General features: G+C 67.6%; 113 protein-coding genes and 2 tRNA genes (2 of these 115 running past the window's edge). 59 read left to right on the forward strand and 56 right to left on the reverse strand.

The window, feature by feature from the left end; translation table 11 throughout:
- The 4 genes from ACEQX1_RS05110 to kduD form a co-directional block, all read left to right on the forward strand.
- Window positions 1–1,461: the 3' portion of a mannitol dehydrogenase family protein gene (locus ACEQX1_RS05110; RefSeq protein WP_370196193.1), read on the forward strand. 21 nt of this gene lie to the left of the window's left edge; the window shows 1,461 of its 1,482 coding nt (coding positions 22–1,482); its start codon lies beyond the left edge, outside the window; it ends in the stop codon at window positions 1,459–1,461.
- Window positions 1,462–1,496: 35 nt separating this feature from the next.
- Window positions 1,497–1,820 carry a cupin domain-containing protein gene (locus tag ACEQX1_RS05115; RefSeq protein ID WP_370196192.1) on the forward strand — a complete coding sequence of 108 codons (324 nt, stop codon included), beginning with the start codon at window positions 1,497–1,499 and terminating at the stop codon, window positions 1,818–1,820.
- A gap of 86 nt (window positions 1,821–1,906) precedes the next feature.
- Window positions 1,907–2,731, forward strand: a complete 825-nt coding sequence (gene kduI / locus ACEQX1_RS05120; RefSeq protein ID WP_370196191.1) for a 5-dehydro-4-deoxy-D-glucuronate isomerase — start codon at window positions 1,907–1,909, stop codon at window positions 2,729–2,731.
- Window positions 2,728–3,486: a 2-dehydro-3-deoxy-D-gluconate 5-dehydrogenase KduD gene (gene kduD, locus ACEQX1_RS05125; protein WP_370196190.1), complete on the forward strand. Its 759-nt coding sequence runs from the start codon at window positions 2,728–2,730 to the stop codon at window positions 3,484–3,486. The genes kduI and kduD overlap by 4 nt, the downstream gene beginning before the upstream one ends.
- Window positions 3,487–3,565: 79 nt before the next feature.
- Here kduD and ACEQX1_RS05130 read toward each other — a convergent pair whose 3' ends face one another.
- Window positions 3,566–4,246, reverse strand: coding sequence for a hypothetical protein (locus ACEQX1_RS05130; protein ID WP_370196189.1), 681 nt, complete (start codon window positions 4,244–4,246; stop codon window positions 3,566–3,568).
- A 128-nt stretch (window positions 4,247–4,374) separates the two neighbouring features.
- Window positions 4,375–5,130, reverse strand: a complete 756-nt coding sequence (locus ACEQX1_RS05135) for a sulfite exporter TauE/SafE family protein (RefSeq protein WP_024351853.1) — start codon at window positions 5,128–5,130, stop codon at window positions 4,375–4,377.
- Between the two features lie 316 nt (window positions 5,131–5,446).
- Between ACEQX1_RS05135 and rplS the strand changes: the two genes are divergently transcribed.
- Window positions 5,447–5,908, forward strand: coding sequence for a 50S ribosomal protein L19 (gene rplS / locus ACEQX1_RS05140; RefSeq protein WP_024351854.1), 462 nt, complete (start codon window positions 5,447–5,449; stop codon window positions 5,906–5,908).
- Window positions 5,909–6,001: 93 nt separating this feature from the next.
- Here rplS and ACEQX1_RS05145 read toward each other — a convergent pair whose 3' ends face one another.
- Window positions 6,002–6,247 carry a DUF2061 domain-containing protein gene (locus tag ACEQX1_RS05145; RefSeq protein ID WP_370196188.1) on the reverse strand — a complete coding sequence of 82 codons (246 nt, stop codon included), beginning with the start codon at window positions 6,245–6,247 and terminating at the stop codon, window positions 6,002–6,004.
- 209 nt (window positions 6,248–6,456) lie between these two features.
- Between ACEQX1_RS05145 and ACEQX1_RS05150 the strand changes: the two genes are divergently transcribed.
- Window positions 6,457–7,305, forward strand: a complete 849-nt coding sequence (locus ACEQX1_RS05150) for a transcriptional regulator (RefSeq protein ID WP_277024850.1) — start codon at window positions 6,457–6,459, stop codon at window positions 7,303–7,305.
- Window positions 7,306–7,311: 6 nt separating this feature from the next.
- Here ACEQX1_RS05150 and ACEQX1_RS05155 read toward each other — a convergent pair whose 3' ends face one another.
- The gene (locus ACEQX1_RS05155; protein ID WP_370196187.1) at window positions 7,312–7,848 is read right to left on the reverse strand and encodes a DUF421 domain-containing protein; all 537 of its coding nucleotides are present in this window, start codon (window positions 7,846–7,848) and stop codon (window positions 7,312–7,314) included.
- A gap of 402 nt (window positions 7,849–8,250) precedes the next feature.
- Between ACEQX1_RS05155 and leuC the strand changes: the two genes are divergently transcribed.
- The 5 genes from leuC (at window position 8,251) to sdhA (ending at window position 13,152) form a co-directional block, all read left to right on the forward strand.
- Window positions 8,251–9,666, forward strand: a complete 1,416-nt coding sequence (gene leuC, locus ACEQX1_RS05160; RefSeq protein ID WP_188076454.1) for a 3-isopropylmalate dehydratase large subunit — start codon at window positions 8,251–8,253, stop codon at window positions 9,664–9,666.
- A 149-nt stretch (window positions 9,667–9,815) separates the two neighbouring features.
- Entirely contained in the window at window positions 9,816–10,295 is a 480-nt protein-coding gene (locus ACEQX1_RS05165; RefSeq protein ID WP_024351858.1) for a GNAT family N-acetyltransferase, read from the forward strand.
- 216 nt (window positions 10,296–10,511) lie between these two features.
- Entirely contained in the window at window positions 10,512–10,904 is a 393-nt protein-coding gene (gene sdhC / locus ACEQX1_RS05170) for a succinate dehydrogenase, cytochrome b556 subunit (RefSeq protein WP_024351859.1), read from the forward strand.
- A gap of 11 nt (window positions 10,905–10,915) precedes the next feature.
- Window positions 10,916–11,296, forward strand: a complete 381-nt coding sequence (gene sdhD / locus ACEQX1_RS05175) for a succinate dehydrogenase, hydrophobic membrane anchor protein (RefSeq protein WP_024351860.1) — start codon at window positions 10,916–10,918, stop codon at window positions 11,294–11,296.
- A gap of 2 nt (window positions 11,297–11,298) precedes the next feature.
- Window positions 11,299–13,152: a succinate dehydrogenase flavoprotein subunit gene (gene sdhA, locus ACEQX1_RS05180; protein ID WP_370196185.1), complete on the forward strand. Its 1,854-nt coding sequence runs from the start codon at window positions 11,299–11,301 to the stop codon at window positions 13,150–13,152.
- A 40-nt stretch (window positions 13,153–13,192) separates the two neighbouring features.
- Here the strand turns inward: sdhA and trmD are convergent, their stop codons facing one another.
- From trmD to ffh, 6 genes are all read right to left on the reverse strand, one after another.
- Complete coding sequence (gene trmD, locus ACEQX1_RS05185; protein WP_370196184.1) at window positions 13,193–13,885, reverse strand: tRNA (guanosine(37)-N1)-methyltransferase TrmD; 693 nt, start codon at window positions 13,883–13,885, stop codon at window positions 13,193–13,195.
- Between the two features lie 7 nt (window positions 13,886–13,892).
- Window positions 13,893–14,195: a putative quinol monooxygenase gene (locus ACEQX1_RS05190; protein ID WP_370196183.1), complete on the reverse strand. Its 303-nt coding sequence runs from the start codon at window positions 14,193–14,195 to the stop codon at window positions 13,893–13,895.
- A gap of 109 nt (window positions 14,196–14,304) precedes the next feature.
- Entirely contained in the window at window positions 14,305–14,889 is a 585-nt protein-coding gene (gene rimM, locus ACEQX1_RS05195) for a ribosome maturation factor RimM (RefSeq protein ID WP_370196182.1), read from the reverse strand.
- Between the two features lie 155 nt (window positions 14,890–15,044).
- Window positions 15,045–16,556: a diguanylate cyclase gene (locus ACEQX1_RS05200; RefSeq protein ID WP_370196576.1), complete on the reverse strand. Its 1,512-nt coding sequence runs from the start codon at window positions 16,554–16,556 to the stop codon at window positions 15,045–15,047.
- A 121-nt stretch (window positions 16,557–16,677) separates the two neighbouring features.
- The gene (rpsP, locus tag ACEQX1_RS05205) at window positions 16,678–17,100 is read right to left on the reverse strand and encodes a 30S ribosomal protein S16 (protein ID WP_009207926.1); all 423 of its coding nucleotides are present in this window, start codon (window positions 17,098–17,100) and stop codon (window positions 16,678–16,680) included.
- A gap of 86 nt (window positions 17,101–17,186) precedes the next feature.
- A complete protein-coding gene (gene ffh / locus ACEQX1_RS05210; RefSeq protein ID WP_370196577.1) occupies window positions 17,187–18,740 on the reverse strand; it encodes a signal recognition particle protein in 1,554 nt (517 codons plus the stop codon).
- A 529-nt stretch (window positions 18,741–19,269) separates the two neighbouring features.
- Here ffh and ACEQX1_RS05215 point away from each other — a divergent pair.
- The 8 genes from ACEQX1_RS05215 (at window position 19,270) to ACEQX1_RS05250 (ending at window position 26,525) form a co-directional block, all read left to right on the forward strand.
- Window positions 19,270–19,542 (forward strand): hypothetical protein, encoded by a 273-nt coding sequence (locus ACEQX1_RS05215; protein WP_230788091.1) that lies wholly within the window; start codon window positions 19,270–19,272, stop codon window positions 19,540–19,542.
- Between the two features lie 185 nt (window positions 19,543–19,727).
- Window positions 19,728–20,882: an NADH:flavin oxidoreductase/NADH oxidase gene (locus tag ACEQX1_RS05220; protein WP_370196578.1), complete on the forward strand. Its 1,155-nt coding sequence runs from the start codon at window positions 19,728–19,730 to the stop codon at window positions 20,880–20,882.
- Window positions 20,883–20,958: 76 nt separating this feature from the next.
- On the forward strand, window positions 20,959–21,843 hold the full coding sequence (gene dapF / locus ACEQX1_RS05225; protein WP_370195342.1) for a diaminopimelate epimerase: 885 nt from the start codon (window positions 20,959–20,961) through the stop codon (window positions 21,841–21,843).
- Window positions 21,843–23,165, forward strand: a complete 1,323-nt coding sequence (gene mtaB, locus ACEQX1_RS05230; RefSeq protein WP_370196579.1) for a tRNA (N(6)-L-threonylcarbamoyladenosine(37)-C(2))-methylthiotransferase MtaB — start codon at window positions 21,843–21,845, stop codon at window positions 23,163–23,165. The genes dapF and mtaB overlap by 1 nt, the downstream gene beginning before the upstream one ends.
- Before the next feature lie 3 nt (window positions 23,166–23,168).
- Window positions 23,169–23,459: a hypothetical protein gene (locus ACEQX1_RS05235; RefSeq protein WP_187391628.1), complete on the forward strand. Its 291-nt coding sequence runs from the start codon at window positions 23,169–23,171 to the stop codon at window positions 23,457–23,459.
- A gap of 83 nt (window positions 23,460–23,542) precedes the next feature.
- The gene (gene ftsY / locus ACEQX1_RS05240; RefSeq protein WP_370195353.1) at window positions 23,543–24,931 is read left to right on the forward strand and encodes a signal recognition particle-docking protein FtsY; all 1,389 of its coding nucleotides are present in this window, start codon (window positions 23,543–23,545) and stop codon (window positions 24,929–24,931) included.
- Window positions 24,932–25,015: 84 nt separating this feature from the next.
- Window positions 25,016–25,678 (forward strand): septation protein A, encoded by a 663-nt coding sequence (locus ACEQX1_RS05245; RefSeq protein ID WP_370195344.1) that lies wholly within the window; start codon window positions 25,016–25,018, stop codon window positions 25,676–25,678.
- Between the two features lie 43 nt (window positions 25,679–25,721).
- The gene (locus tag ACEQX1_RS05250) at window positions 25,722–26,525 is read left to right on the forward strand and encodes a tellurite resistance TerB family protein (RefSeq protein WP_372521423.1); all 804 of its coding nucleotides are present in this window, start codon (window positions 25,722–25,724) and stop codon (window positions 26,523–26,525) included.
- A gap of 39 nt (window positions 26,526–26,564) precedes the next feature.
- On the opposite strand, the gene ACEQX1_RS05255 is transcribed toward ACEQX1_RS05250, so the two are convergent.
- From ACEQX1_RS05255 to ccmA, 7 genes are all read right to left on the reverse strand, one after another.
- Window positions 26,565–27,128, reverse strand: a complete 564-nt coding sequence (locus ACEQX1_RS05255) for an NUDIX domain-containing protein (RefSeq protein ID WP_370195346.1) — start codon at window positions 27,126–27,128, stop codon at window positions 26,565–26,567.
- An 85-nt stretch (window positions 27,129–27,213) separates the two neighbouring features.
- Entirely contained in the window at window positions 27,214–27,873 is a 660-nt protein-coding gene (locus tag ACEQX1_RS05260; RefSeq protein ID WP_370196580.1) for a DsbE family thiol:disulfide interchange protein, read from the reverse strand.
- The gene (gene ccmD, locus ACEQX1_RS05265) at window positions 27,870–28,061 is read right to left on the reverse strand and encodes a heme exporter protein CcmD (protein WP_370195348.1); all 192 of its coding nucleotides are present in this window, start codon (window positions 28,059–28,061) and stop codon (window positions 27,870–27,872) included. The genes ACEQX1_RS05260 and ccmD overlap by 4 nt, the downstream gene beginning before the upstream one ends.
- 10 nt (window positions 28,062–28,071) lie before the next feature.
- Entirely contained in the window at window positions 28,072–28,830 is a 759-nt protein-coding gene (locus ACEQX1_RS05270; protein WP_370196581.1) for a heme ABC transporter permease, read from the reverse strand.
- Window positions 28,831–28,925: 95 nt separating this feature from the next.
- Window positions 28,926–30,230, reverse strand: a complete 1,305-nt coding sequence (locus ACEQX1_RS05275) for a hypothetical protein (protein ID WP_370195350.1) — start codon at window positions 30,228–30,230, stop codon at window positions 28,926–28,928.
- 116 nt (window positions 30,231–30,346) lie between these two features.
- A complete protein-coding gene (gene ccmB / locus ACEQX1_RS05280) occupies window positions 30,347–31,006 on the reverse strand; it encodes a heme exporter protein CcmB (protein WP_024351878.1) in 660 nt (219 codons plus the stop codon).
- Entirely contained in the window at window positions 31,003–31,716 is a 714-nt protein-coding gene (gene ccmA, locus ACEQX1_RS05285) for a heme ABC exporter ATP-binding protein CcmA (RefSeq protein WP_370195351.1), read from the reverse strand. The genes ccmB and ccmA overlap by 4 nt, the downstream gene beginning before the upstream one ends.
- A 376-nt stretch (window positions 31,717–32,092) precedes the next feature.
- Between ccmA and acnA the strand changes: the two genes are divergently transcribed.
- The 3 genes from acnA (at window position 32,093) to ACEQX1_RS05300 (ending at window position 36,381) form a co-directional block, all read left to right on the forward strand.
- Window positions 32,093–34,852, forward strand: a complete 2,760-nt coding sequence (gene acnA, locus ACEQX1_RS05290; protein ID WP_370196582.1) for an aconitate hydratase AcnA — start codon at window positions 32,093–32,095, stop codon at window positions 34,850–34,852.
- 230 nt (window positions 34,853–35,082) lie between these two features.
- Window positions 35,083–35,859, forward strand: coding sequence for a DUF1223 domain-containing protein (locus ACEQX1_RS05295; RefSeq protein ID WP_370196154.1), 777 nt, complete (start codon window positions 35,083–35,085; stop codon window positions 35,857–35,859).
- 57 nt (window positions 35,860–35,916) lie between these two features.
- On the forward strand, window positions 35,917–36,381 hold the full coding sequence (locus tag ACEQX1_RS05300; protein ID WP_370196155.1) for a DUF2794 domain-containing protein: 465 nt from the start codon (window positions 35,917–35,919) through the stop codon (window positions 36,379–36,381).
- 10 nt (window positions 36,382–36,391) lie between these two features.
- Here the strand turns inward: ACEQX1_RS05300 and ACEQX1_RS05305 are convergent, their stop codons facing one another.
- The 4 genes from ACEQX1_RS05305 to ACEQX1_RS05320 form a co-directional block, all read right to left on the reverse strand.
- Window positions 36,392–36,940 (reverse strand): N-acetyltransferase family protein, encoded by a 549-nt coding sequence (locus tag ACEQX1_RS05305; RefSeq protein ID WP_370196583.1) that lies wholly within the window; start codon window positions 36,938–36,940, stop codon window positions 36,392–36,394.
- 201 nt (window positions 36,941–37,141) lie between these two features.
- Window positions 37,142–37,900: a Bax inhibitor-1/YccA family protein gene (locus ACEQX1_RS05310; RefSeq protein WP_024351884.1), complete on the reverse strand. Its 759-nt coding sequence runs from the start codon at window positions 37,898–37,900 to the stop codon at window positions 37,142–37,144.
- A 246-nt stretch (window positions 37,901–38,146) separates the two neighbouring features.
- Window positions 38,147–40,744 carry an ABC transporter permease gene (locus ACEQX1_RS05315; RefSeq protein ID WP_370196584.1) on the reverse strand — a complete coding sequence of 866 codons (2,598 nt, stop codon included), beginning with the start codon at window positions 40,742–40,744 and terminating at the stop codon, window positions 38,147–38,149.
- The gene (locus tag ACEQX1_RS05320; protein ID WP_187391615.1) at window positions 40,741–41,466 is read right to left on the reverse strand and encodes an ABC transporter ATP-binding protein; all 726 of its coding nucleotides are present in this window, start codon (window positions 41,464–41,466) and stop codon (window positions 40,741–40,743) included. The genes ACEQX1_RS05315 and ACEQX1_RS05320 overlap by 4 nt, the downstream gene beginning before the upstream one ends.
- 64 nt (window positions 41,467–41,530) lie before the next feature.
- On the opposite strand from ACEQX1_RS05320, the gene ACEQX1_RS05325 reads away from it, so the two are divergent.
- Window positions 41,531–42,211 (forward strand): arylesterase, encoded by a 681-nt coding sequence (locus ACEQX1_RS05325; protein ID WP_370196585.1) that lies wholly within the window; start codon window positions 41,531–41,533, stop codon window positions 42,209–42,211.
- Here ACEQX1_RS05325 and ACEQX1_RS05330 read toward each other — a convergent pair.
- Window positions 42,186–42,875: an N-acetyltransferase family protein gene (locus tag ACEQX1_RS05330; protein WP_370195483.1), complete on the reverse strand. Its 690-nt coding sequence runs from the start codon at window positions 42,873–42,875 to the stop codon at window positions 42,186–42,188. The genes ACEQX1_RS05325 and ACEQX1_RS05330 overlap by 26 nt on opposite strands.
- Before the next feature lie 178 nt (window positions 42,876–43,053).
- Here ACEQX1_RS05330 and thpR point away from each other — a divergent pair, with 178 nt between their 5' ends.
- From thpR to ACEQX1_RS05365, 7 genes are all read left to right on the forward strand, one after another.
- Entirely contained in the window at window positions 43,054–43,647 is a 594-nt protein-coding gene (thpR, locus tag ACEQX1_RS05335) for an RNA 2',3'-cyclic phosphodiesterase (protein WP_370195482.1), read from the forward strand.
- Window positions 43,648–43,731: 84 nt separating this feature from the next.
- Entirely contained in the window at window positions 43,732–44,112 is a 381-nt protein-coding gene (locus ACEQX1_RS05340; RefSeq protein WP_029703649.1) for a YkvA family protein, read from the forward strand.
- A 356-nt stretch (window positions 44,113–44,468) separates the two neighbouring features.
- A complete protein-coding gene (locus ACEQX1_RS05345) occupies window positions 44,469–44,975 on the forward strand; it encodes an invasion associated locus B family protein (protein ID WP_024351891.1) in 507 nt (168 codons plus the stop codon).
- Window positions 44,976–45,162: 187 nt separating this feature from the next.
- Window positions 45,163–46,404 carry a 23S rRNA (adenine(2503)-C(2))-methyltransferase RlmN gene (rlmN, locus tag ACEQX1_RS05350; protein WP_370196586.1) on the forward strand — a complete coding sequence of 414 codons (1,242 nt, stop codon included), beginning with the start codon at window positions 45,163–45,165 and terminating at the stop codon, window positions 46,402–46,404.
- A gap of 105 nt (window positions 46,405–46,509) precedes the next feature.
- Complete coding sequence (locus tag ACEQX1_RS05355; protein WP_370195252.1) at window positions 46,510–46,965, forward strand: hypothetical protein; 456 nt, start codon at window positions 46,510–46,512, stop codon at window positions 46,963–46,965.
- Between the two features lie 5 nt (window positions 46,966–46,970).
- Entirely contained in the window at window positions 46,971–47,192 is a 222-nt protein-coding gene (locus ACEQX1_RS05360) for a BrnA antitoxin family protein (RefSeq protein WP_024351894.1), read from the forward strand.
- A gap of 81 nt (window positions 47,193–47,273) precedes the next feature.
- On the forward strand, window positions 47,274–47,933 hold the full coding sequence (locus tag ACEQX1_RS05365) for a glutathione S-transferase family protein (protein ID WP_370195253.1): 660 nt from the start codon (window positions 47,274–47,276) through the stop codon (window positions 47,931–47,933).
- A 13-nt stretch (window positions 47,934–47,946) separates the two neighbouring features.
- Here the strand turns inward: ACEQX1_RS05365 and ACEQX1_RS05370 are convergent, their stop codons facing one another.
- Window positions 47,947–48,591, reverse strand: a complete 645-nt coding sequence (locus ACEQX1_RS05370) for a LysE family translocator (protein ID WP_187391608.1) — start codon at window positions 48,589–48,591, stop codon at window positions 47,947–47,949.
- 188 nt (window positions 48,592–48,779) lie between these two features.
- Here ACEQX1_RS05370 and ACEQX1_RS05375 point away from each other — a divergent pair, with 188 nt between their 5' ends.
- Window positions 48,780–50,000 carry an argininosuccinate synthase gene (locus tag ACEQX1_RS05375; RefSeq protein WP_024351897.1) on the forward strand — a complete coding sequence of 407 codons (1,221 nt, stop codon included), beginning with the start codon at window positions 48,780–48,782 and terminating at the stop codon, window positions 49,998–50,000.
- Between the two features lie 95 nt (window positions 50,001–50,095).
- Here the strand turns inward: ACEQX1_RS05375 and ACEQX1_RS05380 are convergent, their stop codons facing one another.
- Entirely contained in the window at window positions 50,096–51,889 is a 1,794-nt protein-coding gene (locus ACEQX1_RS05380) for an L-lactate permease (protein ID WP_370193409.1), read from the reverse strand.
- Window positions 51,890–52,056: 167 nt separating this feature from the next.
- Between ACEQX1_RS05380 and ACEQX1_RS05385 the strand changes: the two genes are divergently transcribed.
- Together ACEQX1_RS05385 and ACEQX1_RS05390 are read left to right on the forward strand one after the other, a co-directional pair.
- A complete protein-coding gene (locus ACEQX1_RS05385; protein WP_370193410.1) occupies window positions 52,057–53,067 on the forward strand; it encodes an LLM class flavin-dependent oxidoreductase in 1,011 nt (336 codons plus the stop codon).
- Window positions 53,068–53,161: 94 nt separating this feature from the next.
- Entirely contained in the window at window positions 53,162–53,860 is a 699-nt protein-coding gene (locus ACEQX1_RS05390; protein WP_370193411.1) for an HAD family hydrolase, read from the forward strand.
- An 18-nt stretch (window positions 53,861–53,878) separates the two neighbouring features.
- On the opposite strand, the gene ACEQX1_RS05395 is transcribed toward ACEQX1_RS05390, so the two are convergent.
- Both ACEQX1_RS05395 and ACEQX1_RS05400 read right to left on the reverse strand, forming a co-directional pair.
- On the reverse strand, window positions 53,879–55,102 hold the full coding sequence (locus ACEQX1_RS05395; RefSeq protein WP_370193423.1) for an MFS transporter: 1,224 nt from the start codon (window positions 55,100–55,102) through the stop codon (window positions 53,879–53,881).
- Window positions 55,103–55,241: 139 nt separating this feature from the next.
- Window positions 55,242–55,317 (reverse strand) — tRNA-Ala (locus tag ACEQX1_RS05400).
- Window positions 55,318–55,493: 176 nt separating this feature from the next.
- On the opposite strand from ACEQX1_RS05400, the gene ACEQX1_RS05405 reads away from it, so the two are divergent.
- Together ACEQX1_RS05405 and ACEQX1_RS05410 are read left to right on the forward strand one after the other, a co-directional pair.
- Entirely contained in the window at window positions 55,494–55,796 is a 303-nt protein-coding gene (locus tag ACEQX1_RS05405) for a YggT family protein (protein ID WP_009207892.1), read from the forward strand.
- A 21-nt stretch (window positions 55,797–55,817) separates the two neighbouring features.
- On the forward strand, window positions 55,818–56,135 hold the full coding sequence (locus ACEQX1_RS05410; protein WP_370193412.1) for a DUF167 family protein: 318 nt from the start codon (window positions 55,818–55,820) through the stop codon (window positions 56,133–56,135).
- A 114-nt stretch (window positions 56,136–56,249) separates the two neighbouring features.
- Here the strand turns inward: ACEQX1_RS05410 and ACEQX1_RS05415 are convergent, their stop codons facing one another.
- From ACEQX1_RS05415 to ACEQX1_RS05430, 4 genes are all read right to left on the reverse strand, one after another.
- Complete coding sequence (locus tag ACEQX1_RS05415; RefSeq protein ID WP_370196587.1) at window positions 56,250–56,537, reverse strand: DUF1127 domain-containing protein; 288 nt, start codon at window positions 56,535–56,537, stop codon at window positions 56,250–56,252.
- Window positions 56,538–56,638: 101 nt separating this feature from the next.
- Window positions 56,639–57,175: an inorganic diphosphatase gene (gene ppa, locus ACEQX1_RS05420; RefSeq protein ID WP_009211470.1), complete on the reverse strand. Its 537-nt coding sequence runs from the start codon at window positions 57,173–57,175 to the stop codon at window positions 56,639–56,641.
- 211 nt (window positions 57,176–57,386) lie between these two features.
- Window positions 57,387–57,893 (reverse strand): GNAT family N-acetyltransferase, encoded by a 507-nt coding sequence (locus tag ACEQX1_RS05425; RefSeq protein WP_024351904.1) that lies wholly within the window; start codon window positions 57,891–57,893, stop codon window positions 57,387–57,389.
- A gap of 154 nt (window positions 57,894–58,047) precedes the next feature.
- Entirely contained in the window at window positions 58,048–58,428 is a 381-nt protein-coding gene (locus ACEQX1_RS05430; RefSeq protein WP_370193413.1) for a PH domain-containing protein, read from the reverse strand.
- Window positions 58,429–58,634: 206 nt separating this feature from the next.
- On the opposite strand from ACEQX1_RS05430, the gene ACEQX1_RS05435 reads away from it, so the two are divergent.
- Window positions 58,635–59,846, forward strand: a complete 1,212-nt coding sequence (locus tag ACEQX1_RS05435) for an aminotransferase class V-fold PLP-dependent enzyme (protein ID WP_370196588.1) — start codon at window positions 58,635–58,637, stop codon at window positions 59,844–59,846.
- A gap of 94 nt (window positions 59,847–59,940) precedes the next feature.
- Here the strand turns inward: ACEQX1_RS05435 and typA are convergent, their stop codons facing one another.
- On the reverse strand, window positions 59,941–61,767 hold the full coding sequence (gene typA / locus ACEQX1_RS05440) for a translational GTPase TypA (protein WP_228240750.1): 1,827 nt from the start codon (window positions 61,765–61,767) through the stop codon (window positions 59,941–59,943).
- A gap of 311 nt (window positions 61,768–62,078) precedes the next feature.
- On the opposite strand from typA, the gene ACEQX1_RS05445 reads away from it, so the two are divergent.
- Entirely contained in the window at window positions 62,079–62,288 is a 210-nt protein-coding gene (locus tag ACEQX1_RS05445) for a hypothetical protein (protein WP_228240751.1), read from the forward strand.
- A gap of 90 nt (window positions 62,289–62,378) precedes the next feature.
- Here ACEQX1_RS05445 and ACEQX1_RS05450 read toward each other — a convergent pair whose 3' ends face one another.
- On the reverse strand, window positions 62,379–63,962 hold the full coding sequence (locus ACEQX1_RS05450) for an alkaline phosphatase (RefSeq protein WP_370193415.1): 1,584 nt from the start codon (window positions 63,960–63,962) through the stop codon (window positions 62,379–62,381).
- A 146-nt stretch (window positions 63,963–64,108) separates the two neighbouring features.
- Window positions 64,109–66,166, reverse strand: a complete 2,058-nt coding sequence (locus tag ACEQX1_RS05455; RefSeq protein ID WP_370193416.1) for a M3 family metallopeptidase — start codon at window positions 66,164–66,166, stop codon at window positions 64,109–64,111.
- A gap of 291 nt (window positions 66,167–66,457) precedes the next feature.
- On the opposite strand from ACEQX1_RS05455, the gene ACEQX1_RS05460 reads away from it, so the two are divergent.
- Both ACEQX1_RS05460 and ACEQX1_RS05465 read left to right on the forward strand, forming a co-directional pair.
- Complete coding sequence (locus tag ACEQX1_RS05460; protein ID WP_230788167.1) at window positions 66,458–66,877, forward strand: MarR family winged helix-turn-helix transcriptional regulator; 420 nt, start codon at window positions 66,458–66,460, stop codon at window positions 66,875–66,877.
- A 153-nt stretch (window positions 66,878–67,030) separates the two neighbouring features.
- Window positions 67,031–68,263 (forward strand): multidrug effflux MFS transporter, encoded by a 1,233-nt coding sequence (locus ACEQX1_RS05465; protein ID WP_370193424.1) that lies wholly within the window; start codon window positions 67,031–67,033, stop codon window positions 68,261–68,263.
- A gap of 51 nt (window positions 68,264–68,314) precedes the next feature.
- Here the strand turns inward: ACEQX1_RS05465 and ACEQX1_RS05470 are convergent, their stop codons facing one another.
- From ACEQX1_RS05470 to ACEQX1_RS05495, 6 genes are all read right to left on the reverse strand, one after another.
- Entirely contained in the window at window positions 68,315–68,902 is a 588-nt protein-coding gene (locus ACEQX1_RS05470; protein ID WP_370193417.1) for a protein-S-isoprenylcysteine O-methyltransferase, read from the reverse strand.
- Window positions 68,899–70,098 (reverse strand): hypothetical protein, encoded by a 1,200-nt coding sequence (locus ACEQX1_RS05475; protein ID WP_370193418.1) that lies wholly within the window; start codon window positions 70,096–70,098, stop codon window positions 68,899–68,901. Before ACEQX1_RS05475 ends, ACEQX1_RS05470 begins: the two co-directional genes overlap by 4 nt.
- Window positions 70,099–70,283: 185 nt before the next feature.
- Window positions 70,284–71,072, reverse strand: coding sequence for a glutamine amidotransferase (locus tag ACEQX1_RS05480; RefSeq protein WP_155898552.1), 789 nt, complete (start codon window positions 71,070–71,072; stop codon window positions 70,284–70,286).
- 4 nt (window positions 71,073–71,076) lie between these two features.
- The gene (locus tag ACEQX1_RS05485; RefSeq protein ID WP_370193420.1) at window positions 71,077–71,544 is read right to left on the reverse strand and encodes a TerB family tellurite resistance protein; all 468 of its coding nucleotides are present in this window, start codon (window positions 71,542–71,544) and stop codon (window positions 71,077–71,079) included.
- A gap of 38 nt (window positions 71,545–71,582) precedes the next feature.
- On the reverse strand, window positions 71,583–73,208 hold the full coding sequence (locus ACEQX1_RS05490; protein ID WP_370193421.1) for a heme biosynthesis protein HemY: 1,626 nt from the start codon (window positions 73,206–73,208) through the stop codon (window positions 71,583–71,585).
- Window positions 73,209–73,217: 9 nt separating this feature from the next.
- Window positions 73,218–74,273, reverse strand: a complete 1,056-nt coding sequence (locus tag ACEQX1_RS05495; RefSeq protein WP_370196589.1) for a COG4223 family protein — start codon at window positions 74,271–74,273, stop codon at window positions 73,218–73,220.
- A 109-nt stretch (window positions 74,274–74,382) separates the two neighbouring features.
- Here ACEQX1_RS05495 and ACEQX1_RS05500 point away from each other — a divergent pair, with 109 nt between their 5' ends.
- On the forward strand, window positions 74,383–75,498 hold the full coding sequence (locus ACEQX1_RS05500) for a hypothetical protein (protein WP_370196590.1): 1,116 nt from the start codon (window positions 74,383–74,385) through the stop codon (window positions 75,496–75,498).
- On the opposite strand, the gene ACEQX1_RS05505 is transcribed toward ACEQX1_RS05500, so the two are convergent.
- Together ACEQX1_RS05505 and hemC are read right to left on the reverse strand one after the other, a co-directional pair.
- A complete protein-coding gene (locus ACEQX1_RS05505) occupies window positions 75,495–76,193 on the reverse strand; it encodes a uroporphyrinogen-III synthase (protein ID WP_370196137.1) in 699 nt (232 codons plus the stop codon). The two genes, ACEQX1_RS05500 and ACEQX1_RS05505, sit on opposite strands and share 4 nt — an antisense overlap.
- Before the next feature lie 16 nt (window positions 76,194–76,209).
- Complete coding sequence (hemC, locus tag ACEQX1_RS05510) at window positions 76,210–77,145, reverse strand: hydroxymethylbilane synthase (RefSeq protein WP_370196140.1); 936 nt, start codon at window positions 77,143–77,145, stop codon at window positions 76,210–76,212.
- A 209-nt stretch (window positions 77,146–77,354) separates the two neighbouring features.
- On the opposite strand from hemC, the gene tsaD reads away from it, so the two are divergent.
- From tsaD to ACEQX1_RS05540, 6 genes are all read left to right on the forward strand, one after another.
- Window positions 77,355–78,431 carry a tRNA (adenosine(37)-N6)-threonylcarbamoyltransferase complex transferase subunit TsaD gene (tsaD, locus tag ACEQX1_RS05515; protein WP_370196598.1) on the forward strand — a complete coding sequence of 359 codons (1,077 nt, stop codon included), beginning with the start codon at window positions 77,355–77,357 and terminating at the stop codon, window positions 78,429–78,431.
- The gene (locus ACEQX1_RS05520; protein WP_370196591.1) at window positions 78,428–79,408 is read left to right on the forward strand and encodes an NAD(P)H-dependent glycerol-3-phosphate dehydrogenase; all 981 of its coding nucleotides are present in this window, start codon (window positions 78,428–78,430) and stop codon (window positions 79,406–79,408) included. Before tsaD ends, ACEQX1_RS05520 begins: the two co-directional genes overlap by 4 nt.
- A gap of 63 nt (window positions 79,409–79,471) precedes the next feature.
- Window positions 79,472–79,765 carry a YciI-like protein gene (locus ACEQX1_RS05525; RefSeq protein WP_370193573.1) on the forward strand — a complete coding sequence of 98 codons (294 nt, stop codon included), beginning with the start codon at window positions 79,472–79,474 and terminating at the stop codon, window positions 79,763–79,765.
- An 8-nt stretch (window positions 79,766–79,773) separates the two neighbouring features.
- Window positions 79,774–80,211, forward strand: coding sequence for an EVE domain-containing protein (locus ACEQX1_RS05530; RefSeq protein ID WP_370193576.1), 438 nt, complete (start codon window positions 79,774–79,776; stop codon window positions 80,209–80,211).
- Window positions 80,212–80,297: 86 nt separating this feature from the next.
- Entirely contained in the window at window positions 80,298–80,522 is a 225-nt protein-coding gene (locus tag ACEQX1_RS05535) for a DUF3072 domain-containing protein (RefSeq protein WP_040326082.1), read from the forward strand.
- 77 nt (window positions 80,523–80,599) lie between these two features.
- Window positions 80,600–81,265: a methyltransferase gene (locus ACEQX1_RS05540; protein WP_370193572.1), complete on the forward strand. Its 666-nt coding sequence runs from the start codon at window positions 80,600–80,602 to the stop codon at window positions 81,263–81,265.
- A gap of 63 nt (window positions 81,266–81,328) precedes the next feature.
- On the opposite strand, the gene ACEQX1_RS05545 is transcribed toward ACEQX1_RS05540, so the two are convergent.
- Both ACEQX1_RS05545 and ACEQX1_RS05550 read right to left on the reverse strand, forming a co-directional pair.
- A complete protein-coding gene (locus ACEQX1_RS05545; protein WP_370193571.1) occupies window positions 81,329–83,653 on the reverse strand; it encodes an FdhF/YdeP family oxidoreductase in 2,325 nt (774 codons plus the stop codon).
- 134 nt (window positions 83,654–83,787) lie between these two features.
- Window positions 83,788–84,321: a L,D-transpeptidase gene (locus ACEQX1_RS05550; RefSeq protein ID WP_370193570.1), complete on the reverse strand. Its 534-nt coding sequence runs from the start codon at window positions 84,319–84,321 to the stop codon at window positions 83,788–83,790.
- Window positions 84,322–84,432: 111 nt separating this feature from the next.
- Between ACEQX1_RS05550 and ACEQX1_RS05555 the strand changes: the two genes are divergently transcribed.
- Window positions 84,433–85,116: a response regulator transcription factor gene (locus ACEQX1_RS05555; RefSeq protein WP_009211447.1), complete on the forward strand. Its 684-nt coding sequence runs from the start codon at window positions 84,433–84,435 to the stop codon at window positions 85,114–85,116.
- Window positions 85,117–85,343: 227 nt separating this feature from the next.
- Window positions 85,344–85,799 carry a cyclic nucleotide-binding domain-containing protein gene (locus ACEQX1_RS05560; protein WP_024351930.1) on the forward strand — a complete coding sequence of 152 codons (456 nt, stop codon included), beginning with the start codon at window positions 85,344–85,346 and terminating at the stop codon, window positions 85,797–85,799.
- Between the two features lie 36 nt (window positions 85,800–85,835).
- On the opposite strand, the gene ACEQX1_RS05565 is transcribed toward ACEQX1_RS05560, so the two are convergent.
- From ACEQX1_RS05565 to ACEQX1_RS05580, 4 genes are all read right to left on the reverse strand, one after another.
- On the reverse strand, window positions 85,836–86,642 hold the full coding sequence (locus ACEQX1_RS05565; RefSeq protein WP_370193575.1) for an exodeoxyribonuclease III: 807 nt from the start codon (window positions 86,640–86,642) through the stop codon (window positions 85,836–85,838).
- A gap of 139 nt (window positions 86,643–86,781) precedes the next feature.
- Window positions 86,782–87,507, reverse strand: a complete 726-nt coding sequence (locus tag ACEQX1_RS05570) for a hypothetical protein (protein ID WP_370193568.1) — start codon at window positions 87,505–87,507, stop codon at window positions 86,782–86,784.
- Window positions 87,508–87,771: 264 nt separating this feature from the next.
- Window positions 87,772–88,416, reverse strand: coding sequence for an outer-membrane lipoprotein carrier protein LolA (locus tag ACEQX1_RS05575; protein WP_370193567.1), 645 nt, complete (start codon window positions 88,414–88,416; stop codon window positions 87,772–87,774).
- A 166-nt stretch (window positions 88,417–88,582) separates the two neighbouring features.
- Complete coding sequence (locus ACEQX1_RS05580) at window positions 88,583–91,429, reverse strand: DNA translocase FtsK (RefSeq protein ID WP_370196592.1); 2,847 nt, start codon at window positions 91,427–91,429, stop codon at window positions 88,583–88,585.
- 207 nt (window positions 91,430–91,636) lie between these two features.
- Here ACEQX1_RS05580 and ACEQX1_RS05585 point away from each other — a divergent pair, with 207 nt between their 5' ends.
- The gene (locus tag ACEQX1_RS05585) at window positions 91,637–91,906 is read left to right on the forward strand and encodes a GNAT family N-acetyltransferase (protein ID WP_370193938.1); all 270 of its coding nucleotides are present in this window, start codon (window positions 91,637–91,639) and stop codon (window positions 91,904–91,906) included.
- A gap of 86 nt (window positions 91,907–91,992) precedes the next feature.
- Here the strand turns inward: ACEQX1_RS05585 and ACEQX1_RS05590 are convergent, their stop codons facing one another.
- From ACEQX1_RS05590 to tesB, 4 genes are all read right to left on the reverse strand, one after another.
- Window positions 91,993–93,357, reverse strand: coding sequence for an ammonium transporter (locus ACEQX1_RS05590; RefSeq protein ID WP_370193936.1), 1,365 nt, complete (start codon window positions 93,355–93,357; stop codon window positions 91,993–91,995).
- A 282-nt stretch (window positions 93,358–93,639) separates the two neighbouring features.
- Complete coding sequence (locus ACEQX1_RS05595) at window positions 93,640–95,010, reverse strand: ammonium transporter (RefSeq protein WP_188076397.1); 1,371 nt, start codon at window positions 95,008–95,010, stop codon at window positions 93,640–93,642.
- A gap of 17 nt (window positions 95,011–95,027) precedes the next feature.
- On the reverse strand, window positions 95,028–95,366 hold the full coding sequence (locus ACEQX1_RS05600; protein WP_029703667.1) for a P-II family nitrogen regulator: 339 nt from the start codon (window positions 95,364–95,366) through the stop codon (window positions 95,028–95,030).
- A gap of 239 nt (window positions 95,367–95,605) precedes the next feature.
- Complete coding sequence (gene tesB, locus ACEQX1_RS05605) at window positions 95,606–96,472, reverse strand: acyl-CoA thioesterase II (protein WP_024351938.1); 867 nt, start codon at window positions 96,470–96,472, stop codon at window positions 95,606–95,608.
- A gap of 140 nt (window positions 96,473–96,612) precedes the next feature.
- Between tesB and ACEQX1_RS05610 the strand changes: the two genes are divergently transcribed.
- The 9 genes from ACEQX1_RS05610 to ACEQX1_RS05650 all read left to right on the forward strand — a co-directional run bounded on the left by ACEQX1_RS05610 (window position 96,613) and on the right by ACEQX1_RS05650 (window position 104,765).
- Window positions 96,613–97,863 (forward strand): ubiquinone biosynthesis hydroxylase, encoded by a 1,251-nt coding sequence (locus ACEQX1_RS05610; protein ID WP_187391578.1) that lies wholly within the window; start codon window positions 96,613–96,615, stop codon window positions 97,861–97,863.
- Between the two features lie 194 nt (window positions 97,864–98,057).
- Window positions 98,058–98,408, forward strand: a complete 351-nt coding sequence (locus ACEQX1_RS05615; RefSeq protein WP_024351940.1) for a DUF2849 domain-containing protein — start codon at window positions 98,058–98,060, stop codon at window positions 98,406–98,408.
- A 72-nt stretch (window positions 98,409–98,480) separates the two neighbouring features.
- Entirely contained in the window at window positions 98,481–100,169 is a 1,689-nt protein-coding gene (locus tag ACEQX1_RS05620; RefSeq protein WP_370196593.1) for a nitrite/sulfite reductase, read from the forward strand.
- The gene (locus ACEQX1_RS05625; RefSeq protein ID WP_188076393.1) at window positions 100,166–100,669 is read left to right on the forward strand and encodes a DUF934 domain-containing protein; all 504 of its coding nucleotides are present in this window, start codon (window positions 100,166–100,168) and stop codon (window positions 100,667–100,669) included. The genes ACEQX1_RS05620 and ACEQX1_RS05625 overlap by 4 nt, the downstream gene beginning before the upstream one ends.
- Window positions 100,670–100,673: 4 nt before the next feature.
- Window positions 100,674–101,462: a phosphoadenylyl-sulfate reductase gene (locus ACEQX1_RS05630; protein WP_024351943.1), complete on the forward strand. Its 789-nt coding sequence runs from the start codon at window positions 100,674–100,676 to the stop codon at window positions 101,460–101,462.
- Window positions 101,459–102,361, forward strand: a complete 903-nt coding sequence (gene cysD / locus ACEQX1_RS05635) for a sulfate adenylyltransferase subunit CysD (RefSeq protein WP_370195734.1) — start codon at window positions 101,459–101,461, stop codon at window positions 102,359–102,361. Before ACEQX1_RS05630 ends, cysD begins: the two co-directional genes overlap by 4 nt.
- A 1-nt stretch (window position 102,362) precedes the next feature.
- Window positions 102,363–104,099 carry a sulfate adenylyltransferase subunit CysN gene (gene cysN, locus ACEQX1_RS05640; protein WP_370195735.1) on the forward strand — a complete coding sequence of 579 codons (1,737 nt, stop codon included), beginning with the start codon at window positions 102,363–102,365 and terminating at the stop codon, window positions 104,097–104,099.
- Window positions 104,099–104,266: a hypothetical protein gene (locus ACEQX1_RS05645; protein ID WP_370195736.1), complete on the forward strand. Its 168-nt coding sequence runs from the start codon at window positions 104,099–104,101 to the stop codon at window positions 104,264–104,266. Before cysN ends, ACEQX1_RS05645 begins: the two co-directional genes overlap by 1 nt.
- A gap of 187 nt (window positions 104,267–104,453) precedes the next feature.
- Window positions 104,454–104,765: a hypothetical protein gene (locus ACEQX1_RS05650; RefSeq protein ID WP_187391572.1), complete on the forward strand. Its 312-nt coding sequence runs from the start codon at window positions 104,454–104,456 to the stop codon at window positions 104,763–104,765.
- A gap of 78 nt (window positions 104,766–104,843) precedes the next feature.
- Here the strand turns inward: ACEQX1_RS05650 and ACEQX1_RS05655 are convergent, their stop codons facing one another.
- From ACEQX1_RS05655 to ACEQX1_RS05670, 4 genes are all read right to left on the reverse strand, one after another.
- Window positions 104,844–105,044 (reverse strand): Trm112 family protein, encoded by a 201-nt coding sequence (locus ACEQX1_RS05655; RefSeq protein WP_370196594.1) that lies wholly within the window; start codon window positions 105,042–105,044, stop codon window positions 104,844–104,846.
- A gap of 95 nt (window positions 105,045–105,139) precedes the next feature.
- Entirely contained in the window at window positions 105,140–105,826 is a 687-nt protein-coding gene (locus ACEQX1_RS05660) for an LON peptidase substrate-binding domain-containing protein (RefSeq protein WP_370196595.1), read from the reverse strand.
- A gap of 147 nt (window positions 105,827–105,973) precedes the next feature.
- Window positions 105,974–107,038: a thioredoxin gene (gene trxA / locus ACEQX1_RS05665; RefSeq protein WP_370192341.1), complete on the reverse strand. Its 1,065-nt coding sequence runs from the start codon at window positions 107,036–107,038 to the stop codon at window positions 105,974–105,976.
- A complete protein-coding gene (locus ACEQX1_RS05670; RefSeq protein ID WP_370192347.1) occupies window positions 107,035–107,553 on the reverse strand; it encodes a prolyl-tRNA synthetase associated domain-containing protein in 519 nt (172 codons plus the stop codon). The genes trxA and ACEQX1_RS05670 overlap by 4 nt, the downstream gene beginning before the upstream one ends.
- Window positions 107,554–108,015: 462 nt before the next feature.
- Here ACEQX1_RS05670 and ACEQX1_RS05675 point away from each other — a divergent pair.
- Window positions 108,016–108,090: transfer RNA gene (locus ACEQX1_RS05675), tRNA-Gly, on the forward strand.
- A gap of 241 nt (window positions 108,091–108,331) precedes the next feature.
- On the opposite strand, the gene ACEQX1_RS05680 is transcribed toward ACEQX1_RS05675, so the two are convergent.
- A protein-coding gene (locus ACEQX1_RS05680) for a hypothetical protein (RefSeq protein WP_370192342.1) crosses the window boundary here: on the reverse strand, window positions 108,332–109,470 show its 3' portion. 91 nt of this gene lie beyond the right edge of the window; the window shows 1,139 of its 1,230 coding nt (coding positions 92–1,230); its start codon lies beyond the right edge, outside the window — the gene reads right to left on this strand; the stop codon is at window positions 108,332–108,334.

Raw genomic sequence — 109,470 nt, forward strand, 5'->3', positions numbered from 1 at the left:
TCGACCCTCCCGTCCCTGCCCCAGGCCGTCCGACGGCCGGCCTACGATCCGCGGCGGACCACCACCGGCATCGTCCATCTCGGCGTCGGCGCGTTCCACCGCGCCCATCAGGCGGTCTATCTCGACGACATCCTCGCCACCGATCCGCAATGGGCGATCGCCGGCGCGTCGCTGCGCCGGGCCGACATGCGCGATGCGCTGGCGCCGCAGGACAATCTCTTCACCGTCGCCTTCCGCTCGGGCGAGGGCGCGCAGCTGCGGGTCATCGGGTCGCTGAAGGAAATCCATGTCGCGCCGCAGAATCCCGAAGCCCTGCTGGCGCAGATGTGCGATCCGGCGGTGCGCATCGTGTCGCTGACCATCACCGAGAAGGGCTATTGCCACGATCCGGCGACGGGCGACCTCAACCCCGCCCATCCCGACATCGTTGCGGATCTCGAAAACCCGCGCGCGCCGACCACGGCACCGGGCCTGATCGCCGAGGCGCTGCAACGCCGGCGCGAGGCGAACATCGTGCCCTTCACGGTGATGCCCTGCGACAATCTCCCGTCCAACGGCGAGACCACCCACCGCATCGTCTCGCAATATGCCGCCCTGATCGGCGGTGACCTCGCGCGTTTCGTCGAGAACGACGTCGCCTTCGCCGGCACCATGGTCGACCGCATCGTGCCGGCCACCAGCGACGGCGACATCGCCGAGATCACCGCGGCGCTGGGCGTCGAGGATGCCTGGCCGGTGGTCAGCGAACCCTTCGGCCAGTGGGTCATCGAGGACCGCTTCCCGACCGGCCGGCCCGACTTCGCCGCCGTCGGCGCCGAGATGGTGTCCGATGTCGAGGGACACGAGCGCATGAAGCTGCGCATGCTCAACGGCTCCCATTCGACGCTGGCCTATCTCGGTTACCTCGGCGGTTACCAGACGGTGGCGCAGGCGATGGCCGACCCGGCCTATGAGGCGCTGGTGCGCGGCCTGATGACCGAGGAGGTGATGCCCACGCTGCAAATGCCCGGCACCGATCTCGGCGGCTACCGCGAGGCGCTGCTGGCGCGCTTCCACAATCCGGCCCTGCAGCACCGCACCTGGCAGATCGCCATGGACGGCTCGCAGAAGCTGCCCCAGCGCCTGCTCGGCACGGTCCGCGATCGCATCGCCGCCGGGGCGCCCTTCGAGCGTCTGGCGCTCGGGGTCGCCGCCTGGATGCGCTACGTCACCGGCACCGACGAGGCCGGCGCGCCGATCGACGTCAGGGACCCGCTGGCCGACCGGCTGCGGGCCATCGGCGAGGAGGCCGGCCGCGATCCGGAGCGGCTGGCCGCGGCCTATCTCGGCATCGGCGACGTCTTCGGCGCAGATCTGCGCGACCATCCCGAATTCCGGCGCGCCGTGACCGCGGCCCTCGCCGCATTGCTCACCGACGGCGCCGCGGCCACCGTGGCACGCACTGCCCATTCGCCCCGCTAGGCGCCTCCGCTTGAGGCACCGCAAGGAGACAGACCATGAGCACGATCGTTGAGACACCGGGCGACTGGACCCAGGTCGACGCCAGCACGCGGCGGCGGATCCTGACCCATTCGCCGGAGATGATGGTCGTCGAGGTGGAGTTCCAGCCGGGCGGCTGCGGCCCGGCCCATTCCCATCCGCATCTCCAGGCGACCTATGTCCGACAGGGCGTCTTCGACTTCACCATTGCCGGCAGGACCCGGCGCGTGACCGCAGGCGACAGCCTCGTGGTCCCGTCCAACGCCGTGCATTCCTGCTTGTCGGCGACCGGCGGCACGCTGATCGACATCTTCACCCCGGCTCGCGAAGACTTCCTCTAAGCCGGCTAAGACACCACCCGTTTCTGTCCCGTACCGGGCTCGCGTCCGGTGCGACGGCGGAGCCATGTCCAGAACGGAGACATCCCATGACGATCGAGACACGACAGGCGATCGACCCGCGTCACGCCCGCACCTTCGACACCGCGCAGCTGCGCGCCGAATTCCTGATCGAAAAGCCCTTCGTGCCGGGCGAGATCAATTTGGTCTACAGCCATTACGACCGGATGATCGTCGGCGGCGCCGTGCCGTCCGCCGGCGACCTGGTGCTCGACAGCGCCAGGGAGACCGGCACGCCGGGCTTCCTCGACCGCCGCGAGGCGGTGATCGTCAATATCGGCGAGACCGGCACGGTGCGCACCGGCAGCGGCACCCATGAACTCAACCATCGCGACATGCTCTATGTCGGCCTCGGCGACGGTCCGCTGACCTTCTCCGGTGCGGCGGCGCGCTTCTACATCCTCAGCGCCCCGGCCCACCGCCATTTCGACACCCGGCTGGTGACCATCGATGCCGCCAAGCGCGTCGATCTCGGCGCCGCCGCCACCTCCAACGACCGCTCGATCTTCCAGTTCGTCCATCCCGACGTCATGGAGAGCTGCCAGCTCGTCGCCGGCATGACCACGCTGCACGGCGGCTCGGTCTGGAACACCATGCCGGCCCATGTCCACGACCGCCGCTCCGAGGCCTATCTCTATTTCGACCTGCCCGAGGATGCCCGCGTCTTCCACATGATGGGCGAGCCGTCCGAGACCCGGCACCTGGTGGTGAAGAACGAGCAGGCGGTCCTGTCGCCGCCCTGGTCGATCCACAGCGGCGCGGGCACGGCGTCCTACACCTTCATCTGGGCGATGGCCGGCGACAATGTCGACTACAAGGACGTGGACATGGTGGAGATGGGAGACCTGCGATGAGTTCCAGCTTCGACCTGACCGGCAAGCGCGCCTTCGTTACCGGCGCCAATACCGGCATCGGCCAGGGCATTGCCGTGGCGCTGGCGGGGGCCGGCGCCACGGTCGCCTGCGCCGGGCGCTCGGCCATGACCGAGACGCTGGAGATGATCACGCAGGCCGGCGGCAGCGGCAGCGAACACCTCGCCGACCTGTCCGACAAGACGGCCGCCGTGGCGCTCTACGAGGCCGCGGCGCGTCAGGACGGCCCGTTCGACATCCTCGTCAACAATGCCGGCATCATCCGGCGGGCCGACGCGGTCGATTTCAGCGAGGCCGACTGGGACGACGTCCTCGACCTCAATCTGAAGACCGCCTTCTTCCTCTCCCAGGCCTTCGGCAAGGCGGCCATGGCCGACGACCGCCACGCGGCGATCGTCAACATCGCCTCCGTCCTGTCCTTCCAGGGCGGCATCCGGGTGGCGAGCTACACCGCCTCCAAGCATGGCATCTGCGGCCTGACCCGGCTGCTCGCCTGCGAATGGGCCGCGCGCAACGTCAACGTCAACGCCATCGCCCCGGGCTACATCGTCAGCAACAACACCGAGGCGCTGCGCGAGGACCCGGACCGCTCCGCCGCGATCCTCGGACGGATTCCGGCCGGGCGCTGGGGCGAAGCCTCCGACATCGGCGGCGCGGCCGTGTTCCTCGCCTCCGACGCCGCACGCTACGTGCACGGCGCCGTGCTGCCGGTGGATGGCGGCTGGCTGGCGCGCTGAGGCACCGCGTCTGCCCCAAAACGAAAAAGGGCGGCGCCGACATGGCACCGCCCTTCTCCGATCCGTCTGACCGCGTGAGTTACTTCGCCGGCTTGGCCGCGTCGTCCCCGGTGCCGGGCGTCGCCTCGGCCGGAGCCGTCGCGGGCGCGGCAGCATTGTTATCCTGGCCGGCCGCACCTGTCTCGGCGGCGCAGCTCTCCGACGTCGCCTGCAGGAAGGCGAAGATTTCCTTCTGGTCGGGCTCGCCGACGCGGCCGTCGCCCAGCATGCGCTCGGCCACCGGCGGCGCCACGACGCTGGCGATCAGATAGTCGCGCTGCGGCGCCGACAGATCCTCCATCGCGGCCTCGCTGAGGCAGGTGCAGGCGGCCGGGCTCATCTGCTTCATCTGGACGCCGCAGAGACCGGCGATCATCTCGATCTGGTTGTCGTCCGACACCCGCGGCAGCTCGAACTTCTCGCCGACCTCGTTGCTCGGCGCGACAGGAGCGCGCTTCGTCTCCTCGTCGGTGACGGCAGAGCCGCCCGGCGCGCCGGACGCGGTCGCGTCGCTGGCCTCGCCTCCGGCGGCGGCCGGGGCTTCGGGCGTTTCGGTCGCCGCCGGCTCGGTCGGCGTCGGCGCGCCGGCCGTCGATTCCATCGCCGGCTTCGCGTCGCTGCCCTCGGCCGGCGTCCCGTCCTGGGACTGGGCAAGGGCCGGCGCCGCCGTCAGTGCAAGGAAGGCGATGCCGGCAAGGGCGACGCGGGTCGTTCTGATCATGTAGTCCTCCGAATTTGGTCGTACCGGCCGTTCTGTCGAGCCGTTCAGCGGTGTCCCATGGGACAAGCTAGGGCCTTTGACCCCGCCTGTCAGGATGGCGAATCGCCCCCTCCCCGGAGCGATCCGTTTCAGCCGATCCAGAAATAATAGCCGGCGAGAATCAGGCCGATGGCGATGACGAACAGCCGCACCGCGATCTGCGGCACCCGCTTGGCTGCCCAGACGCCTGCGTAACCGCCCAAAGCCACGCCCGGTATCATGGCCAGCGCGCCGGGCCAGTCGACGACGCCGCCCGAGACGAAGACGATGATCGCGGTGATGGCGATGACGTTGGCGAGGAGGTTCTTGATGGCGTTCAGCCGATGATAGTCGCCGCCCTCGGTCAGGCCCAGCGTCGCCAGCATCATGATGCCCATGCCGGCACCGAAGAAGCCGCCATAGATCGAGGTGAAGAACTGGACGATCGGGCTGGCGAGATTGCGGCCCTCGGCCGCCGCGTCCTGGTGCTTCGGCTTCGGCTTCAGCCAGGGACCGGCCGCAAACAGCGCCGTCGCGCCGAGCAGCAGCCAGGGCACCACGGCCGAGAACTGCTCGTTGTTGAGGTAGAGCAGGAACAGCGCGCCGCCGAGCGAACCGATGGCCGAGACCACCGCCAGGACGAGGACGCCGCGCCACATCTTGGCGAAGTCCTTGCGATAGGCCAGCGTCGAGGTGATGTAACCCGGCAGCTGGGCGATCGACGAGGTCGCATTGGCGACGATCGACGGCACGCCGATCAGCGTCAGCGCCCCGAAGGAGATGAAGGTGCCGCCGCCGGCGACCGCATTGATGGCACCGGACACGAAGCCTGCGAGAAACAGGAGGGCAATAACGAGGACGGACATGCGAGAAGACCTTGGAGCGCCGGCCGCATGCCGGCATGGCGTGCGGTGGCCTGAAGCGGGAACGACGCGCGCGCGGCCGCGCGGCATCGTCACAAGGGCTTCGCACGATCCCCGCGGAGCGACAAGGCAGAGGCGTCTTGCGTGGCTTCGCACACGGATCCGGATGGATTCCGACCGGTTCTTCGCTCGCAGCTAGTGACAAGCCGGCCAAAGCGTTGTATGGGCACCACCGATTTCCTCAGAATAACTTGACCGTCCCGGCGGCCATGTCGGCTGAGACAAACTCATCCGGCATGAAACGAATTGAGGCTATGCCATGAACATCATCTCTGAACTCGAGGCCGCCGAGGCCGAACGGATCAACGCGATCCGCACCATTCCCGAATTTTCCGCCGGCGACACGCTGCGGGTGAACGTCAAGGTGACCGAAGGCACGCGCACCCGTGTGCAGGCCTATGAGGGCGTCTGCATCGCGCGCTCGGGCGCCGGCATCCAGGAGAACTTCACCGTTCGCAAGATCTCCTATGGCGAGGGCGTCGAGCGCGTCTTCCCGGTGTATTCGCCGATGCTCGATTCGGTCGAGGTCGTGCGCCGCGGCAAGGTGCGTCGCGCCAAGCTGTATTACCTGCGCGATCGTCGCGGCAAGTCGGCCCGTATCGTCGAGGCCACCAACGTCCGTGCGCGCAAGCTGAACGACGAGGCCCGTCAGGTCGCCGTCGCCGAGCGCGACCGCGCCAAGGCCGAGAAGCAGGCTGCCAAGGACGCAGCCGCCGAGTAATCGGCAGCAGACAGTTTCGTCAGGATTTCAAAGCGGCCTCCGGGCCGCTTTTTTTGTGCGCGAATTTCAGAGCAGGTGGTGCACCGTGGCGGGTCAGGCGCGGCCGCGGCCGAGCCCGTCATCACCGTCGTCGCCGCCAGGGTCCCAGCCCCATTGGACCCGCGCCCACAGGCGCTCATGCAGGAGATAGACGCAGAAGCCGACGCCGCCGGAGGTGACGGCCAGGATGCCGCCCGATGTCAGCGATCCGGTGAAGAGATAGCCAAGGGCCGACATGGTCACCAGACCGAGCCCTTGCCAGGAGGCGGCTTTGGTCAGGCTGCGCATGCGGGTTTCCATGGCTGCGATCTCTCCTGTGCGGGCGGGGCTGCGCGACGGGCAGCGTCGCCGGTTGTGATGGGCGGGACACGAACGGCTTTGAGCGAGGCTCCACCGTCCCTGCGGCCCCCTTTCCATAGCCGGCTCACACGGTCCGGGGTATTCCGTGAATTCTCATGGCTGAAGTCACGTATGGAGATTTTATCCGCAAGACGTGATAATCTTCACGGATGATGGACAAGCGCCACCGCTCCCGGCTGTTTCGCGAACGTCTCGCCAGCGCGATGACCGCGACCGGCATGACCAAGAGCGCCCTCGCCCGGGCCAGCGGCGCCGACAGGTCCACCGTGTCGCTGCTGCTGTCGTCCGATGACGGCCGGCTGCCCAATGCCCAGTTCGCCGCCGAAGCGGCCTCGGCCCTCGGCGTCTCGTCCGACTGGCTGCTCGGCCTGACCGATCGACCGGAGCGGGCGGCCGAGATGCTGCAGGCCTCGATGCGGATCGAGGAGGCCGCGCGGGCGCCCTCCGACGAACTGATCTTCCGCTGGCACGAGGAAGCCCGCGGCTACAAGATCCGCCACGTGCCGGCGACCTTGCCGGACATGCTGAAATCGGAAGAGGTGCTGCGGTTCGAATATGGCGACTTCCTCGGCCGCACCTCGGACCAGGCGATCGCCGACATGCGCGACCGGCTGGACTATCTGCGGGCCCCCGACACCGACTACGAAATCGCCATGCCGATCGACGCGCTCGAGGGATTTGCCGCGGGCGAAGGCTATTGGCGCGGCCTGCCGGCGGCCGAGCGCCGCGCCCAGCTCGACCGTCTGCGGCAACTGACCGAGGAGCTCTACCCGTCGCTCCGGCTCTATCTCTTCGATCGAAAGAAGGTGTTCTCGGCGCCCGTCACCGTGTTCGGGCCGCTGCAGGCGATCATCTATGTCGGGCAGTTCTATCTGGCGTTCCGCGAGCGGCGGCAGGTGCTGGAACTGACCCGCCACATCGACGGCCTGATCCGCGAATCGGAGTTCGAGGCCCGGCACACCCCGGCCTTCATCCGCAAGCTGGCCGTCCCGGACTGACGCGGGTCAGCCGTTGGCGGTCAGATCCGAAGCGTCGGTGCGATCGTTGACCGTGCGCAACGTGTCCGCTGGCTCCGAACCCTTGCCCAGCACGCTGAACGACCCGTCGGTCTCCAGCACCACCGCCTCCACATTGGCCATGGCGGCATGGCCGCTCGAGCGCATCGCGGCGATCACCTCGTCTTCGGTCACCCGCTCGTGGCGGAGAGCCGGCGCCAGAAACCGGCCGCGAAAGAACAGCAGCGTCGGCTCGGCCTTGATCATGTCGCGAAACCGCGCCGAATAGAGCGATGCGCTGGCCACGCCGTATTGCAGTGCGCATAGGAGCAGGAACGCCACCAGCCCCTCGGTCAGGGTCACGTCCTTGCTCAGGAGCACCGTGGCCAGCGTCGAACCGAGCGCAACCGTCACCACCAGGTCGAAGGCGTTCATCTTCGACAGGGTGCGCTTGCCCGTGATCCGCAACAGGAAGACGAGGCCGGCATAGGCGAGCGCCCCGACGATCACGATGCGGAAAAGGTCGTACCAACTGTCGAAGAACATGATTGCTCGGCTTTGTCCGGGTTCGGTTCTGGCAGCGGGGATCGCGGAGCGTCCCGACATGCCGCTTGCAAGAGCCAATCGCCGAAGCGCGCGACGGTTCCCCCGCCGTTGCAGGAAAGCGCAGGCGCCGGCACCGCGCCCCGATTGTCACCTGCCGTCGCAATCGCTATTTTGTGCCCATGCATCGGATCCGGGACATGAAGGCGCGTCGACGCCTGCCGACCAGCGAGGGCTTCGCCAAGCTCTCCGATCACGCGCGGCTGCCGGGACGTTTCTTCTATCGCCTGTTCGCCGCCGACGGCCTCTAGGCGCCAGGATGCGAGGGCCGCGAGCCCCCCGCCCATCGTTTCATCCATGCACAGACCGGCCGGAGCGTGACGCCCGCCGGAGAAGGACCGACCCATGAGCCAGGCCAAACCGCGCACCCTCTACGACAAGATCTGGGACGAGCATCTCGTCGCCCAGCAGGAGGACGGCTCCTGCCTCCTCTATATCGACCGCCATCTCGTTCACGAGGTCACCAGCCCGCAGGCCTTCGAGGGCCTGCGCCTGACCGACCGCAAGGTCCGCCAGCCCGAGCGCACCCTCGCCGTCGTCGACCACAACGTGCCGACGACCGCCGACCGGGTGAACGGCATCAAGAACGAGGAAAGCCGCATCCAGGTCGAGGCGCTGGCCAGGAACGCCGCCGATTTCGGCATCGAATATTACGACGCCGCCGATCGCCGCCAGGGCATCGTCCACATCATCGGCCCTGAGCAGGGCTTCACCCTGCCCGGCATGACCATCGTGTGCGGCGACAGCCACACCTCGACCCATGGCGCCTTCGGGGCGCTCGCCCACGGCATCGGCACCTCCGAAGTCGAGCACGTGCTCGCCACCCAGACGCTGATCCAGTCCAAGGCGAAGAACATGCTCGTCCAGGTGGACGGCGCGCTGCCGGAGGGCGTGACGTCGAAGGACATCATCCTCGCCATCATCGGCCAGATCGGCACGGCCGGCGGCACCGGCCACGTCATCGAATATGCCGGCGAGGCGATCCGCGGCCTGTCGATGGAAGGTCGCATGACGATCTGCAACATGTCGGTCGAGGCCGGCGCCCGGGCCGGCCTGATCGCGCCCGACGAGACCACCTATCGCTACATCGAAGGCCGTCCGCGCGCCCCCAAGGGCGAAGCCTTCCAGATGGCCGTCGACTACTGGCGCAGCCTCGCCTCCGACGAGGGCGCCCATTACGACAAGATCGTGCATCTGGACGCGGCGAACCTGCCGCCGATCGTCTCCTGGGGCTCCTCGCCCGAGGACGTCGTCTCGATCGACGGCGTCGTGCCGGATCCGGCCGCCATCGAGAACGAGAACAAGCGCAAGTCCAAGGAGCGCGCGCTCGAATATATGGGCCTGACGCCGGGCACGAAGATGACCGACATCAAGGTCGACAAGATCTTCATCGGCTCCTGCACCAACGGCCGCATCGAGGATCTGCGGGAAGCCGCCAAGGTCGTCGAGGGCCGCCGGATCGCCGAGGGCGTCTCGGGCATGATCGTGCCGGGTTCGGGCCTGGTGAAGGCGCAGGCCGAGGAAGAAGGCCTCGACGTCATCTTCAAGGATGCCGGCTTCGAATGGCGCGAGGCGGGCTGCTCCATGTGCCTCGGCATGAACGAGGACCGGCTCGAGGCCGGCGAGCGCTGCGCCTCGACCTCGAACCGCAATTTCGAGGGCCGGCAGGGCTACAAGGGACGCACCCATCTGGTCTCCCCGTCCATGGCCGCGGCGGCCGGCATCGCAGGTCACTTCGTCGACATCCGCGACTGGCGCTAGGCACGAGCTGCGTCGCCGCCGAGCGGCGGGCATCGCCTTCGATCACAGGTCTGCAAGGGGCGGCACCGGCGACGGGCCGCCCTTTTCGCGTGTATCCGACCCTGCGTCACAGGCTTGACGCCCGCCGCGTTCCGGTCGACACAGACCGGATGGAAATTCCGGCCCCCGATATCGACATTGAGCGCCTGCGGCTGGGCGATGCGCGCGATCTGGCGCCGCTGATCTCGGCCTATAACCAGTCGCTGTTTCGCGGCCCGCCGGGCGCGCCCGACACTTACTATGCCGAGCAATTGCTGCAGGACCGCACCGCCGAGGTGCTGGGCGCGCGGCTGAATGGCCGGCTCGTCGCCTTCGTGATCTTCTACGATCTGCCGGATGTGTGGACAGGCATGCGCTCCGGCCTCGCCGATCATATCTATGTCGACCACCAGCATCGCCGGAAGGGCATCGCCAAGGCGATGATCGATCTTCTCGCCGAGGAGGCCGACGGTCGCGGCTGGTCGAAGCTGGTGCTGCACGCCCCGCGCACGCCGGGCACCGGACGCGGCCTCTACGAAAAGGTCGCCGATCCAGCCGACTGGGCGAGCTACGTCATCCGCTTCCGCGACCGCGATCCGTCCGAGCGCTGATTCGCCGCGCGCATCGGCTCCGGCGGCGACCCGCCCGTCGCGCGCCTTCTTGCCGCGCCTAATCGATTAAGCCGAACCGCCCCCAGCGATCCCGCGCCCAAAGGGTTGCTTTCGCAATTGCGATAAGCCTTTTAGAAGCGTTCCGATCGCTGTAGGGGAAGGGCAACCCGGCCCCCGCGCACAGCGCCTGGCCAATGCGAGGACAAGAAGGCACCCATGTCCGACCTCAAGACTGCGCGGCCGCTGTCGCCGCATCTTTCGATCTACCGATTCCGCCCGACCATGGCGATGTCGATCCTGCACCGCATCACCGGTTCGGCGCTCTATGTCGGCACGCTGCTCTTCGTATGGTGGCTGGTCGCCGCCGCGAGCGGCCCGGAGGCCTTCTCCTACGCCTCGGCCTTCTTCGGCTCGATCATCGGCCGGATCATCCTGTTCGGCTACACCTGGGCGCTGCTCCACCACATGTTCGGCGGCATCCGCCATCTGATCTGGGACACCGGCATCGGGCTCAGCAAGGAGACGTCGACGAAGCTGGCCCAGGCCACCCTCGTCGCCTCGCTTGCGCTGACGCTGATCCTGTGGGTCGGCATCGTGGTCTTCGGCTGAGGGATATTTCCATGACTGAGATGAGAACCTCGCTTCGCCGCGTCCGCGGCCTCGGCTCCGCCCATGAAGGCACCGGCCATTTCTGGCAGCAGCGCCTGTCGGCGATCTCCAATTTGGTGCTGATCACCGGCTTCGTGATCCTGCTGATCGTCCTGCACGACCAGCCCTATGCCGAGGTCCGCGCGGCCCTCGCGCATCCGCTGGTGGGACTGCTGGTCGCACTGACCGTGATCTCCTTCACCTACCATATGCGTCTCGGCATGCAGGTGATCATCGAGGACTACATTCACGGCACGACCAAGCTGCCGCTGCTGATCCTCAACAATTTCTTCGCCATCGCCATCGCCGTCGCGAGCCTGTTCGCGATCGCCCGGATGAGCTTCGGAGTCTGACCATGGCCACGAACGGCACCAACGCAAACGGCCAGCCGCACCGCACGGCGCCGTCCCAGAACGGCAAGGCCTACGAATTCACCGACCACACCTTCGACGTGGTCGTGGTGGGCGCCGGCGGCGCCGGCCTGCGCGCCACCCTCGGCGCGGCCCAGGCCGGCCTGAAGACCGCCTGCATCACCAAGGTCTTCCCGACCCGCTCGCATACGGTCGCGGCGCAGGGCGGCGTGGCCGCCTCGCTCGGCAACATGGGCAAGGACGACTGGCGCTGGCACATGTACGACACCGTCAAGGGGTCGGACTGGCTGGGCGACCAGGACGCCATCGAATATCTGGTCCGCAACGCGCCGGCCGCCGTCTACGAGCTCGAGCATTTTGGCGTGCCCTTCTCGCGCACCGAGGATGGCCGCATCTACCAGCGTCCCTTCGGCGGCATGACCACCGAATTCGGCCAGGGTCCGGCCGCGCAGCGCACCTGCGCCGCCGCCGACCGCACCGGCCACGCCATCCTGCACACGCTCTACGGCCAATCGCTGCGGCACTCCTCGGAGTTCTTCATCGAGTATTTCGCCATCGATCTGATCATGGACGAAGAGGGTGTGTGCCGCGGCGTCGTGGCGCTCTGCCTCGATGACGGCACCATCCACCGCTTCCGCGCCAAGAAGACGATCCTGGCGACCGGCGGCTACGGCCGCGCCTATTTCTCCGCCACTTCGGCCCATACCTGCACCGGCGACGGCGGCGGCATGGTGCTGCGCGCCGGCCTGCCTTTGCAGGACATGGAATTCGTGCAGTTCCACCCGACCGGCATCTACGGCGCCGGCTGCCTGATCACCGAGGGCTCGCGCGGCGAAGGCGGCTATCTGACGAATTCCGAGGGCGAGCGCTTCATGGAGCGCTATGCCCCCTCGGCCAAGGATCTGGCCTCGCGTGACGTCGTCTCGCGCTCGATGACCATGGAAATCCGCGAGGGTCGCGGCGTCGGCAAGAACAAGGACCACATCCACCTGCACCTCGATCATCTCGATCCGGCGGTGCTGGCCGAGCGGCTTCCGGGCATTTCGGAATCGGCCCGGATCTTTGCCGGTGTCGACGTCACCAAGGAGCCGATCCCGGTGCTGCCGACCGTCCACTACAACATGGGGGGCATCCCGACGAACTTCCACGGCGAGGTCCTGACCAAGAAGGACGGCAATGCCGATACGGTCGTGCCGGGCCTGATGGCCGTCGGCGAGGCCGGCTGCGTGTCGGTCCACGGCGCCAACCGCCTCGGCTCCAACTCGCTGATCGATCTGGTCGTCTTCGGCCGGGCCGCCGGCCTTCGCTGCGCCGAGACGGTCAGCGCGTCGGAAGAGCAGCCCGACCTGCCAGTCGGCGCCGGCGACAACGCGCTCGCCCGCCTCGACCGCTTCCGCTACGCCAATGGCGCGACGCCGACGGCGGAGCTGCGCGCCGACATGCAGAACACGATGCAGTCCAACTGCGCCGTGTTCCGCACCGGCGAGATTCTCGACGAAGGCCACACCAAGATCCACGAGGTCTGGAAGGCGTCGGACGACATTCGTGTCACCGATCGCTCGCTGATCTGGAACACCGACCTGATCGAGACGCTGGAATACGACAATCTCATCGCCCAGGCGGTGGTGACGATGGATTCGGCGCGCAACCGCACCGAGTCGCGCGGCGCCCATGCCCGCGAGGATTTCCCCGATCGCGACGACGCCAACTGGATGAAGCACACCCTGTCCTTCTGCGACACGGTCGCCAAGACCGTCACGCTCGAGGATCGGCCGGTGCACACCTACACGCTGTCGAACCAGATCGATTACATCGAGCCGAAGAAGCGGGTCTACTAGGACCCGTCGGCGGGCTTCGGCCCGCCGGCTTTCGCCTTGACTAGCGGGACTTGCCCGGCAGGAGGTCGGGCCGCCGTTCGCGGGTCAGCCGCTCGGCCTCGTCGCGGCGCCAGCGCGCCACCGCCCCATGATCGCCCGAGGTCAGCACCGGCGGGATCGTCCGGCCCTCCCATTCGGCCGGCCGGGTATAGTGCGGATGCTCCAAAAGCCCGCCCTCAAAGCTCTCCGCATCGCCCGACACCGCATTGCCCATGACGCCCGGCAGAAGCCGCACCACCGCGTCGAGCAGCACCAGCGCGCCGACCTCGCCGCCCGACAGGATGTAGTCGCCGATCGAGATTTCCTCGAGGCCGCGTCCCGCGATCACCCGCTCGTCGACGCCCTCGAAGCGGCCGCAGACGATCACCGCCCCCTCGCCCGCCGCCAGCTCGCGGACCCGTTCCTGGGTCAGCGGCCGGCCGCGCGGGCTCATCAGGATGCGCGGCCGGGTGTCGGCCTCCGGCGCGGCGTGATCGAGCGCGGCCGCCACCACGTCGCTGCGCATGACCATGCCCGCGCCCCCGCCCGACGGTGTGTCGTCCACCATGCGATGACGGCCGATGCCGAAGTCGCGGATCTGCACCGTCTCCAGCGAGAAGTCCCCGCGCTCCAGCGCGCGGCCCGCCAGCGATACGCCGAGCGGGCCGGGAAACATCTCCGGATAGAGCGTCAGGATGGAGGCGCGGAAGCTCATGGGCGGATCAGCCGAGCGGCTGGACGGCGCCGGCTTCGATGATCTTCAGGTCGCGGTGCAGCACCTCGACCGAAGCCAGCGCGGCGCGCCAGGCGGCAACGTGGTCGGACTTGGCGTGCCGCTCCAGGTCCTCGCGGGTCTCCCATTCCTCGTAGACGCGCAGAAGGCCGGGCTCGGCCATGTCCTCGGCGAAGGAATAGACGATGCAGCCCTGCTCCTCGCGGGTCGCGGCGATGACGGTGCGGGCGGCTTCGCGCACCCGGTCGAGATCGGCCGGGTCGAGACGCTGGATGCCGGAAACGATGATCATGTGTGTCCTCCCTCGAAAAAGCGGCAGCCGGCCCCCTCGTCGGCGTGCCTACCGGCAGGTGGTTACGCAATCGGACCGTGCGAGTAAACTGCGCGCCGGGGCGACGGTCCTAGCGGTCGTCGCGAGCGGCGCCGCCTTCGGCCTCTTCGCCGTCCCCCGGCTCGTCGTCGGGCGTCGCCAGTCCGGCCGGGCCCGGCTCGACCACCATCAGCCGCCGCTCCGCGTCGATCACCGGGATCGCCGCCTCGGAGAAGGGGATCATCAGGGTCTGCCCCTTGGTCGGGCGGATTTCGACAATGTCGCCGGCGTTGAAATCGTGGAAGGCGATGACCGTGCCGACGGCTTCGCCCGCGACGGTCTCGACCGCGTAGCCGACGAGGTCCTCCAGGTAGAACTCGTCGTCGTCCTCCGGCTCGGGCAGCACCGAACGATCGACGAAGAGCTCGCGCCCGTTCAGCCGTTCGGCGTGGTTGCGGTCGGCGACCTCCTTGAAGCGGACCACGACGACGTTCTTGGCGACCCGCGCCGACAGGACCGTGTAGCGATTGCCGGAGGCGTCGACGAGCGGCCCGTAGGCGCCGAGATCGGTCGGGTCGGCGGTGAAGGAGCGCACGCGGCACTCGCCCTTGATGCCCTGGGCCCCGCCGACGACACCGAGGAGGACGGGGTTCTCGAGCTTGCCGGTCTCAGACATGGGCGATCTCGCCATTGGACGGATCGCGCTGTGCGCTCGGGACCGCTTGCTGCATCGGGAACGACTCATTCATTCGGGGGTGGGACGCGGCGGCGACAATAGCCCGCCCCGTCCGCCTTGGCGACAGCGGGCATGCGCCGGAGACGTTCCGCGCCTCAGTTCACCAGCGACTGCCCTTCGCGGCGGCGATCGCGCTTCTCGTCGGCATAGTGCTTGCGCTTGGCCTCGTACATGCGGGCGTCGGCGCGCTTGACCGTCGCCTCCAGCCGCTCGCCGGCCTCGGCCGTCGCCACGCCCAGCGAGAAGGACAGCTCCGCGCCGGTGTAGAACTGGTTGTTGACCTCGACCAGCTCGACGATGTTCTGGGCCATCTGCAGGCCGTCCTCCTCGCTGCTGGCCGGCATCATCACCACGAATTCGTCGCCGCCGATCCGTGCCACGTGGCAGGGCTCGCGCACCGCCTCGTTCAGCACTTCGCCGGCCCGGCGCAGGAGAGCGTCGCCGGCCGCGTGGCCCATCACGTCGTTGACCGTCTTCAGGCCGTTGAGGTCGGCAACGATGATCGTCACCGGCGTCGGGCCCTTGCGCTCCAGACGGTTCAGCTCGTCAACGAAGAACGAGCGGTTGTAGAGCTTGGTCAGGATGTCGTGCTTGCCGAGATATTCCAGATAGGCCTCGGCCTTCTTGCGCGCGGTGATATCGGTCAAAGCGACCTGCACCAGCGACCAGTCGCTTTCGCGCCCGGGAAACACCGAGAACTGCATGTGGACATGGAGCTGGTCGCCGCTGAGGCTGTAATTGACCACCTCGCGCTGCTGGAACAGCTTGCCCTCCCACAGATCGACCAGTTGCTCGCGGAAATGCTGCTCCATGGCGTCGCGGAACACCTCGCCCAGCCGGCTGAACAGATCGTCGCGGCTCTCCGCGCCGAACAGCTGCAGCGTGTGCTCGTTCACATCGATGACGCGGATCTCGGACAGGCACCGGCTGACGAAGTCGGGATGGACGTCGACGAAGGTCCGGAAATCGGTGATGCCGCGCTCCCGGACATCGTCGATCAGCGCCTTCACCTCGGAGAAATCCTCGACCCACAGCGAGACCGGCGAATATTCGAACAGGCCGCGGGCAAAGCTCTCGCTCACCGCCAGTTCCCGGCGCTGGTCCTCGCGCTCGGTGACGTCCTCGGTGGAAATCAGCAGCCGCTTCCAGTCGCTCTCGTGGCCGGGCAGGAGCCGCGCCTTGAGCTGCACGTCGAGGCGCTTGCCGGTCAGCGTGTAGTTGACCGCATAGCTCTCGAACTCGGTCTGCCCCTCCCAGAGCTGGATCAGCTCTTCCTTGTGGCTGTCGAGCATGTCGCCCGAAAAGACCTTGTCGAGATTGTCGCAGATGCTCTGGAAATTGTCGGCCTCGAACAGGTCGAGGGTGCACTGGTTCACGGCGATCAGCCGGATCCTCTGTGCCGCGGCGGCGACGCGCGACGGATCGGCGTCGAGATGCTCGCGGATCGAGATGATTCCCGCGGAGCGCCATTCCTCGAACAGCGCCTTCACCCCGCTGTAATCCTCGATCCACAGCGGCACGGGGGCCAGATCGAAGATCGCGGTCTCGGCCCAGCCGTCGGGGCCGTTTCCGAGGCCGTCGGCCGGGTCCAGTCTTGCATCGGGCATGTGAAGCAGTATCCCTCCTGAGGACGACCGCTCCCGGAACATTCCGATGCCGCCCTGCTCAAACGGCGCCCAGAGGCGCCGTTTGCACAAGGATGATGCTACGCCAAGCTTACTTGACGCTTTACTCGGCGGAAGCGGCTTCCTCGGCCGGAGCCTCTTCGGCCGGCGCGTTCTTGGCGGCTTCGGCCTCGGCTGCGGCGGCCGCGGCGTCTTCCTCACGCTGCTTGCGCTCGGCCTCGCGCTCCTGGGCCTTCTTGCCCGGCAGGCCCTTGGTCGGGTTGGCGCGGGACGGACGGCTCATGATGCCGGCCTGGTCGAGGAAGCGCAGGACGCGGTCGGTCGGCTGTGCGCCCTCGGCGAGCCAATGCTTGATCCGCTCCTCGTTCAGCGTGACGCGCTGGGCGTCCTTCGGCAGCATCGGGTTCCACGAGCCGAGCTGCTCGACGAAGCGGCCGTCGCGCGGCGAGCGGGCGTCGGCAACGACGACGTGGTAGTAGGGCCGCTTCTTGGAGCCGGCACGGGCGAGGCGCATCTTCAGGGGCATGGGTCTTGTCCTTTGGTTCGAGATCGGCGGCGCGCCGATCGGTTCGATAGTGCGTGTTCAGGTCGTTCGGTCGGGCCGGATGGCCGTCACTTCTTCTTTGCCGGCAATCCCGGCAGCCCCGGGAAACCGCCGCCGGGCATGCCGCCCGGTCCGCCGATGCCGGGGGGAAGTCCCTTGGGAAGGCCGGGCATGCCGCCGCTCTGCGCGGCCTTGGCCATGGCTTCCAGTTCCTTGGGGTCCATCTTCGACAGGTCGGGCATGCCGCCGGGCATTCCGCCCATGCCGCCGAGGCCCATCTTGCCGGCCAGGCCGCCCATCATCTTGCCCATCATGCCGCCCTTGCCCTTGCCCATGGACTTCATCATGTCGGCCATCTGGCGGTGCATCTTGAGCAGCTTGTTGATCTCGGCGGACGAGGTGCCCGAGCCGGCGGCGATGCGCTTCTTGCGGCTGTGCTTGAGGATGTCGGGATTGCCCCGCTCCTTGGCGGTCATCGAGGAGATGATGGCGAGCTGCCGCTTCAGCATCTTGTCGTCGAGGCCGGCGGCGGACATCTGGTCCTTCATCTTCCCCATGCCGGGCATCAGGCCCATCATGCCGCCCATGCCGCCCATCTTCTGCATCTGGCCGATCTGATCGGCGAGGTCGTTCAGGTCGAACTTCCCCGACTGCATCTTCTTGGCCATCGCCGCGGCCTTTTCCGCGTCGATGTTCTCGGCGGCCTTCTCGACGAGGCTGACGATGTCGCCCATGCCGAGAATGCGGTCGGCGATGCGCGAGGGATGGAAATCCTCGAGCGCATCCATCTTCTCGCCGGTACCGATCAGCTTGATCGGCTTGCCGGTGACGGCGCGCATGGACAGCGCCGCACCGCCGCGGCCGTCGCCGTCGACGCGGGTCAGGACGATGCCGGTGATGCCGACGCGCTCGTCGAAGGAGCGGGCGAGATTCACCGCGTCCTGGCCGGTCAGGGAATCGGCGACAAGCAGGATCTCGTGGGGCTCGGTCGTCCGCTTGATGTCGGCCATCTCGACCATCAGCGGCTCGTCGATATGGGTCCGGCCGGCCGTATCGAGGATGACGAGGTCGTAGCCGCCGAGCTTGGCCGCCTGCTTGGCGCGGGCGGCGATCTCCACCGGGCCCTGGCCGGCGATGATCGGCAGGGTGGCGACGCCGGTCTGCTCGCCGAGGACGCGCAGCTGCTCCTGGGCCGCCGGGCGCCGTGTATCGAGCGAGGCCATCAGCACCTTCTTGCGCTGACGCTCGGTGAGACGCTTGGCGAGCTTGCCGGTGGTCGTCGTCTTGCCCGAGCCCTGCAGGCCGACCATCATCAGGACGACCGGCGCCGGCGCGTTGAGGTCGATGGCGACCTGGTCGCTGCCGAGCGTGGCGATCAGCTCGTCATGGACGATCTTGACGACCATCTGGCCGGGCCTGATCGACTTCAGGATTTCCGCGCCGACGGCCTTGGCGCGCACGCGGTCGGTGAAGTCCCGGACCACTTCCAGCGCGACGTCGGCCTCCAGCAGCGCCCGACGGACCTCGCGCAGCGCGGCCGCCACATCCTTGTCGGACAGGGCGCCGCGGCCGGTGAGGCCGTTCAGGATGGACCCGAGGCGGTCCTGGAGTGAATCGAACATGCGTGCTTCCTTCCCGGCCTTCCGAACAGAGCCGGAAGGTGGTTCGCTTCGATCCGAACTGCAAACCCGCCTCTGCTCAAGCCACTGCCGGATGGGCAATGCTCAAAGCAGGATCGCATCCGCGGGCGAAACTCGCTGGCGGATGTTGACCTCCGTGCGGCTCTTGCGAGAGGGGCACGGTCGGCGGGTCGCGGACAGATGTCGCGGATTTGGGTCTGCAGAAACACCGACCGGCCGCCAATGTCAAGTTTCGCGGCCCCTGCGGAATGTCGGGCGGTGGAAGCCGAGCCGGCGGCGGCCCCTCAGGCGGTGCCGCTCATCCGATCATCGCCGGCCGGAGCGACGACGCCACCTTCACCCGCCCACCTGTCGATAGCCGGGCACGGAACGAATGCCCCCCTGCGGCATTCTGTGGCGGAACGACGCATGGCGATCCTCGCCGTTGCCGATCCTCATAAGAGGCTTCGGCCGGGACCGACGCGTAGCCCGGCAGCCCTTGGCTGCCCTTTGTTGGAAGTGGAGTCCCCCTGTGAGCGACCTTCGTGAACCAGAACGCGAGCGCACCGTCATCGTCAACAACGACCGCGGTGGAAACGGCGGCGGCGGCGGTGGTAGCTGGTTGATCGCCGGCATCCTGATCGTTGTGGTCGTGATCGGCGCCTTCTTCATCTTCGGCGACGGCCTGCTCGGCGGCGGCGCCGGCGGTGGTGCCGACACCAATGTCTCGATCGACACGCCGGACGTGAATGTCGAGGCGCCGGATGTCGGCGGCGGCGGCGACGCACCGGCTCCGGCCAACTGATCCATTTTCACCGGCGGCCGGGCGATCGGCCGCCGGTTTTCGTTCAGGGCCGGTCGACCGGCGCGCCACCGCCCTGTTCCCGCGATCGCCGCGCGCCGAAGACGCAGCGTCCTCGTCGCAGGGCTTGAACATCGCGGCGTACCGGCGCATTCGGAGAGCCTCACGCTTCACGGAAGGCCGCCTGAATGGACACGCAGACCCCGGATTCGGACATCTCGCAGACGCTCAGCCCGCTGTTCACCCCGCTCGACCTCGGCGCATTGCGGCTGGAAAACCGCATCATCATCGCGCCCATGTGCCAGTATTCCGCCGATGACGGATCGGCCACCGACTGGCACATGATGCATCTCGGCCAGCTCGCCATGTCCGGCGCCGGCCTGCTGATCCTCGAAGCCACGGCCGTCTCGCCCGAAGCCCGCATCACCCACAAGGATCTCGGGCTCTATTCCGAGTACAACGAGGCGGCGCTCGCCCGCGTCCTCGATGCGATCGCCGTCCATTCCCAGATGCCCGTCGCCATCCAGCTCGGCCATGCCGGCCGCAAGGCGTCGAGCGCCGAGCCCTGGGCCGGTGGCCAGCAGATCGCCCCGACCGATCCGACCGGCTGGCAGTGCGTCGCGCCCTCCGCCCTTCCCCATTCACCCGGCGAAGTGGTACCGACCGCCCTCGACGCCGCGGGTCTGCAGAAGATCAAGGACGACTTCGTCGCCACCGCCCTGCGCGCCGTGCGTCTCGGCATCGTCGGCATCGAGCTGCATTCGGCGCATGGCTATCTCCTGCACCAGTTCCTGTCGCCGATCTCGAACCGGCGCGACGACGAATATGGCGGCAGCGTCGAGAACCGCATGCGCTTCCCGCTCGAGATCTTCGACGCGGTCAAGGCGGCGGTGCCGGCCGACATTCCGGTCTGGGTCCGCCTGTCGGCCAGCGACTGGGTCGAGGGCGGCTGGGACATCGAGGGCTCGATCGCCTATTCGCAGGCGCTGGAGGCGCGCGGCGCGGCAGCGATCCATGTCTCCTCCGGCGGCGTCTCGCCCGACCAGAAGATCCCGCTCGGACCCGGCTACCAGGTGCATTTCGCCGAGGCCGTGAAGGCCGCGGTGGCGATCCCGGTGATCGGCGTCGGCCTGATCACCGAGGCGCGCCAGGCCGAGACCATCATCGCCGAGAACAAGGCCGATGCCATCGCCATCGCGCGCGCCATTCTCTACGAGCCGCACTGGCCGTGGCATGCGGCGGCCGAACTGGGCGCCTCGGTGCGCGCGCCGAAGCAGTACTGGCGTTCCCAGCCGCGCGAGTTCAAGGCGCTGTTCAAGGACGCCGCCTTCGGCCAGCGCTGATCGCGCGATCCTTTCAATCGCGCCGCGCATCGGCCATATAACCGGCATGACCGACAGCGCCGCACGAGATACGGATATGAGCGTGGCCTTCGCCCGGATGAACGGGCTGGGCAACGAGATCGTCGTCGCCGATCTTCGCGGATCGGCGGCGCGGATTTCGGCTGCGGCCGCACGCGCCCTTGCCGAGGATCCGGCCACCCGCTTCGACCAGATCATGGCGATCCACGACCCGCGCCTCGACGGCACCGACGCCTATGTGCGGATCATCAATCGCGATGGTTCGGAGGCCGAGGCCTGCGGCAACGGCACGCGCTGCGTGGTGCAGGCGCTCGCCGCCGAGACCGGCCGCCGCGACTTCACCTTCGAGACCCGCGCCGGCATCCTGACCGCCTTTGAGCGCGACGACGGGCTGATCGCCGTCGACATGGGCCGGCCGCGCTTTGGCTGGTCCGAGATTCCCCTGTCGGAAGAGTTCAGCGACACAAGGGCGGTCGAACTTCAGATCGGGCCCATCGACGCGCCGATCCTGCATTCGCCCTCGGTCGCCTCCATGGGCAATCCCCACGCCATCTTCTGGGTCGACCGGGACGTATGGAGCTATGAGCTCGATCGGTTCGGCCTGGTGCTGGAGAACCATCCGCTGTTTCCCGAGCGCGCCAACATCTCGATTGCGCAGGTCACGGCGCCGGACGCCCTCACCCTGCGGACCTGGGAACGCGGTGTCGGCCTGACCCGCGCCTGCGGCTCGGCCGCCTGCGCCGCCGCCGTCTCGGCGACCCGCACCCGGCGCACCGGCCGCATCGTCACGGTGACCGTGCCCGGCGGCGACCTCCTGATCGACTGGCGCGACGACGACCATGTCATCATGACCGGGCCGGCCGAATGGAACTGGTCCGGCCGCCTCGATCCCGCGACCGGCGCCTATCTGCGCGACGAGACGGCGACGCACGAGCCGGCCTGATGGGTGTCGAGATCGTCTCCTTCGGCTGCCGGCTCAACACCTATGAGGCCGAGATCATGAAGCGCGAGGCCGTGGCGGCGGGCCTCGACGCCGATCCGCGCGGCGCCATCGTCTTCAACACCTGCGCCGTGACGTCGGAAGCCGTGCGCCAGGCCCGCAAGCAGATCCGCCGGGCGAGGCGCGAAAACCCGGAGGCGCGGATCGTCGTCACGGGCTGCGCCGCCCAGACCGAACCCGGCCGCTTTGCCGAAATGGGCGAGGTCGATGCCGTCCTCGGCAATGACGAGAAGCTGACGGCCAGCGCCTATGGCGCCCTGCCCGATTTCGGCGTCGCTGCCGAGGAGAAGGTCCGCGTCAACGACATCATGAGCGTCACGGAGACCGCCGGCCACATGGTCGACGCGATCGAGGGGCGTGCCCGCGCCATCGTCCAGATACAGAATGGCTGCGACCATCGCTGCACCTTCTGCATCATCCCCTTCGGGCGCGGCAATTCCCGCTCGGTGCCGATGGGCGCGGCGGTCGACCAGGTGAAGCGCCTCGTCGCCGCCGGCTACAACGAAGTGGTGCTGTCGGGCGTCGACATGACCTCCTGGGGAGCGGACCTGCCCGGCGCGCCGAAGCTCGGCCAGCTTGTCCAGGCGATCCTCAGACACGTGCCGGACCTTGCCCGCCTGCGACTGTCCTCGATCGATTCCGTCGAGGCCGACCCGGCGCTGATCGAGGCGATCGGCTCCGAGACCCGGCTGATGCCGCATCTGCACCTGTCGCTGCAGGCCGGCGACGACATGATCCTGAAACGCATGAAGCGGCGGCATTCGCGTGACGACGCCATCCGCTTCTGCACCGACATCCGCGCCGCGCGGCCCGACATCGTCTATGGCGCCGACATCATCGCCGGCTTCCCGACAGAGACCGACGCGATGTTCGAGAACTCCATGAAGCTCGTCGAGGATTGCGGCCTGACGCATCTTCACGTGTTTCCGTTCTCGCCGCGCGAGGGCACGCCGGCGGCCCGCATGCCGCAATTGCCGCGCGACATCGTCAAGGACCGGGCGACGGCCCTGCGCGCCCGCGGCGAAACCGCCCATCGCGCCCACCTGGCCAGCCTCGTCGGCACGCGGCAATCGGTGCTGGTGGAGCGCAACCAGCGCGGCCGCTGCGCCGATTTTACCCTCTGCGAGATCGAGGAGGGCCTCCCCGGCTCCATCCTCGACGCTATCATTGTGGGCGAACGCGGTGGCAGACTGGTCGCCCGCCCCGATATCCTTCGTTCCGGCCCGGCCGGAACATCCTCCGACCATCTGAGAGAACTGACGTAAGCCATGGCTGAGCAAAAAGGCTTCTTCCGCCGCATCTTCTCCTTCGGGTCGGACAGCGAAACCGATCGCACGCCCGAGCATGGTGATACGCCGCGGCCGTCCGATACCGAATTCGGCGCCCCCGGCTCCCCCGATCCGGACGTCCGCCCGAAGGCGGCGGCCAGTTCGGTCGCCGATTCGGAAGCCGGAGCCGACGTCAACGACGGCGGCGGCATCACCCCGCTGGCCGAAATGGCCGAGCATTCCGACGCGGACCAGGCTCAAAAAAAAACGCTGAACTCGGGCCAGAACTAGAGCCGGACACCGAGACGGCGGACTTTTCCTGGCTCGAGGAACCGACGCCGGCCGAGCCCGCCGACGAGAGCGAATTCGCCTTCCTGGGCGCCGACCCCGCCGAGCGGCTGGGCGAACATGTCGAGCCGGAGGTTGCGGCGCCCGTCCAGCCGCTCGCGGGCGAAACCCGCGAAACCTCCGAGATCGCCGATGCGGTGGCCCCCGGCATCCCGCCGGCCTCCGATGCCGATCATCTAGACGGGCACAATGACGACGCGCTGTCGTCCGGCGACGAGGATGCCGACTTCTCCTGGCTGGAATCGGATCTGCCGCCGGAGGACGAGGAAGAAGACGGCGAGGCGCCGGTCGCCGAGCGGGTCGATCCGTCCTTCGACACCGCCGACACGCCCGAGCCCGACATCGCGCCGCCGCCGGCCTCCGCGCCCGAAGGCGACCAGGCGCCTCTGCCCGCCCCGGCAGGCACGCCGCGCCCCGCACCGGATGCCGCCGCCGGCTTCCGCCTGCGCGAACAGGCGCCCGCCGCTCCCGAACCGGTGCCCGCGCCCCGCGTGCCCTGGCTGCAGCGCCTGCGCGAGGGGCTGGCGCGTTCCTCCACCCAGCTCACCGGATCGATCGGCGCGATCTTCACCAAGCGGCGGCTGGACGAGGACACGCTGCAGGATTTCGAGGACGTGCTGATCCAGGCCGATCTCGGCGTCGAGACCGCCCTGAAGATCACCGACCGCCTGTCGGAAGGCCGCTTCGGCCGCGAGATCAGCGGCCAGGAAGTGCGCACCATCCTTGCCGAGGAAATCGAGAAGGCGCTGGACCCCGTGGCCCTGCCGCTGGAGCTCGACCTGGCCAAGAAGCCGCATGTCATCCTGGTGGTCGGCGTCAACGGCACCGGCAAGACCACGACCATCGGCAAGCTGGCCGCCAAGCTGACCCGCGGCGGGCTCAAGGTCACGCTCTGCGCCGGCGACACCTTCCGCGCCGCCGCCGTCGAACAGCTGAAGATCTGGGGCGAGCGCACCCAGTCCGAGGTCGTCGCCAAGGCGATCGGCGCCGATGCGGCAGGCCTTGCCTATGAAGCCTACGACCGGGCCGTCGAGAACGATTCCGACGTCCTGATTATCGACACGGCTGGTCGCCTGCAGAACAAGACCGAGCTGATGGCCGAGTTGGAGAAGATCGTCCGCGTGCTGCAGAAGCGCGAGCCGGACGCGCCGCATACGGTGCTTCTCACCCTCGACGCCACCACCGGCCAGAACGCCATGAACCAGGTCGAGATCTTCCGCAACGTGGCCGGGGTCAACGGCCTCGTCATGACCAAGCTCGACGGCTCGGCGCGCGGCGGCATCCTCGTCGCCATCGCCGCCAAGTTCCGCCTGCCGGTCTATTTCGTCGGCGTCGGCGAAGGCATCGACGATCTCGAGCCCTTCAAGGCGAAGGATTTCGCCGCCGCGATCGCCGGCACCACCACGTCGGCCTGACCGGCGAAAAATCGCCGCGATGGGCGGTCACGCCTCGCATTCGTCGCGATCAGTTCCGATATGGACCGGGAACAGGGAGTCCGCATGTCGCACCACATTCTCGAGGAAGAGCCGAACAGCCCGGCGCGCAAGGAGATGAACCCGCTCCTGAAATTTGCGCTGGAGCTGGGCCCGCTGATGGTCTTCTTCTTCGCCAATTCGCGCGGCGAGCAGCTGGCGGCGACGTTCCCCGTCCTGAAGGAGTTCGGCGGGCCGCTGTTCATCGCCACCGGCCTGTTCATGGCCGCGATGGCGATCTCGCTGGCCGTGTCATGGGCGATCACCAGATCGCTGCCGATCATGCCGCTGGTCACCGGCGCCGTGGTGCTGGTGTTCGGCTCGCTGACCCTGTGGCTGCAGGACGAGACCTTCATCAAGATGAAGCCAACCATCGTCAACGGCCTGTTCGCCGCGGTGCTGCTCGGCGGGCTGCTCTTCGGCAAGTCGCTGCTCGGCTACGTCTTCGACCAGGCCTTCAAGCTGGACGCCGAGGGATGGCGCAAGATGACCCTGCGCTGGGGCCTGTTCTTCATCTTCCTGGCGGTCGTCAACGAAGTCGTCTGGCGCAATTTCTCGACCGATTTCTGGGTCGCCTTCAAGGTCTGGGCGACGATGCCCATCACCATCGTCTTCATGCTGACCCAGGTTCCGCTGATCAAGCAGCATTCGACCGAGCGACTGGCCAGCGCGGAAGACAGCGGCCGCTAGGCCGTCCCGCACCGACATCTTCACAACCAAGAGGCCGACCGACATGGACATGCAGAAGCTTCTCGGAGAATTCCTCGGCGCCGGAAACCAGGGCGGCCGCGATCCCGGCGACCAGCGGTCCGGCCAGGGCCAGGGCGGCTCGATCGTCGACCAACTCGGCGGCATGCTGCAGGGGCGCGGCGGCTCCGGCTCGGGGCTTGGCGGCATGCTCCAGGGCGGCGCCGGTTCGGCCATCGGCGGTGCGCTGCTCGGCGGCCTCGCCTCCAGCCTGTTTCGCGGCAAGGGCGTGCGCAAGCTCGGCGGCACGGCGCTGAAGCTCGGCGGCGCGGCCGTCGTCGCGGGTCTCGCCTACAAGGCCTACCAGAACTACCAGGCCAGCCAGGGCACCGCGCTGCCCAACGCCCAGCCGACGCCGCGCCTGCCCGACGCAGCCCGGGCGCCGGCCGAGATTCCGGCTCCCGAAGGCACCGCCTTCCTGCCGGCCGGCGACGAGGAGGCCCATGCGCGGCTGATGCTGTCGGCGATGATCGCCGCGGCCAAGGCCGACGGCTATATCGACGCCGAGGAGCAGCAGGCGATCTTCGGGCGGATCGACGAGATCGACCTCGATGCCGAGGAAAAGGGCTTCGTCATGGACGAGATGCGCCAGCCGATGAGCATCGATGCGCTCGCCGCCAGCGCGACCACGCCGGAACTGGCGATGGAGATCTACACCGCCTCGGTGCTGGCGATCGATCCCGACCATCCGGCCGAGCGCGCCTATCTCGACCTTCTCGGCGCACGGCTGAACCTGCCGGCCGAGCTGACCGCCGAAATCCGCCGCACCGCCGGCGAAGTGCAGGGCTGAGGTCCGAAGGCGGCTGTCCTCGGCCGATCTCCGGCCTGATCAGAACTCGCCGACCGGCAGTGCCCGCCCATCGGGCATCGTATTGCCGGTCGCCCCGTCTGGATTGGTGAAAGGCACCGGCGGCGCGCCCTCCTGCGCCGCGCGGTCGTGGTTCAGCGCCCAGTGGACCGACGGAAACGCCAGCTCGTCCCAGGGAATGTCGTCCCAGGCGAAGAGGTCGACCGCCTGGCTTTCGATGCCCGGCGCAATCGTCGGCTCGGCAAGGCTCGCCCGGTAGATCAGTTGCACCTGGCTGATCCGCGGCACCGAATAGACCGCCAGCAGCCGCTCGATGGCGAGCTGCGCCGTCGCCTCTTCCCGCGCCTCGCGCCGCGCCCCGTCCTCGGGCGTCTCGTTCAGTTCCAGATAGCCGGCCGGAATGGTCCAGAAGCCCTGTCGCGGCGCGACCGCCCGCCGGCACAGCAGGATCCGGCCGTCATGGCGGACCACCGAGCCCACCACGATCTTCGGGTTCTCATAGGCGACGAAGCCGCACGTGTCGCAGATCTTGCGGGCGACGTCGTCGCCCTCGGGCGTGCGCAGGGAAAAGGATGTCTCGGTCATGCGCCCCATATGGCTCGGCGCGGCCGCCCGGGAATATCCACGCGGGCTTGAACGGCCGCGACCGAACGTCCGGGCGCCGTCCCGATCAGCTCGTCGGCGCAGTGCCCTTCGAAGGACCGGCGAGGACGCGCTCCACCGCCGGCAGCAGGCCGGTCTTCACCGCCTCGGGCGTGAACGGTCCCGTCTGCTTGAAGACGATCTCGCCGTCCGGCGCGACCAGGAAGCTCTCCGGCACGCCGTAGACGCCCCAGTCGATCGTCGCCGAGCCCTTCTGGTCCACGCCGATGGCGGCGTAGGGATTGCCCAGCGACTCCAGGAACTTGCGGGCGTTCTCCGGCTTGTCCTTGTAGTTGATGGCGACCAGCTTGAAGCGCTCGTCCTGGGCCAGGTCCATCAGCAGCGGATGCTCGTCCCGGCACGGCCCGCACCAGGAGGCGAAAACATTCACCAGCACCGGCCGGCCATCGCCGAAGCCGGTGAGATCGAGCGCCGGCATCGGTCCGCCGTCGGGACCGGAAACGCCCTCCAGCGCCGGCAGCACGGTCTGCGGCGCCGTCTTTCCGATCAGCACCGAGGGAATCTGCTGCGGATCGTGGCCGGAGATGAGCTGATAGAGGAAGATCGCCGCAAGGCCGCCGAATAGCACCAGTGGCAGCGCAACCAGCCAGTTGCGGCGGGGTTTCGCGGCCTTCGTCACGGTCTCGGCCGCCGGAGCGGTCGGTAGCGTCGTCGGATCGTCCGTCATCGCGTGGCCTCCGCGCCGCTGACGGGCGCGGCCGAGGCCGAGCGGCGACGAATGCCCCGCGCCTCGAGGTCCTTCAACGCCCGCTTCTGGGCACGGGCATCGAGAAACACCCAGGCCGCGATCCCGACCAGCGCCAGCACGGAGATGGCATAGGCCGAGCCGATGAAGCCGATATAGTCGTTCTGCATATTGGTATCCTCAGGCCTCGGCGCGGCGGGCCGCCAGCCGCGACAGCGCCGCCACGCGCCGGCGCAGCACTTCCGTGCGCATCGCCGTCAGATGCAGGGCGAAGAACAGGAGCGTGAAGCCGGCTGCCGAGACCAGCAGCGGGATTAGGAAGACCGGCGGCATGGCCGGCCCGTCGACCCGGATGACGCTGGCGCTCTGATGCAGCGTGTTCCACCAGTCGACGGAAAACTTGATGATCGGGATGTTGACGAAGCCGACGAGAACGAGGATCGCCGCGGCCTTCGCGCTGCGGCCCGGCTCGTCCAGCGCCCGGGTCAGGGCGATCAGCCCGAGATACATCAGGAACAGGATGAACACCGAGGTCAGCCGGGCATCCCAGACCCACCAGGTGCCCCACATCGGGCGCCCCCAGATCGAGCCGGTGATCAGCGCCAGCGCGGTGAACACCGCGCCGATGGGCGCCGCCGCCTTGACCGCGACGTCGGCCAGCGGATGCCGCCAGACCAGCGTGCCCAGCGCCGACACGCTCATCACCGTCCAGATCATCATCGACAGCCAGGCGAAGGGCACGTGGATGAACATGATCTGCACCGTCGCGCCCTGCTGATAGTCCGGCGGGGCGCGAAAGCCGAGGGTCAGGCCGATCGCCAGCGCGATGAGCGCCAGGGCATAGAGCCATGGCTGCAGCCTGCCCGACAGCTCCAGGAAGCGGGTCGGATTGGCCAGGATCGTGAAGCGCGACGGCTTGGCGGCGGACATGTCGGTCATGGGTCCAGTCTAGAAGGTCTCCAGCCAGCCGGCAAACATACGATTTCGGATGCACGAACGGGCGCAGCCTGACCACCTCGCCTGCAGGCGACCAGTCAGCCTTGCTCCTTTCTCTCCGCAATCTCTCTGTCTGGCTTGTTCCACATCGTCCAGTTGCGTACGATGTCAATAACCGGATTTCCCTCTACGGATTTACACATTACGAGATACTCTGTCGTCTCGCCTTTTTGCAGCCGGTCTGAAAGATCTTCAGATAATATACTCGCTAGAACGGCACTCGCTGGCCTGCCAAGTCCATCAGGACTTGACATAGAAAGAGTGTATGCGGATAGAAAGTTCGCCCGGCGAAGCCTCTTCCGATACATATTTCTATACTCCGCCATCAGACTACGATACTGCTGCAAAAGGAACCAAGCGATTGCTTCAATAAATAACAGTATGCCAAACGCCCTAACCGTTTCTATAAAATAGTAGCTATTCCAGACGCTGCTGACCGGTGCTTCCGTTATTGTAAGCGGAGCGGGCGATAGCGGAACGCTTCGGCTTCCATCGTCTACCCCCCTTCCCGGAGCGATGTTATTCGCGGCATCTGAGCCTGAAGCTGACAGAGATTCAGAAATATTTCGCGAGAAATTTGCTAGGTGCAGCCTCGATAAAGCATCGAGACTTTGCTGCCCGTACCCAACCTCTCTTTCTGATGGCATTGTGATATAGAATGTCGACACCCCTACGAAAGACATCAGTATGCCACTGAACAGTGCGATATACGATCGGGTCGCTATCTCGTTGGCGGACTCCTCGGTAAACGCGATCTCAGCAAGCAATATCTCCCTCGTCGACGCCGCCTCGTCTACGTCAAGCCGCTGTCCGTTCTTCCGCTCCGCCCCTCCCCGCCGCGCCAGCCGAAGAAGGAACGGAGATACAGTTATTATTATGATAATTCCCAAAAAACCGCTGAGGGACCGAAGATCTACATGGTAAACAGAGGCGCCTACTTCGTAAAGATCCCCTCGCGACAGCACATCCCGCATAGCAACGCTCGCGGAGAAAATCGGATTGCTACTCGGAACCACATCTACTACACCGGGTTCGTACGAAAATATGATTTGAGATGTCGAATACACTAGGCTGTTAACTTTTATATCAAGGTCAAGTATAAGCGGCACCTCCGTGCTTGGAGGCTTTTCATAGTATGAAACTACCAAAGCTACTTGATAGGGATCAAGATGCTCGGAAATTTGCTCCCGCGTGATCGACGGTTTTTCGTAGAATGGGGATAATTCCATCGCTATATATATCATCAACGCGATATCAAGAAATATGGCGATCGCGAACGATGTAGACGGCCATTTCGTCCTAAGCATGATGAAAAGCCTGCGCGCCCTATAAGCTACACTCATCGGGACCTCCCACTGAAACTAGCTACGAACGAGGTGCTGGACGAAGTACGTATCACAACATCGGCCGTTCCCTTAGGTCAACTACGTATCTGCGTAGTACCGGGAAGACTCGCCCTTCAATCCGCCCCCGCCCGCAGCGCCGCGCCGGCGGCGATCGGGCCGAGGGCGCCGAAGAGCAGTGTCAGCGCGCTCAGGATCAGGAAGGGCGGCAGGAACGGGTCGGGCTCGTTGACCGCCCCGTAGGTGGCCGAGACGCCGAAGATCAGCACCGGGATCGCCAGGGGCAGGACCAGCACCGAGACCAGGAGCCCGCCGCGCGGCAGCGCCACGGCGACCGAGGCGCCGACGGCGCCGATGCAGATGATCGCCGGCGTGCCGACGAGCAGCGTCAGCATAACCGCGCCGATCGCCGGTGGCTCCAGCGCCAGGAACAGGCCGAGCACCGGCGCGGCGAGCACCAGCGGCAGGCCCGAGGCGACCCAGAGGGCGGCGCATTTGGCCAGCACCACCAGCGCCATCGGCGTCGGGCCGGTCAGGAGCAGGTCCAGCGTGCCGTCCTCGCGGTCGGCCTGGAACAGCCGGTCGAGGGTGAGCAGCGCCGACAGGAGCGCGCCGATCCACAGGATGGCCGGGCCGATCCGCGACAGGAGATTGAGGTCGGGGCCGACGCCGAAGGGAATCGTCGCGACAACGGCGAGGAAGAAGATCACCGCGGTCATGGCGCCGCCGCCGCCCGAAAGGGCCAGCCGCAGGTCGCGGCGGAACAGCGCGATCACAGCCAGCCCTCCGCGGCGGCCAGCTCCGCCGCATCGATGGAAGGCGCCGCGCGGTCGGCTTCGCGCGCGGCATGGACGGACGGCGTCAGATCCAGCGTCAGCGTCGTCGACAGGCCGAGCGGCTGGTGGGTGGCGGCGATCACCAGTCCGCCTGCCGCCACATGCGCCTCGACGATCTCGGCGAATGTCAGCTGCGAGGCGGCATCCAGCGCCGAGGTCGGCTCGTCGAGGATCCAGACGGGCCGCGGCACGAGGAGGAGACGGGCGAGGCTCGCCCGCCGCTGCTGGCCGGCCGACAGATAGCCCTGCGGCAGATGCGACAAATCGGGCAGCCCCAGCGCATCGAGGCATTCGGCGATCGACCGGCCGCCGCCCCTGCTGCCGCCGAGATAGCGCCGCCAGAAGGCAAGGTTCTCGCCGACGCTGATATTCGGCTTCATCGCGTTGCGGTGACCGACATAGTGGGCGATCTCCGCCAGCGTGCGGGCCGCCTCACCGTCCGGTGCCGTGGCGCCCGTCACGTCGATACGACCGGCGACCGGCGGCAGCAGGCCGGCCAGCGTGCGCAGGAGCGTCGACTTGCCGGCGCCGTTCGCGCCGGTGACGACCAGCGCCTCGCCTGCCGCAATGCGGAAATCCAGCGGCCCCGCGGCGGCGGATCCGCCGCGTCCGACGACCAGCCCCGAGGCGGTCGCGATCGGCCCGCTCATGCCCGGTCCGCGGCGAAAATTGCGTGACATTGCACTGGCCTGCGCAGGCAAGGCGCGACGCGCGGCGGCTGGTGGGCGCCGGTCCGGCGCGGCCAAGTCCTTGTCATGTCCGCCTTTTTCTGCACTGCAATGGATTTTCCGCCCCAAGGCCATCTGGCCCTTTATAGCCGTTACAAACTTGCCTATAACGACCGCAACCACACCAGCGACCGGCGTGGCAACAATTCAGCGCCGATCTCAGGGTCCCCGTCCGGCACCGGCGGGCACCGGGGCGGACAAGCGGAAATGGTCGCACCCGCATCTTCGAGCGCTTTTCCGCAGCGCTCAAGGCCGTTCGCCCTTCGGACTTATACTGGTCGAGAAGGAACGAAGCCAATTGTCCCACGCACCCGACAGTTTCAATAGCCGCAGGACGCTCTCCGTGGGCGGCAAGGACTATGTCTATTACGACCTGAAGGAAGCCGAGAAGAACGGCCTTCAGGGCGTTGCCCGCCTGCCCTTCTCGCTGAAGGTCCTGCTCGAGAACCTGCTGCGCAACGAGGACGACCGCACGGTCAAGGCGGACGACATCCGCGCTCTCGCACGCTGGATCGAGGACAAGGGCTCGGCCGGTCACGAGATCGCCTACCGCCCGGCCCGCGTGCTGATGCAGGACTTCACCGGCGTTCCCGCCGTGGTCGACCTTGCCGCCATGCGCGACGCGACCCGGAATCTCGGCGCCGACCCCAAGAAGGTGAACCCGCTGGTTCCCGTCGATCTGGTCATCGACCATTCGGTGATGGTCGACTATTTCGGCCAGAAGGATTCCTTCACCAAGAACGTCGACGCCGAATACGGCCGCAACGGCGAGCGCTACACCTTCCTGCGCTGGGGCTCCGAGGCCTTCGAGAACTTCCGCGTCGTGCCCCCCGGCACCGGCATCTGCCACCAGGTCAATCTCGAATATCTCGCCCAGACCGTCTGGACCCGTGACGAGAACGGCGAGACCGTCGCCTATCCCGACACGCTGGTCGGCACCGATTCCCACACCACCATGGTCAACGGCCTGTCGGTTCTGGGCTGGGGCGTCGGCGGCATCGAGGCGGAAGCGGCCATGCTCGGCCAGCCCATCTCCATGCTGATCCCGGAGGTCATCGGCTTCCGCATGGACGGCAAGCTGCCGGAAGGCACCACCGCCACCGACCTCGTCCTGACCGTCACCGAGATGCTGCGTCGCCGCGGCGTCGTCGGCAAGTTCGTCGAGTTCTTCGGCCCCGGCCTGTCGAACCTGACCCTCGAGGACCAGGCGACCATCGCCAACATGGCTCCCGAATACGGCGCCACCTGCGGCTTCTTCCCGATCGACAAGGACACGATCGCCTATCTGGAGGCGACCGGTCGCGACAAGGACCGCATCGCGCTGGTCGAGGCCTATGCCAAGGCGCAGGGCATGTACCGCGAGGACGGCACGCCGGACCCGGTCTTCACCGACACGCTGGAGCTCGACCTGTCGACGGTCGTCCCGTCGCTGGCCGGCCCGAAGCGGCCGCAGGACCGCGTCGCGCTGACCGAGGCGGCGACCAAGTTCGTCGACGCCCTGGCCGAGATCAAGGGCGGTCGCAAGAAGAGCGAGACCCCGCAGTCGAACGCCGATTCGCGCTACATGGACGAAGGCGCGGTGCCGCCGAACACGACCCCCGGCGACGTGCGCCATCCGGTCGAGGGCGCCGAGCACGGCCTTGCCGACGGCGACGTGGTGATCGCCGCGATCACCTCCTGCACCAACACCTCCAACCCGAACGTGCTGGTTGCCGCCGGTCTCGTCGCCCGCAAGGCGCATGAGAAGGGCCTCAAGGTGAAGCCCTGGGTGAAGACCTCGCTGGCCCCCGGCTCGCAGGTGGTCACCGAATATCTCGACAAGGCGGATCTGCAGAAGGATCTGGACGCGCTGGGCTTCAACCTGGTCGGCTATGGCTGCACGACCTGCATCGGCAATTCCGGGCCGCTGCCCGAGCCGATCTCCGAGGCGATCACCCAGAACGACCTCGTCGCCTGCTCGGTGCTGTCGGGCAACCGCAACTTCGAGGGCCGGGTCAATCCGGACGTGCGGGCGAACTATCTCGCCTCGCCGCCGCTGGTCGTCGCCTATGCGCTGGCCGGCTCGATGTTCGTCGACATCACCAAGGAGCCGCTCGGCCAGGACCAGGACGGCAACGACGTCTATCTGAAGGACATCTGGCCGACGACGCAGGAAATCGCCGAGATCGTCCGCAAGACGGTCACCCGCGACATGTTCGAGAACCGCTACGCCGACGTCTTCAAGGGCGACGAGCACTGGCAGAAGATCGAGGTGTCCGGCGGCCTGACCTACGACTGGGACGACCGCTCCACCTACGTGCAGAACCCGCCCTATTTCGAGGGCATGAAGCAGGAGCCGGAAGCCGTTCAGAACGTCAAGGATGCGCGCATCCTCGGCCTGTTCAAGGATTCCATCACGACCGACCACATCTCCCCGGCCGGTTCGATCAAGAAGGACGGCCCGGCCGGCGACTATCTCGTCAGCCATCAGGTTCGCCCGGTGGACTTCAACTCCTACGGCGCGCGCCGCGGCAACCACGAAGTCATGATGCGCGGCACCTTCGCCAATATCCGCATCAAGAACGAGATGGTGCCCGGCGTCGAAGGCGGCGTGACCTGCCACCAGCCGTCCGGCGCGCAGATGCCGATCTACGACGCGGCGATGAAGTACAAGGACGAGGGCGTGCCGCTCGTCATCTTCGCCGGCAAGGAATACGGCACCGGCTCGTCGCGTGACTGGGCGGCCAAGGGCACGGTGCTCCTCGGCGTGCGTGCGGTCATCGCCGAGAGCTTCGAGCGCATCCACCGCTCCAACCTCGTCGGCATGGGCGTCGTGCCCTTCGTCTTCGCGGAGGAAGGCACATCCTGGCAGTCGCTCGGCATCAAGGGCGACGAGAAGGTGACCATCGACGGCCTGACCGAACTGAAGCCGCGCCAGATCCTGGAAGCCCGGATCGAGGCGTCCGACGGTTCGGTGCAGACGGTGAAGATCCAGGCCCGCATCGATACGCTGGACGAGCTGGAATATTACCGCAACGGCGGCATCCTGCAGTACGTCCTGCGCCGCCTCGCCGCCTGATGGGCGATCCCGGCAGGTCCCTGCGGCCCGCCTGACAATCGAAGCCGCCGGTTCCAGGACCGGCGGCTTTGCCATGTCGGCGACCCGGCACTCTCCGTCACCGGCAAGTGACTAGCGGGTGTTCGTCCCGACCTCTAGGTTCGCATCATGAACACAGCCCCCGACAGATCCCTGCGGCCCTGCGCCGTCACGCCGAGCATGGACCTGCCGCTCGTGCGCAGCGTCTCGCCATGAAGCGGATGCTCGCGGGTCTGTGCGCGCTCCTCGCCGCGTCGCTGCCGGTCGCGCAGGCCACCGGCGCCGGGCAGATCGAGATCCGGCCTGTCGAACAGGTCGTCGAGCTCTTCACCAGCCAGGGCTGCTCGTCCTGCCCGCCGGCCGACCGGATTCTCAGCCGGCTCGCCGTCGAACCCGGCATCCTCGCCCTCGCCTATCACGTCGACTACTGGGACTATATCGGCTGGCGCGACACCCATGGCTCCAGCGAGAACACCGAGCGCCAGCGCGCCTATGCCGCGGCCTTCGGCACCACCACCATCTACACCCCGCAGGTCGTTGTGAACGGCGTTGCCGATGCCATCGGCTCGCATGAGGGCAAGGTCCGCGCCCTGATGGACAATCATCCGCTGAAGGCGGCCGGCAAGGGCGCGAGCGTCACCATGCGCGTCGACGACGACCGGCTGCATATCACCGCCGATGTCGCCGGCGCCAAGGCCGGCGGCCGTCAGCCGGTGCTGATGCTCGTGACCTATGACGACGAAACCCGGACGGCGATCGACCGCGGCGAGAACCGCGGCACCACCATCGTCAACAGCCATGCGGTGCAGGACTGGCGCATTCTCGGCATGTGGTCCGGCGAACCGCTTGAGGTCGACCTGCCGCTGGAGATGCTGACGCGCCCCGAAGGCGAGAGCCGGGGCTGGGCGGCGCTGCTGCAGTCGGTGACCGACGAGGGCAAGCCCGGCCCGATCCTGGCGGCGGCGCAGGTCGAGTTCCACCAGCGCTGAGCGGCAATGCCCGCATCGACCGGCCGAAAGGGTCTCGCGGCGATCGGTTGAATCGCTTTGGCGCGACCCCATTTCCGTGTCACCATATGGTCACGAGCCAGAGCGCGCCCCGCCGAGCGGCGCATGATCGCACGAGGGGCTGACTTGGATTTTTCCGGATCGAACGGCGACAGCGCGTCCAATCTCCTGCCGTTTCCCGGCTCCCGCCCGTCGGACATGCCGATCGTGTCCTTCGACCGGCACGAACTCTCCCAGATCCTGCGCATCTACGGCCGCATGGTCGCCGCCGGCGAGTGGCGCGACTACGCCATCGACATGCTGAAGGACCGGGCGGTCTTCTCCGTCTTCCGCCGGACCAGCGAGATGCCGATGTACCGGGTCGAGAAGAACCCCAAGCTCGCCCGCAAGCAGGGCGCCTATCAGGTGGTCGCCGCCGGCGGCCTGATCCTCAAGCGCGGCCACGATCTGGCGACCGTGCTGGGCGTCTTCGACAAGACTCTGAAGCGCACCGAGATCGGCTGATCCGCCAAGCTCAGCCCGGGTGACGCGTCTCGTCGGGCAGGCTGTCGCCGCCGTCGCCGAGGGGCAGCTGCATCAGCACCGTGTCGATCCAGCGGCCGAACTTGAAGCCGGAATTCTCGAACACGCCGATCATCCTGAAGCCCGCCCGCTCGTGCAGGCGGATCGAGGGCGTGTGGTCGGAGCCGCCGATGACGGCGATCATCTGGCGAAAGCCGCGTTCCGCCGACAGTTCCACCAGCCGCGTCAGGAGATCTGTGCCGATCCGGCGGCCTTTCGCTTCGGGCGCCAGATAGACCGAATCCTCCACCGCGAAGCGATAGGCAGGCCGGGTGCGAAAGGCGTTGGCATAGGCGTAGCCGAGCACCGTCCGGTCCGCATCCTCGGCGACGATATAGGGAAAGCCCTGGCTGGTGATCGCGGTGAAGCGCGCTTCCATTTCGGCCTGGCCCGGCGGCACCAGCTCGAAGGATGCCGTGCCGTGGAGGACCGCATCCTCGTAGATCGCGGTCAGGGCGGGCACGTCCTCAAGGACGGCGAGACGGATCGTGTGGGCACTCATGGACGCTGCGGCTCTTTGCTTGTTTGGTCCCGCTTCTGATGCACCGCGCAGCGCAGCGGATCAATGCCGCCCTGCAGGGCCGGCCGGGGAAATTCACCGACTAGCGATCGCCAAACACGGCGTCCGCCGCGGGATGCCGCGCCCACGAAAAAGGGCGGCCCGCGGGCCGCCCTCGTCAACTCACATCCCTGATCGGGCAGACTATTCGCGGTTGCCGAACAGCTGCAGCAGGAACAGGAACATGTTCAGGAAGTCGAGGTAGAGGCGCAGGGCGCCCATCACGGCCTTGCGGCCCATGACGGTCGAACCGTCACCCTCGTAGTACATTTCCTTGATCTGCTGCGTGTCATAGGCGGTCAGGCCCGCGAAGACGAGCACGCCGATCACCGAGATGGCGAACTGCAACGCCGGCGAGGCGAGGAAGATGTTCACGACCATCGCGATCACGATGCCGATCACGCCCATGAACAGGAACGAGCCCCAGCCCGAAATGTCCCGCTTGGTGGTGTAGCCCCAGAGCGACAGCGCGCCAAAGGAAGCCGCGGTGATGAAGAACACCTGGGTGATGGATTCGCCGGTATAGACCGCGAAGATCGAGGCCAGCGAGACGCCGACCATCGCCGAATAGATCCAGAAGGTCGTCTGGGCGGCTGCGACGCTCATCTTGTGGACCCGGAACGACAGGAAGAAGACCATGCCGAGCGGGGCCAGCATCACCACCCATTTGAGCGGCGTGTTGAAGAGCGTGTTGCCGAGCTGCGTGAGACCGACGACATCACCGGCGTCGTTCGTCACGAAGGACAGCATGTACAGGGCGTAGGCCGCGACGCCGGTCAGCGCCACACCGCCTGCCATCAGGTTGTAGACCTTGAGCATGTAGGAGCGGAGGCCCTGGTCGATGTCCGCTCTGGTACCGGCGGCTGGCACAGTGCGAGCGCCGGCGTTCCGATATTCCGCCATGGAAGAATTCCTTTCTGCGTGTCCCGTCCGGTGTCCATATCCGGCACAAAATGGCCGGCACATGGAGGCGCCGCTGGCGGGACGCCCAGCGATCCTGATGATAATATGCGGATGGGCCGCGCGGCACACAAGAGTACCCCGCCGCGCGGTGACGAAATCGCGCGGATTCAGGATTAATTCTGCGTTATCCGCGGCCTGAACCAGCTTCGTCAGGGCTGACGGGCGGCTCAGCTCCGCGAGCGCCCGTCAGAGATTGCGCAGGACCGGCGCGGCCTTCTGCCCGAGAACGCGCCAGGTACCGGCGAGGCCGATCCCCACCGTCAGCACCAGCGAGACGCCGAGCGTCGTCAGCGCCACCGTCCAGTCGAAGACGAAGGGCAGCTGCATGATCTGGTCGACGACGAACCACGCCGCGGCCGCACCCGCCCCGATGGCGAAAATGCCGGTGGCCAGACCCAGAAGCAGATATTCCGTGGTGAAGGCGCGAATCAGCACCATGCGCGTTGCACCCAGCGTCTTCAGCACCACCGCATCATGGACCCGGCCGCGATTGCCGGCGGCCAGCGCCCCGGCCAGCACCAGCACCGAGGCGACGAGCGCCACCGCCGCGGCGACGCGGATCGCCAGGGCGAGCTGGGCGATCAGGCCGTTGATGGCATCGAGCGCATCCTTGACCCGGACGCTGGTGACGGCCGGATAGGCATTGGTGACGCGGTTGAGGATCGCCTCTTCCGTCACGGCCGCGTCCTGCGGCACCGACAGGGTGGCGAGCCAAGCATGCGGCGCCCCGGCAAAGGTGTTGGGCGAGTAGACCATGATGAAGTTGATCGCCAGCGTCTCCCACTCGACCGCCCGGAAGCTGGCGATACGCGCCGTGATGTCGCGGCCGAGCACGTTTACGGTCAGCGTGTCGCCGATCGACAGGCCAAGCTCGCGCCCCTCCTCCGCGGCGAAGGAGACCAGCGGCTCGCCATCGTAATCCTCGGGCCACCACTCGCCCTCGGTGAGCGAGGAGTTTTCCGGCACGGTCGGCGAATAGGTCAGGCCCCGGTCGCCGCGCAGCACCCAGCCGCCCTCTTCCGGCGGCTCCATGGTGGCGACGTCCTGCCCGTCGAGGGCGGTGATCCGCCCGCGCAGCATCGGCACGGCGTTCAGCTCGGCCCCCGGCGCCAGCTCGCCGACGGTCTGGCGGAAGCCGTCGATCTCGCTGCTCTGGATGTCGACAAAGAAGAAGTTCGGCGCCCGCGAGGCGAGCCCTGTGCCGATCTCGCGGCGCAGGTCGTAGTCGATGGTCGCCAGGGTCACGAGCAGAGTCAGGCCAAGGCCGAGCGACAGGACGACCGAGCCGGTCAGCGCGCCGGGGCGGTGAATGTTGCCGATCGCCAGCCGCAGCGGCGTCGAGCGCACCCGCGGCGCGCGGGACGCCAGCCATTCGATGCCGATGGCGACGGCGCGCAGGATGACAAAGGCCGCCGCCGTGCCGCCCAGGAAGATCAGCGCGACGCGACGGTCCCCGGCCATGGCGAGCGCCAGGAGGGCGATCACCAGCGCCAGGCCCAGCGCCGAGCCGAGATAGGCCCAGCGCATGCGATAGCCGCCGGTGGCACCCGCCTCGCGGAACAGTGCGGTCGCCGCGATGTCGCGGGTGCGACCGAGCGGCAGCAGCGCGAAGGCCAGCGCCGTCAGCGCGCCGAAAACCGCCGCGGTCAGGAGCGCGACCGGATAGATCGACGCGCTGGCCGCGACCGGGATCACGCTTTCCAGGAACCGCGCCGTCACGAAGGGAGCGATTGCCGCCAGGACGAGGCCGAGCGCGATGCCGACGGTCGCCAGAAGCATGATCTGGATCAGATAGACCATGACGACGAAGCTGCCGCCGGCGCCCAGGCTCTTGAAGGTGGCGATCACCGCCCGTTTGGAATCCAGATAGGCATTCACCGCATTGGCGACGCCGACGCCGCCGACGATCAGCGCGGTCAGCCCGACCAGGGTGAGGAACTGCGAGAACCGCTCGATATTGCGCTGGAGCGAGGGCGCCGCCTCCGCGGCCGTGCGGATCTGGAAGCCCGACTGCGGAAACCGTTCGTTGGCAGCCTTCGACAGCGCCTCGGCATCACGGTTGTTGCCGGTCAGGCGGACCTTGTAGTCATATTCGACGAGGCTGCCCGGCTGGATCAGCCCGGTCGCGTCGAGCGCCGCCCGGGCGATCATCAGGCGCGGCGCGAAATTGAAGCCGTCCGACAGGACGTCCGGCTCGCGGTCGATCACGCCGCGCAGCTCGATGTCGGAATCGCCGAGACGGATGGTCTGGCCCGGCTCCAGCCCGAGCCGGTCGTAGAGCTCCGAAGCCGCCAGCGCGCCGAAGCGACCGTCCCGCTCGGCCAGGAGGTCGCCGAGCGGCGCCGCCGGCGTGGTCTCCAGCGTGCCGAAGAGCGGATAGGCGCCGTCGATGGCCTTCACTTCGGCCAGCGACTGGTCGGTGCCGTCGGGAAGTCGCACCATGGAGCGCAGCGACGCGGCTTCGGCCACGTCGCCGAGCTCGTTGAAATAGGCCATCTCCTCGGCCGTGGCTTCGCGCTGGACCAGGGCGAAGCGCAGATCGCCGCCGAGGATCGCCCGCCCTTCCTGGGCGATGCCGCTGGTCATCATGGTCGCGACGGAATTGACCGCGCCGATGGCCGCCACGCCGAGCGTGATGCAGGCGAGGAAGATGTAGAAGCCCGACAGGCCGCCGCGCATCTCGCGCAGGGCAAAGCGCAGCGCCAGCCGGAAATGGCTGCGCCCGCCGACGATGTCGGGCCGCGCCGGCGCGGCGACGGCTTCGGTGGTGTCGGCGACGCTCATCCGGCAGCGCTCGCCAGCTCTGCCTCGGTCCGGGCGCCGGGCGCATCGCGATCGTCGTAGATGACGCCGGAACGCACGGCGATCTCGCGGCCGCAGCGATGGGCGAGCGCCGGATCGTGGGTGACCAGCACCAAGGTCATCTGACGGCGCTGCTGTTCGGCAAAGAGCAGGTCGGCGATCTGCCGGCCTGTCTCCTGATCGAGATTACCGGTCGGCTCGTCGGCGATGAGGATCGCCGGCTCCGGTGCCAGCGCCCGCGCCATGGCGACGCGCTGCTGCTCGCCGCCCGACAATTCGCCCGGATAATGCGACACGCGGTCGGCGAGGCCGACCTGCCCCAGCTCGTGGGTGGCGCGCTCGAAGGCCTTCGGATGCCCGGCCAGCTCCAGCGGCACCGCGACATTCTCGAGCGCTGTCATGTTGGGGATCAGGTGGAAGGACTGGAAGACGATGCCGACATTCTGGCCGCGGAAGGCGGCCAGCCGGTCTTCGCTGAGACCCTCCAGCGAGCGTCCGGCGATCTCCACCTTGCCGCTGTCGGCCCGTTCCAGACCGGCCAGCACCATCAGGAGCGTCGACTTGCCCGAGCCGGACGGCCCGACGATGCCGACGGACTCGCCGCGATCGACGGACAGATCGACGCCCTTGAGGACGTGGACCGCGCTTCGGCCGGACCCGAGCGTCAGATGAACGTTTCGTAACCGGATCGCTGGTTCTGCCAAGCCTGCCAGCTCCTATATGCGGGGGCGACCGCCCCGGCTGGGGCCTGCGCTATATGGGTGTGCGATGCAACGCTTCCAACCGATCCTGATGGTCATGACGATCTTGTCATGGCTGATGCTGCCGGCCGCGGCACTGGCGCAGCAGACGGCGACGCCCCCCGAGGCGGGCGAAACGCTGCAGATCGTCGCATTCGGCGACAGTCTGAGCGCCGGCTATGGTGTCGGCCCGGGCGAATCCTTCCCCGAGCAGTTGCAGGCGGCCTTGCGCGATGCCGGCCACGACGCCAGCGTCGCCAATGCGGGCGTGTCGGGCGACACCACCAGCGGTGGCCTGGCGCGGCTGGAATGGTCGGTGCCGCAGGAGGCCGATCTCGTCATCGTCGAACTGGGCGCCAACGACGCGCTGCGCGGCATCTCGCCGGAGATCACCGAGCGCAATCTCGACCAGATCCTCGCCAAGCTTGAGGCCCGCGACCAGGCCGCGCTTCTCGCCGGCATGATGGCGCCGCCCAACATGGGCCCCGACTACGCGGCCGAGTTCGACGGCATCTACCAGCGCCTCGCCGACAAATACGACGTCGCCTTCTATCCGTTCTTCCTCGATGGCGTCGCCGCCGAGCCGGCGCTCAACCAGGACGACGGCATGCATCCCAACCCGGAGGGCGTCGCCGTGATCGTCGAGCGCATCCTGCCGGCGGTGACCGAGGCGCTCGATGCGATCAGTGCGGAGCGGGAAACGGGTTGAAGCTCGCCGCCAGCCGGCGCAGCGGCGCGGCGAAGCTGCGTAGGCGCTTGCGCCGCCATTCGATCATGGCGAAGGCGAAGGCTTCGGTCTCGTCGGTCCATTCCCGCGCCATGCTCCGCACGTCGGCATAGGGCCGCAGGATCTCGGCGGTGACGTCGCCGGCCTCGAAGCTGAGGTCGGCGCCGTGCTTGGCGGCGATCGCCTGCATGCGGCGGTTTTCGCGCAGACAGGTCAGGAACAGCCGCCGCACGCCGCGATTGCGCGCGCTGGCGACGAGCCGGCCGAACAGGCGGTCGCCATGGCCGTGGCCCTGATAGGGCTTCTCGATGGAGAACGCGCCCTCGGCCTCGTCATGCGAGCCGGTCAGGAAGCGCAGTTCCGCCGCGCCGCGCAGTTCTCCGTCGATGAACAGGCCCTTGACCAGGGCCTCCTCGCCGAGCGCCAGCGACACGTAGCGTTCCAGGAAGAAATCATTGACCGCATTGCCGAAGCGCAGGCGCCGGATCTCGGGGTCGAGGCGCTTGAGATGGGCGAGCAGCAGCGGCTCCTCGCCCGGATGCAGGCGCCGGACATGCACCGGTCCGGAGGCGGCACCCGGCTGGGCGGCGGCCGGCACGGGATCGTGGGAGGTTGCCGGGCGTGCAGGGGACGGGACGTTGGACATGCTCTTCAGCCTTGTTTCGTCCTCCCGCGGCGATCTCCCGAGCCGCAAGGCGAATATAATTGTGCATTGCGAAACGAACAACGCGGCGAAGGCCCCTGCAGGGCTGCCCTGTGCTTGCCACATGGCTCGCGAGGTGAGACGCTTTTCGCGATGGCAACACCGCACGGAGGTCTTTCCGATGCCGCGACTGTTCACCGCCCTCGAGATCCCCCACGACATCGCCCTGTCGCTGTCCTTCCTCCGCGGTGGCTTGCCGTCGGCCCGGTGGATCGATGCCGAAAACTACCATCTGACCCTGCGCTTCATAGGCGACGTGGAATCGCGTCTAGCCGACGAGATCGTCGCCCAGCTCGACCGGATCGACTGTTCGGGCTTCACCCTGTCGCTGAAGGGCGTCGCCGCCTTCGGATCGAAGAAGCCGCATTCGCTCTATGCGGGGGTCGAGGCACCCCTGGAACTGGCCGAGCTACAGGCCGAGATCGACCGGATCTGCCGCCGGGTGGGCCTGCCCGCCGACCCGCGCAAATTCGTGCCGCACGTGACCATCGCCCGGCTCCGCCAGCCCAAGGTCGAGGAGGTCGCGCGCTATCTCGCCGGCCGCGGCAATTTCTCGACCCTGCCCTTCCGGGCCTCCCGCTTCGGCCTGTTCTCGGCGAAGGACTCGGTCGGCGGCGGCCCCTACATTCTGGAAGAGGCGTTTCCGCTGGCGCCGGACGGGGCGGCGCATCACGGTATCGCCGCCGACCAGATGCCGCAGTACCGCGTCGGCTGAAGGAACGGGACGCCCCGGCGAACCGCCGGGGCTTGAGACGCGGCCCGATGCGATCCATCTACCGTCCGCGAGACGGAGGATGCGATGGCAATCGAGAACGGCAAGATCGGCGAAATCCTGCGCCCGGGCAGCGAGGCCGAGCAGGCGCGGCAGGAATCGGACGTGCGCCGCTCCTTCTTCGACACGGTCCGCCGGGGCCTGCGCCACATCCCCTTCATGGAGGACGTGGTGGCCTCCTATTATTGCGCCCTCGACCCGCAGACGCCGGCCGCCAGCCGCGGCGTCCTTCTCGCCGCGCTCGCCTATTTCGTGCTGCCCTTCGACATCGTCCCGGACTTCATCCTCGGCCTCGGCTTCACCGACGACATCGCGGTTCTCTGGGCCGCGTTCCGCACGGTGCGCGACAATATCCGGCCCGAACATTATGCGAAGGCGCGCACGGCCCTGGGCGAACTGGACGACTGAGATCGACGGGCGCCGTGGCCGTCCTGCCGGCCGAAATCGCGCCAACCCCATGTCTCGCAACGATTTTCGATGCTTTTTCCGCGAATTGCGGCATGCGCGCCAAACTGTCGCCCGATTCTTTCCGTCATTCACATTCCGTGAAGTCGGCGGATGTGCCGGGGCTGTCCCGCGTGGTGACGACGCCGGGGTCCTTCTTGGCCCACAGGCCGGACATCGACGATCTTCGGCCGCACCTTGGGGTTTCGTTAACCAAGGATAAAGGCCCGGCCGCTAGACTGCGACAGTAATCTTTCGTCCGGCGTCGCGCCGGTCGCCACAGCCATACCACGCACGCACATCGAAATGAGCGGGGAACCATGAACCTCAAGAACGTCCTGACGGCCGCTGCGGCCATTCTGATCTTCTCGAGCGCCGCCGGGGCGGCCCAGACCCCGACGCGCATGAACCAGTTCAACGCCTGGGGCACCTATTCCTACTCGGGCTCCGACGGGAAGATCTGCTACGTCCTGTCGACGCCGACCAAGATGACGCCGGCCAATGTCGATCATGGCGACATCTTCTTCCTCGTCTCGCAAAAGCCGGGCCAGGGCGTCTCCTACGAGCCGCAGGTCGTCATGGGCTATGCGCTGAAGGAAGGCTCCAAAGTCATCGTCGACGTGGACGGCAAGGATTACTCCATGTTCGTCAAGGGCGAGTCCGCCTGGATGGAGAACGCCGCCGAGGAGCCGCAGCTCGTCGCCAATCTGCGCGCCGGCCGGGTGATGACCGTCGAGGCGACCTCGCAGCGCGGCACCGAGACCAGCTACACCTATTCGCTTTCGGGCGTGACCGCGGCGCTGAACTCGATCAACGACTGCAAGTAGGTCCCACCGGCTTCGGCCGGGGTCTGCCATCGCTGAAAACGCCGGGCTCAAATGCCCGGCGTTTGGCGTTTCGGGCAGCGGAAAGTCGGCCTGACCTTGCGAAACCGACCGGAAACCGTCATGTGACGGGGTGAATTTCCGAATTTCAGTCAGTCTCGCCGGCACGTCGCCTGCGAAAGGACACGCTATGGCCGTCTCGCTCGATCTCGCCCACGCCGCCAATCGCCCGCGTCCCGCGCCGCCGGTCATGCCGATGGCCGGCGACGAGAAGCCGTCGCTGGTCGGCCTCGACCGCACCGCCCTCGGCGAGGCGCTGTCCGCCGTGGGCGTGCCGGACAAGCAGATCCGCATGCGCGTTGCGCAGCTCTGGCACTGGCTCTATGTGCGCGGCGTCGCCGATTTCTCGCAGATGGCGAATGTCGCCGGCACCCTGCGCCAGGCGCTGGACGAGGCCTATACGATCGCCCGGCCGGAAGTGGTCGACGAGCAGATCTCGGTCGACGGCACCCGCAAATGGCTGTTCCGCTTTCCGCCGCGCGGCGCCGGCCGGCCGGTCGAGATCGAGACCGTCTACATTCCCGAGGAAGGCCGCGGCACGCTGTGCATCTCCAGTCAGGTCGGCTGCACACTGACCTGCACCTTCTGCCACACCGGCACCCAGCGCCTGGTGCGCAACCTCCTGCCCGACGAGATCGTCGGCCAGATCCTGGCGGCGCGCGAGCGGCTCGGCGACCTGCCGGACGCGGCGACCCCCGCCGGCGCGATCGTACCCAACGGTGGCCGGCTGGTGACCAATGTCGTGCTGATGGGCATGGGCGAGCCGCTCTACAATTACGACAATGTCCGCCAGGCGATGGCGGTCGCCTCCGACGGCGAGGGCCTCTCCCTGTCGAAGCGGCGCATCACCCTGTCCACCTCCGGCGTCGTGCCGTCGATCGTCAAGGCGGGCGAGGAGATGGGCGTGAGCCTGGCGATTTCGCTGCATGCCGTGCGCGACGAGCTGCGCGACGAACTGGTGCCGATCAACAAGAAGTACCCGCTCAAGGACTTGCTCGACGCCTGCCGCGCCTATCCCGGCCTGTCGAATGCCCGCCGCATCACCTTCGAATATGTGATGCTCAAGGACGTCAACGATTCCATGGCCGACGCCAAGGAACTGGTGCGCATCCTTCGCGGCATCCCGGCCAAGATCAACCTGATCCCGTTCAACCCGTGGCCGGGCTCGGCCTATGAGTGCTCCGACTGGGACCAGATCGAGCGCTTCGCCGACTACGTGAACCAGGCCGGCTATGCCTCGCCGATCCGCACCCCGCGCGGCCGCGACATCTTCGCCGCCTGCGGCCAGCTCAAGTCGGAATCCGAGCGCATGAAGAAGAGTGCCCGCGACCGGCTCGAATCCCTGCGCGCCAGCGAACTCGCCGCGGACTGATCGCGGGCGCCGCGGCCTGCGCGCCGTGGCCTGCCCTGCGACCCGCCCCATATTCAGCCTGCGGGGCGCTCGCCTCGGCCGTTCGGGAAGGATAAGAGCCGCCGCATGAGCACCGTCCTGCGTTTTCTCTTCGTGATCCCGATCGGCTTCGTCGCCGCCGTCATGACCGCCGCCTTCGCCATGCTCTGGCCGTTTCTCGACGCGCCGCGGGGCATCACCGGTGTCGATCCCGTCTTCCTGTTCCACACCGGCATCGCCTTTTTCGCCCAGGCGGCGCAGATCGGCTCGGTCGTGCTGGTGCCCTGGGCCCTGTTCATGGTCGCCACCGAGCTCTTCGCCCTGTCGTCGATCGTGCTCCACATCGCTGCCGGCATCATCGGCGGCGTCGCGATCATCGTGACCGCCTATGGCGGCAGTGCCCCGCATATGAGCGTCCAGACGGCGATCGTCGTCGCCTCCCTCTGCTTTGCCCTGGCCTACTGGATCGTCGCCGGACGAACCGCCGGCCGGTGGCGCCGCCGCGGGACCCAACCGAGCGCCGACGGCGCCAGCGAAGGATAGACAGAATGGCCCGCCGCCCCACCGACCCCCGCGCCGCCGCAGAAGCCGTCTTCAAGCCCGCCGCGCCCTCCACAGAACGGCTCAAGGAAACCTCCACCGGCGTTCCGACCGCGAAGGAGATGGTCTCGCTGCGGATCGACCGCGACGTGCTGGAGCATTTCCAGGAGGAGGGCCCGGGCTGGCAGGACCGGATCAACGCTGCCCTGCGCAAGGCCGCCGGCCTCTGACGAGGCCTTCCCGCACATCGTTGCAGGACATCGCGAGCGGGCAGACCTTGCCCTGACGCTGCACTGCGGCAGATTGGCGCCATGATCACGATCCATCACCTGAACAATTCGCGCTCCCAGCGCGTCCTGTGGCTCCTCGAGGAACTCGAGGTCACCTACGAGGTGAAGCGCTACGAGCGCGCCAGGGACATGCGCGCGCCGGCCGAGCTCAAGGCCGTCCATCCCCTCGGCAAGTCGCCGGTGCTGACCGATGGCGAGCGGACCGTCGCGGAGACCGGCGCCATCGTCGAATACATCCTCGCCGGCCACGGCAACGGCCGGCTGATGCCGCCTGAGGGCAGCGCGGATTACTGGAACGCCCGGCACTTCCTGCACTATGCGGAAGGCTCGGCGATGCCGCCCCTCTTCCTGATGCTGGTGCTGCAGATGATCCCTGCCCGCGTGCCGTTCTTCGCCAAGCCGATCCTGAAGACCTCGATGAAGAAGGTCGACGACATGCTGGTGCGCCCGCAGATGGCGCTGCATCTCGACCATTGGGAAGCCTCGCTCGGCGACACCGGCTGGTTCGCCGGGGCCGAGATGACCGTCGCCGACATCATGATGAGCTTTCCCGTCGAAGCGGCGGCCCAGCGTTTCGGCTACGAGGACCGGCCGAAGCTGCGCGACTTCCTGCTGCGCATCCACGAGCGCCCGGCCTATCGCCGCGGCCTGAAGCGCGGCGGCCCCTACGCCTACGCCTGAGGCGCGACCGGGCTCAGCGCCCCTGCGTCAGAAGGATCTTCACCGCGAAGGCCGAGAACACGCTGGCGAACAGCCAGTCGATGCCGCGCATGATCTTCGGCCGGCGCTTCAGCGCCGCCGCGAACCTGTCGGCGGCCAGGATCATCGCCGCGCTCATCGGCACCGCCAGGACGATAAAGAACACGCCGAGGAAGAACAGCTTGCCGGCGACGTCGCTGTCGCGCGCCGAGACGAATTGCGGCAGGAAGGTCACGAAGAACAGGATGATCTTGGGATTGAGGAGATTGATCCCGATCCCGGTCAGCCAGTTGGAGAACAGGCTGTGCGGGCGCCGCGCCGCGGTGCCGTCAAGGCGGAAGGTGGAACTGCCCCGCACCGCTTGGATGGCGAGGAAGACGAGATAGCCGGCGCCGACGATCTTCAGCGCCAGGAACGCCTCCGGCGAGGCGGCGATCAGCGCCGAGATGCCGAAGGCGGCAAGGCTGGTGTGGACGAGGATGCCCGTCGCCGCCCCGAGCATGGCCGCGAAACCGGCCGCCCTCCCTTCTGACAGGGTGCGGCCGAGAAACAGCGTCATGTCCGGCCCGGGCGTGATCGTCAGGACGAACGCCGCGGCGACGAAGGCAAGCAGCGTCGCAAGATCGGGAAGAAAGCTCATCGCGCCCTCATCAGCATGCATCGACCGGCGCCATCTGCACTAGCAACCGGACGGCGCCGAACCTAGGCGCCGAGCGGGGCGAACGCCACCGGATTTCCGCCCGCACCAACCCTGCCCGCGCGAAGCCCGGTTTCCCTCGCGGCCCGCTTTGCGCTAGAGCCCATGCAAACGGCAAGACGGAAGAACCCATGGCACAGCATCGCGACATCAAGAAGGTCGTCCTCGCCTATTCGGGCGGCCTCGACACCTCGATCATCCTGAAATGGCTGCAGACCGAATACGGCGCGGAGGTCGTCACCTTCACCGCCGATCTCGGCCAGGGCGAGGAGCTGGAACCGGCCCGCAAGAAGGCCGAGATGATGGGGATCAAGGAGATCTACATCGAGGACGTGCGCGAGGAATTCTGCCGCGACTTCGTGTTCCCGATGTTCCGCGCCAATGCGGTCTACGAGGGCACCTACCTTCTGGGCACGTCGATCGCCCGGCCGCTGATCTCCAAGCGGCTGGTCGAGATCGCCCGGGAGACCGGCGCCGACGCCATCGCCCATGGCGCCACCGGCAAGGGCAACGACCAGGTGCGCTTCGAGCTGTCGGCCTATGCGCTGGCTCCCGACATCAAGGTCATCGCGCCTTGGCGCGATTGGGAGTTCAAGTCGCGCACCGATCTCCTCGATTTCGCCGAGAAGAACCAGATCACCGTGACCAAGGACAAGCGCGGCGAGGCGCCCTTCTCGGTCGACGCCAACCTGCTGCACTCCTCCTCCGAGGGCAAGGTGCTGGAAGACCCGGCGGAATCGGCACCGCCCTACGTCTTCATGCGCACCGTCAGCCCCGAGGACGCGCCGGACCAGGCGACGATCATCACCGTCGGCTTCAAGAACGGCGATCCGGTCTCCATCGACGGCAAGGCGATGAAGCCGCACGAGCTGCTGGCGGCGCTGAACGATCTGGGCCGCGACAACGGCATCGGCCGTCTCGACCTCGTCGAGAACCGCTTCGTCGGCATGAAGTCGCGCGGCATCTACGAGACGCCGGGCGGCACGATCCTGCTCGCCGCCCATCGCGCCATGGAATCCATCACCCTCGACCGCGGTGCCATGCATCTGAAGGACGAGCTGATGCCGCGCTATGCCGAGCTGATCTACAACGGCTTCTGGTTCTCGCCGGAGCGCGAGATGCTGCAGGCCGCCATCGACCACAGCCAGCGCCATGTCGAGGGCACGGTGCGGCTGAAGCTCTACAAGGGCAATGTCATCGTCGAGGGCCGCGAGAGCGAGAAGTCGCTCTATTCCGACGCGCTGGTCACCTTCGAGGACGATCATGGCGCCTACGACCAGAAGGACGCCGCCGGCTTCATCAAGCTGAACGCCCTGCGCCTGCGCACGCTCGCCAAGCGCGACGGCCGCTAGGCTCTTCGGCCGGCGCCCCGCGCCGGCAGCAGTAACGAACGACAAAGGCCCGGCGGATCGCTCCGCCGGGCCTTTCGTTTGCCGGAACCGTGCGCCTATCGGGCGGGCGCCGGCTCCTGCGCGGCGACCGGGCGCCGGCTGCGGTAGAAGGCCATGGCGGTCAGGACGATCGCCAGCCAGACGACCGCCAGGATCAGCCAGAGGCCGCCATAGATCAGCCCCATGCCGATCAGGCCGGCCTGCACGACGTAGTAGGCCATGGGGATCAGCGTCATGCGGATCACCTCGCCCTCGCGGTCGGTCAGGCCCACCACCGCGGACGCCGCGACGACGTTGTGGACGCAGATCATGTTGCCGGCGGCCCCGCCGACGGCCTGCAGCGTGACCACGATCATCGCCCCGGCCGCGCCGAGACCGATCTGTTCGGCCGCCGAGAACTGGAACAGCGAGAACATCATGTTCGACACGGTGTTCGAGCCGGCGATGAAGGCGCCAAGCGCCCCGATCAGCGGCGCGAAGAGCGGCCAGGCGCTGCCGACGACGCTGGAGACGCCTTCGGCCAGCACCAGCGGCATCGATTCCAGCGGGCCGCGACCGGTGTTCAGGAACACCTGCACCATCGGCACCGCCAGAAGCAGCGCCGGAGCGGCGGCCACCATGGTGCGGGCCGAACCGGCCCAGGCCCGCGCATAGGCCTTGCCGCTCATGCCGAAGATGAACACCGCCAGCAGCGAGGCGGTAATCAGCACCGCACCCGGCGAATAGAGCAGCTGCGCCGTGGCGTTGATGCCCGAGCCGAACAGGTCGTTGAAGGCGAGCGTCGCGCTTGGCGAGGTCAGGGCCGCCTTCAGCGGCGCGATGACCCGGGTCAGCACCAGCAGCACCGCGATGATCAGATAGGGCGACCAGGCCCGCATGAGCGAGATCTGCCGGCCGCTGGCATGGCCCGCCGCCACCTCTTCCGCCTCGGCGGCCTTCAGCGTGCCGAACCAGTGGTCGTTCCAGCCCTGCCGCGCCGGGAACTCGAACCGGTCCTTCGGCAAGAGGAAACCGCGTCGCGCCGCCGGCACGACGATCAGGAGGCCGATCAGGCCGCCGACCAGCGACGGAAACTCCGGCCCCAGCAGCCATGCCACCAGGTAATAGGGGACGGTGAAGGCAATGCCGGCGAAGAGCGCGAACTTCCAGACCCGGAAGCCCTCGATGAAGGAGCGGTTGGCGCCGAAGAAGCGGGTCAGCATGCCGACCATGATCAGCGGGATGACGAAACCGACGAGAGCGTGAACCATCGCGACATTGGCGGCGATGGCATAGACATAGTCGATCAGCGGCAGCGGCGAGATGGTCTGCAAGACGCCGTCATTGCCCGACAGGCCGGTGTTGATCCCGACGAGCATCGGCGTGCCGACCGCGCCGAAGGAGACCGGCGTCGACTGGATGATCAGCGTCACCAGCACGGCGGCCATGGCCGGGAAGCCGATCGCCACCAGCAATGGTGCCGCGACCGCGGCGGGGGTGCCGAAGCCGGAGGCGCCCTCGATCATCGAGCCGAACAGCCAGGCGATGATGATCGCCTGGATGCGGCGGTCCGGCGACAGATCGGTGAAGCCGCGGCGGATGGCCCGGATGGCGCCGCTTTCATGCACGGTCTGCAGGACGAGAATGGCGCCGAAGATGATGAAGAGCAACGTCAGCGCGGTGACGAGACCGTTGACCGTGGCGCCGGCGACCGTGCCGAGGTCCTGGCCCCAGACGGTGAGCGCGATGATCGCCGTGGCCGCATAGGCCACCAGCATGGCAAGCTTGGCCGAGCGTCGCATGACGACGAGCAAGACGAACACGATCGCGACCGGCAGCAATGCCAGGCCGAAGAGAACTCCCTGCCCCATTCCCGTTTCCTCCGAAGGGTGAGTGACTTGGCTGCTAATTTCCCTCGGCTGGACAGAAAGCAAGAGGGATTGTTCGCCGTCCTGACGATTGACTGTTCAGACCGGCTTTTCCCGGCCCCTTCCGATCCCCAGATAGACGAAAGTCTGATCCCGAAAGGTGCCAAGCGATGATCCCCTATTCCGTCCTCGACCTGTCGCCGATCCCCGAGGGTGGGACCGCCGCCGACGCCCTGCACAATTCCGGTGATCTGGCGCGTCACGCCGAGGCGCTCGGCTACACGCGCTACTGGATGGCCGAGCATCACAACATGACCGGCATCGCCAGCGCCGCGACGGCCGTGGCGCTCGGCTATGTGGCCGGCCAGACGCAGACCATCCGCGTCGGCGCCGGCGGCGTCATGCTGCCCAACCATGCCCCGCTGGTGATCGCCGAACAGTTCGGCACGCTGGCGACGCTCTATCCGGACCGGGTCGATCTCGGCCTCGGCCGCGCGCCGGGCACCGACCAGATGACCGCGCGGGCGCTGCGCCGCAGCCTCGACAACTCCGACAACTTCCCCCAGGACGTGATGGAGCTGATGGTCTATTTCGAGGAGGCCGAGCCGAACCAGCGCATTCGCGCGGTGCCCGGCGAAGGCACCCGCGTGCCGGTGTGGATTCTCGGCTCCAGCCTCTACGGCGCCCAGCTCGCCGCCCATCTCGGCCTGCCCTATGCCTTCGCCTCGCATTTCGCCCCGGGTGCGCTCGCCCAGGCCGTCGAGGTCTATCGCGACAGCTACCGGCCGTCGGAACGCTGGCCCGAGCCGCATTTCATGCTGGCGATCAACGTCTTCGCCGCCGACAGCGACGAGGAAGGCCGGGTGCTGAAATCCTCGATGCAGCAGGCCTTCGTGAACCTGCGCACCGGCATGCCCGGCCCGCTGCCGCGGCCGGTCGATGATTTCGAGGCCCGCGTCGACCCGATGGCGAAATCCATGGTCGACCAGGCCCTGTCGGTCTCGGCCACGGGCTCGCCGGCCAGTGTCGCCGCCAACCTGTCGGCGCTGATCGACACCTACCGCCCGGACGAGGTGATCCTGACCGGCCAGATCCACGATCACGCGGCCCGCAAGCGCTCCTTCGAGATCGCCGCCGGGGTGATGCAGGAGATCGGCGCGCGCCGAGACGCTGCGGAGTAGGCAGTCAGGGGCTGCTTGGGCCGCAACGGTCGACGCTTTGCAGCGCCGACGCGCGGCGCTACAGATTGCGCGTCACGGATGCGGAGTGCGCCCGATGCCCGCCCTCACCACGATCGGCTTCGATGCCGACGACACGCTCTGGCACAATGAGCGGTTCTTCCAGCTGACCGAGGCCCGGTTCCGCGAGATGCTGGCCGATCATGCCGACGCGGAACTCGTGTCCAGCCGGCTCCTTGAGGCCGAGCGTCGCAATCTCGGCCACTACGGTTTCGGCATCAAGGGCTTCGTCCTGTCGATGATCGAGACCGCGCTGGACGTCACTGGCGACACCGCCTCGCCGGCCATCGTCCGGCAGATCCTGGATGCCGGCCGCGAGATGCTGGAGCACCCGGTCGAAGCCCTGCCCGAAGCGCAGGAGACCCTTGCCGCGCTTACCGGGAGCTACCGGCTGGTGCTGATCACCAAGGGCGACCTGTTCGACCAGGAGCGCAAGCTCGCGGCCTCCGGGCTGGGCGACTATTTCGACGCGGTGGAGATCGTCAGCGACAAGACGGCGGCGACCTATGAGCTGCTGTTCGCCCGCCATGGCGACGGGCCGGCCCGCGCCATGATGGTCGGCAATTCGCTGAAGTCGGATGTGCTGCCGGCGCTGGCGGCGGGCAGCTTCGGTGTCCATGTCCCGCACGAGCTGACCTGGGCGCTGGAACATGCCGAGGCTCCAAAGAGCGCGCCGCGTTTCCGGCAGGTCGACAGGCTCGGCGACGTGCGGACCATCCTCGCCGAGATCGGCTGAGCGCCGGCCGGCCCCGTCTCAGTCGCGGCCGGCCAGGTGCTGGGCCTTGCGCAGGTCGGGGAACATCCACGACCAAAGGCCGGCGACGCCGACCGTTGCGAGCCCCCCGAGCACCACTGCCGGCACGGCGCCGATCCAGAAGGCCATCACCCCGGCGCGGAACTCGCCGAGCTCGTTGGAGGCGCCGATGAAGACCATGTTCACGGCGTTGACCCGGCCACGGACCTCGTCCGGCGTCCACAGCTGCATGATGGTCTCGCGGATATAGACGCTGATCATGTCCGATGCGCCCATGAAGATCAGCGCGACGATGGCGAGCCACGGTACGGTGGCCATGCCGAACAATGCGGTAAAGGCGCCGAACAGGCCGACGAAGACGAACATCTTGACGCCGGCATGGGTCTTGATCGGATGTGCCGCGAGCCACACCGCCATCGACACCGCGCCGATGCCGGGCGCTGCGCGCAGGAGACCGAGGCCCCAGGGGCCGACATGCAGGACGTCCCGCGCATAGACGGGCATCAGCGCCACGGCGCCGCCGAGCAGCACGGCGAAGAGATCGAGCGAGATCGCGCCGAGCACCACCTTCTCCGACCAGATGAAGCGGAAGCCGGCGACGATGGTCTCGAAGCTCGCCGGCTCGCTGGAGCGCTTCTGACTGGGTGCCGTGATCGACAGGACCAGCACCGCAGCCGCGACGAACAGCGTCAAGCCGGTGCCGTAGGCAGCGACGGGCGAGACGCCGTAGAGCAGCCCGCCGGCGACCGGGCCGACGATCGCCGCGATCTGCCAGGACGACGAGTTCCAGGCAATCGCGTTGGCGAGCTCCCGCTTGGTGACGAGATTGACCACCAGCGATTGCGAGGCCGGGCCGAAGAAGGCGCGGGCAATGCCGAAGCCGACAAGGATCGCAAAGACCGGATAGGGCGTGGCAAGGCCGTGCCAGGTCAGGAGCAGCAGCCCGAGGGCGCCGACAGCCTCGACGAGGATCGCCACCGCCATGATCATCCGCCGCGAATAGCGGTCGGCGGCAGCCCCGGTGACCAGCACCAGGACGAGCGCCGGCAGGAACTGGCAGAGGCCGACAATGCCAAGATCCAGCGGATTGCGGGTCAGGTCGTAGATCTGCCAGCCGACCGAGACGACGACGATCTGGATCGCGAAGGTGGAGAAGAAGCGCGACAGCCAGTAGCGCAGGAACCGCGGGTTGCGGAAGGCGGCGAAGCGATCCTCGACCGGAATGGCGCTCGCGTCCGGATCGCCCGGCGCGGCGGAAGCGGTCTCACTGTCCTGTGTCACCCACGCACCTGCAACGATCCGGCCCGCACCAACCGGGCAAGGCGGACCATGACTGCGCGATGTCCTGGAAGGAAATGATGGCTGGTGGAGCTGAGCGGGATCGAACCGCTGACCTCGTCATTGCGAACGACGCGCTCTCCCAACTGAGCTACAGCCCCGTCCACCATTTCGACCGGCATTTAGTGCCGCGGCGCCGGCCCTGTCAACGCCCCTTGCATGGCGGCCCCGGCGTGACCGAACCGGGCCGGTCGCGCATGCGGCGACGCGGGCGCGGCTTGCGTATCGGCAAGGCGATGGCTACATCCGAAACCGTTATCGCAAAGGGCCCGATTTGATGCTTGCAGTCACCTACGTCCTCTATCAGGCACTCAATCTGTACTGGTGGATCGTGATCGCGTCGGCCGTGTTGTCGTGGCTCTATGCCTTCAACATCGTCAATCCCGGCAATCCCTTCGTCGACTCCGTCGGCCGCTTCCTGTGGCAGATGACCGAGCCGGTCTATCGCCGCATCCGCCGGGTCCTGCCGGATCTCGGCGGCATCGACCTGTCGCCGCTGGTCGTCCTGTTCGCCATCATGTTCCTGCAGTATCTGATCGCGGTCTATATCAATCCGGCGATCTACAGCGCCGGTATCTGAGCGATCGCTCCGTCGGGTCCGGTGGCGGAAGCCCGCTTCTGGCGGCCTGACGGCGAGGATGCCGTTCTCGTCGATCTCCGCCTGACGCCGAAATCCGTCGCCGACCGGATCGAGGGCAGCGTGACGGATGCGGCGGGACGGGCATTCCTGAAGGCGCGGGTGCGGGCCGTGCCCGAGGACGGCGAGGCCAATGCGGCGCTTCTCAAGCTCCTGGCCAGGACGATCGGCGTTCCGAAATCGGCGGTCACGCTGGTCGCGGGCCACACATCGCGGCTCAAGACCCTGCGCCTCACCGGCGACGCCGGGCGCCTCGCGACGGCGCTGAACGCCCTGCACTGACCTTTAGACACCAAAACGCCGCCCGAACTCAGTCGAAGGCGGCGTGGCATGCATTCATGTGGGGCAGAGCGGATCGATGCCCGATCGCGGCGTCCTGCGCCGCGGCCTCAAGCCTCAGAGACGGCCGAAGCGGACGGCCTGAGTGATCTGCGACCGGCCGACGCCGATGTCGGCGAGCTCGCGGTCGTCCATCATTTCCAGCTGGCGGATCTGGTTGCGATGGTTGCGGTAGGTGTTGAGGCGGGTGGTCAGACGGCGAAACATGAGATCCTGATTCCAGGGTTTGGGGTTTTCGATAGCCATCACGTAAGAGATCGCACTGCACAAAAGTAGTGCGTTTTGCTGCACGTCTCGTGTGCATTCTGCGCATGACGCAGTCATCAGTCCGTCAATATCTTCCATGCTACGTCCGTCCCGCCCTGTGTTCGGGCGGCCGAATGCAGAACGGGCGCGGCGGCTGCCCGCCACGCCCGTAACCGAATGCTGTCTGTGGACCGGCCCGGTCAGCCCTTGGCGTTCTCGGCCCGCTCGACTGCCGCGGTGATCAGCGAGCGCGCCTTGGCGCTGTCGCCCCAGTCGCCGATCTTGACCCACTTGCCGGGCTCCAGATCCTTGTAGTGCTCGAAGAAGTGGGCGATCTGCAGCAGCGTGATCTCCGGCAGGTCGCCATATTCGCGGACGTTCTCGAAACGGCGCGTGATGTGCGGCGACGGCACGGCGATGATCTTCTCGTCCTCGCCGCTGTTGTCTTCCATGACCAGGACGCCGATCGGGCGGCAATTGATCACGCAGCCGGGAAACAGCGGGCGGGTGTTGCAGATCAGGACGTCGATGGGATCGCCGTCGTCGGATAGGGTGTGCGGCACGAAGCCGTAATTCCCCGGATAGGTCATCGGCGTGTAGAGGAAGCGGTCGACGACCAGGCAGCCGGCGTCCTTGTCCATCTCGTACTTGATCGGGTGGCCGCCCAGCGGCACCTCGATGATGACGTTGATGTCTTCCGGCGGGTTCTTGCCGCGGGCGATCGCGTCGATGCGCATGATGTGTCCTTCCAGATGTGGCCTGTCGATCCGAACGGGCGACCCGCCTCGCATGTCCCCGAAGGACGCGAGAGCGATCCATGGCAGGATGATCGCGTTGGTGGCCCGGTTTTCCCGAAGACGCTCTAGCCGCTCCGGCGAAACCGCGCAACACGCGGCTGCGCAGGCTGTACGCACCTTCGGCCGGGCCCGCGCCGGCCGGCTGCGGAGGTCAGTTCCAGAGGAAGGCGATCTTGGCGACCTTGCGCGTGTCGAAGCATTCGCTGCCTTCGGCGATGTCGCGTCCGCCGAGGCGTCCGTAGAACTCGATCGCCCGGTCGTTCTCGGCCAGCGCCCAGACCACAAGCCCCTTCAGGCCCCGCTCGCGCAACAGCGCGGCGGCGGCTTCGAACAGGCGCTTGCCGAAGCCCAGGCCCTGATATTCGGGCCGCAGATACAGCTCGTAGATTTCGCCGTCGGCGCGGAGCGCCTCGGTGCGGTTGCGGCCCAGCGTGGCGTAGCCGATCGGCGCGCCGGAAAACTCGGCCACCAGGATCGCCGCGCCGCTGCGGATCGCCGTGTCCCACCAGTCGTCGTTGCGCCGGCCGATCATCTTCTCGAGGCTGCCATGCGGGATCAGCCCGCCATAGGCGCCGCGCCACGAGGTGGCATGCACCGCGGACAGGGCGGCGGCATCGTGCGGTTCGGCCAGACGGATTTCGGCGGCAAGCGTCTTCATGGAAGCTTAACCATAACCCACATCGAACGATCCGTCTTGGTTCGCCGGCACCGTCCGGCGATTCGCGGCGACTGTAGTCGTCCGGGAGTCCGAGCGGGGACACAGCAAGTGGCTATCCCCCGGTTTTTGCTGGAAGGTCGGATCGAAGGCGCGGCTATCGGGGCGCCAGCACGCCCTGCGCCAGCGCCCGCTGGATGCCGGCAATGTCGGCGCGCCGCGACAGCGGCCGGGTGATCGGCGACTGGCCGGACACCCAGAGCGTCATTTCCGAATCCGTATCGAAGCTGCCGGCGGTCTCGATGGCGAACATGGTGATCGACCGATAAGGCACCGACTGGATGTGCCGCTTGCGGCCGGTCATGCCCTGCTTGTCCACCATGATCAGCCGCAGATCGGTGAACACCAGGAGATCCCGCATGATCTGGAAGGCGAGTTCGACGCCCTCACCGGGCAACAGGATCGGCGCCAGATCCGCCTCGATCGCCGTCGCATCCGCATCGCTGGGAAGGCCCATCAGGCCGGAAATCAGTCCCATCGCATCACTTCCCCGTTTCGTCTTCACCGCCATGTCGGGCGCCGCCCGGCACTGTCCACCTGCACTGCGCCACCGCCGACGGCGGTCAGTTTTTCTAAGGCCCGGGTCAGAATTTGAAACTCTGCCTTACCGGCTCGGCGGATTAAGGTCTGGCCCAACTGGCCTCGCGGCACCCGTTCGCGCGGCTGCGCGTCTGGGAGGATCGCATGAAGCACGGTATCCGGCATCTCTACATTCCCGGCCCCACCAATGTCCCGGAGCGCGTCCGGCGGGCCATGAACGTGCCGATGGAAGACCAGCGGGCGCCCGACTTCCCGGCCCTGTCGCTGCCCCTCTTCGAGGATCTGAAGCGCGTCTTCAAGATGCGCGAGGGACGCGTCTTCATGTATCCCTCCTCCGGCACCGGCGCCTGGGAAGCGGCCATCCAGAACACCCTGGCGCGCGGCGACAGGGTGCTGATGTCGCGCTTCGGCCAGTTCTCGCATCTGTGGGTCGACATGGCCCAGAGGCTCGGCCTCGACGTCGAGGCCATCGACGTGGAATGGGGCGCCGGCGTGCCGCTCGATGCCTATGAACGCGCGATTGCGGCGGACCGGGCCCATGCGATCCGCGCCGTCTTCGTCACCCATAACGAGACCGCGACCGGCGTCACCTCCGATGTCGCCGGCGTCCGGCGGCTGCTCGATGCCCACCAGCACCCGGCATTGATCTTCGTCGACGGCGTCTCGTCCATCGCCTCGATCGACTTCCGGCAGGACGAATGGGGCGTCGACCTCGCCGTCGCCGGTTCGCAGAAGGGCTTCATGCTGCCGGCCGGCCTGTCCTTCCTGGCCGTCTCCGAAAAGGCGCTGGCGGCGGCCCGCGACAACCGGCCGAAGATGGAGCGCACCTATTTCGCCTTCGCCGACATGATCACCCACAACGACAACGGCTTCTTTCCCTACACCCCGCCGACGCAGTTCTTCCACGGGCTGCGGGTGGCGCTGGACATGCTGTTCGAGGAAGGGCTCGACAACGTCTTCGCCCGCCATCACCGGCTGGCGGAGGGTGTGCGGCGGGGCGTCGCCGCTTGGGGCCTGAAGCTGCAGGCCGTGGCGCCGCAATGGCATTCCGACACGGTCTCGGCGATCCGCGTCCCCGAGGGCGTCGACGCCAATGCGGTGATCCGCACCGCCTATGAGCGCTACGACACCTCGCTCGGCGGCGGGCTGGCGCAGCTCTCCGGCAAGGTCTTCCGCATCGGCCATCTCGGCGATCTCAACCCGGCGATGTGCCTGACGGCGCTGAGCGTGGCGGAAATGGCGCTGGCCGATGCCGGGGCGCGGATCGAGCCGGGCTCGGGCGTCGCCGCCGCGCAAGACTGGTACCGGGACGCCGCCGCCGAGGGCAGCACCCTCATGCAGCACGCCGCGGAATAGAGATTTCCGCCACCCGCCCCGCAAACGAAAAGGGCCGCGCATCCCGGATGGAATGCGCGGCCCTTCATGTGTCCGGCGAATGCCGAGCGGCGGATCAGGCCGCCTTGCGGCTCTTGTCGAAGCGCTTGCGCTCGTTGGAGTCGAGATAGATCTTGCGCAGACGGATCGTCTTCGGCGTCACCTCGACGAGCTCGTCGTCCTGGATCCACGACAGGGCCCGGTCGAGCGTCATGCGGATCGGCGGCGTCAGCTTGATCGCCTCGTCCTTGCCCGATGCGCGCATATTGGTCAGCTTCTTGCCCTTCAGAACGTTCACTTCCAGATCGTTCTCGCGGGTGTGGATGCCGATGATCATGCCGGCATAGACCTTGACGCCGGCGTCGATGACCATCGGGCCGCGGTCTTCCAGGTTGAACATGGCGAAGGCCACGCTCTCGCCGGTGTCGTTGGAGATCAGGACGCCGGTGTTGCGGCCCGGCAGCTCACCCTTGAACGGGGCGTAGCTGTGGAACAGCCGGTTCATGATCGCCGTGCCGCGCGTGTCGGTCAGGAGCTCCGACTGGTAGCCGATGAGGCCGCGGGTCGGGGCATGGAACACGAGGCGCTGGCGATCGCCGCCCGACGGGCGCAGCTCGATCATCTCGGCCTTGCGCTCGGACATCTTCTGCACGACGACGCCGGAATGCTCCTCGTCGACGTCGATGACGACCTCTTCGATCGGCTCGAGCGTCTGGCCGTTCTCGTCTTCCTTCATGACCACGCGCGGACGCGAGATGCCGATCTCGAAGCCTTCGCGGCGCATGGTCTCGATCAGCACGGCCAGCTGCAGCTCGCCGCGGCCGGAGACGTAGAAGGAATCCTTGTCGGCGGCTTCCTCGATCTTCAGCGCGACGTTGCCCTCGGCTTCCTTCAACAGGCGGTCGCGGATGACGCGGCTGGTCACCTTGTCGCCCTCGGTGCCGGCGAGCGGCGAATCGTTGACGATGAAGGACATCGTCACCGTCGGCGGATCGATCGGCTGGGCGTGCAGCGGCTCGTTGACCTGCGGGTCGCAGAAGGTGTCGGCCACGGTGCCCTTGGACAGGCCCGCAATGGCGACGATGTCACCGGCCTCGGCGAAGTCGAGCGGCACGCGCTCAAGGCCGCGGAAGGCGAGGATCTTGGAGATGCGGCCGCTTTCCAGCAGCTTGCCGTCGCCATGCAGCACCTTGACCGCCTGGTTCGGCTTGATCGAGCCGGACTGGATGCGGCCGGTGATCAAGCGCCCGAGGAACGGGTTGGCTTCGAGGATGGTGCCGATCATCTTGAACGGCTCGTCCTTGCCGGCCGTGTCCGGCTCCGGGACATGCTTCAGGATCAGGTCGAACAGCGGGGTCAGGCCCTGGTCCTGCGGGCCCTCCGGCTCCTCGGCCATCCAGCCGCCGCGGCCCGAACCGTAGAGGATCGGGAAGTCGAGTTGCTCTTCGGTCGCGTCGAGCGAGACGAACAGGTCGAAGATCTCGTTGAGGACTTCCTGATGGCGCTCGTCGGCGCGGTCGATCTTGTTGATCGCCACGATCGGCTTCAGGCCGACCTTCAGCGCCTTGCCGAGCACGAACTTGGTCTGCGGCATTGGGCCTTCCGATGCGTCGACCAGGATCACGGCGCCGTCCACCATGTTCAGGATACGCTCCACCTCGCCGCCGAAATCGGCATGGCCCGGGGTGTCGACGATGTTGATGCGGGTATCCTTCCACTCGACCGAAGTCGCCTTGGCCAGGATGGTGATGCCCCGCTCCTTCTCCAGATCGTTGGAGTCCATCGCGCGGTCTTCGGTGCGCTGGTTCTCGCGGAACGATCCCGACTGCGCCAGGAGCTTGTCGACGAGTGTGGTTTTGCCATGATCGACATGCGCGATGATCGCGATGTTGCGGAGCTTCATAAGTGTCACCGGAAACGAGTTAAGGCCGCGGCGGGACCATCAATGGTCCACCCGGCGCGAATTCCACGCTCCCATACAGCAATTTGTGCGGGTGCGAAAGGTGGAGGCGTGTTTATGCGGCGCGACCCGCCCGTCCTCTTCACGGAAGACGGGGCGAACGCGACCGAACGAGCAACCCACATAGTCATTCTGCGCCCCGGACACAACAACCCGGCGCGATACATGCCGCAACCGGACTTGACACAACGGAACAAAGGACGAACCATTTGCCCGCTGGAGTTCGATTCGCAGTCCTGCGGAAGGATGACACCATGACGACTGACAGCGGAAAAACCTTTCGGAACGCCGGGTCCGGCCAATACGTGACCAAGAGTTACGCCGAGACACACCCCCACACGACGATCAGCGAGACCAGGGGCGGCGGCTCCACCCATGGCGCGCATCGCAGCGCGATCACCGGCCGCTTCGTCGGGCCGGCCGCGGCGGGCCGCTGGCCGGACCGGACCATCAAGGACAGCTGATCCGTCACCCGCGCCGGACGACGACCAGGAACCGGGCGACCGGCTGAAGCGCCTGGCTCAGCCGGCCGGCCTGTCTGTTCCGCCGCTGCGTCACCCGCGCAGGACGGGGTCGAGCGTCGTCGTCCAGAGCTCCGTGTCGTCGGCGTCCATCAGCCGGACCGTCATCTGTTCGCTGTCGCCGTCGATCTCGACGAGGCCGAAGAACTGCAGGCCCATGGACGGCGGCAGGTTGGCGCCCTGCTCCTCGGTCGGCGCCTTCACGAACCGCACCTCCGGCCCGAAGGTCTTGTCGAGATCGTTGGGGCCGAAGGTACCGGCATGGATCGGGCCGGACACGAACTCCCAGAACGGCTCGAAATCCTGGAAGGCGGCGCGATCCGGGCTGTAATGATGGGCCGCCGTGTAGTGGACGTCGGCGGTAAGCCAGACCGTGTTCGCGATGCCGGCCGACTTGATGAAGCGCAAGAGGTCGGCAAATTCCATCTCGCGGCCCTTCGGCGCGCCGCCATCGTTGTTGGACACCGCCTCGACGAGCTTCCTGTCGCCGACATTGTCCCAGACGACGAGGCCGATCGGCATGTCGGAGGCGATCACCTTCCAGGTGGCGTCGGAGTTGGCGAGTTCCCGCTTCAGCCAGGCGATCTGCTCGGCGCCCATCATCTGCGTCGCCTCGGAGGCGTCAGTTTCCAGGCCCTCGGTGTTGCCGCCGCGATAGGAGCGCAGGTCGAGGAAGAACACGTCGAGCAGCGGGCCATAGGCGATCTTGCGATAGACCCGGCCGGGCTCCTCGGCGACGTAGCCGATGGGCGTCATCTCGTGGAAGGCGCGGGCGCTACGGGCGGCCAGAAGGGCGATGTCCTTGACCGCATAGCGGTCGTCGGCGGTCAGGTCCTTGGCCGAGGACCAGTTGTTTATGACCTCGTGGTCGTCCCACTGGAAGAAGGTCGGGACGCGCGCATTCATCGCCTGGACGTTCTTGTCCATGAGATTGTATTTCCACTGGCCGCGATACTCGTCCAGCGTCTCGGCGACCTTCTCCTTCTCCGGGATGAGGAGGTTCTTCCAGACGCTGCCGTCGGGAAGTTCCACGCTCTCCTTCAGCGGGCCGTCGGCGTAGATCGTGTCGCCCGAATGCAGAAAGAAGTCGGGCTCGTGCTTTGCCATGGTGGCATAGGCCTTCATGCCGCCGCGGCTCTCGTCGATGCCCCAGCCCTGCCCGACCGTGTCGCCGGACCAGGCGAAGCGGATCGAGCGGCGCGACGCCGGCGCCGTGCGGAAGCGGCCGACGATCGGCTCGGAGACGCCGTTGACGTCGCCGAGATCGGTGGCGACGGCACGCCAGAAGATCTCCTGGTCGGACGGCAGGCCGGCGATCAGCCGCTTGGCGGTGAAGTCGGATTCCGGCAGCGTCGTCAGGCTGTGCAGCTTGCGGGCGTCGGCGAAGCTCTCGGTCGTCGCCCATTCGAAATCGATGCGCGACGGCCGGTCGGCCCGCGTCCACACCATGCCGGAGGTGGCGTCCACGTCGCCGGTCTGGACGCCGTGGGTAAAGGCCGGGCGGCTGGCCGCGCGGCTGACTGCCGGCATGGGAAGACCGGAACCGGCGACGAGCGCCGCCGCCCCCGACGAGGCGAGGAAGCGGCGGCGGGACAGGGGAAAGCGTTTCGCAGACATCGGGGAACCTCCAGCGGAAAGAGGCCCGCACCATCGCCAGCTTGCGTGGCAGGGCGATTGCAGCCCTGCGAAACTTTCGAGTCGTTCCAAACTGCGGCGGCGCCAGCGAAATTCCGGGCCGGCCGCAGCAAGGAACGGCCTTGGCCTCAGCCGGTCACGAAGCCGCGCTTGCGCAACAGCGCCCCGGAGGTCGGCATGCGGCCCCGGAAGGCGGTGTAGAGGTCCGCAGCGTCCTGCGAATTGCCGGCCGAATAGACATGCTCCAGAAGCCGCCCCGCCGTCTCGGGATCGAACGGATCGCCGGTCTCCTCGAACGCCTCGAAGGCGTCGGCGTCGAGCACCTCCGACCACATGTAGGAATAGTAGCCGGCCGAATAGCCATCGCCCGAGAAGATATGGGCGAAGTGCGGCGAGCGGTGCCGCATGACGATCTCGCGCGGCATGCCCAGTTCTTCCAGCATGGCCCGCTCGGCGGCCAGCGGCTGGGCCGGCACCTCACGCAATTCGTGCAGGCCGAGATCGATCAGTGCCGAGGCGGTGTATTCGACGGTGTCGAAGCCCGCGTCGAAGCTCTTGGCGGCCAGCATCTTGTCGAGCAGGGGCTTCGGCAGCGGCTCGCCGGTCCGCACGTGCCGCGCATGATCCGCGAGCACCGAGGGGACGGTGAGCCAGTGCTCATAGAGCTGCGAGGGCAGCTCGACGAAATCGCGGGCCACCGACGTGCCGGACAGCAACGGCCAGGTCACGTCGGACAGGAGCCCGTGCAGGGCATGGCCGAATTCGTGGAACAGCGTGCGCGCGTCGTCGAGCGACAGCAGCGCCGGCTGACCGGCGCTCGGCCTGGCGAAATTGCAGACATTGTAGATGATCGGCAGCTGCCCGCCATCGAGCTTGTGCTGGCTGCGGAGCGCGCTCATCCAGGCGCCGGACCGCTTCGACTGCCGAGCGAAATAATCGCCGAGGAAGAGCCCGCGCGGCCGGCCGTCGCGGTCGGCGACCGCCCAGACCCGCACATCCGGATGCCAGGCCTTCGCCTCGGGCAAGGGCGTGAAGGAGAGGCCGAAGAGCCGGCCGGCCACGTCGAAGGCGGCCGTGATCATCCGGTCGAGCTCGAAATACGGCTTCAGCTCGCTCTCGTCGATGGCGAACTCCCGCTGCCGCCGCTGCTCGGCGTAATAGCGCCAGTCCCAGGGCTCCAGCGGATGATTGTCGCCGCGCTCGCCGGCCAGCTGGCGCAGCGCCGCCGCATCGTCGGCCGCCCGCGTCTTGGCATGCTCCCAGACCTCTTCGAGCAGCGTGCGCACCGCGACCGGCGTCTTGGCCATGGTGTCGTCCAGCTTGTAGGCCGCGAAGCTGTCGAAGCCGAGCAGCCGGGCCTTCTCGGCCCGCAGCCGGAGAATGTCGGCCATGATCTGCCGGTTGTCCGACGCGCCCTCGTTCTCGCCGCGGCTCGTCCAGGCGCGGAAGGCTTTTTCGCGCAGGTCGCGCCGCGTCGAGTAGGAGAGGAACGGCACGACCACCGAGCGCGACAGGGTGACGGCGTAGTTCTCGAGCCCGCGATCGGCGGCAACACCGGCCATGGTCGAGATCAGATCGTCCGGAAGACCCGCCAGATCGTCTTTTTCGAGGCTCATCACCCAATTGTGTTCGTCGGCCAGAATGTTCTGGGAGAAGCGGGTGCCGAGCGAGGACAGTTCGGCGTCGATCTCGGCCAGCCGCTCGCGATCGGCCCCTTCGAGCCGTGCGCCGCTGCGCACGAAGCCCGCATGGATCCGGCCGAGAAGCCGCCGGTCTTCCGGCGTCAAAGTCGCCGCTGCATCGCGATCGGCATGGACCGCATCGATACGGGCGAAAAGCGCAGCATTGAGAGTGATTTGCGACGAATGACGCGAGAGGAGCGGCGAAACGTCGCGCTCGACCCCCTGCAATGCCGGGTTCGTATGGGCACCGGCGAGGGTGAAGAAGATCCGCGCCACCTCCTCCAGCTTCCGCCCGGCGCGCTCCAGGGCGGCGATCGTATTGTCGAAATCTGCAGGGGCAGGGTTCTCGGCGATCGCCGTGATTTCAGACAGATGCTCGCTCATGGCGGCGCGAAAAGCGTCCGGAAAATCTTCGGGACGAAATTGATCGAAGTCAGGTACTTCGCTGGCTAATGCGTCAGGATGGTTATCGTCGAGCGGGACTGCGTGGTGCAAATCGTTCATCTGTCTGCCTTTATCCGCCTCTGCCATGCGCGTGTTCCACGTGTAGATGATGCGGACAGGGTTCAGATGAAAGACCATCGTGCTATTCTGGTCGCGCCGACAGGGTGAAATCCTTCACCCCGGCATTGAGCGAGTAATGTCATTCAGAGCCGGGACGGCTCACCGGAAAACGTGAAACAAGGGCCGCAACCAATGTCGCAACTTCTACCGGGCAACGCCCTTGGCTTTGTTATCGTGGACCTCGGGCGGCTGTATCGGCAGGCTTTCGAGAAAGCGGTCATCGACGCGGGAATGGAACTGACGCCGGGCGAGATCAGGGCGCTTGCCTATGTCGGCCGCTACAGCGGCTCGCGTCAGGCGGTTCTGGCCGAGCGGATGGGCGTCGAACCGATGACCCTGTCGGCCTATCTCGACCGGCTCGAAGCGCGCGGCCTGATCAGCCGCTCGGTCGATCCCAACGACCGCCGCGCCAAGGTCATCGCGCCGACCAGCTCCGCCGAGCGGGTGTTCGAGGAAGCCCGGCCCGTCGCCCTCGCGGTCTACGAGCGCACCGTCAGTGGCCTGTCCGAGGACGAGCGCAAGACCGTCGACGTCATCATGCGCAAGATGCGGGCGAACCTGACCAACGTGCCGCTGAGCGACGGCGACGACCGCGACGCGCCGGAGCCCCTCGCCGATGTGGCGGAGATGCGGGTACAGGGCGCAGCCTAAGGCTCCCTTACGTCTGGCAAGGGCGGCGCGTCGACCCTAGATGGCGGTGATCGGGACGGAACGGCGTGCATCGCGCGGCGTTGCCGTCCCTTTCCGGACAGCCACTCACCACGGACCGCCGCCTTGACCGCACAAACTGCCCGCGCGCCCATCATGTCGGAGCGCCGGACGAGCCTCATCGGCGGTTGCCTCGTGGCGATCGGCCCGATTTCCATGGCGCTCTACACGCCGGCCATGCCGACGCTGGTCGCAGAGTTCGACACCACGGAATCGATGATCAAGCTGTCGCTGGCGGTCTATTTCGCCGGCTTCGCGCTGACCCAGCTCGTCTGCGGGCCGATGTCCGACGCCTTTGGACGGCGCGTCACCACGCTCGGCTTCATGGTGCTGTACCTGGCCGGCGCGATCCTCGCCATGGCCGCCGCGAGTGTCGAGATGCTGATTGCCGCCCGCATCCTGCAGGGTGTCGGCGCGTCGGTGGGCGTCGCCACCGCCCGCGCCATCGTCCGCGACCAGTTCGAGGGCGAGACCTCCTCGCGGATCATGAACACCATCGGCATCATCCTGGCGCTCGGTCCCGCCGTCTCCCCGACCATCGGCGGCCTGACGCTGGAGCTCGCCGGCTGGTACGCGATCTTCGTCGTGATGATGTTCTTCGGCCTGATCGTCATCGGCGTCACCCTCGGCGCCATGCGCGAGACCGTTGTGCCCGATCCCAGCCGCATCCAGCCGAAGGCGATCCTGCACTCCTACCGGCGGCTGATCACCAACCGCCACTTCATGGCGACCAGCCTCACCGTCGCGGGCTCGGTCGGCGCGCTCTACACCCTCGCCACGGTCCTGCCCTTCGTGCTGATCGAGCGCGCCGGGCTGACGCCGACCGAATACGGCATCGGCATGCTCGGCCAGTCGGGCATGTTCTTCTCCGGCTCGCTGGCGATGCGCTACCTGATGACCCGCACCAGCGCCTATCGCCTCGTGCCGGTCGGCCTCGGCTTCATCGGCGCCGGCGCTCTGTCGATCGCCCTGTCGATCGCGGTCCTGCCGGTGACCTATCTGTCGATCATGGTGCCGGTGGGCCTCTACGCCTTCGGCATCGCCTTCGTCATGCCGGCCATGACCACCGCGTCGCTGGCGCCATTCCCGCACATGGCGGGCGCCGCCTCGGCGATGATGGGCTTCATCCAGATGGGAGCCGGCCTCGTCGGCGGCGCCATCTGCGCGGCGATCGGCGAGCCGGTGCTGGCCACGCAGATCGTCATCCCCGCACTCGGAGTGATCGCCATCGGCTCCTATGCGGTCTATCGGACGCGTCCGCATCTGGCCGAGCCGGAGCCCGCGCCCGAAGTGCCGGCGCCGGAACTCAGCTACGACGGTCGCGGCTGACCGGGCTGACCGGGCGGTTCGTCCCGTGCTCCTTGGGTCATCAAAGCCGGGTCAGAAGATGCCGGGGATGATCCGTGCGGTGCGCGCCCGGTAGGCGCGATATTCGTCGCCGAAGGCCTCTTCCATCATCCGTTCCTCCGGCGCGACCCGGGCCGCGAAGAGGATGCCGAAGCCGATCAGGCCCGCCGGCCCGGTGATCCAGTTGGGCACCAGCAGCGCCTGCGCCAGCGCCATGGTCCAGAAGGCCGAATACATCGGGTGCCGCACCCGCCGGTAGATGCCCGACGTCACCAGCCTGTGCTTCTCGCGAATGTCGAGCGAGACCGACCACATCTTGCCCAGCGCCTTGTGGGTCTTGCGGAACAGGACGAGCGCGCCGGCCATGGCACAGAGCCCAAGTCCGATCTGCCACCAGGCCTGATCATAGGTGGCGGATTCCGGCCAGCCGGTGGCGACGAACACGCCCGGCAGGATGCCGAGGCCCGTCAGCGAGATCGCCATCCGCAGCGTTTCCGCCGGACCGCGGCGGCTGCGCTCGACACGGGTGCGCTTGGCCCGCCGCTCGAACGGGTAGCGGATCACGTACCAGCCCGCGACCATCAGCGCCCAGGCGACCGATCCGACGAGCGCCGGCGTCACGGCCGCGCTCCTTCGCCCGTCGTCGGTGGAGACAGCGGCGGCAGGTCGACGGTTTCGAGGCGGCCGTAATCGACCAGCGGGCGGGGTCCGAGCAGAAGCATGTGGAAGGAATAGGCGCTGCGCCGCTCGACCGCGAGGACGAATTGCCGGTGCAGGCGAAAGAAATCGCGCTTGATGCGGCGGTAGGTGGCCGTCGTCACCAGCCGCTTGAATCGGATCCGCATCACCGTGGGCGCTTCGCCCTCCCTGATGCCCAGCGACCGGGCCGGGTCGGATCTGTAGAAATTGATCGGGTCGGACAGGCCCTGCACGTCGATCCAGGGCACCGCGTGGGTCACCACGATCTCGCGCACCGCTTGGCGCTGGGCACCGGCCGCCGGATGCAGCGCGGTCTTCATCAGGCTGGAGCCGACGGTCAGCACCTGCAGCGGGCGGTCGCGGCGGAGCCCCGCCGCAAGCGCCCGATCCAGCGCCAGGACGGCCAGGCTCGCGCCGAGACTGTGTGCGGCGATCACGATCTCGTCCGCCTCCGTCCCGGCCACGGCATGGCGCATGGCCTCGGCATGGGCGTCGATCCGGCGCGTGATGGCCGGATTGCGCTCGCGGCAGAAATCGCGGGCCATCGCCCAGTCGTCCATCGCCGTCAGGACGTGCAGGCGGCGGTTGGCGTAGAGCAAGAGCGCCCAGGCCGTCGCGAGCCCGGCCAGAACGGCGACCAGGAGGCCCGCAGGACCCGGCAGCGGGGCAAGCGCTGCCACGAGGCCACCGATGATCCAGCCGCCGAACAGCGTTCCGGCCAGAACGGCGAGCGGAAACAGATAGAAGAACAGATAGCGCCAGCTCACCCGGGCATAGCGGAACACCGTCCCGGTGACGAGGAAGTCGCAGAGACCGGCCAGCCCGCTGATAAGCCGCCGGAGCGACGAGCGCCCGGCATAGGCCAGAATGAGGTCGCTCCAGTCGCAGAAGACGAGATCGGTGTGGGTGCGCCAGCCATGGCCGGTCAGTTCGGCCCGCAACACGCCGCGATGGGTCGCCGCCTCGGTCTCGGCGCGGCGATCGGTCGGCTCGATGGCCAGCCGCGTGTCCCAGAGCGGAGCCGTCCGGGCCGCGGCGCGCGCGAAGCGGTCCATATGCGCGGTGATCGGCATCGGTTCGAAGCCCGGAAACACGAACACCAGCCGCTTCTCGATCATGCCATCTCCAGCGGCCGCACGATTGGGCGGACCGAATGTCCGGCCTGGCGTGCAGCCTTCCACGCGATGCCCGCGCCCTTCAGCCGATCGCTACGCTACGTCGCAGCATTTGCAAAGATGCAAGCAGGACGGCCGGGCGTCCGCGCCGAGCGACCGGCCGCCGGTCCCCGCGCGCCGCGACGGGATCAGCCCTTCGGATGCGCCCCGAAGATGCGGGCAAGGAATTCCTCCAGCCAGCGCCGGACCGGCGCGTCGTAGATCGCCCGCCCGTCGAAATGCTGGCGGCGTCCCTGGGCGCCGGGCAGCGTCAGCCGCGCATGGCCGCGGGTCGTCCAGCGATGCATCATCGCCAGGGTCAGCTCGGCATGGAACTGCACGCCATAGGCATTCGGGCCGTAGCTGAACGCCTGGTTCGGATACCAGTCGCCCTCGGCCAGAAGCGTCGCGCCCGACGGCAGGTCGAAGCCTTCGCGGTGCCATTGATAGACCATCTCCGGCCAGTGCGGCAGCAGCGCCCGGCCCTGCGGCGTCGCCTTCAGCGGATAGAAACCGACCTCGGCCAGCCCGTCGCGATGGCTGCCGACACCGGCCCCGAGATGCTTGGCGAGCATCTGCGCGCCGAGGCAGATGCCGAGAAACGGGCGCTCTTCGGCCAGCGGCACCTTCATCCATTCGATCTCGCGTACGAGATGGGCGTCGGTGTCGTTGGCGCTGGGCGGGCCGCCGAAGACCACCGCCCCGCGATGATCGTCCAGCGTCTCCGGCAGGGCATCGCCCATCACCGGCCGGCGGATGTCCATGCGCACGCCATGGGCGTCGAAGACCTGGCCGACGCGCCCGGGCGTCGAGCTTTCCTGGTGCAGGACGACGAGGATCGGACGGGGATCGTCGGTTTCCAGCGTATAGGCATGCCGGGCGATGGCCTGCGCGACCGTATCGGCGCCGTCACTGATGCTGTTGTCGTAATAGGCCATGAAATCAGTCGGCGACCCCGCTTCTCGTCGCTGCCTCCCGCTTCATCAACATCCGGTCCCGCGTGGAAACGCCGAGCAGGTCGGAGACCCGCCAGATCAGATTGTCTTCCAGCTCGTGAACCGAGCCGTCGGTATAGGTTACTTCCCAGAGCAGCTCGACGAAGCGGATCCTCTCGGCCTCCCCCAGCCGGTTCTTCAGGACCGAGGTGAAGTTATACAGATCCACCGCCTCCGTGTCGGCCTCGTCACCCGCCGCGACGATCCTGTCGACCTCGTCGGGCGCCAGCGCGAATTCCTCGCGCAGGACCTCGTGCAGGCGGATTCGCTCGTCATCGGTCACGACGCCGTCCGCGCGGACGATGTGGAACAGGAGCGCGGCCGTCGCCACGCGCAGATCGTCTTCCGGGTCCTTGCGGCTTTCCGCCGGCCCGGCCCCGATATTGCGCAGGAAATCGCGGAATGCTTCGAACATCGTTCCTCGCCGTGAGCGGCCGTCGGCCTTGAGAGCCGTCAGCCGAACCGCGCTTCCTTGCGCTCTTCGCTGGTCGGCGCGGGTTTGGTTTCCTTCGGCGGGTCAACTGCTTCGGGCTTGCGCGGTTCCGCCGGCTTCGTCGCATCCGTGGCTGCCGGCTGGGTCGCCGCTCCGCCAGTTCCGCCGCCATTCGCCGCGGGAGGCGTAGCCGGCTTTGCCGGTTCGGACGCAGCCGGCTTGGCCGGCGCAGGCGTTGCGGCAGGCACGGTCGCCGGTGTCGCCGGCCCGGGCGTCTTTGCCTCGGCACCGATCGTCTTTGCAGGACCGTGATCGGCCTCGCCATCATGCGCGTCGATCATCGGGCCGTCGCCATCGCCGATCCGCTCGACCGGCACCTTCCATTCGAAGGCGTCGAGACGTCCGGTGACCGGCGAGATCGGCGCCCAGTTGCGCGACACGACGCCGTCGGCCGTCCAGGCCGGATCGCGCGGCGCGCGGATGGCGCGCCCGAGCCACTCGCGCACCCGGCCGACTTCGCCGGTCTGCGCTTCCTCGATATCGGCGAGCAGCAGATAGGTGCTCTCGCGCGGCTCCGCATCGGCCGCAGCCATTGCGGATTTGCGGGCCAGATCGAACTCGCCGGCTTCGAGCGCCGCCCGCGCCAGGCACATCTCGGCTTCCGCGCCGCTGTGCAGGCCGTGCAGCTTGCGGGCCCGCTTCAGCCGGTCCTCGGGCGAATCGCCCGGCCGGGCATGCACATAGGCCTCGGCGATGTCGGGATGCGGCTGGCTGATCCAGCTGGTCTCCAGCACCTTCGAGCCGCGACGCAGATCGCCAAGACGGAACAGCGCCTCGGCGGCGACCAGGGCCGCAGGCGGCAGGTCGGGCGCGAGCTTCTGCGCTTCCAGCCCGGCGGTCTTTGCCCCGGCCGGATCGCGCTCCGACAGCGTCATCGCCTTGGCGGTCAGAAGCACGGCGCGCATCCGCTTGGATTCGTCGCGATCCACCAGTCGGGTGTTCTTCTGGGCTTCCAGGATGGCGAGCGCGCCGTCCCAGTCGCCGGCAAGGCATTTCGATTCCAAGACGGCGCCGCCGGCCCAGGGCACATGCGGAGCAATCCGCACGGCGCGCTCGGCATAATGGCGCGCGGCGGATTCGTCGCCGACGCGCTCGGCTTCGAGGAAGAGGCCGCGCAGGGCGAGAAGCCGGGTCTCCGGATCACGCTCCATCTGTTCGAAGGCCGAGCGGGCCCGGGCGTGATCACCCTCGATCATCGCCGTCTGGGCGTCGAGGAAGCGGATCAGCGGCTCGCGGCGCGTGCCGAGCAGCTTGTCGCTGCGCTTGGTCATGCGGCGGGCGAGCACGGCGTCGCCGGCGCCGGCGGCGATGATGCCGCTCGACAGGGCCTTGTAGCCGCGGTCGCGCCGGCTCGTGCTCCACCAGTTGCCGATGGCGCCGGGCGTCTTGAAGAAGGCCCGCACCAGCCAGACGACGAGCAGCACGGCGAAGATCAGGACACCGAGGCCGATGAGGAAGACCATCAGGCTGGTGGCGACCTGCTGGCCCTGCCAGACGAAGGTGACGCTTCCCGGATTGTCGGCCAGCCAGGCAAAACCGATGCCGGCGGCCAGAACGACGAGAAGGAAGGCGAGGATTCGCAGCATGTCTGTTCCTTAGCCCTGGTTGTCCTGGGCAGCCGGCTGGGCCGGCGCCGTGGCCGACGCAAGCGCGTCGGCGATGACCCGGTCGGCGGTCTGCCGGGCTTCGACCTGGTCGGCGAAGTCCTGGCTGGCCGCCTTGGCCGCGTCGGGAAGCGTCTGCCATTCGGCGGTCCAGGCGGACAGATCGCCCGCGCCGATGGCCGCGTCGAGCCGTGCCAGGCTTTCGTTCGGTCCGCCTTCGCCCGGCTCTGCCGAGGCCGACGGCTCGACCGGTCGCACCTGCACCAGCGAGCGCAGGCCCGACAGGAGCTGGTCGCCCACCGGCGCATCCGGCGCAACCGGCGTCAGCTGGCTGGCAATGCGGTCCTCGACCTCGGGCCAGCGCGTCGCCAGCTCGCGCTCGGTCGGAACGCCGTCCGCCGCAAGGGCCCGCAACTCCTCGGTCGCACCCTCGCCGCCGGCGATCTGCGCGTAGTTCTCGAGCTGCTGCATGAACGGCCCGCCCGCATCGATCGCGGCCTTCAGATTGGCCGCGGCGAAGGCCTTGGAGGCCTGCAGGTTGCGCGCTTCGACGGTGGCGATCCGGCTGTCGAAGCCGGAAATCGTCTCGTTGATGGCGGCGATGCCCTCCTGCGCGCTGGCCGCCGCCGCCTGCGCGTCGCTGGCCGCCTTGGCAGCGGCATCGGCGCTCGACTGGGCCGCATTCGCCGCCTCCTGCGCGGCGCTGGCGGTCTGGCCCGCCTGCTCCGCGGTCTGCTGGGCCGCCGTCGCGGTCTGAGTCGCACCCTCGGCGGCCGTGCGGGCGGCTTCCGCCGCCTGTGCAGCGCTGTCGTCCGCCGGTGCGGCTGCGGCCTGTTCCAGCGCATCGACGCGGCCTGTCAGGGCCTGCGTGTCCGCACCATCGCCGGCCGGCGTCGCCGGCAGCGCCGCGAACTGCTCGCGCAGGGCCGCCACTTCGCCGTCCAGATCCTGCAGCGCGCTTTCGCTGGCGTAGCTTTCGCCCGTGGTCTGCTCGCTTGCGCCAAAATTCGGCAGATAGCCGGCAGACTGCAGCGCGGCGCCGCCCACCAGGGCGACGATCGCGCCGACGAGGCCCGCTGCCGCCGCGCCGCCGAAGCCGAGCCCGGAGGACCGGTCGGTCGCAGCCGATGTCGTTGTGCGGCCCGTCGATGGACCCGTGGTGCCGGTCGCGCGGGACGCCGCGCTCGGGCTGGAACTGCCGGACGAGGACGTCGTGGACCCTGTTGCGGCGGACGCTGGCTTGCTGCCGGCAGCCGGGGTGCCCGTCGTGGCTGGCGTTGCCGATGCGGGCCGCGCAGCGCCCGTGGTCGAACCGGTGCCGCCCGAAGCCGTCGAGGCGGGCTTGCCGGCGGTTGCAGCCGAGGCGGATGCCGACGCCGGAGTGGATGTCGGCTTGGCAGGCGAGCTGCTGGTGGTCGCAGACCCACCGCTTGCGGAGGATTGCGCCGAACCGGAAGCGGCGGACGTCGGAGCAGTCGCACTGCTGGAAGCCGCAGGCTTCGATGCGTCCTTGCCGGCGGTCGTCCCCGGAGACCCGGTCGCCGATGCCGTCGCCGGCGTTGCGGTCGCCCCGCCCGTTACCGGTGTTGCCGGCTTCGCGGCCGTGCCGGTTGCAGCCGGGGACGCGGTCGCGCCGGATGGCTTGGCGGCGGTTGCGGAGGAGGCCGGCGCGGTTGCCGGTTTGGCGCCGGTCGCGGCGCTGGCCGACGCGGAGGTGGCAGCGGTCGCCGCCCCGGCGGAACCGGTCTTGTCGGAGGCCTTCGGATCGCCGGCGGGTTTGGCGGCCGGCGTCGATGTCGCGCCGGTGGCCGGCTTCGACGGCTCGGCCTTGGCCGCACCGGTCCCGGCCGTACCCGATGCCGGCGCATCGCCGGTCTTGGGCTCGCTCGCACCGCGGCTCGAGGTGTACTTCACCTCGCTCTTCGCCGTGCTGGCGGACGCCGTGGGCGCAGCGCCGGTCTTCGGTGCTGTCTTGCCATCCTTCGATGCGTCGGTCGGGCCGGCGGGCTTGGCAGAGGCCGTCGCGCCAGTGTCGTCGTTGTTCTTGTCGGTCACCGGTTCGTTCTTTTCCGCCTTGAGATCGATCGTCTGGCCGCGCGTCTTGCTCGGCCTTGAGCGCCGGGGACGGTTGGTCATCGAAGCTGCTCCATTCTCACCGGGCTTGGCAGGGATATCGGGTCGATTTCCGCACCGCACGCATTCACGCTATTCGTCCTTCATTCGCACGGGCCGCGCAAGCGCCGCATCAGACCTGACCCTTCAACTAGGTTAGTCGAGCCGTTCGAAAAGCGAGGCAAGTCGGGTGTCGTCAGATAGGCGTACCGTTTCGGCGAGATTTGCAGGCAAAGCCGCGGCAATTCGCGCCGACAGCGCCAGAATCTTCGGCGCCGGCCGGAAGAGATCGGGAAAGGTCGCGACCAGCTCGCCATAGGCCGTCGCCTGCCCGGCCGATAAAAGCAGCACAGCGTCGGGCGGCCCGTCATGCAGGACAGCCGCGACGACGCTCCGCTCCAGGCGATGGGCCACCGTCTCGTAGACTTCCCAGACGCGGCAGCCGATTCCCGCCGCGGTCAGCGCCGTTTCCAGCGTCCCGGTGCGTGGTCGTCCGGCGGCATAGAGGATCGTCGCGGTTTCATCGAACCCTGCGTCCCGGGCCAGCCGGGCAATATCCCCGGCCTCCCCCGCCGCAATCCGCACATCGGGAAAGCCGGCCGCCAGCAGCGCCGAGCCGGTCCGCTCGCCGACCGCGAAGACCGCGCGCCCGTCGCCCGGAAACCCCTTCGCCAGGGCCGGCACGGCGCGCATGCTGGTCGCGGCAAGGGCGGCGAAGTCGCCCGTTGGAGCGGGCCCATCGATCGTCCGCATCCACTCCACCGGCAGAACGAGCGGCTGATGGCCACGCTTGGCGAGCGCCTCGGCCGTCTGCACGGCCGCGTCCGCGGCGCGCAGGATCAGCACCCGGGCCATGGCCGGCCCCGCCGCGTCAGGCGCCCCAGCTGTCGAAGAAGCCCGGCCCCGCCGCGTCCAGCACGTCGCGGCCGGCCAGCCGGCCCAGCGCTTCGGCATCGGTGGCGATGCCGGTGCGCCGGGTCTCGTGCATCCGGCTGCCGTCCGGCGTCAGGATCATGCCGTGCAGGGTGACCGTGCCGTCCTCGGCCAGCACCGCATGGGCGGCGATCGGCGTGCGACAGGAGCCGTCGAGTTCGGCGAGGAAGGCCCGCTCGGCGGTCAGCGCCACGGTCGTCCGCGGGTCGGCGATCGCCGCGACGAGCCCGTGCACCCGTTCGTCGCCGATCCGGTTCTGGATGCAGATCGCCCCTTGGCCCGGCGCCGGCAGGAAGCGCTCGACCTCGAGGATTTCCGTCGCGACGTCCTGCATCGCCATGCGGTTGAGGCCGGCCAGCGCCAGCAGCGTCGCGTCCACCTGGCCCTCTTCCAGCTTGCGCAGCCGGCTCTGGACGTTACCCCGGAAGGTAATCACCTTCAGATCCGGGCGCATCCGCTTCAGGAGCGACTGGCGGCGCAGCGAGGCCGAGCCGATGGTTGCCCCGTGCGGCAGCTCGTCGATGGTCGCCGCCGTGCGGCCGATGAAGGCGTCGCGGACATCCTCGCGCGGCAGATAGGCGGAGACCTCCAGCCCCTCCGGCGAGGCGGTGGCCATGTCCTTGGACGAATGCGCCGCGATGTCGATGCGCCCGTCGATCAGCGCCGCCTCGATCTCCTTGGTGAACAGCCCCTTGCCGCCGACTTCCGACAGCGGCCGGTCGAGGATGCGGTCGCCGGTGGTCGAGATCACCTCGATCTCGAAGGCCTCCTCCGGCAGGTCGTGCGCCGCCATCAGGCGGGCGCGCACCTCGCTCGCCTGCGCCTTGGCAAGCTGGCTGCCGCGCGTGCCGATCCGGATGATGTCGCTGGCCATGGTCTGTCCCGTCAGTTCGCTTTGCATGTCGTCGGCTCGTTCATAGGGCGGCGGACCGCCCACCGGAACCGTCCGGCCCGGAATTTCGACCGCCGCCGACCGGTTCCGACCGGCGATCGACGGTGGCGGGACGCGCGCCGATCGCCTATGTCGGCAGCACGCCATTACCGCCCGGACCGAACGTGACGCCTGCCAATCCGCCCCGCCCCCTGATCCTCGGCATCGAGACGAGCTGCGACGAGACCGCCGCGTCGGTCCTCGAGCGCGACGATGCTGGCGCGCCGGTGATCCTGTCCAACGTGGTGCTGAGCCAGGTCGAGGAACATGCCGCCTTCGGCGGTGTCGTGCCGGAGATCGCCGCACGGGCCCATGTCGAGGCGTTGGACGGCATCGTGAAGGCGGCGATGGACGAGGCCGGCATCGGTTTCGACGAGCTGTCCGCCGTCGCGGCGACCACCGGCCCCGGCCTCGTTGGCGGCCTGATCGTCGGCGCCATGACCGGCAAGGCGATCGCCGCCGCGCGCCGGCTGCCCTTCCTGGCGATCAATCATCTCGAAGGCCACGCCCTGACGCCGCGCCTGACCGACCGCCTCGCCTATCCCTATCTCCTGCTGCTGGTTTCCGGCGGCCACAGCCAGATCGTGCTGGTGCGCGGGCTCGGCGCCTATGAGCGCTGGGGCACGACCATCGACGACGCGCTGGGCGAGGCCTTCGACAAGACCGCCAAGCTGCTGGGCCTGCCCAATCCCGGCGGGCCCCATGTCGAGCGGCGCGCGGCGGCGGGCGATCCGAAGCGCTTTGCCCTGCCCCGCCCGATGAAGGGCAATCCCCGGCTGGACTTCTCCTTTTCCGGCCTGAAGACGGCCCTGCGCATGGCGGCCCAGGCCGCCGCGCCGCTGTCGCCGGCCGATGTCGACGATCTGTGCGCCGGTTTCCAGGCCGCCGCCGCCGACAGCCTCGCCGACCGGGTCGGCCGCGCCCTGACGCAGTTCCGCGAGCGTTTTCCCGATCTCGCCGATCCGGTGCTGGCGGTGGCCGGCGGCGTTGCCGCCAACCGGGCGATCCGCACCGCGCTCGAGGCCCAGACCGCACAGACCGGCGTTCGGCTGGTCGCCCCGCCACTGGCGCTGTGCACTGACAACGCCGCGATGATCGCCTATGCCGGGCTGGAGCGTTTCGAGGCCGGCATGGTCGATGGCCTCGATGCGCCGGTGCGCTCGCGCTGGCCCCTGGACGGGGATTCGGCGCCGATGATCGGCTTCGGCCGACGGGGAGCCAAGGCATGAGCCACTTCGCCATCATCGGCGGCGGCGCCTGGGGCACGGCGCTGGGCTGCCTCTATGCCCGGGCCGGCCACGCGCCGCGGATCCTGGCCCGCGACGCCGGGACCGTCGCGGCGATCAACGAGAGCCGGCGCAACCCGCGCTATCTGCCCGACACGCCGCTGCCGGCGGGTTTGACCGCCACCACGGACTCGGCCGAAGCGCTTGCCGGCGCCCGCACCATCCTCTTCGTCGTGCCGGCCCAGAGCCTGCGCACCGTCGCCGCCGATCTCGCGCCGCACATTGCGGGCGACGCGCTGGCGATCCTCTGCTCCAAGGGCATCGAGCGCGAGACCGGTCGCTTCGCCACCGATGTTCTGGCCGAGGTGCTGCCGGGCCGCCCCCTCGCCGTCCTGTCCGGCCCGAGCTTTGCCGCCGACGTGGCGCGCGGCCTGCCCACTGCCGTGACCATTGCGGCCGAAACAGAAGAGACCGCCGACGCGGCCGCGCGGCGTCTGTCGACCGAGACCTTCCGCGGCTATGCCACCGCCGACATGCGCGGCGTCGAGGCGGGCGGCGCGTTGAAGAACGTCCTGGCGCTCGCCGCCGGCGCGGTCGCCGGCCGTGGCCGCGGCGCCTCCGCCCAGGCCGCCATCGGGACCCGCGGCTTCGTCGAGCTGCGCCGTCTGGGCGCCGCGCTCGGCGGCCGGCCCGACACGCTGATGGGCCTCTCCGGCCTCGGCGATCTGGTGCTGACCTGCTCCAGCGCCCAGTCGCGCAACTTCGCCTATGGCATGGCGCTCGGCCGCGGCGACGACCGCACCGGGCTGAAGCTCGCCGAGGGCGTGTTCACCGCCGAGATCGCCGCCCGCCTGGCGCAGGAGCACCGCATCGACGCGCCGATCATCGCCACCGTCGCCGCGATTCTCGCCGGCCAGCTCGACATCGACGCGGCGATCGAGGCCCTGCTCGCCCGCCCTTTGAAGCGGGAAACCGTTTGAACCCGCGGCACCGGGCTGTCGCCTGCGTGCCGTTTTTCTGACCCACCAGACAAGGATCACCCGATGCTCTTTGCCATTCTCTGCGACGATAAGCCGGACAGCCTGCAGCTGCGCCTCGACACCCGCGCCGACCATCTGGCGTTCCTGCACGGTCTCGGCGACGGGCTGAAATTCGCCGGACCGTTCCTTGGCCCCGACGACAAGCCCTGCGGCAGTCTGGTGGTGATCGAGGCGGACTCGCTGGAGGCGGCCAGGGCGACGGCGGCGAAGGATCCCTATGCGCTGGCCGGGCTCTTCGCCAAGGTCGATGTCCGCCCCTGGAACTGGGCCATCAAGAATCCGGCAGCGACGGCATGATCGAGGGCATGCGCTACTGGCTGTTCAAGTCCGAGCCGTTCAAATGGTCGTTCGACCATCAGAAGAAGGCCGGCGACAAGGGGCAGGAGTGGGACGGGGTCCGCAACTACCAGGCCCGCAACTTCATGCGCGAGATGAAGGTCGGCGATCGCGGCTTCTTCTACCATTCCAACGAGGGCAAGGCCGTCGTCGGCATCGTCGAGGTGATCGCCGAGGCCCATCCCGATTCCACCGCCAAGGACGGCAAGTGGGAGTGCGTGGACATCAAGGCGGTGATGGACGTGCCCAATCCGGTGACCCTCGATGCGGTGAAGGCCGAGCCAGCGCTCAAGGACATGGTGCTGGTCAACAATTCCCGCCTATCGGTGCAGCCGGTCGAACCGGACGAGTTCCGCACCGTCTGCGAGATGGGCGGGCTCGACCCCGCCAAGGCCATGGGCAAATAGCCGCAGCGACGGCGCATCGGCGCCATCGCGGGAACGGAGCCGCGCCATGAACATTCCCGGAACAACACAATCTTCGGAGACACGTCATGGATACTGCGAACGCCAAGGTCGACACCGGCTCGAACACCGAGAAGGACCCCGAAACCTGGACGACGGGCGGCGAGCCCATGACCGGGGCACAGGGGTCCTATCTCAAGACGCTTTGCGAGGAGACCGGCCACCCCTTCGACGAGACGCTGAGCAAGGCCGATGCGTCGATCCTCATCGACAAGCTGCGCGCCGAGAGCGATCGGGTGAAGAGCGAGGCCTGATCGGTTTCCGGCAGAAGAGTGCGGGCCGCTTTGGCGGCCCCCGCCCTTTCATCGCCTGTGCAGCCAAGCGTTCCGGCATGATGGATCGCATCGTCCCCGCCGACGCCGAGCGCTTCATCCGCGCCAACACGGCGATCCTAGCCCCACCCCATGTCCCGGAAATCCGGCTGCATCTGGCCGACGAGGCGCATGATCTGTGGCTGAAGACCGAGGCGGAACTGGACGCGATCGGCCTGCCGCCGCCCTTCTGGGCCTTTGCCTGGGCCGGCGGACAGGCGCTCGCCCGTCATGTCCTCGACCATCCCGAGATCGTCCGGGGCCGGCGCGTCGCCGATTTCGCGACCGGATCCGGCCTCGTCGCCATCGCCGCCGCGCGTGCCGGCGCGGCCGCCGTCACCGGCTACGACATCGACCCGTTCTGTGCCGCCGCGATCCGCCTCAACGCCGCCCTCAACGAGACACCGGTCGGATTCGAGGCGCGCGACATCATCGGTGAAATTCCGCAAGCCGACATCCTGCTTGCCGGCGACGTCTTCTTCGACTCGGACATGGCCAGGCGGATCGCGCCGTGGTTCGACCGGCTGAACGCCGAGGGCATCACCATTCTCGTCGGCGATCCGGGCCGGGCCTATCTGCCGGCCGATCGCGTCAGCCGGCTGGCGACCTACGAAGTGCCCGTCACCCGGGCCCTGGAGGACGCCGAAATCAAGCGCACCAATGTCTGGCGGTGGACGGGCGCCTGATCGACAGGCGTCCGTCCTTCGCATGATTCCCGGGCTGTCAGCGGCGGGAGATCGGGACCCGGCTCAGGCCGCAGCCTGCCGGCCCCGCTTGGTCAGCCGCACGGGGATCGACTTGGCGGCCGGCACATGGGCCCGCTTGGAATGGTGCCACAGCGGCAGAAGGGCGTTCAGCTCCGGGTAATAGCCGCCGCAATTGCCCTTCGGCATCGCCCAGGCATGGACCCGGTAATCCTCGACCTTGCGGACGATCCCGTCGTCGGTATGGGTCTGGACATCGACGCGGTCGTCGTTCCGAAGACCCAGCCGCTGCATGTCCTCCTCGTTCATCAGGATGACCATGCGGGTGCCGAACACCCCGCGCAGGCGGTCGTCATAGCCGTAGATCGTCGTGTTGAACTGATCGTTCGAGCGCAGGGTGATCAGCCGCAGGACATCGGCACTGGTCGTGTCGATGTCCGGGTCAACGTCGAAGGTGTCCGGGGTGAGGAAATTCGCCTTGCCCGATTCCGTGCGCCATTCGCGATAGGAGGCGCCGATGTCGCGGTGGAACCCGCCGGGCGTGCCCATGCGCTTGTTGAAGTCGCGGAAATCGGTCGGATAGGCCCGCTCGATCGCGTCGCGGACCTTGGCGTAGTCGCCGACCCATTCATCCCACGGCACGGTCGATTTGCCCGGCACCAGCGCCTTGGCGAGTTCGGCGACGATCTTGGGCTCCGACAGGAGCTCGCGCGAAGCCGGCTCGCGGTGGCCGAAGGAGGCATGGATGCAGGCGGTGGAATCCTCCATGGAAACCGTCTGCGGCCCGCTCGCCTGCGTGTCGCGCTCGATCCGGCCGATGCAGGGCAGGATGTAGTTGATCTCCGCCGTCAGCAGGTGATTGCGATTCAGCTTGGTGGATATCTGGACATTGAGGCGCATGCGCCGCCAGGCATCCTCCATCCGGGCCGTGTCGGGAATGGCGCGGGAGAAATTGCCGCCCAGCGCCACGAAGGCCTTCACCGATCCGTCGAGAATGCCCTCGCAGGTTCCGATCGTGTCGAGACCGTCCTCCTTGGGAACCGTGAAGCCGTAGAATTCCTCGAACTTCTCCACCGGGATCAGCTTCAGCTTCTCGGTGATGCCGACGGTGCGCTGGCCCTGCACGTTGGAATGGCCGCGGATCGGCGAGATGCCGGCGCCCGGCTTGCCCATCATGCCGCGCATCAGGAGGAGGTTGACCAGCATCTGCACGTTCTCGATGCCGTGCCGGTGCTGGGTGAGGCCCATGCCGTAATTGCCGATGACCTTCTCGGCCTTCGCATAGACCCGGCCGACATGTTCCAGCTCGTCCCGCGGCAGACCGGAGCAGCGCACGATCTCGTCCCAGTCCGCCTGCCGTACGAAGCGTTCGAACTCGTCGAAGCCGTGGCAATGCGTCTCGATGAAATCGACGTCGAGCACCCGCGGCCGGCCGGTCTCCCGGGCCGCATCGTCGAGGGCGAAGACCGCCTTGGCGATGCCGGTCATCGCCGCGATGTCGCCGCCGCCGCGCACCTGGTAATAGTCGCTCGACATCTTGGTCCCCTCGTCGGGGGACAGCATCTCGGTCGGCGACTGCGGGTTCTTGAAGCGCATCAGGCCGCGCTCCAGCACCGGATTGAAGGTGATCACCGGCGCCCCGCGCTTGCGCGCCTCCTGCACCCAGTGCAGCAGCCGCGGCGCATTGGTGCCGGTGTTGTGGCCGAAGAAGAACATCATGTCGCACTGGTCGAAATCGTCCAGCGTGACCGTCCCCACCGGCGAGCCGATCGATTCCGGCAGGCCGACCGACGTGGATTCGTGGCACATGTTGGAGCTATCGGGCAGGTTGTTGGACCCGTAGATCCGCGCCATCAGCTGCCACATATGCGAGGTCTCGAGCGCGGCGCGGCCCGAGACGTAGAACACCGCCGATTTCGGATCGATGGCGTTCAGCTCGGCCGCGATCTCGCGGAAGGCGTCCTCCCATTTCACCGGCACATACTGGTCGAGCGTGCGGTCGTAGCGCATCGGGGTCGTCAGCCGGCCCCGCTTCTCCAGATCGTGGTCCGTCCACTCCAGAAGCTCGCTCACCGTGTGTTTCGCGAAGAACTCGCGGTCGCAACGCTTCGGTGTCGTTTCCCAGATCGTCGCCTTGGCGCCGTTCTCGCAATATTCGAAGGTATGCGGCTCGGCCGGCTTGGCCCAGGAGCACGACACGCATTGATAGCCGTCGGCCTTGTTCTGCTTCTGCAGGGTCGCCCACAGGGTGGACGCCAGCATGCCCTCGTCCTTGGCGTGGGACAGGAGCGACTTGACCGAGCCCCAGCCGCCGGTCGGCTGGTCATATTGTTCGATGGTCGGATTGTCGGTGTTTTCGCTGCGTTCCATGTCCGTCTCCATGCAACCTGTCAGGAGCGCTCAGGAGCCACTCCCGGCAAACCGTAAGCCTGACGGGTCAACTCCGCAGGCTCGCACGCGGTTGCATGTGACGAATTGTCGGGGCCGCTGGAGAACGCTGCGCGTCAGCGCTGCACCACCAGCCTTGCGCCGCGCTTCAGATACGGCGCCAGCCGCAGCATGTCGGCCGGCGCTACCGCGACGCAGCCCTGCGTCGGTGGATAGCCGGGCTTGGCGACATGCAGGAAGATCGCGCTGCCGCGGCCCCGGCCGCGCTGCCGGATGTTCCAGTCGAGCACCACGACGAAATTGTAGAGCCGGTCGGCACGCGCCATTCGTTCGGCACTCGCCGGAAACGGCAGCCGCACATGGCGATTGTAGGCCGCGTGGTCGGGCGCATCGCACCATCCGTCCACATCGGCCCGGATCCGCCGGATCGGCAAAGGCGCGGCCGGGCGCGCCATCCGGCCCGGCCGGTGCCAGGCCGACAGCACGTCCATCGCGGCAACCGGCGTCGCGCCGTCGCCTTCGCGCTTGAAGATCGTCGTGCCCGAGCGGCCGAGCGCGCAGGGCAGGCGCAAAGGCCCGGCACACAGGATGCCGCGACGGGGATTGCCGGGCGCGCGCCGGACCATCAGCACCGGTTTTTTTGGAATCATTCGCAACTGACCATGACACGGCGGGAAAACCGCCTATGTCTATCACGAATTGTTACAGCCGCGAGCCGCTCCGTCGGGGCGACGGCAGAGAAAACCGGGCGACGATATCGCATGAGCGTACGCAGCATTCTCATCGTTGATGACGACACCGATCTTCGGCAGACCCTGGCCGACCAGCTCTCCCTCCACGAGGAGTTCACGGTCCTGCAGGAGCCCGACGCCACCAAGGGCATCAATGCCGCGCGGGCCGGGCTGATCGACCTCGTGGTGATGGATGTCGGCCTGCCCGACATGGACGGCCGCGAGGCGGTGAAGGTCCTGCGCAAGACCGGCTTCAAGGCGCCGATCATCATCCTGACCGGCCAGGACACCGACGCCGACACCATTCTCGGCCTCGAGGCGGGGGCGAACGACTACGTCACCAAGCCGTTCCGCTTCGCCGTGCTCCTGGCCCGCATCCGGGCCCAGCTGCGCCAGCACGAGAACAGCGAGGACGCCACCTTCCAGGTCGGCCCCTACATCTTCAAGCCCAGCCAGAAGGTGCTTCTCGACGACAAGGGCGGCAAGATCCGCCTGACCGAGAAGGAGACGGCGATCATCCGCTATCTCTACCGCGCCGACCGCCGGGTGATCACCCGCGACGTGCTGCTGGAAGAGGTCTGGGGCTACAATTCCGGCGTCACCACCCACACGCTGGAAACCCACGTGTACCGGCTGCGCCAGAAGATCGAGGCGGACCCGTCCAGTGCGCGGATCCTGATCACCGAATCCGGCGGCTACAAGCTCGTCCCCTGATGCCTCCAAGCCCCGGAAAGCTGCGGATGAGCGTCGCCGGCCGGGCGGAAGCGGCAGGTCGTGAGTTTCCATCAATTCGCCGCTCCCGTATAACCATTCGCTAACGCTCCCATGGCGGGGAAACAGGTCCGGCTGCGCCGGGCAACGAAACGACGGGCAGCCAGAGCTGCGACGGTGCTGGTCAACGGGCCGCCGCGAACCCGGCAGGAGATCGGTGCGCCGACCAGATGAGTCTCGAAAGCGACATCGCCGTCCTGCGCAACGTGCCCCTGTTCGAGGATCTGCATGCCGACCAGTTGCGGCTGCTGGCCTTTGGCGCCGAGCGTCGGCGGCTGCACCGCGACGAGTTCGTGTTCCGCGAGGATGCCCGCTCCGATGCCGGTCTGGTCATCGTCTCGGGCGAGATCGCGCTCCTGCGGGGCCGGCCGGAGCGCCAGATCGTCGTCGGCACCTACGGCCCCGGCACGCTTCTGGGTGAAATGGCGCTGATCACCGAGACCCGGCGCCCGACCAGCGCCCGCACGCTGACCGACTGCGAACTGATCCGCATCACCCGGCCGCTGTTCCGGCGCATGCTGGAAGAGTATCCCGACTACGCCGCCGGCCTGCACGCCAAGCTGAAGGCCCGGCTTGCAGAAATGACCGGCGACATCCTCGCCATGGAACACCGCTTCACCAGCTGAAACCGGGCCGCGCCCTTGAGAGGGCGCCCCCGGTCTTCAGGCGATGTCGAAGCTCGCCAGCACCGGGACGTGGTCGGAGGGCCGCTCCCAGCTGCGTGCGGCGCTCATCACGTCGATCGCGGTCAGGGCCGGCGCGAGATCCTGCGATCCCCAGATATGGTCGAGGCGCCGGCCGCGATTGGACGCCGCCCAGTCCTTGGAACGGTAGCTCCACCAGGTGAACAACTGCTCGTCCATCGGCACGTGATGGCGCATCAGGTCCGTCCAGCGCCCGTCGGCCTGCGCCCGCAGCAGCCCCTCGCATTCGATCGGCGTATGCGACACCACCTTCAGAAGCTGCTTGTGCGACCAGACGTCGGTCTCGAAGGGGGCGATGTTAAGATCGCCGACAAGCAGCGAGGAGACGCCCGGCTCCGCTTCGGCGCTGATCAGCCGCATCTCCTCGATGAAGTCGAGCTTGTGCTTGAACTTGACGTTGACCTCCGGATTCGGCTCGTCCCCCCCCGCCGGCACATAGAAATTGTGCACCCGCAGCCGCCGCCCGCCGATGCTCAGCCGCGTCGACAGATGGCGTGCATCGCCGATCTGGCAGAAATCCTGGCGCACGATGTCGTCGAAGGGCTGCTTCGAGACCGTGGCGACGCCGTGATAGCCCTTCTGGCCATGGATCGCGATGTGCTCGTAACCGAGCGCCTTGAAGGCCTTTTCCGGAAACTGGTCGTTCGGACACTTGGTCTCCTGCAGGCACAGGATATCCGGCTGTCGCTCTTCCAGGAGCCGCTGCACCAGGGGCATGCGCAGGCGCACCGAATTGATGTTCCAGGTCGCGATGGTGAAGGGCATGGGCAGTTCCGGCGAAAACACGATGGGGCTCCCGCTTAGGCGGCCTGCCGGCACCGTTCAAGTCTTGCCCGCTCACGCAACCGGCGCCGCACGAGGCGGCGCCGATCCGGTTCGGTATGGCGAAGGAGCCGACGGCCGGTCAGCGGACCTGCTGGACGACCTTGCAGAGCGCCACGAGACCCTGATCGAAGGCGTTCGGATCGGCCATGATGCCGGCGCAGCGGCGCACCATCGCCGTCTGCTCCGACCGCGACATGCCCTCGAAGGCCGCATAATAGCGCGCATCCTCTCCGTCGAAGCCCTGCGCGGTGCCCGGATTGGGCATCTGCGGGCTGGTCGGCGCGGGCACGATAGTGCCGCCCGGCTGTTGCGGCGTGCCGCCGAGGGAGACGCGGCCATTCGTGTCGATGCCGTTCTGGCCGCCAAGGGAGGCCGACACGCCCACATCGGCGCCGCTGCCGCCGCCGAACGACGCTCCGACACCGGCACTCACGCCATTGTTGCCGCCAACCGAGGCCCCGACACCGGCGTTCACGCCATTGCCGCCACCGATGGATGCACCGGCCCCCGCGTTGACGCCGCTGCTGCCACCGACCGAAGCCCCGGCGCCTGCGTTGACGCCGCTTCCACCGCCGACCGACGCGCCGGCGCCCGCACCGACACCGCCGCCGTCATGGCCTCCGGCCGAAGCGCCAGCCCCGGCACTGATGCCGCCGCCACCGACCGACGCGCCCACGCCGGCACTGACCCCGCCGACGGAGGCGCCGACGCCCGCGCCGATCTGCGCCAGTGCGGGCGACGCCACCGCAAGCGCCGATCCGGCAAGAAGAGTATAAAGGATGATCCGAGGGTTTGCTGCACTCATGACTGCCTCCTTTTCTCGTGACTGCCGAACAGCAGTCGTCGAGCGGTTAAGCCAGTCGGTGGCCGGATCGTTTCAGGCCACCCGTCTTGCGTTAATCTTTTGATTAACACCGGGTAACCATGAAAAACCTGTTTCGAGGAAGATATTGCGCTGCGATACGCAGCGCCATGCCGGTCTCGGCGCGGATCGTGCCCGCGGCCGCCGAAGCGGGAACCGCCGAAGCGCCGCAGGGCTAGGCTTGCCAGCCCCGCGACGCGGACCGCGTCAGTTGCCGGTCTGGCCCTGGGCGATCGCGGTATAGGGGATCTTGAACGTCGATTCGGCGATGTCGCCGCCATGCTTGACGTTGTAGATCATCACCGTGGTGTCCTTGCCCTGCTGGTCGCGGATCGTCCACTGCTTCAGCTCGTAGCTCTTCGGGTCGAACATCAGCGTGATGCGCGAATTGCCGAAGATCGAGCTGTCGCCCATGACGATCGTCGTCAGGTCCGGCTCTTCCTTGACGCTCTGGATATTCGCTTGGGAGAGGTCGATCCGCCGGTCGAGCAGGAGCTTCAGCGGCGTCTTCGACAGGGGATAGGTGTCCCAGGTGTTCAGCTTCTTGTTGTTGATCGCCACGGTGGAGCCGTCGGCGATCACCCGCAGCGGCTGTTGGGTGTAGTCGAAGCGCACCTTGCCGGGCTTCTCGATATAGAACTTGCCCTCGGTCTGCCGGCCGTTCGGATCGAACTGCACGAAATCGCCGTGCATCGAGGGGATGCCGGCGAAATGATCGGCGATCTGCTGGGCACCGGCCTGCGCCGCGGCAGGACCGGCCGCCATCGGACCGCAGACCGCGGCGACGGCAATCGTCGCAGCCAGGGCGCGGGTCGTGGCGAAGCGGGAGATGATGTCGAATGTCTTGGCCATGGTGATGGATACTTCCCTTGTTCCGAAGTCCGCCCTTCGTCTCATGCGGGGGATATAGGGCCCCGGAGCCGTTTCGGCGCGGGGGGCCCTTCCTTGGACGTCAGTCTGGGGGAGCAATGGGGCGCGCGTGCGGCGCACGCGCCTTGTTTCGCGCGCCCTTTCGCGATCACATGCGGTCGTCTTCGGTCGGCACCAGGATCTCGCGCTTGCCGGCATGGTTGGCCGCGCCGACGACACCCTCGCGCTCCATCCGCTCGATGATCGAGGCGGCGCGGTTGTAGCCGATCGACAGGCGCCGCTGGACGTAGGAGGTCGAGGCCTTGCCGTCGCGCAGGACGATCGCCACCGCCTGGTCGTAGAGGTCGGCGCCCTCGTCCGGCTCGCCGCCGCTCGAACCGCCGCCCGAGCCGCTGTCGCCGCCATCTTCCTCGTCCTCCTCAAGGATCGAATCGAGATAGTCCGGCACGCCCTGGCTCTTCAGGTGATTGACGATGTCCTCCACCTCGGCGTCGTCGACGAACGGGCCGTGGACGCGCTGGGTGCGGCCGCCGCCGGCCATGAACAGCATGTCGCCCATGCCCAGGAGCTGCTCGGCACCCTGCTCCTGCAGGATGGTGCGCGAGTCGATCTTCGACGTCACCTGGAAGGAGATACGGGTCGGGAAGTTGGCCTTGATCGTGCCGGTGATCACGTCGACCGACGGGCGCTGGGTCGCCATGATGACGTGGATGCCGGCGGCGCGGGCCATCTGCGCGAGGCGCTGCACCGTGCCCTCGATGTCCTTGCCCGCGACCATCATCAGGTCGGCCATCTCGTCGATGATGACGACGATGTAGGGCAGCGGCGACAGGTCGAATTCCTCGGTCTCGAAGATCGGCTCGCCGGTCTCGCGGTCGAAGCCGGTCTGGACCGTGCGCGAGATCGTCTCGCCCTTCTCCATGGCGGCCTTCACCCGGGCATTGAAGCCGTCGATGTTGCGCACACCGACCTTGGACATCTTGCGATAGCGGTCCTCCATCTCGCGGACGGTCCACTTCAGCGCGACAACGGCCTTCTTCGGGTCGGTGACCACCGGGGCCAAGAGATGCGGGATGCCGTCATAGATCGACAGTTCCAGCATCTTCGGGTCGATCATGATCAGGCGGCACTCGGCCGGGGTCATCCGGTAGAGCAGCGACAGGATCATGGTGTTGATCGACACCGACTTGCCCGAACCGGTGGTACCGGCAACCAGCAGATGCGGCATCTTGGCGAGGTCGGCGATCACCGGCTCGCCGCCGATGGTCTTGCCCAGCGCCAGCGGCAGCTTGGCCTTGTTCTGGATGAACGCGTCGGAGCCGATCATCTCGCGGAAATAGACCGTGTCGCGGCGCTGGTTCGGCAGTTCGATGCCGATGGCGTTCTTGCCCGGAATGACGGCGACGCGGGCGGCGATGGCGCTCATCGAGCGGGCGATGTCGTCCGACAGGCCGATGACGCGCGACGACTTGATGCCGGGTGCCGGCTCCAGTTCGTAGAGGGTGACGACCGGGCCCGGACGGACCTCGATGATCTCGCCCTTGACGCCGAAATCCTCCAGCACGCCTTCGAGCAGGCGGGCATTCTCCTGCAGCGCCTCGGGCGACAGCGAGCTGTCGCGGCTGCGCGGCTTGGGCGGCGTCAGAAATTCGATCGACGGCAGCTCGAAGCGCACCGGATCGGCGACCGTGGTGACCGGCTTCAGGGCCGTGGCGCGACCGGAGCCGGTGCGCAGGCGCTGCTGTTCGGCGGTGACGGTGGCCTGCGGCACGACGCGCACGCCGGCATCGGGCTGCGGCGCGGCGGCGCGCTGCGGCGGACGGGCAGGTGCGCCCTGCCCTTCGGCGCGGCCCCGCGGCTCGCTGCGCGGCGCTTCGGCGACCGGCGCCTTGCGGCCCGGGAAGGCGACGATGTTGCCGGCCAGAAGCCCGCGCCAGCCGCCGTTCTCCTCGGGGATCGGTGCGGCGTTGGGCGACACGCGGTCGGCGGGGCCGACCACCATCGCATCGTCGTTGAGGGCCGGCTGCGGCTCGTCGAAGCTGCCGTCATAGGCCGCCTGCTCGTCGCCATAGGGCACGTCATCCTGCCAGTTGCCGGCATCGGTCATGCCGTCATCCTCGGGATAATCCGCCATCGGGTCGTGATAGCCGGCGCCGGTCTCGGCCTGCGCGGCGACGCGGATCTCGCGCCCGGTCTGCATCTGCGGCTGCTGCGCAGCCTGCGGCGTCGCGAAATCGTCGTCCTGCCAGTCGTCGAAGCGGTCGCCGAATTCTGCCGGCTCGCGCGCCGCGCGCCGGGCTTCGAGGTGACGCTGCACCGAAGAACGGACCGAATAGGCGGTATGGGCCAGTGCGCCGATGGCCAGCGCCACGCGGCTTTCGCCGGCCTCCTCGTCCTCGTCCTCGACGGGACGGCGGCGAGTGTCGGCCACGGGCCTGGCGCGGTTGCGATCGATCAGCCCGGCGCCGTTGAGGAACAGCCAGCCGGCCGGCGCGGCGATCATCACCGCGAAGACGAAGCCGAGAAAGCCGCTCGGATAGGCGCCGGTGGCCAGCGCCGGGAATTTCAGGACGATGTCGCCGGCCACGCCCCCAAGCCCGATCGGCAGCGGCCAGCCGGCCGGGGCCGGCAGGCAGCCGAGGGCCGCAGAGGCCAGAACGATCCCGGCCAGCGCGTACCAGGCGCGGCGCCAGATATGATCGACGGACAGACCGGACAGGAACAGAAGGCCCCAGATGGCCGGCAGCGCGACGAGCAGCGCCGCGCCCAGGCCAAAGATTTGCATGGCGAGATCGGCGACCACGGCGCCGGCCGGGCCGGCCCAGTTCTCGACCATGTTCTGGTTCGACTGGCTCAGCGACGGATCGCTGACCGTCCAGGTGGCGCAGGCAACGCCCAAATAGGCCGCCAGGCCGATCAGACCTGCCGCGCCGCAGAGTTCGCCCTGCCGTCGGATGAAGGAAGTTTGGCTGTCGCCACTCGCCGTCGATGCCATCGTGTCCTGCCTGTCTCGTCGTGGCGGACCGGCCCGAAGCGGCGGGTCCACTGCTTGCGCGGAGAGTAGGCGCGGCTGGTTAAGACCCGTTTAAGCTTAAGAGGAAGTTGCGGCGGCCGCGACAAAGCCCGCAGGAACCGCCTCCGGCTTGCCACGGCCCGCCTCGCCTCCCATGTCGCGGCCGAAAGAGACAGACGGAGCCAGGAGATGGACATTCGCCACGAGAACCACGGCGGCAAGGGCCGCTTTTCGACGCCAGGCGGCGAGTCGGAGCTGACCTATACGATGGCCGGCGACACGACGGCGATCTTCGAGCACACCTATGTGCCGGCCAGCGAACGCGGCCAGGGCATCGCGGCCAAACTGCTGGCCGCGGCGGTCGACTGGGCCCGCGGAGCGGGCCTCACCGTGGTGCCGCAATGCTCCTACGTTCAGGCGCAGTTCCGCCGCCATTCCGAATACCGCGAGCTTCTCTAGGGCCCGGCGCCGACCGCCTCCCCTTGCAAACGCCAACGGGGACAGGCTTGCGCCCGTCCCCGTCGAGTCAGCCTTGGGAGGATGGCTTACGAGTGGTAGGCGACCTCGCCGTGATAGGAGAGATCGAGGCCCTGGCGCTCGGCCTCGGCGGTCGGCCGCAGCCCGACGGCCATGTCGACGAGCTTGAACAGGATCGCCGAGATGACGCCGCACCACACGATGGTGACGAGGACCGCCCAGATCTGGATCATGGTCTGCCCGGCGATGGAGAAGTCCGCATCGCCCGTGCCGCCCAGCCAGGGCGCGGTGAAGATGCCGGTGCCAATGGCGCCAACGATGCCGCCGACACCGTGAATGCCGAAGACGTCGAGGCTGTCGTCATAGCCGAACTTGTTTTTCACAACATCGACGAAGAAGTAGCAGATGCCGCTGGAGATGGCGCCGAGCACGATGGCGCCGACCGGCCCGACCGTGCCGCAGGCCGGGGTCACCGCGACGAGGCCGGCGACGATGCCGGAGGCGGCGCCCAGCATCGAGGCCTTGCCGCGCATCATCGTCTCGATCACGCACCAGGCGACCAGCGCGCCGGCGGTGGCGGTGAAGGTGTTCAGCATGGCCAGCACCGCGCCGCCGGTCGCCTCGAGATTCGAGCCGGCGTTGAAGCCGAACCAGCCGACCCACAGGATCGAGGCGCCGACCATGGTCAACGTCATCGAGTGCGGAGCCATCATGTCGCGGCCGAAGCCGGCGCGCTTGCCGACGAACAGGCAGCCCACCAGCGCCGCGATGCCGGCATTGATGTGGACGACGGTGCCGCCGGCGAAATCGAGCGCACCCCAGTTGAAGATCAGGCCCGAGCCGTCCCACACCATGTGGGCGATCGGGAAATAGACCAGCGTCACCCAGAGCACGGTGAACAGCATCACCGCCGAGAACTTGATGCGCTCGGCGAAGGCCCCGACGATCAGGGCGGGCGTGATCACCGCGAAGGTCATCTGGAAGGCGATGAACAGATATTCCGGCAGCGCGACCCCGTCGGTGAAGGTGGCGGCGGTGGAATCGACGGTCACCCCGGCGAGGAACAGCTTGCCGAAGCCGCCCCAGTAAGGGCTGGTGCCGCCGCCGAATGCCATGGAGTAGCCGTAGACCACCCAGATGATCATCACGACGCCGGCGATGACGGTGCACTGCATGAGCACCGACAGCATGTTCTTGGCCCGCACCAGCCCGCCATAGAACAGCGCCAGGCCCGGCAGCGTCATGAACAGGACGAGCAACGTCGCGGTCATCATCCAGGCAACGTCGCCCTTCTCGACGACGGGCGCCGCCGCCGCAGCCGCATCGGCCACCGCGGCCTCCTGGGCCAGCGCCGGACAGGCAAGCGCCGCGGCAAGGCCGAGGCCTGCGGCGAGAGCCGGCAGAGGGCGTTTCAGACGGGAAGTGGTGACCATGTCGCTCTTCTTTCCAGTGCGCCCTCGAAGGGGCCGGAGAGGAAGCGTCGCGGCGCTCCCGCGGGCAGACAATCAAAAGCCGTGCCATATCCCGAAGCAGCGCGCAGCGCCTTAAAACTGGCCGATCTGACGCCATTTCCGCCGCTGCGGCCGCGCAAACTGCCTGTTTCGCGCCCAGAGTGACGCTTTGTTAGGCATACCGGTCACGCGTTCGGCATCGGCGCCCGAACGTGAAAAGGGGGCCCCAAGGGCCCCCTTCTCGCATCGTTCGGCAGGTTCGGATCAGGCGCGGCCGACCGAGAACTCCGGATAGGCTTCCACGCCCACCTCGGTTCGATCGAGGCCGAGGGCCTCTTCCTCCTCGCTGACCCGGATGCCCATCACCGCCTTCAGGATCGCCCAGACCACCAGGCTGACGACGAAGGTGAAGACACCGTAGGCGAGAACGCCGATCAGCTGCACGCTGAAGCTCGTCTCCGCATTGGTCAGCGGCACGGCCATCGTGCCCCAGATACCGGCGAGGAGATGGACCGGGATCGCACCTACCACGTCGTCGATCTTCAGCTTGTCCAGCAGCGGCACCGCGAAGACCACGATCACGCCACCGACGGCACCGATCAGGATCGCCGACAGGGGCGACGGCTGCAGCGGCTCCGCCGTGATCGAGACCAGACCCGCCAGGGCGCCGTTCAGCACCATGGTCACGTCGACCCGCTTGTAGATGACCTGCAGCAGGATCAGCGTGGCGACCACGCCGCCGGCCGCGGCCAGGTTGGTGTTTGCGAAGATGCGCGACACGTCCGACACGTCGTTGATCGTGCCCATGGCGAGCTGCGATGCACCGTTGAAGCCGAACCAGCCGAGCCACAGGATGAACGTGCCCAGCGTGGCGAGCGGGATCGACGAACCCGGCATGGCGACGCCGCGACCGTCAGCGGTGAAGCGGCCTTTGCGTGCGCCCAGGAGCAGCGCGCCCGCCAGTGCAGCCCAGCCACCGACCGAATGGACGAGGGTGGAACCGGCGAAGTCGGAGAAGCCCATCACCGACAGCCAGCCGGCGCCCCACTGCCAGGAACCGGCGATCGGGTAGATGAAGCCGGTCAGGATGACCGTGAAGGCGAGGAACGGCCACAGCTTGATGCGCTCGGCCAGCGTGCCCGAGACGATCGAGGCAGCGGTGGCCACGAAGACCATCTGGAAGAACCAGTCGGAGGCCGTCGAATAGCCGGTGGCGAGGTTGTTGCCGCCCACAGCGTCGAAGCTGTAGGTGCCGAAGGAGCCGAAATAGCCGCCGTCGACGCCGGTGTACATGAGGTTGTAGCCGACGATCCAGTACATGATGCCGGCGATGGAATAGAGCGCGATGTTCTTCAGGCACTGCATCGACACGTTCTTGGAACGCACGAGGCCGGCCTCGAGCATGGCGAAGCCCGCCGCCATCCACATCACCAGGAAGCCGCCCACGAGGAACAGCAGGGTGTTGAAGATGTAGGCGACGTTCGGCTCGGTCGCATAGGCGACGGCTGCCGCGGCAGCGTCGGAGCCCTGGCCCGCGGCTTCGGCTGCCGCTGGCGCGGCGTCCTGGGCGAAGGCGGCGGTGGCCGCCAGGCCGGTCAGCGTGCCGGCGACGAATAGGAGTTTCGTGAACTTCATGGTCCGGTCGCTTCCTCTCACAGTGCGTTGACGTCGACTTCGCCGGTCCGGATGCGGACCGCCTGGTCGATGCCGAAGACGAAGATCTTGCCGTCGCCGATCTGGCCGGTCTTGGCGGCGGTCTGGATCGCCTCCACCGTGCGGTCGACCAGATCGACCGCGACCGCGACCTCGATTTTCAGCTTGGGCAGGAAGCTCACCGCGTATTCCGTGCCGCGGTAGATCTCGGTGTGGCCCTTCTGGCGCCCGTAACCCTTGACCTCGGTGACCGTCAGCCCCTGGACGCCTATGCCGGTCAGTGCTTCGCGCACCTCGTCCAGCTTGAATGGCTTGATGATCGCCATCACGATTTTCATGTTCACCTCGAACCTTGGGCGGCTGGGAGCACCGCCGAGTTGAGCCAGCGAATGCCGGGAGCGTCATGCGCCCGACGGTTGACTGACTCAGAGGAAAACAAGGTCCGTGCCAAACGGGCCGAACAACCGCCAATCAGGCGATTTTTCTGGCCGGGGCCCTCGGGCGCCACTTTTTCAGGCACCCGGCATCAGGCCGATCTGCATATTTTATGTGCAGATCGGGTTGTCGTGGTGGTTTTCTAGGCGCCTCGGCGCGGCCGGATCAGTCCTTCCTGGGCGACCGAGGCGGTCAGGACGCCGTCGGCGGAATAGAGCGAGCCGCGGGTCAGGCCGCGGGCGCCGGAGGAGGACGGACTGTCCTGGGCGTAGAGCAGCCAGTCGGAAACCCGCACCGGCCGATGGAACCACATGGCGTGGTCGAGGCTGGCGGCCTGGATGCGCTTGTCGAACACCGACAGGCCGTGGGCGAAGAGCGAGGTGTCGAGCAGCGTCATGTCCGACAGATAGGCCAGCACCGCCGCGTTCAGCGCCCGGTCGTCGCCGATCTCGCCCGGGCAGCGCACCCAGACCCGCTGCACCGGCTCCAGCTTGTCCGTCGTCAGATAGTGGTCGAAGGAGATCGGCCGGAACTCGATCGGCCGCGGCCGCTCCCAGTAGCGCCGCACCGCTTCGGGCGCCCGCTTCAGGATCGTCTGGTTCAGATCCTCGCCATGCGGCACCTCGTCCGGTCCCGGCACGTCCGGCATCGTCGCCTGGTGGTCCAGCCCCTCCTCGTCCTTCTGGAAGGAGGCCGACAGCGAGAAGATCGCGTGGCCGTGCTGGATGGCGACGACCCGGCGGGTAGTGAAGGAGCCACCGTCGCGGATCCGGTCGACGTCGTAGATGATCGGGGTGGCGGGGTCGCCGGGCCGCATGAAGTAGGAATGCAGCGAATGGCAGAAGCGGTCGGCCGGCACCGTGCGCTGCGCGGCGACAAGCGCCTGGGCGATCACCTGGCCGCCGAAGACCCGCTGCCAGCTCTGGTCCGGACTGGTGCCACGGAAGAGATTCTCCTCGATCCGCTCCAGGTCGAGGGTCTCGAGGAGCTTTTCAACGGCCTCTGTCATCCTAGATTCACTCCGGTACGCGGACAGATCGCCGCCGTTCGCCTGACCCGGCGTTGCACCACAAACCGGCAGATGGTCAACCGGTTTCGGACCGAATCTGCCCCGCCGCCCTCGCGCGTGCGCGATATCAGGAGCCTTGCATGTCCGACGACACCCTTGCCGATACCACGCCCGAGCACGCCGACATCGTGGTCGCCGGCGCCGGCTATGTCGGCCTGACGACGGCGGTGGCGATCGCGGATGCCGCGCCGTCGCTGAAGATCGTCCTCGTCGACGCCGCGCCCGAGGGCGTCTGGCAGCGCGACGGCCGTGCCTCGGCCGTGGCCGCCGCCGCCATCCGCATGCTGGAGCAGCTCGGCATCTGGCAGGAGGTCGCCGACGAGGCCCAGCCGATCACCGAGATGATCGTCACCGATTCCCGCACCTCCGATCCGGTGCGGCCGGTCTTCCTGACCTTCGGCGGCGAGGCGCGTCCGGGCGAGCCCTTCGCTCACATGCTGCCCAACGTCGCTCTCAACGGCGCCTTGCGCAAACGTGCCGACGCCCTCGGCATCCAGATCCGCGCGGCCACCGCGGTGTCCGGCATCGACCAGAAGCCGGCCTCGATCCGCGTCAAGCTCGCCTCCGGCGGCGCCATCGAGGCGCGACTTCTCGTCGCCTGCGACGGCGTGCGCTCGGCAATCCGCGACATGGCCGGCATCGGCACCGTCCACTGGGATTACGGCCAGTCCGGCATCGTCGCGACCGTTGCCCACGAGCGGCCCCATCATGGCCGCGCCGAGGAGCATTTCCTCCCCTCCGGTCCCTTCGCCATACTGCCGCTGAAGGGCAACCGTTCGTCGCTGGTCTGGACCGAGCCGACCCGCGAGGCCGACCGCCTCGTCGCCTCCGACGACATGATGTTCGAGCTGGAGCTGGAGCAGCGCTTCGGCCACAAGCTGGGCGCCCTGACCGTCGAAGGCGGCCGCCGCGCCTTTCCGCTCGGCCTGACGCTCGCCCGCGACTTCGTGCGGCCGCGCATCGCGCTGGCCGGCGATGCGGCCCATGGCATCCATCCGATCGCCGGGCAGGGCCTCAATCTCGGCTTCAAGGACGCCGCGGCGCTGGCCGAGACCGTCGTCGAAGCCGCCCGCCTCGGGCTCGACATCGGCGCCCTCGACACCTTGCAGACCTACCAGCGCTGGCGGCGCTTCGACACCGTGCAGATGGGCATCACCACCGACGTCCTGAACCGGCTGTTTTCCAACGACAACGGCCTGTTGCGCGCGGCGCGCAGCTTCGGCCTGTCGCTGGTCGACCGCACTCCGCGGCTGAAGGATTTCTTCATCGGCCAGGCCGCCGGCCTGCATTCCGGGGCCTCGCCGCGGCTCCTCCAGGGCGAGGCCATCTGAGGGCTCCGCCGCGGCAGAACGGCACGATTTCGGGGCGTCTGGAACGATTCTATCGCCCCGCACGCCCCCGGCAGCAAATTCTTTCCCGCCTTGCCGCTGCTCGGCAATGCCCGCCGCCGATCCCCGGATCGAATACGCCTATGTAGGGTCAACGCGACGTGGCCTTTTGCGGCCGATGGCAGGGAGCAACCGACATGGCGAAGGATCACCGCGCCGGATCGAAGGTCAGGGGCGACAAGCTGCCGGCGATCGTGATGGCCAATCACCTTCTGGAAGGCGACGTCGTCTTCCTCGCCGACAGCGGCTGGACGCTCGACCCGTCCAAGGCCCGCGTCGCCTATGACGCCGAGACGGCCGACGCCATGGAAGCCGAGGGCAAGGCGGCGCTCGCCGCCAACATGGTGGTCGATCCCTATCTCGTTCCCGTCGACATCGAGGGGTCCGGCCTGCCGGTCGCCCGGCATTTCCGCGACGCCATGCGCCAGAAGGGTCCGTCGATCCATCCGGACATGGGCAAGCAGGCCGAATACGAGACGCCCGCCTGAGCCGCGCATCGGCGCGACAGGGGATGGCAGCCGGCCGGACCGGCGCCGAGACGAGCTTGAAGAGGACACAGCATGTATCGCTATGACGAGTTCGACGAGGAGTTCGTGCGCGAACGCGTGGCCCAGTTCCGTGGTCAGGTGGCCCGGCGGCTGGACGGCTCGCTCTCGGAAGACGAGTTCAAGCCGCTGCGGCTGAAGAACGGCCTCTATCTCCAGCTCCACGCCTACATGCTGCGCATCGCCGTGCCCTACGGCACGCTGAGCTCAAAGCAGCTGCGCCAGCTCGCCGACATCGCCGAGACCTACGACAAGGGCTACGGCCACTTCACCACGCGCCAGAACCTGCAGTTCAACTGGCCGAAGCTGAAGGACGTGCCGGCGATCCTCGACATGCTCGCCGATGTCGAGATGCACTGCATCCAGACGTCCGGCAACTGCATCCGCAACGTCACCGCCGACCAGTTCGCCGGTGTCGCCGCCGACGAGGTGGAGGATCCGCGCCCGACCGCCGAGCTGATCCGCCAGTGGTCGAGCCTGCATCCCGAATTCACCTGGCTGCCGCGCAAGTTCAAGATCGCCGTCACCGGCGCCGAGCACGACCGCGCCGCGATCATGGTCCACGATGTCGGGCTGAAGATGAAGCGCGGCCCTTCCGGCGAGCCCGGCTACGAGGTCGTCGTGGGCGGCGGTCTCGGCCGCACGCCGATGATCGGCAAGATCGTTCGCGACTTCATTCCGCGCGACGAGCTGCTCGCCTATCTCGAAGCGATCATGCGGGTCTACAATTCCGAGGGCCGGCGCGACAACAAGTTCAAGGCGCGGGTGAAGATCCTCGTCCACGAGACCGGCGAGGAGGAATTCCGCCGCCGCGTCGAGGCCGAATACGCCCAGCTCGACGGGCCGACGATCAACGCGCCCGAGGACGAGGTCGCGCGCATCGCCGCCTATTTCGCGCCCCCGGCCTACGAGACCCTGCCGGACACGTCCGAGACGCTGGAGGCCGCACGCCGTGCCGATCCGGGCCTCGACCATTTCGTCACGCAGAACGGCTTTGCCCACAAGCAGCCGGGCTACATCGCGCTCACCATCTCGCTGAAGGCCATCGGCGAGGTGCCGGGCGACATGTCGGCCGAGCAGATGCGCGTCTTCGCCGACATCGCCGAGCGCCATTCCCTGTCCGAGCTGCGCGTCACCCATTCGCAGAACCTCGTCCTTCCCTATGTGAAGAAGGACGACGTGCCGGCGGTCTATGCGGCGCTGAAGGCGGCGGGCCTGGCGACGGCCAATGCCGGTCTCGTCACCGACATCATCGCCTGCCCCGGCCTCGACTATTGCGCGCTGGCCACGGCGAAATCGATCCCGATCGCCCAGGAGATCGCCCGGACGTTCCAGGACGAGGACCGCCAGCGCGACATCGGCCCGCTGCCGATCAAGATCTCCGGCTGCATCAATGCCTGCGGCCACCACCATGTCGGTGCCATCGGCATTCTCGGCCTCGAAAAGGCCGGCAAGGAGAACTACCAGATCACCGTCGGCGGCGACGCCACGGAGAACGCCGCCCTTGGCGAGCGCCTCGGCCCCGGCATCGACGCCGAGGACGTACCGGGCGCGATCGAGAGCATCGTGCAGGTCTATCTCGGCGAACGCCGGGAGGGCGAGGAGTTCATCCAGACCGTGCGCCGCGCCGGGCTGGAGCCGTTCAAGGCCGGCTTCACCGCCTATATCGCTTCGCGCCAGGCCGCGACGGAGGCAGCCGAATGACCCTGATCCGCGAGACCGGCGAGACGTCGGACCATTATCGCCGCGTCGACAGCATCGAGGCCCTCGGCACGGACGGGGCGCTGATCGTGCCGCTGGCCCTGGCAGAGGCGGCGAAGGACCAGCTCGCCGGCCGCCGCTTCGGCCTGTCGGTGCCCAACAACGCCGCGGTGGAAGACATCGCGCCGCTGCTGGCGGATGTCGACCTGGTCGTGGTCGAGTTCCCGGCCTTTTCCGATGGCCGCGGCTTCTCGCTGGCCAAGCGCCTGCGCCGGGCCGGCTTCGAAGGCACGCTGCGCGCTTCGGGCCCGCTCATCGCCGACCAGTTCGCCGATGCGCTGGCCTGCGGCTTCGACGAGGTCGAGCTGCCCGAGACCATGGCCAACCGCCAGCCCGTCCAGCAGTGGATGGAGGCCAAGGACACCATGAGCCGCCACTACCAGAACGGCTACGGCGACGACCGCAGCATCCTGAGAAAACGGCTCGCCGCCCGCGAGGCTTGAAACGATGACCGCAACCCTGCCCGATCTGGCCGCGACACTGAACGGTGAATTCGCGGGCCTGACGCCGCTCGAACGCCTGCAGGCGATGGTCGCGCGCGTCGATGGCCCCGTCGTCTTCACCACCAGTCTCGGCATCGAGGACCAGATGATCACCCATCTGATCTTCTCGAACGATCTGCCGATCCAGGTGAAGACGCTGGACACCGGCCGGCTGTTTCCCGAGACCTACGCACTGTGGCGCGAGACCGAGGAAAAATACGGCCGTCGTATCCGCGCCATGTATCCGCAGGCCGAGGCGCTTGAGGAACTGGTCAACGATCAGGGCATTGACGGCTTCTACTACGCGCCGGAATTCCGCAAGAATTGCTGTGGCGTGCGCAAGGTGGAGCCGCTCGGCCGGGCGCTGGCCGGGGCGGCGGGCTGGATCACCGGCCTGCGCCGCGACCAGTCGGCCAACCGCTCCGACATGGATTACGTCGCCTTCGACGGCGCCCGCGGGCTGATCAAGGCGAACCCGATCTTCGACTGGACGCGCGAACGCATCGCCTCCTTCACCGCCGCCGAGGGCGTGCCGGTGAACGCGCTGCACGCGCAGAACTTCCTGTCGATCGGCTGCGCGCCCTGCACCCGCGCCATCCGGCCGGGCGAGCCCGAGCGGGCCGGCCGCTGGTGGTGGGAAGAAGAGACCAAGCGCGAATGCGGCCTGCATGTCGATGACGACGGCCGGCCCATGCGCGCCGACAACAACCGTCCCGCCGAAGGGGACGCGGCCTTCGAAAGGCTCCCGCAATGAAGCACATGACCCATCTGCAGCGGCTCGAGGCCGAGTCGATCTTCATCATCCGCGAGGTTGCGGCGACCGCCGACAATCCGGTGATGATGTATTCGATCGGCAAGGATTCGGCCGTCATGCTGCATCTCGCCATGAAGGCCTTCGCCCCCGGCAAGCCGCCCTTCCCGCTGCTTCATGTCGACACGACCTGGAAGTTTCGCGAGATGATCGAGTTTCGCGACCGCCGGGCGCGCGAGCTGGGCCTCGACCTCATCGTCCACACCAATCAGGACGGTGTGCGCGACGGCATCAGCCCGTTCGCCTCGGGCAGCCGCGTGCACACCGAGGTGATGAAGACCCAGGCGCTGAAGCAGGCTCTCGACAAGTACCAGTTCGACGCGGCCTTCGGCGGCGCGCGCCGCGACGAGGAGAAGTCCCGCGCCAAGGAGCGCATCTTCTCGCTGCGTTCGGCCGAGCATCGCTGGGACGCCAAGAACCAGCGGCCCGAGCCCTGGCGGCTGTTCAACACCCGCAAGAAGAAGGGTGAGAGCTTCCGCGTCTTCCCGCTGTCCAACTGGACCGAGCAGGATGTCTGGGACTACATCGCCCTGGAGAACATCCCGGTGGTGCCGCTCTATTTCGCCAAGACCCGGCCGATCGTGCGCCGCGACGGCGCGCTGATCATGCGCGACGACGAGCGTATGGAGCTGCGCCCGGGCGAGACCGTCGAGAACATGATGGTCCGCTTCCGCACCCTTGGCTGCTACCCGCTGACCGGCGCGGTGGAATCCGAGGCGACTGATCTCAAGGACATCATCTTAGAAATGCGGGGCTCCCGCACCTCCGAGCGCCAGGGCCGGGTCATCGACCAGGATTCCGGCGCCTCGATGGAAGAGAAGAAGCAGGAAGGCTATTTCTGACATGACCATCGCCGTGCAGAAACGCCCCCGCGAGGATGCGGTCGACACCGCCCTCACCGGCCATGCCAATCCCGCCGTGATCGCCGAGGACGAACGCTTCGCGGGCCCTGCGCCCGACGATGGCGATGTGGCCGTGGTCGATCCGCAGGCCGCCATGCAGCCTGTGCTGGCGCCGGCCGAATCCCTCCTGCGCTTCATCACCTGCGGCTCGGTGGACGACGGCAAGTCGACCCTGATCGGCCGCCTGCTCTTCGAGACCAATGCGGTCTTCGACGACCAGATGGACACGCTGAAGCGTGATTCCCGCAAGTTCGGCACGACCGGAGAGGATCTCGACTTCGCGCTGCTGGTCGACGGCCTGTCGGCCGAGCGCGAGCAGGGCATCACCATCGATGTCGCCTATCGCTATTTCTCGACCGGCAACCGCGCCTTCATCATCGCCGACACGCCGGGCCACGAGCAATACACCCGCAACATGGCGACCGGCGCATCGCAGGCCGAGCTCGCCGTCATCCTCGTCGATGCGCGCAAGGGCATCCTGCCGCAGACGCGGCGGCACTCTTTCATCACCTCGCTCGTCGGCATCAAGAGCGTCGTCATCGCCATCAACAAGATGGACCTCGTCGACTTCAGCCAGGAACGCTACGAGGCGATCCGGCGCGACTACGAGGCGATCCTGCCGCAGCTCGGCTTCACCGACGTCTCCTATGTGCCGCTGTCGGCCAAGAACGGCGACAACATCGCCGCCCCGTCGCCGAACATGCCCTGGTATGACGGCCAGACGCTGCTGCAGCGCCTGGAGACGGCAACGCCGGAGACCTTCGACGCCGGCTCGGCGCCGTTCCGTCTGCCGGTGCAGTGGGTCAACCGCCCCAATCTCGACTTCCGCGGCTTTGCCGGCACCATCGTCGGCGGGCGTGTCGCCCCCGGCGACGCGATCGCCGTCATGCCTGGCCGCCGCACCACCACCGTCAAGGCCGTCTGGGGTCCCGACGGCGAAGTCGCCAGCGCCGAGGCCGGCGAGGCGGTCACCCTGACCCTTGCCGACGAGGTCGATGTCTCGCGCGGCGATGTCCTCGTCGGGCCGTCCGACACGATCGCCGCCCAGAAGACCGTGACCGCCGACATTCTCTGGATGGCCGACCGGCCGCTGATTTCCGGCGGCCGCTACGTCGCGCGCCTCGCCACCTCGACGACACCCGCCTCGGTGCGCAGCCTCGACAACGCCATCGACATCCACACCTTCGAATCCGGTGCGGCCAACGTTCTCCTGATGAACGAGATCGGCCAGATCACCCTCGGCTTCGACCGGCCGGTGATGGCGACGACCTACGAGGAAAACCGCGAGCTCGGCTCCTTCATCCTGATCGATTCGCTGACCAACGAGACCATGGCGCTCGGCATCGTGCGCACGGTCTCCGCTTCGGACGAGGTCACCCAGGCCGCGCCGGCCGAGGCGCCGCTCTCCCCTCTCGCCCGGGCGCAGGCCCTGTGGTTCGGCGCCGCCGAGGGCGAGCATCGCAAGGGCCATGGCAAGCTGATCCGCTACCGGGCGGCCGGTGCGGTGATGATCGGCATCCTCGCGCTGCTGTTCGGGCTGGGGATCGGCTTTGCCGTTCTCCTGGCGGCGATCGACTTCGTGCTGCGGCCGTTCCTGGCGCTCATGACCGGCGGCGGTGATCTGCCCGGAAAGAACGGCGCCGACCCGACCACGGTAGGCGACGGAGCCGGCATTTGATGGCGGCAGGCACGATCGGGCCCTGCACCGAGGATCGCGGTCACCGAAGCGACGACGACATTCGCCGCTCGCGGCGGGTGCGGCGTCGGCTGCCGCTGATCGAGCTGATGCTGCTGGTCGCCTCGATCGCGGTCTGCGCCGCCTTCGTGCTGGACTGGCTCGGCTGACCGGATGATCGCGATCCTCCCCGCCGAGGCCGTTAACCGGCACGGCGGGGAGATGGCCGCAGCATGGCCCCTGCCCGAAAATCGTCCCTGAATGAGCACCTCGCAGTCACGTCCCCGCCATCCACCGCGCCGAGGTTCTGGCCATGGACGGATCGGAGCCTTCGATCCGCATCGACGGAGTGACCTCATGAAGACCACCCTTCTCGCCGCCGCGGTTCTCGCCTTCGGCGCCGGCGGCGCCTTCGCCCAGGAAGCCCAGACCGCACCGCAGAAGACCCCGACCTGCGCCGAGGCCCTGCCCCAGATCGAATCGCTGATCGGCCAGGCCGACCAGGCCGGTCTGAAGACCGAGACCGCCGAGGATCACGTCGAGACGGCGCGCGCCGCCCAGACCTCGCAGGACGAGGAAGGCTGCATCCGCGCCCTCGTCATGGCGCAGAACGATGTGCTGACGCAGGCGCAAGAGGCCACGCCGGCGCCCGAGACCAAGCAGCAGTAAGCTGCGTATCCAGACAATGCACGAAGGGCCGGCGCATCAGCGACCGGCCCTTTTCATGTCGGCAGAAATCGGCGCGGCTCAGTCGAGGGTGCGCGCCTCGGACGGCAGCATGATCGGGATGCCGTCGCGGATCGGATAGGCGAGCCGCGCCGCCTCCGACACCAGCTCGTTGCGCTCCCGGTCGTAGCTCAGCGTCGTCTTGGTCAGCGGGCACACCAGCAGCTCCAGCAGCTTGGGGTCCGGCTGGCCGGCCTGGTGCCGGGGGCTCTTTTCGGTCATGGCATGTCCTTCAGCGCGGCCTCAAAGCAGCGGTTGCGCGTCTTATCGCCCGCCGGCCAACCGGCTGCAATCGCCGTCGGCCGGGCACGGGACGCCTATTGCAGCGTGTGCGGCGGCGAACCGTCGCCACCATCGCCATCGCGGGCCAGCGAGATCTCGGTGATCGCGATCAGCGTCTCGGCCCGCGTCTTCAGGTCCGGCGCTTCGAGCAGCGCCTGCTTCTCGGCCGCGCCATAGGGCGACATCATGCAGAGCGCGTTGACCAGCGTCTCGTTCGACGCCCGGGTGACGCTTTCCCAGTCGGCCTCGAGCTGGTTGGCGTCGAGATATTGCCGGAACGCCTTCAGCAGCGCGTCGCGGTTCACCTCTTCCGCGCCCTTGCCGAAATCGAGATCGCCGAGGAACGGCTTGACCCGGAAGGAGCGATAGGGCGCACGGGTGTCCAGCTCTTCCAGGGTCCGGAAGCGCACCACGCCATGCAGATTGAGGATGTAGCGGCCGTCGCCCGATTCGGTCAGCGAGGTGATCCGGCCGAAGCAGCCGACCTGGCAGAGTTCGGGTTCGCCGTCGGGACGCGCGCCGCCGTCGAGGCTGGGCTGGATCATGCCGATGATGCGCGCGCCCGCCATGGCGTCGTCGATCATCTCCAGATAGCGCGGCTCGAAGATGTTGAGCGGCAGTTGACCGCCCGGCAGGAGCAGGGCTCCCGAGAGCGGGAACACCGGGACCGTGTCCGGCAGGTCCGAAGCGGTCCGGTAGTTGATATTGCCAGCGTGAACCAAACGATGTCTCCGTGTCAGACACCGAAGTTGGATCGGTCGCCGGCGATCTCAAGGGATGCGGCAGAAGGCGGCAGGCACGGCGCGCCCTGCCGTCACCCCGAAAAGCCGGACCGGACCGCGCATTGTCGCGCGGTCCGGGGCAGGAATTCAGGAGAACAGGAGGCCCGACAGGCGCCGCCGCGCGTCCTTGGTCGCCGGATCGGTCGGCCCCCAGGCCTGGAAGAACTCCAGGAGCTTGGTGCGGGCCGCATCGTCGTCGAAGCTGCGGTCGCGGCGGATGATCTCCAGGAGGTGCCCCGCCGCCGTCTGGCGGTCGCCCTTGGCCTGGGCGATCAGCGCCAGGTCGTAGCGCGCCCGGTGGTCGTCCGGATCGCTCTCGATGCGCTGCTGCAGCAGCACCGGATCGCCGAGCTGGGCGATCTCCTCGGCGAGCTTCAGCTTGGTGCGCACCGCTTCCACGGCCGGGTCCTCGGTCTTCCCCTCGCCGGCGGCGCCGTACTGGTCGATCAGCGCCTTGGCGCGGGCCGCGTCGCCGGTCGCCAGATAGCATTCGGCCAGGCCGCCCGTTGCGCCGGCATGGCCCGGCTCGTGCTGCAGGACGGCGCCGAAGATCTGCGCTGCACCGCCGGCGTCGCCATCGGCCAGAAGCTGGTTCGCCTGCTCCATCGCCTGCGCCACCGGATCGTTGCCGCTGCCCCCCTGGCCCTTGGTCACGCGATCGATGAAGGCCTTGATCTCGCTCTCGGGCAGGGCGCCCATGAAGCCGTCCACCGGCTGCCCGCCGACAAAGGCGAACACCGCCGGGATCGACTGCACGCCGAGCTGGCCGGCGATCGACGGATGGTCGTCGATATTCATCTTGACCAGCTTCACCTTGCCGCCGGCGGCCGCGACGGCCCGCTCCAGGATCGGCGTGAGCTGCTTGCAGGGACCGCACCAGGGCGCCCAGAAATCGACGAGCACCGGCTGGTTGCGCGATTCCTGGATGACGTCGGCCGGGAACTGCGCCGTCGTCGTGTCCTTGACGAGGTCGGCCGCCGCCGGGGCGGAGGCGTCGCCGAACCCCTGCAGCGTGGTCGTCGGTGCGGCGGGCGCTGCCGGGGCCGCCGGTTGGCGCGGCGCGGCGGCGGACGGTGCCGCCGGCGTGGTCGACTGCTGGCCGTAGCCGCCATAGGAGGTGCCGCCGTAGGGGGCGTAGGGATTGTCGCTCATTCTGCCTGTCCGTCGCCGGCCGGCGCCTCGAGCCCGATGACAAGCGGCTCGTGCCCCGTTGATTGGAAGAACGCCATCAGGTCCGCCGTCGCGATCGTCGTCGTCGCTTCGTTGGTCATGGGATGGCAGTTCACCATATCGTGCATCAGAAGGCCTTCATCAAGCACGAGGCGGACCGCGCCGTCGCGATCGTTGACGACGCCGAAGGCGGTCACCGATCCCGGCTCGACGCCGAGCAACGCGCGCATCTGGTCGGCGCTGGCGAAGGACAGCCGCCCCGACGCGCCGATGCGCTTGTGCAGGCCCTTCAGGTCGACCGTCCGGCTCTCTTCGGCGACGACCAGGAAGATCGTCCCCTTCTTGTCCTTCAGGAACAGGTTCTTGGTGTGCCCGCCGGCGATCGTGCCGCGCAGCGCCTGGCTTTCCTCCACCGTGTGCAGCGGCGGATGCGCCACGGTCGTGGTGGCGATGCCGAGCCCGTCGAGATAGGCCATCAGAGCGTCGCGGTCCTTCATCAGGCATCTTCCCTTGCGATTGGCGAACAGCCGCCGGTTACCGCACCTGCGCTTGCTTGCGAAGACCCGCATCTGAACCGCTGCGCCACTCGGCATTTTGATGGCACCGGACACAACATCGCATGAAAGCGACTCACCCCGGTCGAGTCTGAGAGATCCTGGAAGAGGATCGCCGTCTCCCTTGCTGCCTCCAATCTCGTTCAGGCCGCAGCCGCTGCCTCTCGCGTCCCCGCGACGGCGCCCGTCGCGCCTTTCGCGCCGTTCCCAACCGCCGCGCGCCCGCACCCCCTGGCTCCGGCGCCCCGCCGGATCCTTCGCCAAACACCCCGGAATCCCGTGCATTCCGGCCCGCGCGGCACGCCCCGAAGATCACGTTCGATTCCCGTCATTTCGCTGTTGCAATCCACCGGCGATTGGGGCATACACCGCTCGTCCGCGGCGCTCAGGCGCCGCACGGAGCGGGCGGGCGTAGCTCAGGGGTAGAGCACAACCTTGCCAAGGTTGGGGTCGTGGGTTCGAATCCCATCGCCCGCTCCAATTTTCCCCACATCCTAATACCTACATGCGTTGCGATCATCGATCGGAATTGATCGCACAAGTGTCGTTTGGTGCTTTCGCAGCCGGCTGCAGTCAAATGCTGACGGTCGGATATCCATGCATCATCGTGACGATGTGCCGCTTCGCCCACATGCTCAGATACGGCCACACTCGATGAGATCACCGTCAGTCCGGGCGGCAGGGCGAAGCGCTGGCAATCCAGCTTCGACTGTCGGTCATGCTATGCGCCGGACTTCTCGTAGTCAGCAACGGCCGAGCGGACACGGGGACGCATCACATTTACAAAAGCGTTGACTCGTTCCGACAACCACTCGAAGGCCTTCGCTCGCATATCCGGTTCATCCAGGGGGCCCGCAACCAGGCTATCGATGATCCGTGGGCGACCGTCCTTGTTGGCGGTGAGTACGGCGGTGCCCCCGAGTTCCCGTCGCACGATCTCCCAGTCTTCCGCTATAACCGTTGCTGCGTACTCACCGGCCCCGTTTCGGCTGTAGGAGAGCATCACGCCCACCTCGTTCCGGCGTATGTCGCGATACACCGTGAGCCAGCTGGCGCCCGCCGGGGCGGGCAGCGTGAAGGACAGAAAACCCTGCCTTGGAGGTTTGGGTATCGGCTGCTCCGGATCATCCAGCTTCACATATGGAAGAAATTCCAACCAGAACCGTTGCTGGGCATACCCCAATGAGCTGCGGTCAGGATCGATCTCGGAGTCGGCAGCATTCGTTTCTGCAGCTTCCTCTACCCTGTATCCGTCGGGCACCGCGACGACCTGCCGTGCAAGCGTAGCGGTTTTCGCCAGAATTCGTGGGACAACAAGCCGGTCACCATTTGGCATGATGTAGATCGGCAATTCGATCAGTCCCAGTGAGAAGTGCAGTCCGGCATGTTGCTGGAGGTATTCGGTTATCGTTTCCACGCCCTCCCGGATACCATCTCCTACGATCAAGAGAAGGAAACGGCCCCGTCGTAGATTCTGAGTCACAGCGTCGTTGAAGTCAGCTTCATCGACCGAAGGATCAACATCTCTGACCATTCTAAGAAGGGGATTGCCATCACTCTTCAAGCGGCGATTGACCGCCCGCTGCAGGTCCGAGGATGACCATCGGCTCAATTCTTTTGCGTAGTCCAGAATCTGGCCAACAACTTCGCGCCGGCCTTCGGGGTTTCGCCAAAGCTTGCACTCAACAAGAACCGGTAGTCCCGAGGGGGTGACCATGAAATTATCAATCGGCCCCGCAGGCGTTTGCAACTCGGTGCAGATCGGGACCGGCCCCACAAACATAGAATCGATTTCCGCGATCGGGAGCGACGCCGGATATGTCTGAACGAGCGTCTGAATCTGCGCTTCGCTAAACGCCT

The organism is Aurantimonas sp. (genome assembly GCF_964217435.1).
Classification (GTDB): domain Bacteria; phylum Pseudomonadota; class Alphaproteobacteria; order Rhizobiales; family Rhizobiaceae; genus Aurantimonas; species Aurantimonas coralicida.

Coding starts and splice junctions, on each gene's coding strand:
- ACEQX1_RS05115 (WP_370196192.1), top strand. CDS start 1,497: ATGAGCACGATCGTTGAGACACCGGGCGACTGGACCCAGGTCGACGCC.
- kduI (WP_370196191.1), top strand. CDS start 1,907: ATGACGATCGAGACACGACAGGCGATCGACCCGCGTCACGCCCGCACC.
- kduD (WP_370196190.1), top strand. CDS start 2,728: ATGAGTTCCAGCTTCGACCTGACCGGCAAGCGCGCCTTCGTTACCGGC.
- ACEQX1_RS05130 (WP_370196189.1), bottom strand. CDS start 4,246: ATGATCAGAACGACCCGCGTCGCCCTTGCCGGCATCGCCTTCCTTGCA.
- ACEQX1_RS05135 (WP_024351853.1), bottom strand. CDS start 5,130: ATGTCCGTCCTCGTTATTGCCCTCCTGTTTCTCGCAGGCTTCGTGTCC.
- rplS (WP_024351854.1), top strand. CDS start 5,447: ATGAACATCATCTCTGAACTCGAGGCCGCCGAGGCCGAACGGATCAAC.
- ACEQX1_RS05145 (WP_370196188.1), bottom strand. CDS start 6,247: ATGGAAACCCGCATGCGCAGCCTGACCAAAGCCGCCTCCTGGCAAGGG.
- ACEQX1_RS05150 (WP_277024850.1), top strand. CDS start 6,457: ATGATGGACAAGCGCCACCGCTCCCGGCTGTTTCGCGAACGTCTCGCC.
- ACEQX1_RS05155 (WP_370196187.1), bottom strand. CDS start 7,848: ATGTTCTTCGACAGTTGGTACGACCTTTTCCGCATCGTGATCGTCGGG.
- leuC (WP_188076454.1), top strand. CDS start 8,251: ATGAGCCAGGCCAAACCGCGCACCCTCTACGACAAGATCTGGGACGAG.
- ACEQX1_RS05165 (WP_024351858.1), top strand. CDS start 9,816: ATGGAAATTCCGGCCCCCGATATCGACATTGAGCGCCTGCGGCTGGGC.
- sdhC (WP_024351859.1), top strand. CDS start 10,512: ATGTCCGACCTCAAGACTGCGCGGCCGCTGTCGCCGCATCTTTCGATC.
- sdhD (WP_024351860.1), top strand. CDS start 10,916: ATGACTGAGATGAGAACCTCGCTTCGCCGCGTCCGCGGCCTCGGCTCC.
- sdhA (WP_370196185.1), top strand. CDS start 11,299: ATGGCCACGAACGGCACCAACGCAAACGGCCAGCCGCACCGCACGGCG.
- trmD (WP_370196184.1), bottom strand. CDS start 13,885: ATGAGCTTCCGCGCCTCCATCCTGACGCTCTATCCGGAGATGTTTCCC.
- ACEQX1_RS05190 (WP_370196183.1), bottom strand. CDS start 14,195: ATGATCATCGTTTCCGGCATCCAGCGTCTCGACCCGGCCGATCTCGAC.
- rimM (WP_370196182.1), bottom strand. CDS start 14,889: ATGTCTGAGACCGGCAAGCTCGAGAACCCCGTCCTCCTCGGTGTCGTC.
- ACEQX1_RS05200 (WP_370196576.1), bottom strand. CDS start 16,556: ATGCCCGATGCAAGACTGGACCCGGCCGACGGCCTCGGAAACGGCCCC.
- rpsP (WP_009207926.1), bottom strand. CDS start 17,100: ATGCCCCTGAAGATGCGCCTCGCCCGTGCCGGCTCCAAGAAGCGGCCC.
- ffh (WP_370196577.1), bottom strand. CDS start 18,740: ATGTTCGATTCACTCCAGGACCGCCTCGGGTCCATCCTGAACGGCCTC.
- ACEQX1_RS05220 (WP_370196578.1), top strand. CDS start 19,728: ATGGACACGCAGACCCCGGATTCGGACATCTCGCAGACGCTCAGCCCG.
- dapF (WP_370195342.1), top strand. CDS start 20,959: ATGAGCGTGGCCTTCGCCCGGATGAACGGGCTGGGCAACGAGATCGTC.
- mtaB (WP_370196579.1), top strand. CDS start 21,843: ATGGGTGTCGAGATCGTCTCCTTCGGCTGCCGGCTCAACACCTATGAG.
- ACEQX1_RS05235 (WP_187391628.1), top strand. CDS start 23,169: ATGGCTGAGCAAAAAGGCTTCTTCCGCCGCATCTTCTCCTTCGGGTCG.
- ACEQX1_RS05245 (WP_370195344.1), top strand. CDS start 25,016: ATGTCGCACCACATTCTCGAGGAAGAGCCGAACAGCCCGGCGCGCAAG.
- ACEQX1_RS05250 (WP_372521423.1), top strand. CDS start 25,722: ATGGACATGCAGAAGCTTCTCGGAGAATTCCTCGGCGCCGGAAACCAG.
- ACEQX1_RS05255 (WP_370195346.1), bottom strand. CDS start 27,128: ATGACCGAGACATCCTTTTCCCTGCGCACGCCCGAGGGCGACGACGTC.
- ACEQX1_RS05260 (WP_370196580.1), bottom strand. CDS start 27,873: ATGACGGACGATCCGACGACGCTACCGACCGCTCCGGCGGCCGAGACC.
- ccmD (WP_370195348.1), bottom strand. CDS start 28,061: ATGCAGAACGACTATATCGGCTTCATCGGCTCGGCCTATGCCATCTCC.
- ACEQX1_RS05270 (WP_370196581.1), bottom strand. CDS start 28,830: ATGACCGACATGTCCGCCGCCAAGCCGTCGCGCTTCACGATCCTGGCC.
- ACEQX1_RS05275 (WP_370195350.1), bottom strand. CDS start 30,230: ATGAGTGTAGCTTATAGGGCGCGCAGGCTTTTCATCATGCTTAGGACG.
- ccmA (WP_370195351.1), bottom strand. CDS start 31,716: ATGAGCGGGCCGATCGCGACCGCCTCGGGGCTGGTCGTCGGACGCGGC.
- ACEQX1_RS05295 (WP_370196154.1), top strand. CDS start 35,083: ATGAAGCGGATGCTCGCGGGTCTGTGCGCGCTCCTCGCCGCGTCGCTG.
- ACEQX1_RS05305 (WP_370196583.1), bottom strand. CDS start 36,940: ATGAGTGCCCACACGATCCGTCTCGCCGTCCTTGAGGACGTGCCCGCC.
- ACEQX1_RS05310 (WP_024351884.1), bottom strand. CDS start 37,900: ATGGCGGAATATCGGAACGCCGGCGCTCGCACTGTGCCAGCCGCCGGT.
- ACEQX1_RS05315 (WP_370196584.1), bottom strand. CDS start 40,744: ATGAGCGTCGCCGACACCACCGAAGCCGTCGCCGCGCCGGCGCGGCCC.
- ACEQX1_RS05325 (WP_370196585.1), top strand. CDS start 41,531: ATGCAACGCTTCCAACCGATCCTGATGGTCATGACGATCTTGTCATGG.
- ACEQX1_RS05330 (WP_370195483.1), bottom strand. CDS start 42,875: ATGTCCAACGTCCCGTCCCCTGCACGCCCGGCAACCTCCCACGATCCC.
- thpR (WP_370195482.1), top strand. CDS start 43,054: ATGCCGCGACTGTTCACCGCCCTCGAGATCCCCCACGACATCGCCCTG.
- ACEQX1_RS05340 (WP_029703649.1), top strand. CDS start 43,732: ATGGCAATCGAGAACGGCAAGATCGGCGAAATCCTGCGCCCGGGCAGC.
- ACEQX1_RS05345 (WP_024351891.1), top strand. CDS start 44,469: ATGAACCTCAAGAACGTCCTGACGGCCGCTGCGGCCATTCTGATCTTC.
- rlmN (WP_370196586.1), top strand. CDS start 45,163: ATGGCCGTCTCGCTCGATCTCGCCCACGCCGCCAATCGCCCGCGTCCC.
- ACEQX1_RS05355 (WP_370195252.1), top strand. CDS start 46,510: ATGAGCACCGTCCTGCGTTTTCTCTTCGTGATCCCGATCGGCTTCGTC.
- ACEQX1_RS05360 (WP_024351894.1), top strand. CDS start 46,971: ATGGCCCGCCGCCCCACCGACCCCCGCGCCGCCGCAGAAGCCGTCTTC.
- ACEQX1_RS05365 (WP_370195253.1), top strand. CDS start 47,274: ATGATCACGATCCATCACCTGAACAATTCGCGCTCCCAGCGCGTCCTG.
- ACEQX1_RS05370 (WP_187391608.1), bottom strand. CDS start 48,591: ATGAGCTTTCTTCCCGATCTTGCGACGCTGCTTGCCTTCGTCGCCGCG.
- ACEQX1_RS05375 (WP_024351897.1), top strand. CDS start 48,780: ATGGCACAGCATCGCGACATCAAGAAGGTCGTCCTCGCCTATTCGGGC.
- ACEQX1_RS05380 (WP_370193409.1), bottom strand. CDS start 51,889: ATGGGGCAGGGAGTTCTCTTCGGCCTGGCATTGCTGCCGGTCGCGATC.
- ACEQX1_RS05385 (WP_370193410.1), top strand. CDS start 52,057: ATGATCCCCTATTCCGTCCTCGACCTGTCGCCGATCCCCGAGGGTGGG.
- ACEQX1_RS05390 (WP_370193411.1), top strand. CDS start 53,162: ATGCCCGCCCTCACCACGATCGGCTTCGATGCCGACGACACGCTCTGG.
- ACEQX1_RS05405 (WP_009207892.1), top strand. CDS start 55,494: ATGCTTGCAGTCACCTACGTCCTCTATCAGGCACTCAATCTGTACTGG.
- ACEQX1_RS05415 (WP_370196587.1), bottom strand. CDS start 56,537: ATGGAAGATATTGACGGACTGATGACTGCGTCATGCGCAGAATGCACA.
- ppa (WP_009211470.1), bottom strand. CDS start 57,175: ATGCGCATCGACGCGATCGCCCGCGGCAAGAACCCGCCGGAAGACATC.
- ACEQX1_RS05425 (WP_024351904.1), bottom strand. CDS start 57,893: ATGAAGACGCTTGCCGCCGAAATCCGTCTGGCCGAACCGCACGATGCC.
- ACEQX1_RS05430 (WP_370193413.1), bottom strand. CDS start 58,428: ATGGGACTGATTTCCGGCCTGATGGGCCTTCCCAGCGATGCGGATGCG.
- ACEQX1_RS05435 (WP_370196588.1), top strand. CDS start 58,635: ATGAAGCACGGTATCCGGCATCTCTACATTCCCGGCCCCACCAATGTC.
- typA (WP_228240750.1), bottom strand. CDS start 61,767: ATGAAGCTCCGCAACATCGCGATCATCGCGCATGTCGATCATGGCAAA.
- ACEQX1_RS05445 (WP_228240751.1), top strand. CDS start 62,079: ATGACGACTGACAGCGGAAAAACCTTTCGGAACGCCGGGTCCGGCCAA.
- ACEQX1_RS05450 (WP_370193415.1), bottom strand. CDS start 63,962: ATGTCTGCGAAACGCTTTCCCCTGTCCCGCCGCCGCTTCCTCGCCTCG.
- ACEQX1_RS05455 (WP_370193416.1), bottom strand. CDS start 66,166: ATGAACGATTTGCACCACGCAGTCCCGCTCGACGATAACCATCCTGAC.
- ACEQX1_RS05460 (WP_230788167.1), top strand. CDS start 66,458: ATGGAACTGACGCCGGGCGAGATCAGGGCGCTTGCCTATGTCGGCCGC.
- ACEQX1_RS05465 (WP_370193424.1), top strand. CDS start 67,031: ATGTCGGAGCGCCGGACGAGCCTCATCGGCGGTTGCCTCGTGGCGATC.
- ACEQX1_RS05475 (WP_370193418.1), bottom strand. CDS start 70,098: ATGATCGAGAAGCGGCTGGTGTTCGTGTTTCCGGGCTTCGAACCGATG.
- ACEQX1_RS05480 (WP_155898552.1), bottom strand. CDS start 71,072: ATGGCCTATTACGACAACAGCATCAGTGACGGCGCCGATACGGTCGCG.
- ACEQX1_RS05485 (WP_370193420.1), bottom strand. CDS start 71,544: ATGTTCGAAGCATTCCGCGATTTCCTGCGCAATATCGGGGCCGGGCCG.
- ACEQX1_RS05490 (WP_370193421.1), bottom strand. CDS start 73,208: ATGCTGCGAATCCTCGCCTTCCTTCTCGTCGTTCTGGCCGCCGGCATC.
- ACEQX1_RS05505 (WP_370196137.1), bottom strand. CDS start 76,193: ATGGCCCGGGTGCTGATCCTGCGCGCCGCGGACGCGGCCGTGCAGACG.
- hemC (WP_370196140.1), bottom strand. CDS start 77,145: ATGGCCAGCGACATCATCCGGATCGGCACGCGCGGCAGCCAGCTTGCC.
- ACEQX1_RS05520 (WP_370196591.1), top strand. CDS start 78,428: ATGAGCCACTTCGCCATCATCGGCGGCGGCGCCTGGGGCACGGCGCTG.
- ACEQX1_RS05525 (WP_370193573.1), top strand. CDS start 79,472: ATGCTCTTTGCCATTCTCTGCGACGATAAGCCGGACAGCCTGCAGCTG.
- ACEQX1_RS05530 (WP_370193576.1), top strand. CDS start 79,774: ATGCGCTACTGGCTGTTCAAGTCCGAGCCGTTCAAATGGTCGTTCGAC.
- ACEQX1_RS05535 (WP_040326082.1), top strand. CDS start 80,298: ATGGATACTGCGAACGCCAAGGTCGACACCGGCTCGAACACCGAGAAG.
- ACEQX1_RS05540 (WP_370193572.1), top strand. CDS start 80,600: ATGATGGATCGCATCGTCCCCGCCGACGCCGAGCGCTTCATCCGCGCC.
- ACEQX1_RS05545 (WP_370193571.1), bottom strand. CDS start 83,653: ATGGAACGCAGCGAAAACACCGACAATCCGACCATCGAACAATATGAC.
- ACEQX1_RS05550 (WP_370193570.1), bottom strand. CDS start 84,321: ATGATTCCAAAAAAACCGGTGCTGATGGTCCGGCGCGCGCCCGGCAAT.
- ACEQX1_RS05555 (WP_009211447.1), top strand. CDS start 84,433: ATGAGCGTACGCAGCATTCTCATCGTTGATGACGACACCGATCTTCGG.
- ACEQX1_RS05560 (WP_024351930.1), top strand. CDS start 85,344: ATGAGTCTCGAAAGCGACATCGCCGTCCTGCGCAACGTGCCCCTGTTC.
- ACEQX1_RS05565 (WP_370193575.1), bottom strand. CDS start 86,642: ATGCCCTTCACCATCGCGACCTGGAACATCAATTCGGTGCGCCTGCGC.
- ACEQX1_RS05570 (WP_370193568.1), bottom strand. CDS start 87,507: ATGAGTGCAGCAAACCCTCGGATCATCCTTTATACTCTTCTTGCCGGA.
- ACEQX1_RS05575 (WP_370193567.1), bottom strand. CDS start 88,416: ATGGCCAAGACATTCGACATCATCTCCCGCTTCGCCACGACCCGCGCC.
- ACEQX1_RS05580 (WP_370196592.1), bottom strand. CDS start 91,429: ATGGCATCGACGGCGAGTGGCGACAGCCAAACTTCCTTCATCCGACGG.
- ACEQX1_RS05585 (WP_370193938.1), top strand. CDS start 91,637: ATGGACATTCGCCACGAGAACCACGGCGGCAAGGGCCGCTTTTCGACG.
- ACEQX1_RS05590 (WP_370193936.1), bottom strand. CDS start 93,357: ATGGTCACCACTTCCCGTCTGAAACGCCCTCTGCCGGCTCTCGCCGCA.
- ACEQX1_RS05595 (WP_188076397.1), bottom strand. CDS start 95,010: ATGAAGTTCACGAAACTCCTATTCGTCGCCGGCACGCTGACCGGCCTG.
- ACEQX1_RS05600 (WP_029703667.1), bottom strand. CDS start 95,366: ATGAAAATCGTGATGGCGATCATCAAGCCATTCAAGCTGGACGAGGTG.
- tesB (WP_024351938.1), bottom strand. CDS start 96,472: ATGACAGAGGCCGTTGAAAAGCTCCTCGAGACCCTCGACCTGGAGCGG.
- ACEQX1_RS05610 (WP_187391578.1), top strand. CDS start 96,613: ATGTCCGACGACACCCTTGCCGATACCACGCCCGAGCACGCCGACATC.
- ACEQX1_RS05615 (WP_024351940.1), top strand. CDS start 98,058: ATGGCGAAGGATCACCGCGCCGGATCGAAGGTCAGGGGCGACAAGCTG.
- ACEQX1_RS05620 (WP_370196593.1), top strand. CDS start 98,481: ATGTATCGCTATGACGAGTTCGACGAGGAGTTCGTGCGCGAACGCGTG.
- ACEQX1_RS05625 (WP_188076393.1), top strand. CDS start 100,166: ATGACCCTGATCCGCGAGACCGGCGAGACGTCGGACCATTATCGCCGC.
- ACEQX1_RS05630 (WP_024351943.1), top strand. CDS start 100,674: ATGACCGCAACCCTGCCCGATCTGGCCGCGACACTGAACGGTGAATTC.
- cysD (WP_370195734.1), top strand. CDS start 101,459: ATGAAGCACATGACCCATCTGCAGCGGCTCGAGGCCGAGTCGATCTTC.
- cysN (WP_370195735.1), top strand. CDS start 102,363: ATGACCATCGCCGTGCAGAAACGCCCCCGCGAGGATGCGGTCGACACC.
- ACEQX1_RS05645 (WP_370195736.1), top strand. CDS start 104,099: ATGGCGGCAGGCACGATCGGGCCCTGCACCGAGGATCGCGGTCACCGA.
- ACEQX1_RS05650 (WP_187391572.1), top strand. CDS start 104,454: ATGAAGACCACCCTTCTCGCCGCCGCGGTTCTCGCCTTCGGCGCCGGC.
- ACEQX1_RS05655 (WP_370196594.1), bottom strand. CDS start 105,044: ATGACCGAAAAGAGCCCCCGGCACCAGGCCGGCCAGCCGGACCCCAAG.
- trxA (WP_370192341.1), bottom strand. CDS start 107,038: ATGAGCGACAATCCCTACGCCCCCTACGGCGGCACCTCCTATGGCGGC.
- ACEQX1_RS05670 (WP_370192347.1), bottom strand. CDS start 107,553: ATGAAGGACCGCGACGCTCTGATGGCCTATCTCGACGGGCTCGGCATC.